Source organism: Amycolatopsis sp. NPDC043889, assembly GCF_056435645.1.
The window spans coordinates 470,092-585,434 of sequence record NZ_JBWKEC010000001.1 but is presented as its reverse complement, the minus strand read 5'-3'; the positions used below and the strand labels follow the sequence as shown (position 1 = coordinate 585,434).

The 115,343-nt window shown below is 69.0% G+C and carries 104 protein-coding genes and 2 tRNA genes (2 of these 106 only partly in view); 65 read left to right on the top strand and 41 right to left on the bottom strand.

What is annotated here, in order from left to right:
• From AC0685_RS02960 to AC0685_RS02950, 3 genes are all read right to left on the bottom strand, one after another.
• Positions 1-139: the beginning of a hypothetical protein gene (locus AC0685_RS02960; protein ID WP_478223979.1), read on the bottom strand. 197 nt of this gene lie to the left of the window's left edge; 139 of the gene's 336 nt are visible here — the first part of the coding sequence; the start codon lies at positions 137-139; its stop codon lies beyond the left edge, outside the window.
• A 44-nt stretch (positions 140-183) separates the two neighbouring features.
• Positions 184-693 carry a hypothetical protein gene (locus AC0685_RS02955; RefSeq protein ID WP_478223978.1) on the bottom strand — a complete coding sequence of 170 codons (510 nt, stop codon included), beginning with the start codon at positions 691-693 and terminating at the stop codon, positions 184-186.
• Positions 694-812: 119 nt separating this feature from the next.
• Positions 813-1,592, bottom strand: coding sequence for a deoxyribonuclease IV (locus AC0685_RS02950; protein WP_478223977.1), 780 nt, complete (start codon positions 1,590-1,592; stop codon positions 813-815).
• Between the two features lie 118 nt (positions 1,593-1,710).
• On the opposite strand from AC0685_RS02950, the gene AC0685_RS02945 reads away from it, so the two are divergent.
• The 12 genes from AC0685_RS02945 to dnaB all read left to right on the top strand — a co-directional run bounded on the left by AC0685_RS02945 (position 1,711) and on the right by dnaB (position 12,686).
• A complete protein-coding gene (locus tag AC0685_RS02945; protein ID WP_478223976.1) occupies positions 1,711-2,502 on the top strand; it encodes a hypothetical protein in 792 nt (263 codons plus the stop codon).
• A gap of 122 nt (positions 2,503-2,624) precedes the next feature.
• The gene (locus tag AC0685_RS02940) at positions 2,625-3,512 is read left to right on the top strand and encodes a hypothetical protein (protein WP_478223975.1); all 888 of its coding nucleotides are present in this window, start codon (positions 2,625-2,627) and stop codon (positions 3,510-3,512) included.
• A gap of 101 nt (positions 3,513-3,613) precedes the next feature.
• The gene (locus AC0685_RS02935; RefSeq protein WP_340685786.1) at positions 3,614-4,498 is read left to right on the top strand and encodes a hypothetical protein; all 885 of its coding nucleotides are present in this window, start codon (positions 3,614-3,616) and stop codon (positions 4,496-4,498) included.
• A 78-nt stretch (positions 4,499-4,576) separates the two neighbouring features.
• On the top strand, positions 4,577-4,897 hold the full coding sequence (gene rpsF / locus AC0685_RS02930) for a 30S ribosomal protein S6 (protein ID WP_016338288.1): 321 nt from the start codon (positions 4,577-4,579) through the stop codon (positions 4,895-4,897).
• Between the two features lie 17 nt (positions 4,898-4,914).
• Positions 4,915-5,424, top strand: coding sequence for a single-stranded DNA-binding protein (locus AC0685_RS02925; RefSeq protein ID WP_020632569.1), 510 nt, complete (start codon positions 4,915-4,917; stop codon positions 5,422-5,424).
• A 77-nt stretch (positions 5,425-5,501) separates the two neighbouring features.
• Entirely contained in the window at positions 5,502-5,750 is a 249-nt protein-coding gene (rpsR, locus tag AC0685_RS02920) for a 30S ribosomal protein S18 (protein WP_005168122.1), read from the top strand.
• Positions 5,751-5,762: 12 nt separating this feature from the next.
• Positions 5,763-6,218: a 50S ribosomal protein L9 gene (gene rplI / locus AC0685_RS02915; protein WP_005168124.1), complete on the top strand. Its 456-nt coding sequence runs from the start codon at positions 5,763-5,765 to the stop codon at positions 6,216-6,218.
• A 141-nt stretch (positions 6,219-6,359) separates the two neighbouring features.
• Complete coding sequence (locus AC0685_RS02910) at positions 6,360-6,767, top strand: hypothetical protein (protein WP_478223974.1); 408 nt, start codon at positions 6,360-6,362, stop codon at positions 6,765-6,767.
• A complete protein-coding gene (locus AC0685_RS02905) occupies positions 6,767-7,366 on the top strand; it encodes a DUF3558 domain-containing protein (protein WP_478223973.1) in 600 nt (199 codons plus the stop codon). Before AC0685_RS02910 ends, AC0685_RS02905 begins: the two co-directional genes overlap by 1 nt.
• A 3-nt stretch (positions 7,367-7,369) precedes the next feature.
• Positions 7,370-8,701 carry a PPE domain-containing protein gene (locus AC0685_RS02900; RefSeq protein ID WP_478223972.1) on the top strand — a complete coding sequence of 444 codons (1,332 nt, stop codon included), beginning with the start codon at positions 7,370-7,372 and terminating at the stop codon, positions 8,699-8,701.
• Between the two features lie 96 nt (positions 8,702-8,797).
• Positions 8,798-9,595, top strand: a complete 798-nt coding sequence (locus AC0685_RS02895; RefSeq protein ID WP_219146938.1) for an ESX secretion-associated protein EspG — start codon at positions 8,798-8,800, stop codon at positions 9,593-9,595.
• Positions 9,596-10,070: 475 nt separating this feature from the next.
• Complete coding sequence (gene dnaB / locus AC0685_RS02890) at positions 10,071-12,686, top strand: replicative DNA helicase (RefSeq protein WP_478224447.1); 2,616 nt, start codon at positions 10,071-10,073, stop codon at positions 12,684-12,686.
• Between the two features lie 158 nt (positions 12,687-12,844).
• On the opposite strand, the gene AC0685_RS02885 is transcribed toward dnaB, so the two are convergent.
• From AC0685_RS02885 to AC0685_RS02875, 3 genes are read right to left on the bottom strand one after another with little or no spacing between them, the layout of a single operon-like run.
• A complete protein-coding gene (locus AC0685_RS02885) occupies positions 12,845-13,624 on the bottom strand; it encodes an alpha/beta fold hydrolase (RefSeq protein ID WP_478223971.1) in 780 nt (259 codons plus the stop codon).
• 2 nt (positions 13,625-13,626) lie between these two features.
• Positions 13,627-14,223, bottom strand: a complete 597-nt coding sequence (locus AC0685_RS02880) for a TetR/AcrR family transcriptional regulator (RefSeq protein ID WP_478223970.1) — start codon at positions 14,221-14,223, stop codon at positions 13,627-13,629.
• Positions 14,224-14,278: 55 nt separating this feature from the next.
• A complete protein-coding gene (locus tag AC0685_RS02875; protein WP_478223969.1) occupies positions 14,279-15,394 on the bottom strand; it encodes an FAD-dependent oxidoreductase in 1,116 nt (371 codons plus the stop codon).
• 68 nt (positions 15,395-15,462) lie between these two features.
• On the opposite strand from AC0685_RS02875, the gene AC0685_RS02870 reads away from it, so the two are divergent.
• A complete protein-coding gene (locus AC0685_RS02870) occupies positions 15,463-16,143 on the top strand; it encodes a TetR/AcrR family transcriptional regulator (protein WP_478223968.1) in 681 nt (226 codons plus the stop codon).
• Here AC0685_RS02870 and AC0685_RS02865 read toward each other — a convergent pair.
• Positions 16,135-17,016, bottom strand: a complete 882-nt coding sequence (locus tag AC0685_RS02865; protein WP_478223967.1) for an aminoglycoside phosphotransferase family protein — start codon at positions 17,014-17,016, stop codon at positions 16,135-16,137. The genes AC0685_RS02870 and AC0685_RS02865 overlap by 9 nt on opposite strands.
• Positions 17,017-17,081: 65 nt before the next feature.
• On the opposite strand from AC0685_RS02865, the gene AC0685_RS02860 reads away from it, so the two are divergent.
• Entirely contained in the window at positions 17,082-18,260 is a 1,179-nt protein-coding gene (locus AC0685_RS02860) for a serine hydrolase domain-containing protein (RefSeq protein WP_478223966.1), read from the top strand.
• Positions 18,261-18,270: 10 nt separating this feature from the next.
• Here the strand turns inward: AC0685_RS02860 and AC0685_RS02855 are convergent, their stop codons facing one another.
• On the bottom strand, positions 18,271-19,224 hold the full coding sequence (locus AC0685_RS02855) for a helix-turn-helix transcriptional regulator (protein ID WP_478223965.1): 954 nt from the start codon (positions 19,222-19,224) through the stop codon (positions 18,271-18,273).
• Positions 19,225-19,309: 85 nt separating this feature from the next.
• Here AC0685_RS02855 and AC0685_RS02850 point away from each other — a divergent pair, with 85 nt between their 5' ends.
• Positions 19,310-19,681 (top strand): VOC family protein, encoded by a 372-nt coding sequence (locus tag AC0685_RS02850; protein ID WP_478223964.1) that lies wholly within the window; start codon positions 19,310-19,312, stop codon positions 19,679-19,681.
• Here the strand turns inward: AC0685_RS02850 and AC0685_RS02845 are convergent.
• The gene (locus AC0685_RS02845) at positions 19,657-20,118 is read right to left on the bottom strand and encodes a MarR family winged helix-turn-helix transcriptional regulator (RefSeq protein ID WP_378435263.1); all 462 of its coding nucleotides are present in this window, start codon (positions 20,116-20,118) and stop codon (positions 19,657-19,659) included. The two genes, AC0685_RS02850 and AC0685_RS02845, sit on opposite strands and share 25 nt — an antisense overlap.
• A 63-nt stretch (positions 20,119-20,181) precedes the next feature.
• Here AC0685_RS02845 and AC0685_RS02840 point away from each other — a divergent pair, with 63 nt between their 5' ends.
• Together AC0685_RS02840 and AC0685_RS02835 are read left to right on the top strand one after the other, a co-directional pair.
• Positions 20,182-20,532: a MarR family transcriptional regulator gene (locus AC0685_RS02840; protein ID WP_478223963.1), complete on the top strand. Its 351-nt coding sequence runs from the start codon at positions 20,182-20,184 to the stop codon at positions 20,530-20,532.
• A 60-nt stretch (positions 20,533-20,592) separates the two neighbouring features.
• On the top strand, positions 20,593-21,363 hold the full coding sequence (locus tag AC0685_RS02835) for a dioxygenase family protein (RefSeq protein WP_478223962.1): 771 nt from the start codon (positions 20,593-20,595) through the stop codon (positions 21,361-21,363).
• On the opposite strand, the gene AC0685_RS02830 is transcribed toward AC0685_RS02835, so the two are convergent.
• Positions 21,360-22,526 carry an MFS transporter gene (locus tag AC0685_RS02830; RefSeq protein ID WP_478223961.1) on the bottom strand — a complete coding sequence of 389 codons (1,167 nt, stop codon included), beginning with the start codon at positions 22,524-22,526 and terminating at the stop codon, positions 21,360-21,362. The genes AC0685_RS02835 and AC0685_RS02830 overlap by 4 nt on opposite strands.
• Before the next feature lie 91 nt (positions 22,527-22,617).
• Between AC0685_RS02830 and AC0685_RS02825 the strand changes: the two genes are divergently transcribed.
• Positions 22,618-23,808 carry an ROK family transcriptional regulator gene (locus AC0685_RS02825; RefSeq protein ID WP_478223960.1) on the top strand — a complete coding sequence of 397 codons (1,191 nt, stop codon included), beginning with the start codon at positions 22,618-22,620 and terminating at the stop codon, positions 23,806-23,808.
• A 77-nt stretch (positions 23,809-23,885) separates the two neighbouring features.
• On the opposite strand, the gene AC0685_RS02820 is transcribed toward AC0685_RS02825, so the two are convergent.
• Together AC0685_RS02820 and AC0685_RS02815 are read right to left on the bottom strand one after the other, a co-directional pair.
• Positions 23,886-27,092, bottom strand: a complete 3,207-nt coding sequence (locus tag AC0685_RS02820) for a beta strand repeat-containing protein (RefSeq protein WP_478223959.1) — start codon at positions 27,090-27,092, stop codon at positions 23,886-23,888.
• A 192-nt stretch (positions 27,093-27,284) separates the two neighbouring features.
• On the bottom strand, positions 27,285-28,292 hold the full coding sequence (locus AC0685_RS02815; protein ID WP_478223958.1) for a hypothetical protein: 1,008 nt from the start codon (positions 28,290-28,292) through the stop codon (positions 27,285-27,287).
• A gap of 278 nt (positions 28,293-28,570) precedes the next feature.
• Between AC0685_RS02815 and AC0685_RS02810 the strand changes: the two genes are divergently transcribed.
• The 3 genes from AC0685_RS02810 to AC0685_RS02800 are packed head-to-tail and all read left to right on the top strand — an operon-like array spanning position 28,571 to position 31,586.
• On the top strand, positions 28,571-29,767 hold the full coding sequence (locus AC0685_RS02810) for an AI-2E family transporter (protein WP_478223957.1): 1,197 nt from the start codon (positions 28,571-28,573) through the stop codon (positions 29,765-29,767).
• On the top strand, positions 29,764-30,930 hold the full coding sequence (gene macS, locus AC0685_RS02805) for a MacS family sensor histidine kinase (RefSeq protein WP_478223956.1): 1,167 nt from the start codon (positions 29,764-29,766) through the stop codon (positions 30,928-30,930). The genes AC0685_RS02810 and macS overlap by 4 nt, the downstream gene beginning before the upstream one ends.
• Positions 30,927-31,586, top strand: a complete 660-nt coding sequence (locus AC0685_RS02800; protein ID WP_478223955.1) for a response regulator — start codon at positions 30,927-30,929, stop codon at positions 31,584-31,586. The genes macS and AC0685_RS02800 overlap by 4 nt, the downstream gene beginning before the upstream one ends.
• Here the strand turns inward: AC0685_RS02800 and AC0685_RS02795 are convergent, their stop codons facing one another.
• Positions 31,587-32,513, bottom strand: coding sequence for a hypothetical protein (locus AC0685_RS02795; protein WP_478223954.1), 927 nt, complete (start codon positions 32,511-32,513; stop codon positions 31,587-31,589).
• A gap of 189 nt (positions 32,514-32,702) precedes the next feature.
• Here AC0685_RS02795 and AC0685_RS02790 point away from each other — a divergent pair, with 189 nt between their 5' ends.
• Positions 32,703-33,365 carry a DUF1707 SHOCT-like domain-containing protein gene (locus AC0685_RS02790; RefSeq protein WP_340685765.1) on the top strand — a complete coding sequence of 221 codons (663 nt, stop codon included), beginning with the start codon at positions 32,703-32,705 and terminating at the stop codon, positions 33,363-33,365.
• Positions 33,366-33,537: 172 nt separating this feature from the next.
• Here AC0685_RS02790 and AC0685_RS02785 read toward each other — a convergent pair whose 3' ends face one another.
• The 7 genes from AC0685_RS02785 to AC0685_RS02755 all read right to left on the bottom strand — a co-directional run bounded on the left by AC0685_RS02785 (position 33,538) and on the right by AC0685_RS02755 (position 41,240).
• A complete protein-coding gene (locus AC0685_RS02785) occupies positions 33,538-34,956 on the bottom strand; it encodes an MFS transporter (protein ID WP_478223953.1) in 1,419 nt (472 codons plus the stop codon).
• 102 nt (positions 34,957-35,058) lie between these two features.
• Positions 35,059-36,693 (bottom strand): phosphoenolpyruvate--protein phosphotransferase, encoded by a 1,635-nt coding sequence (ptsP, locus tag AC0685_RS02780; protein ID WP_478223952.1) that lies wholly within the window; start codon positions 36,691-36,693, stop codon positions 35,059-35,061.
• Positions 36,694-36,761: 68 nt separating this feature from the next.
• The gene (locus AC0685_RS02775; protein WP_478223951.1) at positions 36,762-37,622 is read right to left on the bottom strand and encodes a ribokinase; all 861 of its coding nucleotides are present in this window, start codon (positions 37,620-37,622) and stop codon (positions 36,762-36,764) included.
• 318 nt (positions 37,623-37,940) lie between these two features.
• Positions 37,941-39,086, bottom strand: a complete 1,146-nt coding sequence (locus AC0685_RS02770; protein ID WP_478223950.1) for a hypothetical protein — start codon at positions 39,084-39,086, stop codon at positions 37,941-37,943.
• A gap of 28 nt (positions 39,087-39,114) precedes the next feature.
• Entirely contained in the window at positions 39,115-40,347 is a 1,233-nt protein-coding gene (locus tag AC0685_RS02765) for a WXG100 family type VII secretion target (RefSeq protein WP_478223949.1), read from the bottom strand.
• Positions 40,348-40,350: 3 nt separating this feature from the next.
• On the bottom strand, positions 40,351-40,668 hold the full coding sequence (locus AC0685_RS02760) for a hypothetical protein (RefSeq protein ID WP_478223948.1): 318 nt from the start codon (positions 40,666-40,668) through the stop codon (positions 40,351-40,353).
• A 23-nt stretch (positions 40,669-40,691) separates the two neighbouring features.
• The gene (locus tag AC0685_RS02755) at positions 40,692-41,240 is read right to left on the bottom strand and encodes a YbaB/EbfC family nucleoid-associated protein (protein ID WP_478223947.1); all 549 of its coding nucleotides are present in this window, start codon (positions 41,238-41,240) and stop codon (positions 40,692-40,694) included.
• 190 nt (positions 41,241-41,430) lie between these two features.
• Between AC0685_RS02755 and AC0685_RS02750 the strand changes: the two genes are divergently transcribed.
• The 5 genes from AC0685_RS02750 (at position 41,431) to AC0685_RS02730 (ending at position 45,065) form a co-directional block, all read left to right on the top strand.
• Positions 41,431-41,802 (top strand): hypothetical protein, encoded by a 372-nt coding sequence (locus AC0685_RS02750; protein WP_478223946.1) that lies wholly within the window; start codon positions 41,431-41,433, stop codon positions 41,800-41,802.
• A gap of 79 nt (positions 41,803-41,881) precedes the next feature.
• A complete protein-coding gene (locus AC0685_RS02745) occupies positions 41,882-43,246 on the top strand; it encodes a hypothetical protein (protein ID WP_478223945.1) in 1,365 nt (454 codons plus the stop codon).
• Between the two features lie 2 nt (positions 43,247-43,248).
• A complete protein-coding gene (locus tag AC0685_RS02740; protein ID WP_478223944.1) occupies positions 43,249-44,004 on the top strand; it encodes an ESX secretion-associated protein EspG in 756 nt (251 codons plus the stop codon).
• Positions 44,005-44,016: 12 nt separating this feature from the next.
• Positions 44,017-44,421: a hypothetical protein gene (locus AC0685_RS02735; RefSeq protein ID WP_478223943.1), complete on the top strand. Its 405-nt coding sequence runs from the start codon at positions 44,017-44,019 to the stop codon at positions 44,419-44,421.
• Between the two features lie 14 nt (positions 44,422-44,435).
• On the top strand, positions 44,436-45,065 hold the full coding sequence (locus AC0685_RS02730) for a DUF3558 domain-containing protein (protein WP_478223942.1): 630 nt from the start codon (positions 44,436-44,438) through the stop codon (positions 45,063-45,065).
• On the opposite strand, the gene AC0685_RS02725 is transcribed toward AC0685_RS02730, so the two are convergent.
• Positions 45,049-46,137, bottom strand: coding sequence for a hypothetical protein (locus AC0685_RS02725; RefSeq protein WP_478223941.1), 1,089 nt, complete (start codon positions 46,135-46,137; stop codon positions 45,049-45,051). The two genes, AC0685_RS02730 and AC0685_RS02725, sit on opposite strands and share 17 nt — an antisense overlap.
• 115 nt (positions 46,138-46,252) lie before the next feature.
• Here AC0685_RS02725 and AC0685_RS02720 point away from each other — a divergent pair, with 115 nt between their 5' ends.
• On the top strand, positions 46,253-46,972 hold the full coding sequence (locus AC0685_RS02720) for a TetR/AcrR family transcriptional regulator (protein ID WP_478223940.1): 720 nt from the start codon (positions 46,253-46,255) through the stop codon (positions 46,970-46,972).
• A 1-nt stretch (position 46,973) separates the two neighbouring features.
• Here the strand turns inward: AC0685_RS02720 and AC0685_RS02715 are convergent, their stop codons facing one another.
• From AC0685_RS02715 to AC0685_RS02705, 3 genes are all read right to left on the bottom strand, one after another.
• Entirely contained in the window at positions 46,974-47,711 is a 738-nt protein-coding gene (locus AC0685_RS02715) for an SDR family oxidoreductase (RefSeq protein ID WP_478223939.1), read from the bottom strand.
• Positions 47,712-47,800: 89 nt separating this feature from the next.
• The gene (gene leuS / locus AC0685_RS02710) at positions 47,801-50,647 is read right to left on the bottom strand and encodes a leucine--tRNA ligase (RefSeq protein ID WP_478223938.1); all 2,847 of its coding nucleotides are present in this window, start codon (positions 50,645-50,647) and stop codon (positions 47,801-47,803) included.
• Positions 50,648-50,817: 170 nt separating this feature from the next.
• Complete coding sequence (locus tag AC0685_RS02705) at positions 50,818-51,915, bottom strand: esterase-like activity of phytase family protein (protein ID WP_478224446.1); 1,098 nt, start codon at positions 51,913-51,915, stop codon at positions 50,818-50,820.
• A gap of 134 nt (positions 51,916-52,049) precedes the next feature.
• Between AC0685_RS02705 and AC0685_RS02700 the strand changes: the two genes are divergently transcribed.
• Positions 52,050-52,472: an SdpI family protein gene (locus AC0685_RS02700; protein ID WP_126734731.1), complete on the top strand. Its 423-nt coding sequence runs from the start codon at positions 52,050-52,052 to the stop codon at positions 52,470-52,472.
• Here the strand turns inward: AC0685_RS02700 and AC0685_RS02695 are convergent.
• Positions 52,469-53,050 (bottom strand): YqgE/AlgH family protein, encoded by a 582-nt coding sequence (locus tag AC0685_RS02695; protein ID WP_478223937.1) that lies wholly within the window; start codon positions 53,048-53,050, stop codon positions 52,469-52,471. The two genes, AC0685_RS02700 and AC0685_RS02695, sit on opposite strands and share 4 nt — an antisense overlap.
• 208 nt (positions 53,051-53,258) lie before the next feature.
• Here AC0685_RS02695 and AC0685_RS02690 point away from each other — a divergent pair, with 208 nt between their 5' ends.
• The 10 genes from AC0685_RS02690 to AC0685_RS02645 all read left to right on the top strand — a co-directional run bounded on the left by AC0685_RS02690 (position 53,259) and on the right by AC0685_RS02645 (position 72,174).
• Positions 53,259-54,566, top strand: coding sequence for an MFS transporter (locus AC0685_RS02690; protein WP_478223936.1), 1,308 nt, complete (start codon positions 53,259-53,261; stop codon positions 54,564-54,566).
• Positions 54,567-54,621: 55 nt separating this feature from the next.
• Positions 54,622-55,242, top strand: a complete 621-nt coding sequence (locus AC0685_RS02685) for a YbaB/EbfC family nucleoid-associated protein (protein ID WP_478223935.1) — start codon at positions 54,622-54,624, stop codon at positions 55,240-55,242.
• Positions 55,242-55,571, top strand: coding sequence for a WXG100 family type VII secretion target (locus tag AC0685_RS02680; protein ID WP_340685748.1), 330 nt, complete (start codon positions 55,242-55,244; stop codon positions 55,569-55,571). The genes AC0685_RS02685 and AC0685_RS02680 overlap by 1 nt, the downstream gene beginning before the upstream one ends.
• Positions 55,572-55,581: 10 nt before the next feature.
• Positions 55,582-62,667 carry a WXG100-like domain-containing protein gene (locus tag AC0685_RS02675; RefSeq protein WP_478224445.1) on the top strand — a complete coding sequence of 2,362 codons (7,086 nt, stop codon included), beginning with the start codon at positions 55,582-55,584 and terminating at the stop codon, positions 62,665-62,667.
• Positions 62,664-63,110 (top strand): hypothetical protein, encoded by a 447-nt coding sequence (locus AC0685_RS02670; protein ID WP_478223934.1) that lies wholly within the window; start codon positions 62,664-62,666, stop codon positions 63,108-63,110. Before AC0685_RS02675 ends, AC0685_RS02670 begins: the two co-directional genes overlap by 4 nt.
• 5 nt (positions 63,111-63,115) lie before the next feature.
• Positions 63,116-64,585, top strand: coding sequence for a TNT domain-containing protein (locus AC0685_RS02665; protein WP_478223933.1), 1,470 nt, complete (start codon positions 63,116-63,118; stop codon positions 64,583-64,585).
• Entirely contained in the window at positions 64,586-66,832 is a 2,247-nt protein-coding gene (locus AC0685_RS02660; RefSeq protein ID WP_478223932.1) for an ADP-ribosylglycohydrolase family protein, read from the top strand.
• A gap of 190 nt (positions 66,833-67,022) precedes the next feature.
• Positions 67,023-69,038 (top strand): YrhB domain-containing protein, encoded by a 2,016-nt coding sequence (locus AC0685_RS02655; RefSeq protein WP_478223931.1) that lies wholly within the window; start codon positions 67,023-67,025, stop codon positions 69,036-69,038.
• A gap of 4 nt (positions 69,039-69,042) precedes the next feature.
• The gene (locus AC0685_RS02650) at positions 69,043-70,206 is read left to right on the top strand and encodes an ADP-ribosylglycohydrolase family protein (RefSeq protein ID WP_478223930.1); all 1,164 of its coding nucleotides are present in this window, start codon (positions 69,043-69,045) and stop codon (positions 70,204-70,206) included.
• 39 nt (positions 70,207-70,245) lie between these two features.
• Complete coding sequence (locus AC0685_RS02645) at positions 70,246-72,174, top strand: TNT domain-containing protein (RefSeq protein WP_478223929.1); 1,929 nt, start codon at positions 70,246-70,248, stop codon at positions 72,172-72,174.
• A 14-nt stretch (positions 72,175-72,188) separates the two neighbouring features.
• Here AC0685_RS02645 and AC0685_RS02640 read toward each other — a convergent pair whose 3' ends face one another.
• The 3 genes from AC0685_RS02640 to AC0685_RS02630 form a co-directional block, all read right to left on the bottom strand.
• Complete coding sequence (locus tag AC0685_RS02640) at positions 72,189-73,040, bottom strand: class I SAM-dependent methyltransferase (RefSeq protein WP_478223928.1); 852 nt, start codon at positions 73,038-73,040, stop codon at positions 72,189-72,191.
• A gap of 16 nt (positions 73,041-73,056) precedes the next feature.
• Positions 73,057-74,364 (bottom strand): sensor histidine kinase, encoded by a 1,308-nt coding sequence (locus AC0685_RS02635; RefSeq protein WP_478223927.1) that lies wholly within the window; start codon positions 74,362-74,364, stop codon positions 73,057-73,059.
• A gap of 79 nt (positions 74,365-74,443) precedes the next feature.
• Entirely contained in the window at positions 74,444-75,862 is a 1,419-nt protein-coding gene (locus tag AC0685_RS02630; RefSeq protein ID WP_478224444.1) for a CCA tRNA nucleotidyltransferase, read from the bottom strand.
• 148 nt (positions 75,863-76,010) lie between these two features.
• Between AC0685_RS02630 and AC0685_RS02625 the strand changes: the two genes are divergently transcribed.
• The 9 genes from AC0685_RS02625 to AC0685_RS02585 all read left to right on the top strand — a co-directional run bounded on the left by AC0685_RS02625 (position 76,011) and on the right by AC0685_RS02585 (position 87,176).
• Positions 76,011-76,535 carry an NUDIX hydrolase gene (locus AC0685_RS02625; protein WP_125679360.1) on the top strand — a complete coding sequence of 175 codons (525 nt, stop codon included), beginning with the start codon at positions 76,011-76,013 and terminating at the stop codon, positions 76,533-76,535.
• Positions 76,532-78,679 (top strand): DUF6049 family protein, encoded by a 2,148-nt coding sequence (locus AC0685_RS02620; RefSeq protein WP_478223926.1) that lies wholly within the window; start codon positions 76,532-76,534, stop codon positions 78,677-78,679. The genes AC0685_RS02625 and AC0685_RS02620 overlap by 4 nt, the downstream gene beginning before the upstream one ends.
• 272 nt (positions 78,680-78,951) lie before the next feature.
• Entirely contained in the window at positions 78,952-81,054 is a 2,103-nt protein-coding gene (gene murJ, locus AC0685_RS02615; RefSeq protein WP_478224443.1) for a murein biosynthesis integral membrane protein MurJ, read from the top strand.
• Positions 81,055-81,174: 120 nt separating this feature from the next.
• Positions 81,175-82,734, top strand: a complete 1,560-nt coding sequence (locus AC0685_RS02610) for a hypothetical protein (RefSeq protein ID WP_478224442.1) — start codon at positions 81,175-81,177, stop codon at positions 82,732-82,734.
• 31 nt (positions 82,735-82,765) lie between these two features.
• Positions 82,766-83,425: an RNA polymerase sigma factor SigM gene (gene sigM / locus AC0685_RS02605; protein ID WP_037333997.1), complete on the top strand. Its 660-nt coding sequence runs from the start codon at positions 82,766-82,768 to the stop codon at positions 83,423-83,425.
• Positions 83,422-84,210, top strand: coding sequence for a hypothetical protein (locus AC0685_RS02600; RefSeq protein ID WP_478223925.1), 789 nt, complete (start codon positions 83,422-83,424; stop codon positions 84,208-84,210). The genes sigM and AC0685_RS02600 overlap by 4 nt, the downstream gene beginning before the upstream one ends.
• Before the next feature lie 206 nt (positions 84,211-84,416).
• Positions 84,417-85,412, top strand: a complete 996-nt coding sequence (trxB, locus tag AC0685_RS02595) for a thioredoxin-disulfide reductase (RefSeq protein ID WP_478223924.1) — start codon at positions 84,417-84,419, stop codon at positions 85,410-85,412.
• 41 nt (positions 85,413-85,453) lie between these two features.
• Positions 85,454-85,777, top strand: a complete 324-nt coding sequence (trxA, locus tag AC0685_RS02590) for a thioredoxin (RefSeq protein ID WP_101611569.1) — start codon at positions 85,454-85,456, stop codon at positions 85,775-85,777.
• Between the two features lie 250 nt (positions 85,778-86,027).
• Positions 86,028-87,176 carry an N-acetylmuramoyl-L-alanine amidase gene (locus AC0685_RS02585; protein ID WP_478223923.1) on the top strand — a complete coding sequence of 383 codons (1,149 nt, stop codon included), beginning with the start codon at positions 86,028-86,030 and terminating at the stop codon, positions 87,174-87,176.
• A gap of 284 nt (positions 87,177-87,460) precedes the next feature.
• Here AC0685_RS02585 and AC0685_RS02580 read toward each other — a convergent pair whose 3' ends face one another.
• Positions 87,461-88,105: a GNAT family N-acetyltransferase gene (locus AC0685_RS02580; RefSeq protein WP_465459656.1), complete on the bottom strand. Its 645-nt coding sequence runs from the start codon at positions 88,103-88,105 to the stop codon at positions 87,461-87,463.
• Between the two features lie 195 nt (positions 88,106-88,300).
• Between AC0685_RS02580 and AC0685_RS02575 the strand changes: the two genes are divergently transcribed.
• Together AC0685_RS02575 and AC0685_RS02570 are read left to right on the top strand one after the other, a co-directional pair.
• A complete protein-coding gene (locus AC0685_RS02575) occupies positions 88,301-89,620 on the top strand; it encodes an aminotransferase-like domain-containing protein (protein WP_478223922.1) in 1,320 nt (439 codons plus the stop codon).
• A gap of 34 nt (positions 89,621-89,654) precedes the next feature.
• Positions 89,655-90,605 (top strand): D-alanine--D-alanine ligase family protein, encoded by a 951-nt coding sequence (locus AC0685_RS02570; protein ID WP_340686107.1) that lies wholly within the window; start codon positions 89,655-89,657, stop codon positions 90,603-90,605.
• Between the two features lie 5 nt (positions 90,606-90,610).
• Here the strand turns inward: AC0685_RS02570 and AC0685_RS02565 are convergent, their stop codons facing one another.
• The 10 genes from AC0685_RS02565 to rpmH all read right to left on the bottom strand — a co-directional run bounded on the left by AC0685_RS02565 (position 90,611) and on the right by rpmH (position 97,240).
• Positions 90,611-90,994 carry a hypothetical protein gene (locus AC0685_RS02565; protein ID WP_478223921.1) on the bottom strand — a complete coding sequence of 128 codons (384 nt, stop codon included), beginning with the start codon at positions 90,992-90,994 and terminating at the stop codon, positions 90,611-90,613.
• Positions 90,991-91,662 (bottom strand): HAD family hydrolase, encoded by a 672-nt coding sequence (locus AC0685_RS02560; protein WP_478223920.1) that lies wholly within the window; start codon positions 91,660-91,662, stop codon positions 90,991-90,993. Before AC0685_RS02560 ends, AC0685_RS02565 begins: the two co-directional genes overlap by 4 nt.
• 85 nt (positions 91,663-91,747) lie before the next feature.
• The gene (locus AC0685_RS02555; protein WP_478223919.1) at positions 91,748-92,764 is read right to left on the bottom strand and encodes a ParB/RepB/Spo0J family partition protein; all 1,017 of its coding nucleotides are present in this window, start codon (positions 92,762-92,764) and stop codon (positions 91,748-91,750) included.
• Positions 92,761-93,690, bottom strand: coding sequence for a ParA family protein (locus AC0685_RS02550; protein ID WP_125679348.1), 930 nt, complete (start codon positions 93,688-93,690; stop codon positions 92,761-92,763). The genes AC0685_RS02555 and AC0685_RS02550 overlap by 4 nt, the downstream gene beginning before the upstream one ends.
• Positions 93,691-93,754: 64 nt before the next feature.
• Complete coding sequence (gene rsmG, locus AC0685_RS02545; RefSeq protein WP_478223918.1) at positions 93,755-94,435, bottom strand: 16S rRNA (guanine(527)-N(7))-methyltransferase RsmG; 681 nt, start codon at positions 94,433-94,435, stop codon at positions 93,755-93,757.
• 212 nt (positions 94,436-94,647) lie between these two features.
• The gene (locus AC0685_RS02540; protein ID WP_125679346.1) at positions 94,648-95,205 is read right to left on the bottom strand and encodes a Jag family protein; all 558 of its coding nucleotides are present in this window, start codon (positions 95,203-95,205) and stop codon (positions 94,648-94,650) included.
• A gap of 30 nt (positions 95,206-95,235) precedes the next feature.
• A complete protein-coding gene (yidC, locus tag AC0685_RS02535) occupies positions 95,236-96,339 on the bottom strand; it encodes a membrane protein insertase YidC (RefSeq protein ID WP_478223917.1) in 1,104 nt (367 codons plus the stop codon).
• Positions 96,340-96,343: 4 nt separating this feature from the next.
• Entirely contained in the window at positions 96,344-96,649 is a 306-nt protein-coding gene (gene yidD, locus AC0685_RS02530) for a membrane protein insertion efficiency factor YidD (RefSeq protein WP_340686101.1), read from the bottom strand.
• A gap of 4 nt (positions 96,650-96,653) precedes the next feature.
• Positions 96,654-97,073: a ribonuclease P protein component gene (gene rnpA / locus AC0685_RS02525; RefSeq protein WP_478223916.1), complete on the bottom strand. Its 420-nt coding sequence runs from the start codon at positions 97,071-97,073 to the stop codon at positions 96,654-96,656.
• Between the two features lie 23 nt (positions 97,074-97,096).
• A complete protein-coding gene (gene rpmH / locus AC0685_RS02520) occupies positions 97,097-97,240 on the bottom strand; it encodes a 50S ribosomal protein L34 (protein WP_005154511.1) in 144 nt (47 codons plus the stop codon).
• Positions 97,241-97,843: 603 nt separating this feature from the next.
• Between rpmH and dnaA the strand changes: the two genes are divergently transcribed.
• The 15 genes from dnaA (at position 97,844) to AC0685_RS02445 (ending at position 114,350) form a co-directional block, all read left to right on the top strand.
• A complete protein-coding gene (dnaA, locus tag AC0685_RS02515) occupies positions 97,844-99,478 on the top strand; it encodes a chromosomal replication initiator protein DnaA (protein ID WP_125679342.1) in 1,635 nt (544 codons plus the stop codon).
• A gap of 1,083 nt (positions 99,479-100,561) precedes the next feature.
• Positions 100,562-101,695: a DNA polymerase III subunit beta gene (gene dnaN, locus AC0685_RS02510; protein ID WP_020632653.1), complete on the top strand. Its 1,134-nt coding sequence runs from the start codon at positions 100,562-100,564 to the stop codon at positions 101,693-101,695.
• A gap of 37 nt (positions 101,696-101,732) precedes the next feature.
• The gene (gnd, locus tag AC0685_RS02505) at positions 101,733-102,623 is read left to right on the top strand and encodes a phosphogluconate dehydrogenase (NAD(+)-dependent, decarboxylating) (protein ID WP_016330461.1); all 891 of its coding nucleotides are present in this window, start codon (positions 101,733-101,735) and stop codon (positions 102,621-102,623) included.
• A gap of 9 nt (positions 102,624-102,632) precedes the next feature.
• Complete coding sequence (gene recF, locus AC0685_RS02500) at positions 102,633-103,787, top strand: DNA replication/repair protein RecF (protein WP_478223915.1); 1,155 nt, start codon at positions 102,633-102,635, stop codon at positions 103,785-103,787.
• 274 nt (positions 103,788-104,061) lie between these two features.
• Complete coding sequence (locus AC0685_RS02495; protein ID WP_340688516.1) at positions 104,062-104,553, top strand: DciA family protein; 492 nt, start codon at positions 104,062-104,064, stop codon at positions 104,551-104,553.
• 205 nt (positions 104,554-104,758) lie between these two features.
• A complete protein-coding gene (gene gyrB / locus AC0685_RS02490) occupies positions 104,759-106,726 on the top strand; it encodes a DNA topoisomerase (ATP-hydrolyzing) subunit B (RefSeq protein ID WP_478223914.1) in 1,968 nt (655 codons plus the stop codon).
• Between the two features lie 51 nt (positions 106,727-106,777).
• A complete protein-coding gene (gyrA, locus tag AC0685_RS02485) occupies positions 106,778-109,303 on the top strand; it encodes a DNA gyrase subunit A (RefSeq protein ID WP_478223913.1) in 2,526 nt (841 codons plus the stop codon).
• A gap of 35 nt (positions 109,304-109,338) precedes the next feature.
• A complete protein-coding gene (locus AC0685_RS02480; RefSeq protein ID WP_125679336.1) occupies positions 109,339-110,025 on the top strand; it encodes a DUF3566 domain-containing protein in 687 nt (228 codons plus the stop codon).
• A gap of 47 nt (positions 110,026-110,072) precedes the next feature.
• Positions 110,073-110,146: transfer RNA gene (locus AC0685_RS02475), tRNA-Ile, on the top strand.
• A 242-nt stretch (positions 110,147-110,388) separates the two neighbouring features.
• Positions 110,389-110,577 (top strand): DLW-39 family protein, encoded by a 189-nt coding sequence (locus tag AC0685_RS02470; RefSeq protein WP_034321928.1) that lies wholly within the window; start codon positions 110,389-110,391, stop codon positions 110,575-110,577.
• A gap of 37 nt (positions 110,578-110,614) precedes the next feature.
• Positions 110,615-110,687, top strand: a tRNA-Ala gene (locus AC0685_RS02465).
• 77 nt (positions 110,688-110,764) lie between these two features.
• A complete protein-coding gene (locus AC0685_RS02460) occupies positions 110,765-111,205 on the top strand; it encodes a hypothetical protein (RefSeq protein WP_478223912.1) in 441 nt (146 codons plus the stop codon).
• Positions 111,206-111,337: 132 nt separating this feature from the next.
• Complete coding sequence (locus tag AC0685_RS02455) at positions 111,338-111,673, top strand: hypothetical protein (RefSeq protein WP_478223911.1); 336 nt, start codon at positions 111,338-111,340, stop codon at positions 111,671-111,673.
• A gap of 94 nt (positions 111,674-111,767) precedes the next feature.
• Entirely contained in the window at positions 111,768-112,799 is a 1,032-nt protein-coding gene (locus AC0685_RS02450) for a hypothetical protein (protein WP_478223910.1), read from the top strand.
• Positions 112,800-112,883: 84 nt separating this feature from the next.
• Positions 112,884-114,350 (top strand): DHA2 family efflux MFS transporter permease subunit, encoded by a 1,467-nt coding sequence (locus AC0685_RS02445; protein ID WP_478223909.1) that lies wholly within the window; start codon positions 112,884-112,886, stop codon positions 114,348-114,350.
• Here the strand turns inward: AC0685_RS02445 and AC0685_RS02440 are convergent.
• Both AC0685_RS02440 and AC0685_RS02435 read right to left on the bottom strand, forming a co-directional pair.
• Entirely contained in the window at positions 114,265-114,663 is a 399-nt protein-coding gene (locus tag AC0685_RS02440; RefSeq protein WP_478223908.1) for a helix-turn-helix domain-containing protein, read from the bottom strand. The genes AC0685_RS02445 and AC0685_RS02440 overlap by 86 nt on opposite strands.
• 19 nt (positions 114,664-114,682) lie before the next feature.
• Positions 114,683-115,343 carry the 3' portion of an alpha/beta hydrolase gene (locus AC0685_RS02435; protein ID WP_478223907.1) on the bottom strand. It continues 275 nt past the right edge of the window, so 661 of the gene's 936 nt are visible here — the last part of the coding sequence; its start codon lies off the right edge, out of view; its stop codon occupies positions 114,683-114,685.

Below are 115,343 nucleotides of genomic sequence, written 5' to 3'. Positions count from 1 at the left end.
CGACGGAGTCGTCGAAGGCGGCGGGCCCGCCGAGCGGGTAGCCGAAAACGGTCAGTGCCTGCCAACGGGTTTCCGGCGCGGGGACGACGTAGCCGACATGCTCGCCGTCCTCCGCCCGGTACACGGTCCGATTCTTCATGCGGCACAGGTTCGACCCTCCCGTGGCGTGAGGGTCAAGCCGATTCAGCGCACGACGTAGCCGCCCGTGCTCGTCGCGAAGAACGGCACCGGCCCGGTGCAGGGCAGGACGTCCTGTTCGAAACCGCCGTACGCCCAGCTCCAGCCGATCCGGTCGTGGCCGCGCGGCACGTCCCGCACCGAGAAGCCGACGCGGAGGCCGACCACGTTCACCGGGAAACCGGGAATGTCGGCGCGTTCGATCACGCCGGTCAAGACGGCGAGGTCGCCTTCACGCGAGACGCAGTCGACCTTGCCCTCGAAATCGGCGACGAGCTTCCCGTCCTCGGTCAGATGGTTCACGTGGAACCGGCCCGACGATTTCCCCGGTTCCCCGTACGCGGCGAAATCGAATCGGACCGGGTCAGCCCCGTATCCGGGGAACGTCAGCGGTCCGCCCGCCGATCCGATCACGACCGAACCGGACGACGGAGCCGCCGTCGCCTGCGTCGCCCCCAGCGTTCCCGCCGCGACGGCGAGCACGGCGACCGCGGCGATCTTCGACCTGATGTTCATGGCTTCCCTCCAGCACCGGGTGTTTCCCGGTCGAGGTCGAGCCTTTCGCGATCGGCGTGCCCGGCCCTCCCGCCGGAGAGGGAACGGTCTCCCGCGCGAGTACGGCGCGAGACCGGACCTCAGGCGGAGGCGACGCGCTCCCGGACGTAGGCGATGTCCGCGGCCTGCCCGTCGGGCGGGGTCTCGACGACCACCGGGGCACCCGCCTCGGCCGCGACCGCGACCAGCACTTCGGGATCGATCGTGCCGTCACCGCCGACGACGTTGGCGTGCCGGTCCCGGGTGGAACCGAACTCGTCGCGCGAGTTGTTGAGGTGCACCAGGTCGATCCGGCCGGTGATGGCCTTGACCTTTTTGACCGCCTCGGTCAGGTCCCAGCCCGCCGCGTACGCGTGGCAGGTGTCGAAACAGAACCCCGCGCCGAATTCGCCGACCTTGTCCCAGAGCCGGGCGATCGTCTCGAGGTCGCGCGTCATCGCGTTGTCACCGCCCGCGGTGTTCTCGATCAGGATCGGCACGGCGAAACCGCCCTTTTCCTGTTCACGCTCGAAAAGCTTGCGCCAGTTGACGAGGCCTTCTTCGACGTCCTCCGCCGCACCGACGTGGCCGCCGTGCACGACGAGCCCTTTCGCGCCGATCGCGGCGGCACCGTTCGCGTGCTGCGTGACGTTCTTCCGCGACGGGATGCGGATGCGGTTGTTCATCGACGCCACATTGATCAGGTACGGCGAATGGATGAACACCTCGACCGGCGATTCCTTGATCGCCTCACCGTGCGGGTGGGGTTTGGGAGCTTTCCAGCCCTGCGGGTCGGAAAGGAAGAATTGGAGGACTTCGGCTTCGCGCTCGGCGACCGCGGCCAGCGGGTCGTCGTCGCGGACATGCGCACCGATTTTCATGGTGGCAACTTACCCTCGCGGGTTTTTCGCCGTCGCGAACCGGATGGTCACGCTCGTGGGGTAGCGTGAGCGCGTTCCGTTAAACCGCGTGGGTCCTGAGGGGCGGAGGACGAACTCGATGGGGAAGACTGCCGGGCGGATCACGGCTTGGGGATTCGCGCTTTCGGTCACGGCCGGATTAGCGTTCCCGATGACCGCGACGGCCGCCGAGGAACCGAATCCGACCCTTTCCGGCGACTGCGCCGCCACGCTGCAGAACGGGAAGTCCGCCGAGGGACTCGTTCTCGACGCCGGCGCTCCGCTGAATTCGCCCGAGGCGCTGACGGTCGGCCTGGACTCGAAGGCCAAGACCGCCGAAGGACGAAAGCCGCTGCTTTCGCTGCCGGTCGGCGATCTGGTCAAGACCACCGGCCTCACCGACAACGCGGTGGGCGACCTCGCCGCGCAGGGCGTCTGCAAGCCCGCGCAGGGCACGGTGAACGCGGTCGGGAACCTGACGCAGGGCGTCGCGGACGAGCTGCCGATTCCAGACCCCGAACCCGAACCCGAGCCGCCTACCCCGGAGCCCACACCCCCGACGCCGGGGCCGGGTCAGCCCGGCGGTCCGGGCAGCGAACTCCCGGTGCGGACCGGTCCGGGTTCCTCCACCGGTATCGGCGGCGACTCGATCGCCGGCGTGATCAGCAACGCGGCGCTGCTCCCCGGCAGCTTCGTCCAGGCGCCGGTGATCACCGAGATCATCCCCGGCGAGGTGCCGCCGCCGACCGTCGACGAGAAGGACGCCGGCAACGCGCAGGCCATCCAGGCGCCGGTCGCCCCGGCCAAGCTGCCGCTGCTGCTCGCGGTGCTGGCGCTGGCCGTCGTCGCCGCCGCTCTGGTCCGTGCTTGGCTCCGGGGTAAGCCCGCCTGATTCACCCTCCGTGACGCCCGCTTCCACTCGAATGCCTGACTTCTTCGAGTGAGCGGGCGTTACTCGTCTCCATTAGCGTCGTTGTGCAGGTAGGTGACCCCGACGACGGAGGAGTCGAAGGCATGCGCGAACGGACACGGAGGGCGACCGCCCTGGGTGCGTCGGCCTTCATTCTCGCGGGCTCGGCCGCCCTCGCCATGCCCGGCACGGCCGCCGCCGCCGAGACCAAGACCGCGACCTGCGGGGGATCGGTGACCGCCAAGACCGGCGACACGATCCTCGGCAAGACCCCGTTGCTCGGCATTCCGCTCAACCTCGGCCAGGCCGGTCCGGTCTCGGGGGTGCTCACGGGCACGATCGACGCGCTGCTCGGCACCCTCTGCAAGGTGACGGTGACCGTGGTGAACACCGTCGTCGCGCCGGTCCCGGTCGTCGGCGAACCCGCGGCGGAGGCGCTGAACGGCGCCGTCACCGGCACCCACGAAGCCCTGACCGGCGGTGGCAAGCCCGCTCCCGGAACCCAGCCCCAGCCAGGGAAACCCGCTCCCGGCACGCCCGGCAGCGGCGGCCCGCAGACGGGCGGACCGGGTGCTCCCGCGCAGGGCGGCGGCCCGGCGGGCGGCATCCCGGCGGCGAACAGCCCGCTGCTGCCCGGCACCTTCACCCCGAACTTCGGCAACCTGCCGTGGGGCATCAGCACGGGCTACGCCCCGATGCGCGACTACAGCTCCATCCCGATGGCGACGGCCGGTCTCTTCAGCCCGTCGCCCGGCCTCCGGTACGGCGGTCAGATCCCGGGTTACGCGCCCCAGTTCGGCATCGCGACCGAGAACCAGGCCGGGAACCCGGACGTCCAGAACGCGGGACAGGCCGAAGCGCTACCGAGCGTGAGCGACGGATTCACTCAGGACGGGAAACTGCCGCTGCTGATCGCCGTTTTGGCACTCTCCGGAGTCAGCGCGGGCCTTGTCCGCACCTGGGTCCTCCGCCGAATGGCCGCTTCAAGTTAGTCCTACCGCCTAGTATCTTTCGGGTCACTCCCTCGTTATCCCCGTTGCAGTGATTCCTCATGCACTGCCACACGCCCCCACCGACCCGGAGGATCGCCCCCGTGCGGAAGACCACCATCTGGCAGACCACCCGCAAGGCGCTCACCGTCACCGCACTCGCGACCATGGTCACCGGGGGCGCGCTCCTGACCGCGGGCACCGCCTCGGCGGCGACCACGCTGGCGAACGCGTGCAGCGGGACCGTCAACGGCGGGATGGGCGACACCGTCGCGATCACCGGCACCTCGGTCAAGGAACTGGTGCGGGCGGGCGCGCGGGAAGCCGGCACGCTGGCCCTCTACGACGTCGCCGCGAACGACATCGCCAAGGTCAACACCATCAACGTCGGCGCGGTCCCGAACGCCGCGGGCGGTTCGGTCGACGGCAAGGCGATCGGCGCGGCCGTGCGCCAGGCGGTCAAGGACACCAAGTCCTGGGGCCTCGGGCTGAACCCCGAAAAGACGCTGAACTCCATCGAGCACAAGGTCGCCGGCAGCTGCGGCCTGACGACGGTCGCGACGAACTACGTCGCCCCCGCCCTGCCGACTCCGGGCACCACGGCCCCGCAGCAGGGCGGCACCGGCGGCGGCACCAACGGCGCTCCGTCGAACACGAACCTGCTCCCCGGCGGCAGCAACGGCACCGGCTACGCCCCGCCGCGCGACTACGGCAACCTGCCGGTCGCGCAGCCGGGTGTCGCGGTGGCGCCGGGCGTGCGCTACCCGGCCAACAGCCCGCTCCCCGGCGAGGGCGCCCCGCAGTACGGCACCGACGGCCAGGCCGGGCAAGGTGGCCCCGACGTCCGCAACGCGGGCAACGCCGAAGCGCTCGCGACGGACGGCATGCCCGGCGGCGACGTCCAGCTGCCGATGCTGCTCGCGGTGCTCGTGCTCGCCGGCGTGACCGCGGCGCTGGTCCGCACCTGGGTCCTGCGCCGCGTCGCCTGACCGCCAGGTACGCTTACCTGGACAAACCCTCCTGCCACGGACAGTCCGTGGCCGCGAGCCCATAGGAGGTGAGTGGTTGTGTCACGCCATTACGAGGTAATGGTCATCCTGGACCCCACGCTCGACGAGCGTACGGTGGCCCCGACCCTGGACAACTTCCTCAACGTGATCCGCACTTCGGGCGGAAGCGTCGAGAAGGTCGACGTCTGGGGCCGTCGCCGGCTGTCCTACGAGATCAAGAAGCACGCCGAGGGCATCTACGCGCTCCTCGACCTGAACTCGACTTCGGAAGCGGTCAAGGAGCTGGACCGTCAGCTCTCGCTGCAGGAGACCGTGCTCCGCACCAAGGTCATGCGCCGCGAGATCAAGCGCGCCGCGACCGCCGCCGCCAAGGCCTGAGCCGAAGGACTTTCCCGATGGCTGGAGACACCGTCATCACGGTGATCGGCAACCTCACGTCCGACCCGGAGCTTCGCTTCACCCCTTCCGGTGCGGCGGTCGCGAACTTCACGGTCGCGTCCACCCCGCGCACGCTGGACCGTCAGTCCGGTGAGTGGAAGGACGGCGAGGCCCTGTTCCTGCGCTGCAACATCTGGCGTCAGGCGGCCGAGAACGTCGCCGAGTCGCTGACGCGTGGCGCGCGTGTCGTCGTGCAGGGGCGCCTCAAGCAGCGGTCTTTCGAGACCAAGGAAGGCGAGAAGCGCACCGTCGTCGAGCTCGAGGTCGATGAGATCGGCCCGTCGCTGCGTTACGCCACCGCCAAGGTGAACAAGGTCAGCCGTGGCACCGGTGGCGGTGGAGGCGGCGGCTTCGGTGGTGGCGGCGGTGGCGGCCAGTCCGGCCCGCCCGCCGACGACCCGTGGGGTTCCGCCCCGCCCGCCGGTGGCGGCGGTGGCGGTGGCTTCTCCGACGAGCCGCCCTTCTGATCAGGCGCTCCGCCGCGGGCGAAAGCTCCGCGAGACGCCTCGAGACAACCACTACGTAGAAATCCAGGAGAAATACCGTGGCCAAGCCACCCATCCGCAAGCCCAAGAAGAAGGTCTGCGTGTTCTGCAAGGCCGAGAAGAAGGGCCGCCCGGAGAACATCGACTACAAGGACACCAACCTGCTTCGGAAGTACATCTCCGACCGCGGGAAGATCCGTGCCCGTCGCGTGACCGGCAACTGCAGCCAGCACCAGCGTGACATCGCCATCGCGGTCAAGAACTCCCGCGAGATGGCGCTGCTGCCCTACACCTCGACCGCACGCTAAGGAGGCACGTCAATGGCGAAGATCATTCTCACCACCGACGTCGCCAACCTCGGTGGGCCCGGCGACATCGTCGAGGTCAAGGACGGCTACGCACGCAACTACCTGCTCCCCCGCGGCTACGCCATCGTGGCCACCAAGGGCGCGGAGAAGAACGTGCGCACGATCAAGCGGGCGCAGGAGAGCCGTCGCATCCGCGACCTCGACCACGCCAAGGAGATCAAGGCGACCCTGGAAGGCCTCGGCGCCATCCAGCTGAGCGGCAAGGCGGCCGAGGGCTCGAAGAAGCTCTTCGGTTCGATCACCACCGCCGAGATCGTGGACGCGATCAAGGCCGCGGGTGGCCCGCTGCTCGACAAGCGCGTCATCGAGCTGAAGGACCACATCAAGACCGTGGGCAAGCACTCGGTCGGCGCCCGTCTGCACCCCGACGTCCGCGTCGACGTGCGGCTCGAGGTCAAGGCCAAGTAACACCGCTTCGGCAAAGGGCGGGACGTCTCCAGCGCGGAGACGTCCCGCCCTTTGCTTTACGCGGAACCCCACTGGGCCGGGTCACGTCTTAGGATTGACTCGACGTCGAGGCACGGGGACGCAAAAGGGGATCTGGAACCAATGGCTTACGACAGCAACGCCGAGGAGAACCGGCAGCAGAAGGTCACGGTGTCCGCGCCGGCCAATCCCGACAAACCGGCGGCGTCGGGCGGGGGTGGCGGCGGGTTCACCTTCGACAAGGACAAGATCGACGGCATCATCAAGAAGTGGACGGATCTGCAGGCCGAGCTCAAGAAGGATTACCGCGACGCGAACCTGATGGCGAACGTCAAGGCACCGGGCAAGGAGTTCGCGAGCGGTGACTGGGAGAAGCTGGCGAACCCGTCGGGCAAGGCGTTCCTGGAGCAGAACCAGAAGATGCAGGACTACGTCAAGAACTACATCGACCAGCTGACCGCCGCGAAGCAGAAGATCGCCACCAACGAGGCCGAAACGCAGGCTTCGCTCAACAAGCACAAGGCCGTGTGATGCGACGTTCCCTCGTTCTCCTCCTGGCCGCGGGCGCGCTGGTCGCCGGCTGTTCGGGCACCAAGAACGGCACGGCCTCGTCCGAGCCGTCCTTCACGACCGGGGCCGATTCCTCCAGTGCGTCGAGCGGCTCGTCCGGCTCCGCACCCAAGGTGTCGAATCCTCTGAAGACCTCGGCGATCGAGAGCGACGCCTGCTCCGCGCTTTCCGCCGCGAAGCGATCCGAGCTCGGGCTCGGCGAAGGTGAGCGTGGGACCACGAGCGTGGGGCAAGGCTGCACGCTCTTCGCCGCCGACGACCGGCTGAACCAGATCGACATCAGCCCGGTGCTCGCGAACAAGAACGGCCTGAGCGACGTCTACGACACGAAGGCCAACAACGAGTACTTCGAGCCGACCGAGGTCGGCGGCTACCCGGCGGTGTACGCCGCTTCGCTCGACGCCCGCAACAAGGGCAAGTGCGGCCTCTTCGTCGGCGTGACCGATCAGCTGGCCGTGAACATCCTGGTGCAGTACGACAACGGACCGGGCGCGAGCGAGCCGTGCCCCGTCGCGCTCAAAGTGGGGGAAGCGATGATCGAGACGTTGAAGGAGGGCTGACGCGTGTTCCTGCTGCCGATCATCGCCGGGTACTCGGCCTACAACCTGGCGACCACGAGATCCGGCGACTTCGAAGCGTCGGGCGGTGATCGCAAGATCGACTGCTACCACATCTGGGAGAAGATCGTCACCGGTCCGGGCACCGGGTCGATCCAGGAGGGCCAGGCCGCGGCGACCCGGCTCAAGGCCGGTTACCAGGAACGGCTGACCACCATCGACAACCTGTCGAAGGAGATGGACGCCGCCTGGACCGGTAAGAGCGCCGAAGCCGCGCAACAGTCCGGCGCGCATCCGCTGCGGGCATGGATGGAGGACTCCGGCAAGAAGCTGGTGGACTCCGACAAGTACCTCGGCGAGCAGAACACCGCTTTCACCACGGTGAAGGCGAAGGTGCAGCAGGTCCCGAAGGACCCGCCGAAGAACAACCTGCTCAACTCCATCACCCCGTGGACCACCGATACCGACCGCGCGATCCGGGACTACAACGACAAGGGTCAAGCGAACGTCGACGCGTTCAACGAGTACTTCAAGGCCAGTTCCGAGAACGGCAAGAAGCTGCCCACCTACAGCAAGATGGAGGGGCAGAACACGAACGTCGACGTCAACGGCGGCGGCAAAGGGGACAAGGACGGCAACGGCAACGGTCAGGGCGACCGGAACGGGCACAACGGCATGCCGGGCATCTCGACGCCGCCCGGTTCGATGCCGCCCGGCGGGATGCCGAGCGTCCCCGGTTCGAATATGCCGGGTATCGGCACACCGGGCTCGAACCTGCCAGGGTCGAACCTGCCGGGCAGCAACCTGCCGGGCTCGAATTTCCCCGGGTCGAACCTGCCGGGCTCGAACCTGCCCGGCGGGCAGTACAACCCGAACATCCCCGGCAGCAACTACAAGCCGCCGTCCTGGGACGACGGGACGAACGCCTCCGGCTACACCCCGCCGAAGATCCCCGGTGCGAGCGGCTTCGGCCCGGGTGGCGGCGGAGGAGGAGGCGCCGGCTTCGGCGGCACCGACATCCCGGGTGCGGGCGGCTTCGGCCCGGACGGTGGCTTCGGCCCCGGGTTCGGTCCCGGTGGCGGGAGCGGCGCGGCCCTGCCCGGCAACGCGGGTGCGATGGGCGGCGCCGGCATGGGTGGCGGCGCGGCCGGTTCCGGTGCCGGAGCGGGCCGTGGTGCCGGCGGAATGATGGGCGGCATGGGCGGTATGGGAGCCGGTGGCGCCAGGGGCAAGGGCGGCGAAGACGAGGAGCGCAGCTCCAAATTCCTCGTCGGCGACGATCCCAACGAGATCTTCGGAACCGACGAACTCACCGCACCGCCGGTGATCGGCGAGTAGTCGTCACGAGCGGGCCGGGCGCGTGCCAAGATTGGGGCGCGCCCGGCTTGTCTTGTTCCGGGCTGGACGAACAAGAACGACTAGGGGGCAGTTCCGGTGCTGGACAAGCAGGTCACGATCACGACCGGCACCCTCATCACGCTGATCCGCCGCCGCGGCGGCGAACCGCACACGATCCTGTCGGAAACGCCGACCTGGTACGACGAGGACGCGCAGCGGGCCGAGGACGAGCGGACCAACGAGGAGCTGGCGAGCCAGGGCCTCTTCGGCGCGCGGGGGTTGCACCCCGGGTTCAAGGCGACGCTCGAAGCGATCGCCAGGCCGTCGCTGGAGTACTACGGCTGGATCGACGGCGGATTCGAGGGCAAGGCGCTGAGCTTCACCCTGCTCGCGGGGAGCGCCGGCGGAGAGGGCTTCGTCCTCGCCCGGCACAGCGAGCACGATGGCATCGCGCTCGCGTCGGTGCGGCCGGAAGAACTGCTCACCGAGTTCCTCGACCAGATCCCGAAGCTCGCGCCGGGACGCGGACGGCCGATCGCCGTCCCGAAGAGCCAGGTCGAGGCGCCGCGCTCGTCGTCGACGGCGCAGGACGAGGGCTTCGAGGTGCTTCGCAGCGGACGGCAGAGCGCCGGCAGCCAGGAGGCCGACGAGCTTCGCCGCATCCTCGCGTTACGCCGTTTGGGGAGCGGAAGCCTCTACGTCGCGGCCCGCGGCCGGAGCGGCGCGCGGCAGCGGATCGAACGCCCGGTGAACTACATCGATACGTCCGAGGGCCGGTGGCTGACCGAAGAGGTACCGGGGAGTGGCGAACCGAGGATCGCCTTCACACCCGCCGACCAGCAGATTCTCGGAGAACGACTACGGAGCGCACAGGGCAGGTTGTTCGCGTCCTGAATTCCGCGCCCGTGAGCCGGGCGGATGGCCCCTCTTCTCTCCGTGGCATTCATCCACAGGGCACCCCTGTGCGCCCGCGTGCGACACGCCGAACGACGAGTTTTGCCCGACACGCCGTGGCGAGTTGAATAAAGTTCTCCACAGTGTCTCCACAGGCCCTGACCAGCACTTTTGTCAGACCATCCCACCGTTGCCCACAAGTTGTACACAGGCTTCGGGCCACCTGTGAAGGGTTGCCCCCAGTCATCCCCAGGTTATCCACAGGGCGGTCCCCAGGCGAAATTGCGCTCGTCCTTTCGGGGGGCCTACCGTGCCCGCCGGGCCGGTACGCACCGTGGTGGTCGTCCGGCCGAGAAGGGGAGCACAAGGGAGCGCCGGACGCCGCGGGAGGGGCAGGCGGGCACGGGCGGACCGACCGGGGAAATTCTGGCATAATCGAACGCGTGTTCGATGTCTTGAGGAGGTGGCAGCAGCGGTGGCGCTGACCGACGACCGCAATCCGATGTACGCGGAGTCCGACCCGGGTCCCGGCGACCCCGGTCCGCGTGGCGGCGAGTACGACCGCCAGCCCCCGCAGGACATCGCGGCCGAGCAGTCCGTGCTCGGCGGCATGCTGCTGTCGAAGGACGCCGTCGCCGACGTCATCGAAGCCCTCGGTCCCGACGACTTCTACCGCCCCGCGCACCAGGCGATCTACGACGTCATCCTCGACCTCTACGGCCGCGGCGAACCGGCCGACCCGATCACCGTCTCCGCCGAACTGGAGCGTCGAGGCGAGCTGGGCCGCGTCGGCGGCGCCCCCTATCTGCACACCCTGATCGCGACGGTGCCGACGGCGGCGAACGCCGGGTACTACGCCGAGATCGTCTCCGAGAAGGCGGTGCTGCGGCGCCTGGTCGAGGCGGGCACGCGGATCGTGCAGTACGGCTACGGCGCGGCCGCGGCCGACGGCGCGAACATCGACGAGGTCGTCGACCGCGCGCAGGCCGCGATCTACGACGTCACCGAGCGGCGCACCAGCGAGGACTACGTCGCGCTGGAAGAGCTGCTCCAGCCGACCATGGACGAGATCGACGCGATCGCGTCGCGCGGCGGGCAGTCGCAGGGCATCCCGACCGGGTTCGCGGACTTCGACGATCTGACCAACGGCCTGCACCCCGGCCAGATGATCATCGTCGCGGCGCGGCCCGGTGTCGGGAAGGCACTCGCGCTGGACACTCCACTGGCCACACCCGACGGCTGGACGACCATGGGCGAGGTCCAGCCCGGGGACCGGCTGCTCGGTGCGAACGGGCGCCCCACGACCGTGGTCGCGGCGACCGAGGTCATGACGGGCCGCCCCTGCTACGAAGTCGAGTTCTCGGACGGCACGGTGATCCTCGCGGACGCCGAACACCAATGGCTGACCGACACCAGGTCGTCCCGCCGTTCGTGTCGGTCAGCGCCCGCGGTGCGGACGACGGAAGAGCTGGCGGCCACGCTGCACTGCGAGACGGCGGATCGGCGTGTCAACCACTCGATCGTGACCACGGCCCCGCTGCAGCTGCCCGAACGTGATCTCCCTCTGCATCCCTACGCGCTCGGAGCCTGGCTGGGCGACGGCCACTCGGCCAGCGCACGCTTCACCACGGCGGACCCGGAGATCATCTGCTACCTGGAGGGGGAAGCCGGGCTCCTGGTGGAACGCCACGGGGAGCTGTCGTACACCCTGCGGCTGGTTCCGCCGGATCCGGTGGAATACCGGCGTTGCGAGGTATGCGGCGAACCGTTCCTTCCCCAGACCTCGCAAGTACGGGCGTGTGGCCGTTCGTGCGGCGGCAAAGTGCGTTTCCAGAGTCCTCCGGTGCCGTCGCCGACGTGCCCCGACTGCGGGCGTCCGTCGTCGGGCATGCGGCTTTGCCAAGCCTGCCGCAACGAACACGGCAGTGTGCAGGCGGTTCTCCGCACGATGGGCGTACTCGGCGACAAGCACATCCCAGTGGACTACCTGCGAGCGTCGGTCGAACAACGCCGCGCGCTGCTGGCCGGGCTGCTGGACACCGACGGCACCGTCAACCATTCCGGCGCGGTGCAGTTCACCGTGACCAACAGGGTGCTCGCCGAGCAGACCCGGGAACTGATCGTCAGTCTCGGCTACCGCTGCTCGCTGACGACCAAGAAGGTCAAGGGTCGCAGTGAGTCCTCCTCGACGGCGTACACCCTCGGCTTCACCACCCAGGACCGGGTGTTCTGGCTGCAGCGTAAGCACCTGCTGCAGAAGGAACGGCTCACCAACGTCCGCGTCCGACCCCACCTTCGCTACATCGTGGACGTCCGTCCCATGCCGTCCGTCCCGGTGCGGTGCGTGGAAGTCGACGCGCCGGACCATCTGTATCTGGCCGGGCGTTCGATGGTCCCCACCCACAACTCGACGCTGGGACTGGATTTCGCGCGTTCGGCGTCCATCAAACACGGTCTGACCAGCGTCATCTTCTCGCTGGAAATGAGCAGGACCGAGATCGTCATGCGCATGCTCTCGGCCGAGGCCAGGATCCGCCTGGCGGATATGCGCGGTGGCAAGATGTCCGACGACGACTGGACGCGGCTCGCGCGCCGGATGAGCGAAGTCTCCGAGGCGCCGCTGTTCGTCGACGACTCGCCGAACATGACGATGATGGAGATCCGCGCGAAGGCCCGGCGGCTCAAGCAGCGCAACGACCTCAAGCTCGTCGTCCTCGACTATCTCCAGCTGATGACCTCGGGTAAACGCGTCGAGTCGCGGCAGCAGGAGGTCTCGGAGTTCTCGCGGCAGATGAAGCTGCTGGCCAAGGAGATCGAGGTCCCGGTGATCGCGATCAGCCAGCTGAACCGTGGTCCCGAGCAGCGGACGGACAAACGTCCGATGCTGTCCGACCTTCGTGAGTCCGGCTCGCTGGAGCAGGACGCGGACCTCGTCATCCTGGTCAACCGCCCCGACGCCTGGGAGCGGGATGACCCGCGCGCCGGCGAGGCGGACCTGATCATCGCGAAGCACCGTGCCGGGCCGACGGCGACGATCACCGTCGCGCACCAGCTGCACTACAGCCGCTTCGTCGACCTGTCACACGACTAGCGGCGGAAAAGACAAGGGCCCCCACGCGAACGCAGGGGCCCTTCGGACCTGGCCCGGCTCGAACGGGCGGCCTCCCCCTCCGACTGCGGACGCACCCTTACCGGGTAGGCGCGCCTAGGGCAGGTTCGCCTCAAGGCTAGGCGATGGAACACCGCGAGTCAGAGCAGGAATTCGAAGACGTCCTTGGTGAAGCGGCGATCGCTCATCACGGTGTGGTGCCGTCGTCCCGGATAGACCTTGAGATCGCCGCGGCGGGTCTTGTCGGCTATTCGCTCGGCGAGTTCGAGCGGGTAGAGAGGATCCTGCGAACCGGCGATCACCAGGGTGGGCGCGGTGATCTCGCCGAGCCGGTCTTCGATGTCGAACGCGTCCTCGGCCCGCAGCATGGCCACCATGCCGTCCGGGTCCGCCGGGCGGCCGGAGGCCAGGCCCAGCAGCCCGGCCAGCAGAGCCCGTCCTGGCCGGGAGTCCGCGACGGTGGGCGCCAGCGCCATGGCCGCGGCCCGGTGCCGCCCGGCGGCCAGCAGATCCGCGTACCGGCGCTGGACGCGACGGCCTTCCGCGCCGAGCCGGGTGCCCGCGGCGCCGACCACCAGCCGTCGCACCAGGCCGGGATGGTCGGCGGCGAACTGCAGCGCGAGGCAACCGGCCGTGGACAGGCCGAGCACGTCCACCGGACGGTCGAACCGCTGCCGCAGCTCCTCGGCGTGGTGGGCGGCGAGCTCGGCCATGGTGACGCCGGGCCGGAGCCCCGGCCGACGGCCGACCGTCAGCACGGTGAACCGCTCGGCCAGCGGTTTGAGAGACCGCACCTCCGCCCAGCGGGCGAACCCGGTGGGGTTCGCCGAGTCCGGCAGCACCGTCCGGAAGACCACGAGCGGGCTTCCCGTCCCGAACTCGAGGTACGGGGCACCACCTGCCAGCACACCTTCGCGCATGGTCACTCCTTGGTCAGTCCCGCCGCGACGATGTCGATCAGCCGGTCGAGCGCGGCGGGATAGCGCTGCTCGCCGATGTCCTGCCGGTGCATGGGCAGGACCAGCACGGCCCGGAGCACGCCGATCAACTCGTCGTCGTCGGTGTCGACGAGCCGCCCTTTCGCTCTGGCCGCCTCCAGGAATCCGGACAGCGGCAGCACCTGCTCCGTCCGTGCCCTCTCGCCGGGGCCCATCCGCCTGGCCACCGCCCGCATCTCCTCGGGATGGGTGATCAGCCGGTGGTAGAGCGGGTTCTCCTCGAGGATCCGCACGGTGGCGCGCAGGAAACCGCCGAGGGCGGCACGCGCGCTGTCGGCCTCGTTCACCACCGCGGCCAGCCGTTCGTGCAGTATCGGGGCCTGCCGCAGCATCAGCTCCAGGTACAACGCCTCCTTGGAGTCGAAGAAGGCGTAGAAGCTGCTTTTGGCGATCCCGGCGGGGCCGACGAGGTCGTCCAAGGAGGTCTTGCGCAGGCCCTGTGCGGCGAAGAGGTCGCGTGCGGCGGCCAGGAGCCGTTCGGTGATCCGGGCGCGATCCTCGGCGCTGAACGGGGTCGGCAATCCTGCTCCTGTTCGGCTATGAACGAAGTGGCTTTTCGTTCATAGCACCTTAGCCTCAGGCCGGTTGGAAGAACGCGAGCATTTTCCGGGCGGCGTCCGGCGCGGTCAGGAGTTCGTGGACCCGGGCGGACATCCGGGCGGCGGTTTCGGCGCGGTCGAACATCTCGCGTTCGTAGTCTTCGACGGCGGCGGCGAAGTCGCCCGGATGCGCGGCCAGCGCGAGGCCGAGCAGGGCGCCGTCGAGCAGGGCCATGTTGGCGCCTTCCCCCACCGGCGGCATCAGGTGCGCGGCGTCGCCGACCAGGGTGACGTCCGGTGCCGACGGCCAGGTCAGGCCGACCGGGAGAGCCGCGATCGACCGTGGCACCACCGCGTCGTCACAGGCCGCGATCAGCGCGGTGAACCGCGCGTCCCAGCCGTCGAGTTCCCCGATCAGCCATGCCCGGGCGGCGGCCGGATCGTCGAGCGGCATCCCGCAGGTGGCGAACCAGTTCTCGCCGGTGCCGTGGAAGCTGAGGCCGACGCGCACGGTGCCGTCGCCGTTGCGCTGGGCCGCCAGGGACTTGCCGTCGCCGAGCGCCCAGTAGGTGCCGCGGCCGACCATCGCGGCGAGGTCGGGATGGGTGCGGTCGATGTCGGGAATGCGGAGCTCGACGAAGTTGTGGCCGAGATGCGCCGGACGGGCGTCGGTGAGCAGCGGGCGGACCCGGGAATGCGCGCCGTCGGCGCCGACCAGCAGGTCGTACGTCGCGGTGCGCCCATCGGCGAAGTTCACGACGCCGTCTTCGGCGGATTCGAAGGCGTGTCCCCAGCGCACCGTGTGTTCGGGGAGGGAGTCCAGCAGCAGATCACGCAGGTCGGCGCGGTCGACCTCGGGGCGCTCGAACGGCGCGTCGCCGGGCGTGTCCTCCTGCAGCAGCAGCGTGCCGTCCGGCTCCAGAAGCCGCATGTCCTGGCCCTCGTTGCGGGCGATCGCGGAGAACCGGTCGAACAGGCCGGCTTCGCGCAGCGCGCGCTGGCCGGTGTCGGCGTGGATGTCGAGCATGCCGCCTTGACCGCGGGCGTCGCGCGACGATTCACGCTCGTACACGACGGCGTCGATGCCGTTGACGTGCAGAACACGGGCGAGAGCCAGGCCGCCGAGGCCCGCTCCGACGATGGCGAGGGTCATGATCCACTCCTTCGATACACCGTATTGACCAATACACTGTATCGATCGATGCGGTGTATTGTCTCCGCATGGTGGTGTGGGAGCGGCCGGAGCCGCCGAGTCGTCCGGCTCTGGCCCCGCTGAGCCGGGAGCTGATCGTGCGGGCCGCGATCCGGCTCGCCGACGCGGACGGCCTGGACGCGGTGTCGCTGCGCAAGGTCGCCACCGCGCTGGACGTCGGCCCGATGCGGCTGTACGGCTACATCGAGAGCAAGGAAGAGCTGCTCGACCTGATGGTCGACGCCGTCCACGCCGAGATCCGGCCCACCGGGGAAGGCTGGCGGGAGGTACTCCGATCACTCGCCGACGCCATGCGGCAGGCGGTTCACCGGCACGAATGGCTCGCCGACCTGCTCGGCGGCAGGCCCCAGCTCGGCCCGCACGCGCTGGCCACTTCGGAGGCGGTGATGGCGGCGCTGGGCGACGTCGGCATCGACTCCGCGATGCCGGTGGTCTCGGCGGTCAACGCGTACACGATCGGCGCGGTGCGCCGGGAGATCGCCGAGCGTCGAGCGGAACGGGCCACCGGGCTGGACGAGAAGCGCTGGCAGGCCACGCTCGGCCCCTATCTGACCCGGGCCTTCGCCACCGGCAAGCTCCCCGCGCTGGCCACGGTGGTGCGCGACGCCGTCCACCTGGACGCCGACGAGACCTTCCGGATCGGCCTCGACTTCCTTCTCGACGGCATCGAGGCCCGGCTCTCAAGCTGACGCGCGTTCAAGCGCCGCCCGGCCGGCCGGTTCCCAGGTCGGTTTGCCGCCGGGCAGGCCGAGCCTGCCGGTGCGGCCGATGCCGATCAGGTTCAGCGCGCGCAGAACCGCCCAGCCGCGAGCCCGCACGACCGTGGCCTCGTCGACGGTCCCGTACGCGTCGAAGAACCGGCCCACCGTGCCCTCGGGCAAGAGGATCCAGGCCGCCGACAGGTCGGTCGCGGGATCGCCGGCGCACATGTCGCCGAAATCGATCACCCCGGAGAGCGTTCCTTCCCGCACGATCACGTTCGCGGGATGCAGATCGCCGTGCAGCCAGATCGGTGGCCCGTGCCACGCGGGCGCCGCGACCGCCTTCTCCCAAATCTCCCTGGCGCTCCCGGCGCCCGCCTCACCGGCGATGACCTCCAGCGATTCGGTGAACCCCTCCCGCAACGCGGCGAGCGGGACGCCGCGCGTCGCGCTTTCCGGCGCCTCCGCGGGCGCCTCCTGATGCAGCGCACTGAGGAAACCCGCGAGGATTTCGGCCGCGTCCGGACGGGTGATCGGCGTTCGATCCGCTGGCTGGCCCTCGACCCAGCGGGTGATCGTCCACGGGTGCCCGAACAGGGCCGAAGGTTCGCCGACGCGCACCGGCACGGGAATCGGCAGCGGCAGGCGTTCGGCCAGCGAGGGCAGCCACTTCTGCTCGTTCCGCAGCAGACCGGGAGCACGCGCGCTGCGCGGCAGTCGCACGGCCAGCTCCGGCCCGAGTCGCCACTGCCGGCTGTCCCAGCCACCGTCGACGTCGCGGAGTTCCAGTTCCGCGAGATCCGGATGCTGTTCCCGCAGCAAAGCCCGTACCGAATCCTGTTCGCACCCGAAATCGTCCATGATCGAGGCTCCCATGTCAGCGCCGTGACCGTCCCGTGTCAGCGCGGCCCGCGAACGTGGTCACCATGAACAAGACACTGAAGACCTTCCGCCGCATCGGCCTCACCGCACTGGCCGCCGCACTGCTGACGGGGGTCGCCGTGCCGACGGCCTCCGCCGGGCAGGACCGTCCGGAACTGCGACAGGCCGTCCAGGAATTCGTCGACGCCGGGTTCGGCGGCATACAGCTTCGCGTCCGCGACGAGCGAGGCGAGTGGACCGGCAGCGCCGGGGTGCGCGAGCTGGGCGGGACCGCGAAACCGCCGACCAACGGCCATTTCCGCGTCGGCAGCACGTCGAAGAGCTTCACCGCGACCCTGGTGCTGCAGCTCGTGGCCGAGGGCAGGATCGGGCTCGACACCCCCGTCGCCGGTCTCCTTCCCGGGCTCGGGCTGGACTCGCGGATCACTGTGCGGATGCTGCTGCAGCACACCAGCGGGCTGTTCAACCACACCGGCCAGTACCACCCGGACGGGACGGTCACGCCGGGAATCCCGTGGGCGGGCAAGGAATGGGTGGACAAGCGATTCCACACCTACCGGCCGGAGGAACTGGTCCGGCTGGCGGTGTCCAAGCCCCCGGTCTTCGAGCCGGGCGCGGGCTGGAGCTACTCCAACACCAACACCGTGGTCGCCAGGCTGATGGTCGAGAAGCTCTCCGGCCGTCCCTTCGCCGACGAGCTGGACCGGCGGATCCTGCGGCCGCTCAAGCTGCGTGACACCTTGTCGCCGGGCGCGTGGGCCGGAATGCCCAAGCCGTACGCCCACGCCTACTACCGCTACGAAGACGCCGGGCAGTGGAAGACGATCGACGTCACCCACCAGAACCCGTCCTGGATCTCCAGCGCCGGCGACATGATCTCGACGACCAAGGATCTCCAGACGTACTTCTCCGCACTGCAGAGCGGAAAGCTCCTCCCGGCGTGGCTGATGGCCGAGATGCGCGAGACACACCCCGGCAGCCAGAGCCTCTACGGCTTCTACGGTCTCGGGCAGTACTCGCAGGACTTGGGCCCGGGCTGCGTCGGCACCGTTCTCAACCACAACGGTGGTCTCAACGGCTACGGGTCTCTGATGTACAGCACGCCCGACGGCAGCCAAACGCTGACCGCGTCGATCACCGGGGGCGACGCCGAGAACGACCCGGCGCAGGCCTTCCCGGCGGCGCTGAACAAGCTCGTCCGGACGGTGTTCTGCGGCAAGTGAGCGAGACCGGTCAGCGCGCCCGCTCGGCCAGCCGGGCCGCCAGCGCGCCGACCAGGTCGCGGAGTTCGGCCGGCCGCTCGATGACGAACGGCCGGTCGAGCGCGGCGAGCCGCGAGGGGATCCAGTCGAGCCGTTGGGCCCGGATCCGGGCGCGGACCCGGTCGCCGTCCGTTTCGAGGGTCGCCACGGACGGCGGGAAGACGGCGCGGATCTCCTCGGGCGGCGCCTGGATCCGCACGGAGACGTCGTGCCGGTACGGCGTCTCGGCCAACGCCGTCAGTACCCGCTCGGCCGGGTCGAAGTCGTCGGGGGCCTCGAAGGTTCCCGGCCGCGGCTCCGCCGACTTGATCCGGTCGACACGGAAGGTCCGCACCTCGCCGCCTGCCGAGTCGAACCCGGTCAGGTACCAGCGTCCGGAATGCGCCACGACGCCGTACGGATGGACGACGCGTTCGCTGGCACCGCCGTGCCCGGCGACATACGCGAGCCCGACCGGATGCCGGTCCCGGACCGCCTCCGCGACGGTGAGCAGGACCTCGGCCTCGGCCGACAAGGCTTTCCTTGCCGGTGCGGTGAAGTCGGCGGTCTCCAGCAGCGCGTCCAGCCGTCGGCCCAGTGGTTCGGGAAGGACCCGGCGGACTTTCGCGACCGCGCTCTCGACGGCCGCGACCGACGTGGTGATCAGCCCGGCACGCCGCCCCGCGACCAGGCCGAGCAGGACGGCCAGCGCCTCTTCGTCGGTGAGCATCAGCGGCGGCATGCGGTAGCCGGGGGCCAGCCGGTAGCCGCCGTACCGGCCGCGCACCGAGCGGACCGGGATGTCCAGGTCGACGAGGTGTTCGGCATAGCGGCGGACGGTGCGTTCGTCCACGTCGAGCCGTCCCGCGAGCTCGGCGACGGTGCGCGTCCCGCCGCCCTGGAGGATCTCCAGCAACGCGAGCACGCGGGCGATGGGCCTGGTCACAGCCGGGAGAATACCGGGCGGCTCCTGCCCGGTATCGCTTCTAACGTGGCCGGTGTCCCGCTTTCCGGCCCCGAAAGGATCCACCGTGCAGTTCGTTTCCGTCCGTGTGATCACCCAGGACGTCGCCCGTCTCGCCGGGTTCTACGAGAAGGCGACCGGACTCGCCGCGCGATGGCGTTCCGAGCAGTTCGCCGAACTCGTCGGGCCGTCGTGCACCTTGGCGATCGGCAGCGCCGAGACCATGACGCTGTTCGGCGCGGGCGCCGCGGTGCCCGAGTCGAACCGCACCGCGATCCTCGAGTTCCGCGTCGAGGACGTCGACCGGGAATACGAGCGGCTGGCAGGCCTGGCCGAAATCGTGCAGGAGCCGACCACGATGCCGTGGGGGAACCGGTCGCTGCTGTTCCGCGACCCCGACGGCAACCTGGTCAACTACTTCACGCCGAGTGCCCCGTAGTTCCGGACGAACGCGGTCAGCAGCCGCGCGAACTCGCGGCGGTCGTCGTCCGTCCAGTCCGCCATCGCCTCGGCGAACACCGAGCGGCGGAATTCGTGCATGCGCGTCACTTCGGCGCGGCCGGTCTCGGTGAGCACGAGGACGGCGCGGCGGCCGTCGCGCTGATCGGCTTCGCGGCGGAGAAAACCGTCCTCGACCGCGCGGGCGACGAGACGGCTCGCTCGCGGCTGGTCGATGGTCAGCGCCGCCGCGAGACTGGTGACGGTTCCCGGCTCGCCGCTCTCCTCGGCCGCCTCGACGGCGTCGAGAAGTCCCTGAATCGCCTGGTCCGGCATCGTTTCTGCGCGGTCGCGAGCGAGTTTCGACAGCGATCGCCTCGCCTGGCTCCGCCGGATGGCGATCATCGCGCGTTCCACGTCGGCCACGGCGTCCGTCATTGCTCAACCTCACCAAGTGCATGTACTTTTGCATATAGTTGCCGCCTGCATGAAGGAGTATCCATGAAACCCATCGGCTTCTGGTTCGCCCACCTTCACCAGGCGCTCGAATCCTCCCTGGAGCGGCTCCTCGACAGTGAAGGACTGACCCGTCGCCACTGGCAGGTCCTGAATACCGTCGGCAGCGAAGCACTGCAGCCGTTTGGAGACCTCCAGAAAACCATCTCCGACCTGCGCGTTCGCGGCTGGATCGACGAGGGCGGCCCGACCGAAGCCGGCCGGGCGGCACATCTCCGGCTGAAAGCCAAGGTCGGCGCGTTCCGTTCGCGCGTAACCGAAGGCATCAGCAATGACGACTACCGGACGACGGTCGCCGTCCTGGAACGGATGGCGGCCAACCTCGCGCGGGAATAAGGCGGAGCCGGACGACGTCGTCTATCCTGGTAGTTGAAAGTTCAAACACCTGGAGCTGACATGACGCCGGTGCTCTATCTCAGCCACGGCGCGCCGCCGCTCGCCGACGACGCCACCTGGACCCGCCAGCTCGCCGACTGGTCGGCGGACCTCGAGAAACCGAAGGCGATCCTCGTCGTCTCGGCGCACTGGGAAGAGGCACCGCTGACCCTCGGCGCCACCACCACGGTGCCGCTGGTCTACGACTTCTGGGGCTTCCCGGATCGCTACTACCAGGTGAAATACGCCGCGCCCGGCGCTCCCGAGCTGGCGGACAAGGTGCGTAAACTCCTGCGCTCGTCCCAGACGCCGATCCACGACGCGCCCGACCGCGGCCTCGATCACGGCGCGTACGTCCCGCTCGTGGAGATGTACCCCGACGCCGACATCCCGGTGCTGCAGGTGTCGATGCCGTCGCTGGACCCGCAGGGGCTGTTCGACCTCGGCCGGAAGCTCGCGCCGCTGCGCGACGAAGGCGTGCTGCTCATCGGCAGCGGCTTCTTCACCCACAACCTGAGCGCGATGAGCCAGACCGACGGCACCGACGGGACGCCGCCGGCGTGGTCGAGCGAATTCGACCACTGGGGTGCGGAAACTCTGCGCGAGGGCGACCTCGACGCGCTGCTGGACTTCCAGCGCAAGGCGCCCGCCGTGGCCATCGCGCACCCCAGGATCGAACACTTCGCACCGCTGTTCGTCTCGCTCGGCGCGAGTTCTTCGGAAGGAAAAGGCGAGACCGTCATTGACGGCTACTGGCACGGCCTCGCCAAGCGTTCCCTCCAGTTCGGCTAGCGGGATCGAAGGACGCCGGCGCCCGCCACCAGGCCGAGCGCCAGCAGCGTGACCACCGCGAACGACACCGTCAGCGACGTCAGGTCGGCGATCCCGCCGATCAGCGACGGCGCCACGAGACCCGACGAATAGGTGATGGTCGCGACGCCCGCGATCGACTGGCTCGGCGTCGGCCCGCTGCGTCCGGCCGCCGCGAAGGCGAGCGGCACGACGACGGAGACGCCGAGCCCGATCAGCGCGAAACCGGCCATCGCCATCACCGGATGCGCGGCGAAGACGACCAGCAACCCGCCCGCGGTCGCGAAGGCGCCACCCGCGCGGACGGTGTTGACAGAGCCGAAACGCCGCACCAGCGCGTCGCCCGAGAGGCGGGCGACCGCCATCGTGCAGGTGAACGCGGTGGTCGACGCCGCCGCGATCCCCGGCGAGGTGCCGAGGACGTCGCGCAGGTAGACGGCGGACCAGTCGAGGCTCGCCCCTTCGGCGAAGACGGCGCAGAACGCGACAGCGCCGATGATCACGGCCGACTTCGGCGGGAGCGCGAACCTCGGGGGCGGATTCTCGTCCGGCGCGCTGCGGACGTCGAAGACGCCCTGGCAGATGAGCGCGCCGGCGACGGTGAGCACGGCCGACGCGATCGCGAAGTGGATCCGGGCGTCCAGCCCGGCATGCGCGGCGAGCGTGCCCGCGGCGGAGCCGACGAGCGCCCCCGTGGTCCACATGCCGTGCAGTCCCGACATGACCGACTTGCCCATCCTCTCCTCGACGTCGACGCCGAGGGCGTTCATCAGCACGTCGGAGGTACCCGCCGCGGTGCCCATGACGAACAACGCGAGGCACAGGGTGAAGAGGTTCCCCGCGAGGGAGGGGAGGATCAGCGCCAGCGTCCAGTACGCGAGCAGCAGGCGGAGCCCGAGCCTGCTGCCGAGCCGGTGCCCGATCCGCGCGGCGAGCGGCATGGTGAGCGAAGCCCCGATGGCGGGGAAGGCGAGCGCGAGGCCGAGCTGGCCCGCGCTGATCCCCGCGTGCTCCTGGATCCACGGGATCCGGGTGGCGAAACTGCCGGTCACCGCGCCGTGCACGGCGAAGACGGCGGCGGTGGCGATCCGCGCCTGCCGCACCCGCCGCGTCGGCCCGCCGACGGTTTCCACTGTGTTGGTCACTGGGCCCCCAAGGTCCATGAGACGACTCGACGGGCGTCAGCGTAAACTATCAGGAAGGGAACCTGATAATTAATTCTGGGAGGATCTGCCGGTGAGTGTCATCCGGATGCCGTCCGCCTCCCCGAGCACGGCACGTGCCATCAACGACCGCCTCGCCCTCGACCTCCTCCACCGCGAAGGCTCACTGACGGCCGCCCAGCTCAAGACGTTGACCGGGCTTTCCCGGCCGACGGTCGCGGACCTCGTCGAACGCCTCCAGGACGCCGGGCTGATCGAGATCGTCGGCGAGGCGGGCGCGGAACGCCGCGGCCCGAACGCGAAGCTGTACGGCATCGTCGCCGAACGCGCGTACCTCGCCGGCCTCGACGTCCGCACCCACGGCGTGGCCGTTTCGGTCGCGGACCTGCTGGGCCGGACCCGAGCGGAGTCCTCGCTGCCGTTCGACCTGGACGTCGACACCGACGTAGCCGTCGAGCGGGCGATCGCCCTGCTGGAGGCCACCACCGCCGAGGCGGGCGCGGCCGAGCTGCACACGATCGCCGTCGGCGCTCCCGGTCTCGTCGACCCGGCGACCGGCGGCCTGCGGCACGCCGGCGGATTGCCCGCGTGGCACGGGAAACTCGTCGACGAGCTCCGGCGTCGGCTCGGTGTCCCGGTGCTGCTGGAGAACGAGGTCAACCTCGCGGCCGCCGCCGAACAGCGGCTCGGCGCCGCCCGCGACCGGGACACGTTCGTCCTGCTGTGGCTGGGTTTCGGCGTCGGCGCGGCGGTCGTCCTCGACGGTTCGCTGCGGCGGGGCGCGTCGGGCGGCGCGGGGGAGATCGGGTTCCTGCCGATGCTGGGCCCCGGACGGCTGCCGACGGCGACCGACTGCGACGGCGGCTTCCACACCCTCGCGGGCAGCGCCGCGATCTGCGAACTCGCCCGCGCGCACGGCATCCCGGCTTCGTCGGCCGACAACGCCGAAGCGGCCGAGGCGGCCGTCGGATACGCGATCGACTCGAACGCCGACGAATTCCTGAAGATCGTCGCGGAGCGGATCGCGATCGGTGCCGCCGCGGTCACCGCGGTCCTGGACCCGGGCTGTCTCGTGCTGGGCGGGGAGATCGGGCGCGCCGGCGGCGACGCGCTGGCGGCCAGGGTGAGCCGTCGGCTCTCGGAGATCTCACCGCTGCGGACCGAGGTGCGGGCGGGCACCGTCGGCGGGAGCGCGGTACTGGAGGGTGCGGTGCTGACCGCGGTGGGCGCCGCCCAGGACGTGCTCTTCACCCCGGGCGGCTGAAGCGAACACAAAGCGGGCCCGGGAGTGTCTCCCGGGCCCGCTTCGGTTCATTCAGTGGCGCTAGCCGACTGGCAGGTTCACATGGTGTGGAACTTCTTGCCGGTCAGGGTGCCGAGGAAACGCTGGAACATGCTCAGCGGCGACGAGTCGACGCCCGCCAGAGCCGGGACCTGCGCGGTCGGCATCGCCGGGGTGTTGTTCACGACCGGCAGGGTGCCCGTCGTGGGCAGCTGCACCGGCAGGGCGCCCGCGGTCGGCAGCGCACCCGCGGTGGGCAGGTTGCCGGCGGTGGGCAGGTTGCCCGCGGTGGGCAGCCCGTTCAGCGCCGGGAGGGCCGGCAGCTGGGCGAGCTTGGGGGCGTCCGCACGAGCGGCGTCACCGGGCAGACCCGGGGTCTTCGGCAGGGCCGGGACACCGGGCAGGGCCGGGGTGCCGGGCAGCTCGGGCAGGTCCGACTTCGGCAGCTGCGTCGGGATGGCTCCCAGCTGCTTCAGCGCGGTCAGTCCGGCCACCTGCACCGGGAGGGTCGCCACCTGGGGACCGTCGGCACGGGCGCCACCGATCGCCGGGGTGGTCGGCAGAGCGCCGGCACCGTTCATCGACGGCAGGGCCGGAGCACCGAAGGGCAGCGCGGGCAGCGCGTCGATCGGCATCTCCGAACCGACCGAGTCGGTGAAGGCGCGGGAGAACTCCTCACCGTTGATCTCGGTGAAGTCCTCCGAGTTCTCGTCCGCGATCGCGAGGACCGGGATCTCGAACTCGTTCAGCGGCACCACGAAGACGAGCGGGTGGTGGAAGTTGAAGCCCGAGAGGGCCTCTCCGCTGCCGTCGGTGATGCTGTCGCCACCGGCCTGGCCGGTGATCATGCTGGTCGCCTCGGTCTCGGACACGCCGCCGACCGCCGCGATGGCGTTGCCGAACACCTCGGGGTCGGCCGCGGCCGGGATGTCGAGGATGTTGCCCGAGAGCGATCCGTCGAGACCCGAGGTCTCCACGTCCCCACCCGAGATGGCGTCGACGGTGTTGGCGCCCTCGGCGTCGGCCAGCCCGGCGACCGCGACCGCGTCGTGGGTGACCGGCACGATCGGCAGCGCCTGCGCGCCGATGATGTTGCCCGAAACCGCGCCCTCGTCACCGGTGGTGGTGGCGTCGCCGCCCGCCTCCGAAAGGACGTCGCTGACACTCTCGCCCTCGGCGATGCCCGCGCCGGCGATGCCGTGCCCGGTCACCGGGACCGCGCCACCGATCGGCGTCTGGACGATGTTGCCGGCCAGGGCGCCTTCTTCACCGTTGGCGGTGGCGTCGCCGCCCGCGCTCGAGTCGGTGAGGTTCGTGCCCTTGCCCGAGGCGATCCCGCCGAGCACCGCGGCGAAGTTGTGCGCCTGGACCGGCAGGGAGACCGGGCCGTAGACCAGGTTGCCCGAGCCCGCGCCACCGTCACCGGTCGCGTGGACGTCGCCACCCGCGTTGGAGGTGGTGTCGCCGTCGGCGCCACCGTGGCCCTGGCCGATGAACGCGCCACCGATCCCGAACGCCTGCACCGGCAGCGAAACCGGCACGGTGCCCAGGTTGGAGCTGAGGAAGCCGTTGTCGTCGGCGGTGTTCCCGCCGCCGCCGCCGGAGACGACCTTGGTCTCCTCGGCCGAAGCGGTGCTCTGACCGATGAACGAGCCACCGACGCCGAAGACCTCGGCCGGAACCGCGGCCGGGACCTGGACGATGTTGCCCGAGCCGGACGAGTCGTTGCCCGTGGTGCCGTCGTACGCACCCGCGGTCACGGTCTTCGTCTCGGACGCGTCGGCGGTCGCCTGTCCGATGTGCGAGCCGGCGACGCCGAACACCTCGGGGGCCAGCGCGGCCTGGGTGTTGACGACGTTGCCCGCCAGGGTGGAGTTGTCACCCGTGGTGTGGGTGCCGTTCCCGGCGTTCGCGTCGACGGTGTTCTCGCACGAGGCGACGTTGGCGCTGCCGATGTAGGTGCCCGCGATGCAGGTCACCTCGACGGGAGCGGCCACGGCCGGGTCGACGATGTTGCCGCCACCGGCGGAGCCTTCGCCCTCGCTGCTGATGAACCCACCGGCGTCGACGGTGCTGGACTGGCTGGTCCCGCCTTCCGTGCCGGTGTTCGCGAGGCCGATCCAGCTGGCGGCCACGCCGCCGACGTTCGCGACGTCCGCGGTCTGCGGCACGATCGCGTTACCCGCGACGGCCGAGTCCTCGCCGGAGGTCTGCACGTAGCTGGGGACGTTGCTCCAGCCCGGGGTGGTGTCACCGGCGGTGGCGTCCGCGGAGGAGCTGCTGTTGGAGTTCGCGAGCGAACCCCACGCGGCGGCCGCGTTGTCGTTGAACTTCACCGGGAGGGCGATCGGCACCGCGCCGACGTTGCCGCCGAGGGCGGAGTCGTCACCGTCGGTCTCGATCCAGCCGCCGGAGGTGGCCTCGGTCTCGGCCTCGTAGCCGGAGCTGTTGGCGTTGCCGATGATCCAGGAGGCGGCGTTGCCGGTGACCTGGACCGGGGTGGCGAACTGGCCGGCCACCACGTTGCCGGACAGGGCGGAGCCCTCGCCGTCGGTGGTGATGTTGCCGGTCTCGGTGGTGCTCTGGCTGGCGGAACCGCCGACCACGCGGCCGGTGCCGCCGGCGAGCCCGCCGCCGTTGCCGGCGATCTGCACGGGCAGCGCCCAGTCGAGGGACACGACGTTCCCGGCGAGGCTGGAGTCCGCACCGGTGGTCTCGACGTCCTGGTTGTGCGACCAGGTCTGGTCGTGGGTGCCACCCTCGACCTCGGCGTCGCCGATCACGCCGATGGCGTTGTCGACGATCTGGATCGGGACGACGACGTCACCGACGACCTTGTTGCCCTTGAGGATGTCGTCCGTGGTGGTGAACCCACCACCGGTCAGCCCACCGCTGACCTGACGGGCCGAGTCCTTGGCGGCCAGCGGAGCGGGAACGGCGTTCTTGCCGGAAAGGCTCGGGAGCCCTCCGCCGATGCCGTCGGTGCTGCCGCCGGGCGACGAAGCCGAGTCCAGCGCGTCCGAGACGGGCTTGGTGACGGCCTTGGTGCTGATCTCGCCCTTGTAACCGGGGAGGTCGGCCTGGCCGAGGGGCGTGCCAACGGCGTTGTTGTCGATCTCGACCGGAACGGTGACGTTCGCGTCGAGCGGGGAGGCCGGGGTGTCGGGGTTGACGTGTTCGTCAGCCGAGGCGATGCCGGTGCCCAGCATCAACAACCCACCCGTGACCAACGCGGTCTGGAGTCCGCGCTTTGCCCAGGATTGCATGGGGTTTTTCTCCTTCATTTCGGGTTCCCTTTCGGGTTCAGGGGGTGCCGTTCGAAAGGCACCAGAGGGGGGTGGAGCGATTGCGGGCGCGACAAAGCGCACCGCCGTTTCGCGGGGATCAGGAGCGGACGCGAAGCCATGCCCGGAATCGGGAGGCGTGAGGCGCGTCGGCTACCCCGCGGAGGGAGGTGTTCAGTCGGGAGTGACGCCGGGCTGCGAGCCCGGGGTGAGCGGCATGTACCGCGTGCCTGCCAGCGCGTAGCCGGTCAGGGAACGCTCGACGGCGGCGGCGACCCAGGCGGGAACGCCGTGGGTCAGGCCGTCGAGGTGACCACCGGGGGCGGAGCCGCCGGGGACAGTCGGGAAGGAAGGCGCGGCGGGAAGCGGCGCCGGGGTGATCGGACGCGGGAAGTCACCGCGGTGACCGTCACGTGCCGGGGCGTCCTCGACCTGATCGAACGCGCCGTGCTGCTGCACGAGGGCCGGCATCGGGAGGACGGTTTCGAGGGAAGCGGGGAACTGGGTCGTCGCCAGCTGCGCGAAGTCGGTGACCTGCGCACCGGCGCCGATGGTGTCCAACGGGGACTCGGGGTTCACCGGGGTTCCGCCGACCGGGAGCTCCGGGACGAGGTCGCCGTGTCCGTTCGGGTCGAGGAGGTCCCAGACCCCGCGGCCGAAGTCGGGCGACGGGGTGAACGTCTCGTCCAGCACCTGGCGGGTGTCCTGGGGCTCGCGCACGATGTGCTCGACCGCGCCGAGGGTCCGCTTGACCGGGGTGATCACCGAGTTGTCCGCGAAGTCGGTGACCGCGTCGCTGACGCGCGTCGAGACCTCGTGCCGGTCGGCGCGGATGTCGCCGCAGTGGTGCTTCGCGGAAGCGGACTCGTTCTCGGCGGGCATCGACCACGTGGTGGCGTCCTGCTGGCTGTCGCCGCACATCGCACCGGCGACGTCACCCGCGAACTTCGACGCGCCTTGGGAAACGTCGGTCAAACCCGCCGCGGTGGCGTCGGTGACCGGGGTGACGCTGGTTTCGGGAGTGGAGACCACCGGGGTGATGTCCGCGGAAGCGGAAGAGCCCGAAACGACCCACGCGACGGCGGAACCGGCGACGGCGCCGCCGAGCACGAACAGCGCACGCGAAGCGAGACGGCCGAAGCGCGCCGCGCCCCGCCCCTCGTTCTTCGCCGCGTTCGTCACTCGGTCTCCTGTCACGTCGGTATGCCGTTCGTGGTTGCGGGACCGAGGTAAGCAAAGTGCGGAAGGCCCGCGCGACTTTGAACCACCTTGATGGCACGATCGTGTGAAGAACACACGGTGTAGCCCAAAATCACGATGTGTGATCACGGCTGGCGGAGCGCGGTTACTCCAGAGTTGATCCGCAGGTGGTGTGTCAAGCGTCGCATCGGGCGAATTCGCCCCGTGCGCGTCGCCCGGAATGGTCGGGAAACGTCGCCTCGGACCGATACGGTGAGCGCGTGAGCGAGCCCCAGCGCAAACAGCCGGAATTCGACCCGGCGAACCCGTTCCTCTCCGAGTCGACCGAAGACGTCACCAACCTGGTGCCCCGCGGCCTGCGGATCGGTGCGGCGTTGTCGTGGCGTTTCATCGTGGTGATCGCCGCGCTCTACGTCATCGTGTTCCTCATCGGCTATCTGTCGGTGGTCGTGATCCCGTTGTCGATCGCGCTGCTGCTCGCGGCGCTGCTCGCGCCGGCGGTCTCCAAGCTGACGATGTTGAGATTCCCTCGCGGGCTCGCGGCCGGGATAGTGCTGATCGCCGGGCTCGCGGTCCTCGGCGGGCTGCTGACGTTCGTCGTCGCGCAGTTCTCCTCCGGCCTGCCCGAACTGCAGAAGCAGCTGACGGAAAGCCTCAACCAGATCAAGGTCTGGCTCATCGACGGGCCGCTGCACCTGCGCCAGGAGCAGATCCAGGAGTTCATCAACCAGGCGATCAGCTTCCTGCAGAACAACCAGGCGTCGATCACCACGACCGCGCTCACCACCGCGGGCACGGTCGGCGAGATCGTCACCGGCTTCATCCTGACGCTGTTCATCCTCATCTTCTTCCTCTCCGGCGGCGACCAGATCTGGAAGTTCCTGGTCCGCGGTGTGCCGGGCCGCGTGCGGAACCGGGTCGACGTCGCCGGGCGGCGCGGCTTCGCGTCGCTGGTCAGCTACGTGCGCGCGACGGCGGCGGTGGCCGTGGTCGACGCGGTCGGCATCGGCATCGGGCTGGCGATCGTCGGCGTGCCGCTGGTGATCCCGCTGGCGACGCTGGTGTTCCTCGGCGCCTTCATCCCGATCATCGGCGCCGTGATCGCGGGCGCGGTCGCGGTGCTGATCGCGCTGGTGACGAAGGGCATCGTCGGCGCGCTGGTCGTGCTGGCCATCGTCATCGGCGTCATGCAGCTGGAAAGCCACGTGCTGCAGCCGATCCTGCTCGGCCGCGCGGTGAAGCTGCACCCGCTCGCCGTGGTGCTCGCGATCACCGCCGGTCTCGTCGCCGCCGGGATCGCCGGCGCGCTGCTCTCGGTGCCGCTGCTCGCGGTGCTCAACGCGGGGATCCGGTCGCTGCTGCATGAACACGATCCCGATCCGGCCGAGATCGACGTCCTGCGGGATCAGGCGGCGCAACCGAATGATCCCGGGGAAGAGTCCGAAGCCAAGTCATGACCGAGACCCCGCTCTGGCGCGCCGTCTCGGCGCTCGGCACGCGGGACCCGGCCACTCCGCTGTGGCGCGGGGTGATCGTGCTTCGCGTGACGACGCTGCTCTTCGCGCTCGGCTCGTTCGTCGTCCATTACGACGGCTACGCGAACAAGTGGCTGGCGTGGACGTCGTTCGGCTTGATGACGGTGTGGACGATCGTCAGCAGCGTGTTCTACGCGCGGCCGTCGAGCCGCTGGCCGTGGCTGGTCGGCGTCGATCTCGCGCTCACCGTCGCCCTCATGTTCACGTCGGCGTGGATCCTGACCACCGCGCAGTTCGACGCCAACATCCCGCTCATCACGACGGTGTGGGCGGCGGTCCCGCCCGCGGTCGCCGGCACGCGGTTCGGCGCGGTCGGCGGGGTGCTCGCCGGGCTGGTGGTCTCGGTGGTCACCGGGCTGGTGCGCTGGCGGTTCGACGTCGACGTCGCCAGGGACGGCTTCCTGCTGACCGCGAGCGGGTTCGTGATCGGGCTGGCCGCCACGATGGCTCGCCGGTCGGCGGACGCGCTGACCAGGGCGTTGCGGATGGAAGCCGCGACGGCCGAACGCGAGCGGCTCGCCCGCTCGATCCACGACAGCGTCCTCCAGGTCCTCGCCAGGGTGCGCAAACGCGGCGCCGAATTCGGCGGGGAGGCCGCCGAGCTGGCGAAACTGGCCGGTGAGCAGGAGATCGCACTGCGCGCGCTGGTCACCACCGAGCCGACGCATCCGAGCGAGAACGGGACCACCGACCTCCGTGCCGCGCTGCAGCTGCTCGCGACGCCGTCGGTGCAGGTCTCGACGCCCGCGGGCGAGGTCCAGCTGCCCGAGCACGTGACCTCGGAGCTGGTGGCCGTGGCGCGCGAGGCGCTGTCGAACGTCGAGAAACACGCGGGGGAAGACGCGCACGCCTGGGTGCTGCTGGAGGACCTCGGCACCGAGGTCGTCGTCAGCGTTCGCGACGACGGGCCGGGAATCGCGCCCGGCGTTTTGGAACGCGCGGCGGCCGAGGGACATCTAGGTATCGCGGAGTCCATCAAGGGGCGCGTGCGGGATCTGGGCGGAAGTGTCGCCCTGGACACCGCGCCCGGCCAGGGCACGGAATGGGAAGTCAAGGTTCCAGTCGCGGCGAGGGGAAAGCGATGACCGGTGAGGCTCAGGTCTCGGTGATGGTGGTCGACGATCATCCGATGTGGCGGGACGGGGTCGCGCGCGACCTGGCCGAACACGGTTTCGACGTGCGGGCCACCGCGCCGGACGCGCCCGCCGCGGTGCGGATCGCGCGCACGGTCCAGCCCGACGTCGTCCTGATGGACCTCAATCTCGGCGAGACTTCGGGGGTCGACGCCACCCGCGAGATCACCTCGGAACTGCCGTCGACCAAGGTCCTGGTGCTCTCCGCGAGCGGCGAGCACAGCGACGTCCTCGAGGCGGTCAAGGCCGGGGCGTCCGGCTACCTGGTGAAATCGGCTTCGGCGAGCGAGCTCGTGGACGCGGTCAAGCGGACCGCCGCGGGCGACCCGGTGTTCACCGCCGGACTCGCCGGGCTCGTCCTCGGCGAGTACCGCCGCATGGCCGACGCGCCGGACGACGGGCCCGCGCCGCCGCGGCTGACCGAACGCGAGACCGACGTCCTGCGCCTGGTCGCGAAGGGGATGACGGCGCGGCAGATCGCCGAGAAGCTCGTGCTGTCGCATCGGACGGTGGAGAACCATGTCCAGTCGACGCTGCGGAAACTCCAGCTGCACAACCGTGTCGAACTGGCCCGGTACGCCATCGAGCACGGGCTGGACGCTGAATAGTCACCCCTGGCCGATCGTCACCACCGACCGGTTCCGCTCGGCGGGCAACGCGGTCTTGACGACCGTCCACTGTGGCCGGTCGAGCCGCCAGCTCGCGACGACGTCCGTGGCGAGCACCAGGCTGTCGTCTTCGGTCCATTCGACCGCGACCCGCTTGAGCTCGGTGGCGATCGGTGTCGAGGGCGCGTGTGTCCAGGTCAGCGTGTCGAGGGCGAGCACCCAGACGTCGGCGGTCTGCGTGGCCGTCCCGGCCCAGGCCGGGTCGCCGAACAGCACGGCGACCTTGTAGCCGTCGCGGCTCGGCACCGCTGGGCCCGGTTTGCCGTTGGCCACCGGCCGCTTGACCGGCGTGCGCTGGTTGTTCCGCAGGTCGAGCACGGAGAACTCGGTCAGCTCGGCCAGCAGCATCCGATCCTTGGTGATCGCCAGTACCCGGGGGAACTGGTGCACGGCGCGGCCGGTGGCGGGGTCGATCAGCACGTCCTCGGCGGTGGCCGTCCCGGTGTTCACCGTGATCAGCAGGCCCTGCGGCACCTCCTGGCGCACCGCCATCGTGCAGCTCGCCGGACGGCCGCGCCCGCGCTCGACGCCGAGCAAGGAGACGTATTGGAGGCGGCACAGGTCATTGCCGTCGTCGCGGATCAGCCAGACACCGCTCTCGTCGGCGGCCGGGGCGACACTGCGGGCCTTGCCGAGTTTCCACGGCTGGTTCTTGGGATCGCCGTAGACGAGCACCTCGGACGGCTCCAGGCACGACGGCCCGCAGCGGCCGGCCGACAGCACGACCGGGAACTTGCCGACCCGGACGACGTCGTTGACCCGGTCACCGGCCGGGGCGCCGGGCAGCGGGGTGGTGACGCCGGTGGCGGGATCGAGCATCGACGGCGGCGAGGTCGCCATGACGAGCCGGAAACCGCTGTAGTCCACCGGGATGCCTTCGAGCTTCGACGGTGGCGGCGATGTCGGCCCGGGAGCCGGCGCCGGCTGCGAGGTGACGTCGGTGCATCCGGCCAGCAGCAGGACAGCTGCCAGCAGGGCGGCACAGGGGAGAAATACGGGTCTGTTCAGGGTATTTCCCCGATCTCGCGCGTGAGAATCGGTTCTACCATTCCTGGCATGGGCGAGGAAGAGCAGCCGGCGACCGAAACCAAGCCGTTGACCGGACGGGACATCCGGGTCTCCGACGCGGAACGGGAACACGTCGTCGAGGTCCTGCAGAAGGCGATCGGCCTCGGGATGCTGAACCTCGACGAGTTCACCGAACGGACCGACCGCGCCCTCGCCTCGAAGACCCGCGGTGAGCTGAACGCGGTGCTCACGGATCTGCCCGGCCTGGTGCACCCCGAGGCGGGAATGGTGCCGCGGCAGCAGCAGAACCCGTGGGCACCGCCGAGGCAGCATGCCTACGCGCAGCCGTCCGGGCAGGTCATGGAGCTCAACGGCAAGTACTCGGCGTTGCAGCGCAACGGGAACTGGCTGGTCCCCGAGTCGATGGTGATCCGGAACAAGTACGGCGCCACGAAGCTGGACTTCTCCCAGGCCGAGATCCGGCATCCGGTGGTGCATATCGAACTGCAGGCCAAATGGGGTCCGGTGGAGATCACCATCCCGGAGAACGGCGCCGTCGACACCAACTCGATCACCGACATCAAGTTCGGCAACCTCGACGACCGGACGCGGTCGAACGGCCGCCCCGGCACGCCCCGGTTCGTCATCACCGGGCGCGTGCACGGGGGGTCGCTGATCATCAAGTACCCGCGGCGGGGCTTCTTCGGTTAGAGCCTGTTGGCGAAGCTGCGACGTGTCTCGCGAAAGGGACATAACGCGTGAACCCGCCCCGGCCGAAGGCCCCGCTATCGCGGTGGCAGGGCGCCTCTGTCGCGAACGTGAGAGGTAAGACCAGGTCGCGCCCTGCCGACGCGATCGCGGACGCGGGTTCACCAACAGACACTCAGGCGCCGACCGGACGCACGTGGCGGAGGTGCCGGAGTACGAAGTACGCGACCGCGGCCAGCACCAGCGCGGCCAGTCCGGACACCGCGTGCATCCCGCTGGCGAACGCGTCGTGCGCGGGGACGGCGTCGGCGAGCCGGGACCGGGTGACCGCGTTGCCCAGGGTCCCGACGGTCGCGATGCCCAGCGCGTAGCCGAATTCGTTGCCGGTCTGCGAAAGCGAGGCCGCCGAACCGGCCTTCTCCGGCGGCACGGAGCCGACGACCAGATCCGTGCCCAAGGTGACCAGCGGACCACCGCACAGGCAGGTGATGGCGAAGGCGATCGACGGCACCACCGGACCGGCGCCCGCCTCGACCTGCGTCAGCAGCAGGAATCCGGCGATCGCGCCCGCCAGGCCGGCGGCGATCAGCGTCGCTGGGCGAACACGGCGGGCGAGGACCGGCGCGGCCAGGAAGCTGACGGTCGACGCGAGCATGCCCGGCAGCAACGCCAGCGCGGCGCCGACCGGCGAAAGCTGCAGCACGATCTGGAAGAACTGCGCGACGAAGAGCATGGTCGTACCGCCCAGCATGGTGAACGCGCACATCCCGCCGATCGCCGTGGTGAACGCGCGGGCGCGGAACAGCGTCAGGTCGATCAGCGGGTCCTGGAGGATTCGCTGGCGCCGCACGAACACCACACCGAAGGCCAGGCCGATCAGCAGCGAGGCCACCGGGACCACGTGCACACCCTCGCGGGCGAGTTCCTTGATGCCGTAGACCGCGGGCAGGATCGTGACCAGCGAAAGCGCGACGCTCGCCAGATCGAGGCGGCCGGCGTTCTCGTTGCGGTACTCGGGCAGGAGCTTTGGGCCGACGACGAGCAGCAGGACCATCGCGGGCACGCCGAGCAGGAACACCGACCCCCACCAGAAGTGCTCCAGCAGCACGCCGCCGACCATCGGCCCGACGATCGCGCCGACGGTGAAGCAGCCCGCCCAGATGCCGATCGCGAGCGAACGCTGGCGGCTGTCGGAGAACAGGTTGCTGATCAGGGCGAGCGTCGACGGCGCCAGCGTCGCGCCGGCGATCCCGAGGAGCGCGCGGGCGGCGATGAGCATCAGCGCGGAGGTCGAGAACGCGGCCAGCACGGAGGCGAGCCCGAACGCCGTGGCGCCGATGAGCAGCAGTTTCCGGCGTCCGATGCGGTCGCCGAGGGTGCCCATGGTGACCATGAAGCCGGCGATCATGAAGCCGTAGACGTCCATGATCCACAGCTGCTGGACGCTGTCGGCGCCGAGGCTCTGGCTGAGCTTCGGCAGCGCGAGGATCAGCACGAAGACGTCGAGGGAGACCAGGAAGGTGGGGAGGGCCAATACGGCCAGCCCGACCCACTCCCGGCGTCCCGCCCGCGTCGAGGTCATGGTGGTCGTCATGGTCCGGTCCTTTCGTCGCTTCGGTGTCTTTCACCTAGGCGTCGAAGTGGTGGACCTGATTTCGACATGCCCCCGATCCTTTTTGGGAGCGGGGGACCTTTGCTACCGCTTCGCGGCGGCCTGCCTCGCGGCGACCGGGTCCGACGTGGCCAAAACGGCCTCGGCCAGCGACTCGCATTCGGCCAGCGTCGTGGCCGCCAGGCTCGCGCCGACCGCGCGCACGGCGGGCGCGTTCATCGAAAGGCTGGTGAGGCCGAGCCCGGCCAGCACCAGCGCGAGCCTCGGGTCGGCGGCGGCTTCACCGCAGACACCGGCGGGCTTGCCGGTGTCCTTCGCGGCCTGCCCGATGACCTTCAGCAGGCGCAGCAGCCCTGGCTGCCACGGGTCGTTGAGCTTGGCGACCGCGCCGAGCTGGCGATCCGCGGCGAAGGTGTACTGCGCGAGGTCGTTGGTGCCGACGGAGACGAAGTCGACCGCGTCGAGGATCTCGCGGGCGGTCAGCGCGGCGGCCGGGATCTCGATCATCACGCCCACGCGGGCGATTCCGGCGGCGCGGGCACGCTCGGCGAACCAGGCGGCCTCGGCGGCGGTGGCGACCATCGGGGCCATCACCGAAACCTCGGCTCCGGAGTCCTGCGCGGCACCCGCGATGGCCTCGAGCTGGCGGTCGAGGATCTCGGGCCGGTCGAAAGCGACGCGAAGGCCGCGTACGCCGAGCGCCGGGTTCGGCTCGGCCTCGGGCTCCAGGAACGCGAGAGGCTTGTCGGCGCCCGCGTCGAGCGTGCGGACGATGACCGGCTTGCCGCGGAACGGCGTGAGCACGGCGGTGTAGGCCTTGCGCTGCTCTTCGACGCTCGGCTCGGCGGACGCGTCGAGATAGCAGAACTCGGTCCGGAAGAGGCCGACGCCTTCCGCGCCCGCCTCGGCCGCGGCCTGGGCATCGGTAGCGGAACCGACGTTGCCGAGCACCTTCACCCGGTGGCCGTCGGAGGTCGCGCCGGTGCCGTCCCACTCGATCGCGCCGGTCTTGGCGGCCGTGACGACCTCGGCGGCCGGGTCCGCGACCTCGACGACCCCGGTGTCCCCGTCCACCGCAAGCGCTTGCGCGTCGAGCGCGAGGATGCCGCGGACCGCGACGACGGCGGGAATGCCGAGCGCGCGGGCGAGGATCGCGGTGTGACTGGTGGGGCCGCCCTCTTCGGTGACGAGCGCGAGCACCTTGTCCGGGTCGAGGCCCGCGGTGTCGGCGGGCGCGAGGTCGCGGGCGACGAGCACGCTCGGCGAGTCCAGGTCGGGAACGCCGGGAGGCGCGATGCCGAGCAGTTCGGCGATGAGCCGGTCGCGCACGTCGAGGACGTCGCGGGCACGCTCGGCCATGTAGCCGCCCGCGGCCGCGAGCGCGTCGGCGAACTTGCCCGCCGCCTGGTGCACCGCACGCGGCGCGGGCAGATTCTGATCCTTGACCAGCTGCTCCGCCGAGGAGACGAGCGCCGGGTCGGCCGCCATCGCCGCGGTGGTGACGAGGATCGTCGCGGCCTCACCCGTCGCCGTCTCGGCGAGCTTCTCGAGCCTGCCTGCCACGATCTGCGCGGCCGGGGCGATCCGGGCGGCCTCGGCGGCGGGATCGGCCGGTGCCGGCGTGCTCGCGGGTTCGCCGAGTGGCTCGGCGACCCGGACGACAGGACCGCTCGCGCGGCCGGGACTGACGGCGACCCCGGACAGTGACTCAGACGGCATGGTCTAGACCATATCTCATAGGCGGCGTGACCTGGCTCATAGCCACCAGCAGAACACAGACGAAGGCATCATTCCAGTTCGGACGCCGTCGGATACGAAGGCTGCGCCCCCTGGCGGGTCACGGTGATCGCCGCCACCTTCACCGCCTTGCGCGCCGCCTCGGCCAGCTCGTCACCCTTCGCGAGCGAGGTGGCGAGCGCCCCGGCGAAAGCGTCACCGGCGCCCGTCGTGTCGACGGCCTCCACCTTCGGCGACGGCACCTCCGTTACCCCGTCCGCGGTCACCACCGCCGCCCCCTTCGCGCCGAGCGTCACGACAGCGGCCTTCGGACCGAGGTCGAGCAGCTTGGGGAAGTCGGCCTCGCCACCAAGGAGGAAGGCCGCCTCGTGCTCGTTGACCAACAGCACGTCGAGCCCCTGAAGCGTCTTCGCGGAAAGCTCGGCCGCCGGCGACAGGTTCAGCAGGGTTTTCGCGCCGCTCTCGACGGCCTTCGCGACGGCGTGCTCGACGGTTTCGAGCGGGATCTCCAGCGACAACACCACGACCTCGGCGCCGTCGAGGTCGACATCCTCGGGCCGCAGGGCCGAATTGGCGCCAGGCGAAACGAGAATCGAGTTCTCACCGTCGGGCGTGACCGTGATGTACGCGATCCCCGTCGGACGCTCGCTCGTGCGCAGGGAGCCAGTGTTCACCCCGGACTCGGCCAGCGACCGCTTGAGCAGCTCGCCGTACGGGTCGTCGCCGACCGCCCCGAGCAACGCGACGTCGGCGCCGAGCCTGGCCGCGGCGACCGCGGTGTTGGCGCCTTTGCCACCCGGCGACAAGACCGTGTCGCCGCCCAGTACGGTTTCGCCACCACCCGGCCGCCGGTCGACCGGGACGACGAGATCGGCATTGGCGGACCCGATGACCAGCACCTGAGAAGTCATGGAGGAAACGATGCCATGACCAGCAGTTGTCCGGTCATGGCCCTTCTCCGGGCGAAGATGTGAAGAACTTTGTAACTTTCTCGGCGCGTAGTGCGACAATCAGGCGAGCAGCGGAACGCCGTCACTCTTTCGGGGGATAACCTTCCCCCGGGCGTCACTTCGGCGATCACGCCCGCTCTTGAGATGCGTTGCCGCTTCCAAGCGGTGACGTTGCCCCGATCCCGGCCGGTGCCGGGAAGAGGGCATCGGGTCGCCGGCGTCGATCACGTAGCCCCCCGAGTGATCGGCGCCGGCGGCGCCCCGGCTTCGGCCTCCTGGTCAGCCCGGCGCCGCCGTCTCCCGGAACTCCACGCGGTCGGACTTCCGCATGCTGCTCTCGAACTCGCGTCGCGCGTTCACGCTGAACGGCCGTCCCAACCGATACCAACCACCGGCGAGACTGTCGGACTCGGCGTTGTACGGGTCGCTTCTGGTCAATTCGGCCAACTTCGGATGGCGGATCGCGAACATGTCCGACCCAGGCAGGAAGTCCAAGTAGGTGGAGCCGTGGTCGACTCCCCACCGCACTGCGTCGATCTCGTGCCACCACACTCCGACGAAGGTGCCGTATGTCCGGAAGTAGAAGCCGCGAGGTCCGAGTTCCAGCACGACTTTCCTCTTCTTCTCGTGCGTCGCTCCTTCGAAGCCTTCGACCACCATCGTCACTGCGAAAAGCGCAAAGAGCACCACAAGCGCGCAGACGCGCACTGAGCCTTCAGTGGCGGCAGCGACCACCAAGGCCGTGACCTCGATCATCAGGGCCGCGAACCGGAAGGCTCCCAACTTGCGCTTGTCCCAGCCGTTCACATGGATCTTCACCGCGTCGTCCACGACGTCAAGATCTTCCTCGCGGGCCGTGGCCACCACCGGTTCGTCGGGCACGGTCCGCACGACGGTGTTGTCGTCCTCGATCGCGACATCGACATGCTTCACAAGAAAGGGCAACAGCAGCTTCATCTCACGAGGTCTGAGGTCGATATCGGCCACTTGGAGGTCGCCGTCGGGTTCACGGGCCAATCCCGCGGACAGTGCGTCGAAACCCGATACCGGGCGAATGACCAGATTGAAGTCGTCAGCTCCGGAACGGTGCGGGGAGTACTCGCGAAAGTCGAGGCTCAAGATGATCTTCGCGATGTCTTCCCACTGAGCACTCCAGGCCACCACGCCACCCTTGATACGCCTGATTCCCGCACGATCGAAAATCAGTTCGTCAGCGGGAGGCGGCGTCCGGTAGTTACGGAACTCGATGGTTCCGCAGTAGATGAACACGGCGCAGAGGACCCCGGCCACGATGCGCACTGCCAACTGGTAGTCGCTGACCACGGCGATCGCCATGACCACGGTCAAGGTGCCGAACAGGATGACCAGCACCAGATGACCGAAGACCCCTGGCGTCCTTGAGATCACCAACCGCTCATCGGCCACTTGGCGTTCCTTCCACGTCGTTGGGGTCCTATAGAGAACCTGAGATCCGCTGCCCACCCTGTTGGTCGAAGATCGGCGGCTCGACTGCTTGGTTTTCTGAATCAGAGGGCTTCTGCGGTGCGCCTGCCGCGCTGTACGGACCCATGACCCCAGCTGGAGGCGGCGCCTTTTTGCTAGGCGGCTCCTCCTCCTCGCCGAAAACGTCGCCTGCCGTCTCGTCGATCTTTTTCCCGATAGCTTTGCGTTTCTCCTTGGTGAGGTTCGACTGGAAGTCTTCGCCGTAGTTTTCCTTGAGGCGACCAGTCACATTTTCCTTCACCTGCGCCAGGTTCTCAGTGAGACTCTTGTCCTTGGCTGTACCTTCCAAGCCAAAGATGTGCTTGCGAGACTCCGGCAGATCTTTTCTCGCCTCGGTGACCTTCGACGCGAAGGTCGTGTCACCTGCACCGTCGATCGCTTTCTTCCCGCTGCCCATGAACTTCTTCAGCGCCTTTGGAGTCAAGGCGTCCTTGATCTTGTCGAAGCCGTCGGTGAGACGTTTGAAGAGGCCCTTCGCCTTGCCGAAGGCCTTGGTCAACTTCTTGATCCAGCCGAGGCACCTCTGTGCGTAGCTGATGGCCTTCGGGGTTCCCTCCGCGGCGATACCGGCAGGCATCGCCGGCCCCGGGTAGCGCATCGCGATACTCACGAGTTTCCCGAGACACTCCGAGATCAAGTCTCGAACGATGGTCCGTACGACCGCAAGGATCATTTTGCAGACGCTGACCAGCGTCCCGATGGAATTCGCGCCCGAGGCAATACCCGCGTACAGGTCGGCCCGATTCTTGGCGAAGGCCCGGTAGGCGTCCGCAGCATCACCGGTCCAATTCGCGCTTTCGCGCTCGACGGCCTTACCCAGGTCCTCGCTGACGGACTCGAGTTCTTTGCCGATGTTCTCCCAGGTCCCGATCATGTTGTCCAGGGCCACCTGGTCGCCCACGAGCCAATCGAGCGGCTCACGGAGGAACGGCACGTGCTCGATGATCCAACCGAACGCCGATGCCGCCAGAGTCCCGATCGGATCGGCGACGAGGTCGGCAAGACCGGTCACGCCGTTGGCGAAGTTCGCCAACCCTTCCGCCCAGTCTCCGCTCGCGATCTTGGCGCCGGTGTCCCAGAAGTCTTGGAGGATTCCCGCGCCTTCGAGCGAGCTTTCGTCCTGTGCGGCGTCTGTCTTGATCAGCGGATTGGCACCAGGGGCAGCGACGGGTGTTTCTGCCATCGGTCAGTCCTCCACCTTGAAGAAGCTCTTGAACTCGTCCTCCTGCATTTGCTTCCTCTGTTGCCAGGTGTGCACACGATCGGCATGGTCGGCCGAAGCTTCGACAGCCGACTCGATCGCGCTCCGCGCCAGGCTCTGGACAGTGGCGCAGATCGCGGCCAGCGGGATTCCGACAAGGCCGAATGCTTCGTCGCCCATTGCCGCGTCTGCGGCTGACCCGGTCATCGCAACTCGTTGCCCCAGGTAATCGATCGTATTGCGGTGCGCGGCGAGCTCCGCGGGATCGACCTTGAAGTCTTCACTGCCTTGCGGCTGTCCCATGATTTTCTCCCTCAAGAACCCGCTCAGCGCAGGAAGTCTCCGCCGGTGAAGTAGTCGTCCTCGTGGTCCGTCTGCTGCCTGCGCGCGGCGCGCGGTGGCGCGGGCGGGGCTGGAGGAGCGGGCGGCTTCGGAGCAGGAGGCGGAGGCGGAGCGTCGAGTTCGTCTTCGGCGACGAAGCGGTCGTCCTCGTCCGTCTCCTGGTGGCCGCCCTCGACGTAGCCCGTCGGTTCGGGTTCCGGGTATTCGTTGTGCAGCTGGGTGACCAGCTCGTTCATGGTCTCGGTGCCCGCGATGGACGGCACGCCGGTCTGCATCGCACCCGCGAGTTTGCTCTGCGCGCTCTGGACGACGCGGAGGATCTCCTGGGCGAGCGCGGGGTTGTCCCGCACGGACGGGCCGATCTCCAGGCCGACGAGGTTCCCCGCGTGGTTGACCTTGACCGAGATCTGGCCGTCCTTGCTGCGTTCGGACACCGAGACGCTTTCGATCTCGGTGCGCATCTGATTCGCCTTTCGCTGGGCGTCGGCCAGTTTGGCCTCGAAATCAGCGAAGAGCTGCTCAGGGTTCGACACGCGAACCTCCCCTGTTCACGTCGTAGCCGTTCGGCGACCGAGTGTGGCATACCCGTCTGTCATCGGGGAACGTTTGACGAACATCCGCACCCCGGTCGTGTGGATCACCACAATGACCTCCGGTTTTCCCTACCGGATCCGATGGCTTACCCGATGTTCCCGCAGGTCAACAGCCCTTAGCGTGCCGGGTATGACGATTTCGGACTGGAAACGCGCGGTCTACGCGCTTCTCGTGCTTCCGGGCTACCTCGGTGGCGCGAAGGTCCAGCGTGGACTGGCGCGGCGTTGGCTCGGGCACGAGAGCGGGTCACGGCCGCGGTTCGTGGCGGCTTTCGCTCCGAGCGCGGCCGCGTTCCTGCTCGCGTTGCTGCTCTTCTACCTTGTCGGGCGTATCGCGACGTACGGGCTCTTCTGGACCGGGAGCGACCCCGAGGGCACATGGGGCGGGCCGACGCTGGCGGGAGCGTGGATCGTGCATTTCCTCATCGCCGCTGGGATGGCCGTGCCGATCTTCCTGGTGCTCCGGCCACTCACCAGGCTCCAGGCTCGCCTTCTCGGCTGAAACCCGTCTACCAGGTGTGATCGGCACGGTATTGTGCGTGAGCGCAAGACATCGACCGATTGGGCCGGGGAGGGCTTCGATGGGTTTGTTCGGGGACGTATGGGAGGCGGCCACCGGCCTGCTCGGTAAGACCGGCGCCGGTGCGGCGGCCGGTTTCGCCGTGGGCGGGCCGGTCGGCGCGATCATCGGCGGGATCGTCGGGTCGAACTCGAGTGACGGCTCCGGCGCGGTCGATCGAGGCGGCCTGACGCCCAAGCAGCTGCTTGAAGCCGTCCTGAACGGCCCTGGAACCGGCTCGTTGGAAGAAGCGCGCAGGGTCGGTGGTGAGCAAGCGCGGAACCAGACCCAGCTGCATGACGGGACCCGCGACGTGATGACGGCGTTGGAGTCCGCCTGGACCGGCGGCGCGGCGGACGCCGCGCGGGCGAAGCTTCAGCCGCTCGCCGACTCCTCCACGTCGGCGTCATCGAGCCTGGAGCGCAATTCGGGGTTGACGCAGACGCAGCTGGATCAGTTCGTGTCGCTGAAGAACTCGCTGGACCGCGAAGTCGCCGCCGACCCACCGACCACGGGCACCTACGACGACGTGACGCCGTGGGACACCGACACCGAAGACAAGGTCAACCAGTACAACCAAAAGGCGCAGGCGAATCTCGAGCGCTACAACGCCTACAACGACCAGTCCACCTCGAACAATGCCGGCCGGACCATCGACTACGGGCAGCTCGGCGCTTTCGACGGCGGGGATTTCAAGGTCGACGACAGCCGGCCCGGTCCTGGCGACGGCGGCAAGGTGCGCGGGTTCGACGGGCGCTCGGATTCCGGTGGCGACGGATACCGGCCGCCTCCGGGCGGGGTGCAACCGCCACCACCGTCGTCGGGGCCTCCACCAACCGGCCCCGAAACCCCGAACCACCGGCCCTACGAGGCCCCACGCCCGCAGCCGTCCGATCCGAGCTTCCGCCCCGGCCAATACGACGATGGCACGCGGGCGGCGGGTTACACGCCTCCGCAGCCTTCGTCGTATCCGGGTTACCAGCCGCCGTCCTTCGGCCCTGGCACCGGCGGCGGCACCAACTTCGGCCCTGGTGGTGGCGGAGCCGGGTTCGGGCCGGGCTTCGGTCCCGGCGCCGGCAGTGGTTTCGGACCCGGCTCGGGCTCGTCCGGTGGTCCGGGGAGCGGCTCCGCACCTGGACCTGGTCGCGGCAGCGGGGCGATGGCTCCCGGTCAGCCCGGCCAGGTAGCCCGTCCTGGCATGCCCGGTGGCCCCGCCGGGGGCGCGGGCCGGCCTGGCGCACCGGGAATGGGCCCGATGGGCGCGGGCAAGGGCAAGGGCGGCGAGGACGAGGAACACAAGCGTGCCTCCTACCTGCAGGAAGCCGACCCCGACAGCGTCTTCGGCGGCACTGAGACAAAGCCGGTCCCGCCGGTGATCGGGCTCTGATCGTGTTCGAAGCACCCCTGTACCTGCCGAAGACCGTCCTGCTCACCGCGTGGGAGTGGGAGCACCACGGCACTCCGCCCGCGGCGCTCGGTCCGGACCACCTGTGGCTCGCCGAGGACACCAAGAAGAAGCTTGACGACGCCGTGCTCGACACCCTCACCGAACTGAAGCTGGCCTCCGGGGGCAGCTTGACCAGGGAGTTCCGCGACCTTCTCCGCGTGCTGGCCACCGGCCCGCTCCGGTTCACCGCCTGGCTCGGCGACATCGAGTCGGACGAGACCGGGAACATCCTCGTGTCGGCGTCCGGCCGGGACGCGGTCCGGGTGATCCGCCAAGACGAGAAGGTCCGTATCGACGTCATCGATCCCGGCTACGGCGCCGAATCGCTGGTCGACCTGTTGCCCCCGGTCGAACCGGCCCGGATCGACCCGGTCAAGATCCCGAAATCCCGCTTCTCGGGCCAGCCGGTCTACGAGGATTCGTACGACCTCGAAGACCCGACCGACGAGCCCGAATACGACCCCTTGCCCTCGGCGCGGGAGCTGATGGCGGCGAAACGAACCGGCGTGCACCAGCTCTACGCGGTCAACAACGGCACCAGGAGCACTCCGCTGACCGTGGTCGACACCGCTCATGCCGGACGCGTCCTCACCTACGTGCTGCCGGGTGAGGACGGCGAACCGCTGGTCAGCTTCGAACCGGGGAGCCGGGACGTCCTGGTCGACGTCCTCTATGCGACCCTGCATGGACTGAGATAAGGGGAGATCTCGATGACTTCGTTCTTCGGGGACGTCTGGTTCCAGAACAGTGACGACGTCGTAGGCGGTGGAGCCGCACCGGCCGGTGGCGGCGGCGGGGGCTTCACCATGAACGGCGACGAAATGCGCGCCCTGCTCAAGAAGTGCCAAGACCAACGCGACTTCATCCTCAAGCAGTACGAATCTGCGGGGAAATTGCACCAGGTCGACCCGCCAGGCTATGAACCGGCAAGCTGGCGCGCGGTAAACGACAAGAACGGCATCAACGAAACCGGCCGCTTCTATGTTGGCCATCTGCGTTTCCAAGAGGACTACTACACAGAACTCATTCTCAGGCTGGAGAAGGCGCTAGGGTTGACCGAGGAAGCGGACCGTCAAGCGGCCGAAGCAACCAAGAAAAGCGGGTCAATCGAATGACTTCACGGCACCTGGTGGCCACCCTCGCGCTCGTCGCCACCGGAACCCTGCTCTTGGCGGCCTGCGATGGCAACGGCACCACTCCCGGCACCCCGACACCAGGCACGGAAGCGCCTGCCGCTTCGTCGAGCGCGGTGGGAGTCCCAAACAGCGGAGCACTCGCCGTACAGAACCCGCTCCCGGCAAAAGTGCTCGACGGGAGCCCATGTGACAGCGCCCTCACCACCCAGCAAATTGAGTCCTTCGTCGGCGAACCGAAGCCCGCCGAGCCCAGCACCGACGCCCTTGGCGCCGCCTGCACTTTCCGCGCTGCATCCGGCAGCGGCGCAGGATTCTCCATCGGCTACCAAACCAAATCCGACCAAGGCATCTCCCTCGCCTACAAGAACGTGAAACCGAAAGCAGATCGCTGGCTAGACCTCGATCCAATCGACGGCTATCCGGCGATCGCCTACGCCATCAATGCCGGAGCGGCGCCGGACGACAAGAAGCACTGCGTCGTCGTCGTAGGTGTATCCGATCAGCTTGCCTATTCGGTTTCCCTCACACTCGGAGACAAGGCGTACCGCGCGGGTAAGGATTCATGCGACGCAGGCCGCAGTGTGGCTGCGGAAGTCCTGAAGAACCTCAAGGGGAGGGCGTAAGCCGGGCATAGACGGCCTCGGCACCTTTAACGAGGTTGTCGCGCGTCCTGGCCGGGTCGGTTTTGGGAGCGATGAGACTGATCCGCACCATCGAGCGACCGCTGTGGAGGAGGACCTGGCCGCCGTCGGCGCCGAAGTGGCCACAACTGGCCTCTCCGAGAGGCCGGGGTAACTCCACGCCCCGCTCGACGTCGCAGTGCTCGCGAACACTGGCGATGGCGGCGGCGGGATCCGGTACGGACAGTACGGTCTGGCTCACGGTGACGCTCGGTGCGATCCCCTCCGAAAGCGCCACTTGGCCGGTGCGGTCACAGCGCATCTCGACACTGTTGTGCTTCGAGCCGGGGCTTTCGCTCAAACTGAACAGATCCCGTTGCAGACCATCGGTCGGCCGTTCAGTGATCATGGTGAAGACCTCCGCCGGGAAGGCGGCGCACGGGTCGGCGACGAGGTCGTAAGACGCCGGATAGCTGTGTACGGGCATGGACCGCGGGCCTTGGGCGACGTTCCGGCGGATGCCGTCGAGCAGCGTGGTCAAGGCGACTTCGGGATCTGGGAGCCTGGTGAAGCCGGTGATGCCGAGCTCCAGGATGTTGTAGTCGGTCTGGACACTCACCTTGATGTCGCCTGGTGCCCTCTCGGACACCTGCCGAGCACCGACCTCCAGCACGGCGTCCCGCCAATCCATTTGTTGCGAAAATCGCGAGTGCAAGACGTGGAGGTTCACACTGATATCGGTCAGCTTCGGCGCGGAGGACACGCTGACGCTGCCGCCGCACGTACTCGCCCACCCGCCCTTTCCGGCGAGTTCGGGCCGGTCTCCGTCGGTGGTGCTCAGGCGATCGCCGCCCTGGAGGAAGCCGTCCTTCAACGCCATTCCCGCGGCGGCCAGCACGTCCGGGGTGAGGACCGCGCACGCGTTGTGGACAAACCCGCCCTGGAAGGTGGCGGGTGGTTCGGTGCTGGGGGTCTCCTTCAGAATGAAGCGCTGTGGTGGCGGTGGCGGCTGGGCCGTGTCCGCCGGACCGGGTCGAGGAACGCAAGCCGCGCAGACCAAGGCGGGCACGATCAACAGCAGTACGTGTTTCATCAAGGTGGAACGCTACGAGTTGCCGACGCGGAAGCCAGCCCGCTTCGGGATGAGTCCAGCTGCCACGATTCCGGCACTGACCACCTAGAATGCCCGGATGACCAACCCCAGCCGCAGGGGCCGCGAGCGGGCGGCGACCGACCAGGACATCCGCCGGACGGCGCGGGCGCTCCTGGTCGAGCGGGGCCCGGAGGCCGTGACCCTGCGGGCGATCGCGCGCGAGCTCGGCATCACGGCGCCGGCGCTGTACCGCTACTACGGTTCCCGTGACGATCTGGTCGAGCATCTTCGCGCGGACGTCGTCGCGGATCTGGCTGCCGGGCTCGCCGAGGACATCGCGCAGCTGCCGGATGAGGGCGCGCTGCAGCTTTTCGCCATCTGCAAGGGATTCCGGCGCTGGGCGCTCGCGCATACGAAGGAGTTCACGCTGGTCTTCGCGTCGCCCGCGGGCGACGACACGTTGAGCAGGCTGGGCGAGCCGTTCGGGCGGATCTTCCTCGCGGCGGCGGGGCGGGTGCTCGCGACGCACGACCTGGTCACGCCGTCGAACGACGTGGTCCCCGTCGAGCTGCGCGACGATCTCACGTCGTTCCAAGAGGAACTGCTCGCCGTGCTGAAGGAGTCCGGGGCGACGTTCCCGCTCGAAAAGCTCGACCTCGGCGTGACGTACCTGATGATCCAGTTCTGGGCCCGGCTCTACGGGCACGTCACGCTCGAGGTCTTCGGCAATTATCCGATCCCGTTCTCGAAACCGGACGTCCTCTTCGACGCGATGCTGGCCGATCTCGCGCGGGAGATCGGCCTCACCGCGGATTGAGCTACGCCGCGTGCCCGCCGTCGACCGAGACGGTCGAGCCGGTCACGTACTTGCTTTCCGGCCGTGCCAGGAACGACACCGTGGCGGCCACCTCCGACGGCGAGCCGTAGCGGTCGAACACCGTCAGGCTCCGCTGGTCGGCGGCGTAGGGGCCGTCGGCCGGGTTCATGTCGGTGTCGGTCGGGCCGGGGTGGACGATGTTCACGGTGATACCGCGCGGCCCCAGTTCCCTGGCCAGCCCCTTGGTCATGCCCAGCAGGGCGGTCTTGCTCACCGCGTACAGCGACATCCCGGGGCCGGGCACGCGGTCCGAGACGCAGCTGCCGATGGTGATCACGCGCCCGCCGTCGCCGAGGTGCCGGGCCGCGGCCTGCGTGGCCACGTAGACACCGCGGACGTTGACCGCGAGCACGCGGTCGATGTCCTCCAGGCTCGTCTGGTCGAGCGGGCCGACGAAGCCGACGCCTCCGTTGTTGACCAGCACGTCGAGCCTGCCGAACTCGGCGACCGCCGTGTCGACCGCGGAAACCACGGCCGCGGCGTCGGCGCTGTCGGCCTGGATCGCCAGCGCGCGGCGGCCGAGTGCCTTGATCCGGTCCACGACACCGGCCGCGAGTTCGGCGTTGCTCTGGTAGGTGAGCGCGACGTCGGCGCCGTCCTCGGCGAGCCGGATCGCCGTGGCGGCACCGATCCCGCGGCTGCCGCCGGTCACCAAAGCCACCTTGCCGTCGAGGGTCATGGGGTGTTCTCCGTTCGATTTCGTTGTCCTTGAACAACTCCATCGAATCGCCTCATGACCCTCGACGCTGGCGGCTATCGGCCACGGCGCTACAGCACGATGTTGACCAACCGTCCGGGCACGACGATCACCTTGCGCGGCGTGCCGTCGCCGACCAGCGCGGCGACCTTCTCGTCGGCCAGCGCGGCCGCCTGCACGGCGTCCTTGCCCGCGTCGGCGGGCACGGTGACCCGCGAGCGCACCTTGCCGTTGACCTGGATCGGATACTCCACGGAGTCCTCGACCAGGTACTTCTCGTCGACGACCGGGAACGGCCCGTGCACCAGGGAATCCGCGTGGCCCAGCCGCTTCCACAGCTCCTCGGCCAGGTGCGGGGCCAGCGGCGCCAGCATCAGCACCAGCGGCTCCACCAGTTCCCGCGGCGTGGCCTCGGCCGAGCCGTAGGTCTTGGTGACGTAGTTGTTCAGCTCGATCAGCTTCGCGCCGGCCGTGTTGAACCGCATTTCCGCGTAGTCCTCGCGGACTCCGGCGATCGCCTTGTGCAGCTGCTTGCGATCCTCGTCCGTGGCGTCCACAGTGGACACACGCAGTTCGCCGGTCTCCTCGTTGACGACCAGCCGCCACAGCCGCTGCAGGAACCGTTGCGCGCCGACGACGTCCTTGGTCGCCCACGGCCGCGAGACGTCCAGCGGGCCCATCGACATCTCGTAGAAGCGGAAGGTGTCGGCGCCGTAGTCGGTCGACATCTGGTCAGGCGTCACGACATTCTTCAGGCTCTTGCCCATCTTGCCGTATTCCTGCTTGACCTCTTCGTCGCCGAAGAAGAACTTGCCGTCCCGCTCCTCGACCTGGTCGGCCTGGACGTAGACGCCGCGTGCGTCCGTGTAGGCGTAGGCCTGGACGTAGCCCTGGTTGAACAGTTTCCGGTACGGCTCCTGGGACGACACGTGGCCCAGGTCGAACAGCACCTTGTGCCAGAACCGCGAGTACAGCAGGTGCAGCACCGCGTGCTCGACACCGCCGACGTACAGGTCCGTGCCGCCGGGGTCGTCGACGCCGTGTTCGGCGGGACGAGGGCCGACCCAGTAGGACTCGTTCTCCGGCGCGACGAACACGTCCGGGTTGGTCGGGTCCAGGTACCGCAGCTGGTACCAGCAGGAACCCGCCCAGTTCGGCATGGTGTTGATGTCGCGGCGGTAGGTCTTCTTGCCCTGACCCAGATCCAGCTCGACCTCGACCCAGTCGGTCGCGCGCGCCAGTGGCGAGGACGGCGTGCTGTCCCGGTCCTCCGGGTCGAAGGTCACCGGCGAGTAGTCGGCGACCTCGGGCAGCTCGACCGGCAGCATGCTGTCCGGCAGCGGGTGGACCTGGCCGTCCTCGTCGTAGACGACCGGGAACGGCTCGCCCCAGTAGCGCTGGCGCGAGAACAGCCAGTCGCGCAGCTTGTACTGGACGGTGCCGCGACCGTGGCCGTGCTCCTCCAGCCAGCCGATCATCGTCTTCTTGGCCTCGTCGACGCCCATGCCGTCCAAGAACCCCGAATTGATCGCGGGCCCGTCGCCGGTGAACGCCTTGCCGTCGAAGCCGTCCGTCGGCTGGACGGTGCGGATGATCTCCAGGCCGAACTTCTCGGCGAACTCCCAGTCGCGAGTGTCCTGGCCGGGGACGGCCATGATCGCGCCGGTGCCGTAGCCCATCAGGACGTAGTCGGCGACGAAGACCGGGATGTCCTTGCCGTCGGCCGGATTCACCGCGTAGGAGCCGGTGAAGACGCCGGTCTTCTCCTTGTTCTCCTGACGGTCCAATTCGGACTTCCGCGCCGCCGCCGCACGGTAGGCGGCGATAGCTTCGGCGGGCGTCGCCGCGTCACCGGTCCAGCGGGCGTCGACGCCTTCCGGCCAGGTGGCGGCGGTGAGCTCGTCGACCAGCGGGTGCTCGGGCGCGACCACCAGATACGTGGCGCCGAACAGGGTGTCGGGGCGGGTGGTGAAGACCTCGATCTTCCGCTCGCCCGCCTCGAACGACACGCGCGCGCCGTGCGAGCGGCCGATCCAGTTGCGCTGCATGGACTTGACCTTCTCGGGCCAGTCCAGCAGGTCCAGGTCGTCGACCAGGCGGTCGGCGTAGGCGGTGATCCGCATCATCCACTGACGCAGGTTGCGGCGGAAGACCGGGAAGTTGCCGCGCTCACTGCGCCCGTCGGAGGTGACCTCTTCGTTCGACAGCACCGTGCCCAGGCCGGGGCACCAGTTCACCGGCGCCTCGGACAGGTAGACCAGGCGATGCGAGTCGATGATCTTCAGCTGCTCGGCGCGGGTCAGCTCGCACCAGTTGCGGCCGTCCGGCGTACGTCGCTTGTCCTGCGCGTACTCGGTCTCCAGCGCGACGATCGGCCGGGCCTTGCCCGCCTTCTCGTCGTACCAGGAGTTGTAGATCTGCAGGAAGATCCACTGGGTCCACTTGTAGTAGTCCGGATCGATCGTCGAGATCCGGCGACGCTCGTCGTGACCCAGGCCCAGGCGCCGGATCTGGCGCAGGTAGGTCTCCATGTTCTCTTCGGTCGTCTTGCGCGGGTGCTGCCCCGTCTGCACCGCGTACTGCTCGGCGGGCAGGCCGAAGGCGTCGAAGCCCATCGTGTGCAGCACGTTGCGGCCGATCATGCGGTGATACCGCGCGAAGACGTCGGTCGCGATGAAGCCCAGCGGGTGCCCGACGTGCAGGCCGGCGCCCGACGGGTACGGGAACATGTCCTGGACGAACAGCTTGTCCGACGGGACCTCCCCGCTCTCGTCCGCGAGCGGGCCCACCGGGTTCGGTGCGTGGTAGGTGCCGTGGTCGGACCAGTAGTCCTGCCAGCGCTGCTCGATCTGGCCCGCCAGCTCCGCGGTGTAGCGGTGCTGAGGTGCCGCGTCGGCGTCTTCGCTCGCCTGGTTCATCGCCGAAATCCTCCGTGCTCATCCACGTCAAGCCACTCCAGAAACAACTCGACCCCTCAGCCCGGAGGGCATGAGGGGTCGCCGCGCTGGTCCCGGCCGTGGGGCCGAGTTCAGCGCGGCAGGCTAAGGAGCAGCCGAGCCGTGTTCATGGGTCCAGTTTAACGCGCTGGTCAAAGCCGTTCCGCGGGGACCGCCAGAGCGATGAACTGGGTCACCTGTGTCGCGGAGAAGTTGTTGTCGCTGACCAGCACCAGACTGCGCTCGCCGTTCGGGAGCCGCGGCCCCCAGGTCATCCCCTCGACGTTGTCCACAGTGGACAACTTGAAGTCCGCGAGGTCCGCCAGCAGGCGCTTCTTGACCGGCTTGACCTTCTTCGCGTCGGCCAGTGAGGGCGTCTTGAGGATGTTCGTGGCGCCCTTGGTGTCGATCTCGTAGATGCGGACCTTGTTGCCGACGCCGGTGACGAACGAACGCTCCATCACCAGGTAGCGGGTCGGATCGGCCTGGTCGACGGCCAGCAGCGACGAGATACCCGTGGTCGCGAACGCGCCGGGCGGGTTCGGCGACGCGAAGACCTTCTCCTGCGGGTACGCGTACTGCGCGAGGACCGGTCCGAACCGCGACTGCACGGTGATGCGCGAAAGGGCGCCCGATGTGGTGTTCGCCTCCGGGCCGTCCTGCAGCAGCGGGCCCTCGGCCGAGCTGGCGAGCAACGACCCGAAGCCCGCGTACGTGAGGCCTTCGAGGGCGAGGTTCTGCCGCGGCCCCGTCGTCTCGGTCATCTTCTCGTTGGCGGGAATCGGCAGGTCACGGACGTAGGAGCCGTCGCGCTCCGCCTCGCGGATGGACGGGTCGATCCAGGCCGCCGCCGACCGCTCGCCCTCCTGGGACCAGACGTACCGGCCGGTCCAGGGGTCGACACGCAGCTCTTCGGGGTCGATGGTCTGCATGTTCGGCGGCTGCGCGGGGTCGTTCTTGGCGAGCGGCGGGTACGGCGTGCCGTCGGGACGCAGGAGCGGCTTGGTGCCGGTGAAGGTGACCGGGCCGAGCCCCTTGGCGTCGAGGGAGAACTTCGCCGTGTAGAACCGCGCGGGGTTGAGGGCCGAGCGGTCGTCGCAGATCAGCGCGTACTCGCCGGTGCGGGGGTCGAAATCGATACTGGACAGGCCGCCGACGACGGTGCCTTCGTAGGGCAGGCCGTTCGGGACGATCTGTTCCCCGATCAGGCGAAGCGGACGGTGACCCGCTTCGGCGGCGGGTGCGGCCATCAGGGTGAGGGGAACGGCCCCGATCAGGGCGGTGGCGATACTCCGCCATTTCAAGATGTGGCTGGACATGGCCTGTAGCACAGTCGATCAGGGTATCCGGCAGGTTGCCGGGACGTCACGCTTATCCTCGTGGAGTGTTCGTCATAGCGCTGGTCCCGATCGTGCTGGGTGTCCTCGTCGGCTGGGGTGGGTTCCTCGGCCTGCGCGAGAAGCTGCCGCGTGACCGTGGCGCCGGCGTGCGCACCGCCGCCACGATGCGCAGTGAGGACGCCTTCCGGCTCGGCAACAAGGTCGCCGGGGTCCCGACGCTGGCCGGCGGCGTGATCGCCGTGCTCGCGGGGATCGCCGCGCTGGTCATGCCGACGACGTTCGGGCTGCTGCTCGCCTCGTTCGTAGGCGTGATCGGGATGATCGCGCTGGTCGCGGCCGGGGGAGTGCTCGGCAACCGCGCGGCCGCGACGGTGCCGGAGCCCGAGCCGGAGCGGCCCGCCGGATGCAGTGGCTGCGCCTGCGGCACCTGCGGCGTCTTCAAGAAGGCCGACACCGCCACCGCCTAGTTCCGCTGAAGATCTCCCGGGTGGGTGGCCAGCAGCGCCAGCGGAATGCCCTGACGCCGCAGCACCTGACCCCACAGGTCGTGGTGCGGCGAAGCGAGGACATCGCTGGGCAGCGCCGGGACGATCACCCAGTCGTCGCGTTCGATCTCGTTCGCCAGCTGGCCGGAGTCCCAACCCGCGTATCCGGCGAAGACCCGTACACCGCGGACCTTCGGCACCAGGATCTCGGGATCGGTGTCGAGGTCGACGAGCGCGACCGGGCCGCGGACGGCGATCACGCCGGGCACGCTGGCCGCCGTCTCACCGGTCCGCAGCGCGGCCAGGCACAACGCCGTCTTCTTCTCCACCGGACCGCCGACGAACACCGACTGCGGTTCGGCGACGTGCCCGCCCCAGCTGGGCAGCACGTCGTACACCGGGACGTCACTCGGCCGGTTGAGCACGACGCCGAGCGTTCCCTCGTCCCGGTGATCGATGACGAACACGACGGTCCGCCGGAAATTCGGATCGAACATCGTGGGGGCGGCGACCAGGAGCGTTCCCGGTTCGACCTCGGCGTCCGCTGGCACGTCCGCCATGATCCCACTTCGAGCGGAGACAAATCGTCCGGCTCTGGGAACAACAGCATCACGAGCACCGTTGGACACAACGGTCGGTGCGCTTTCCGTGTCCCCCGGGCTCACTGAAGAACCGCCTTTGTGGAATACCGTCCGGCTGGAGCCACACTGCGCATAGCCGCCGAGAGGCGACCTCAAAGCGCATCGGCCACCTTTATAGGCTGGCGCCGTGACGACCACCGCCACGGCGCCCACCAGGGCGTACGTTCGCGACCGTGACTTCCGCCGTCTGCTGTACACGCGGTTCTCCGCGCACTGGGGCAATGGCATGTACCAGGCCGGACTGGCCGGCGCCGTCCTCTTCAACCCCGAACGCGCCGCCGACGCGCTGGCCATGGCGGGCGGGTTCGCGGCGTTGCTGCTGCCCTATTCGCTCGTCGGACCGTTCGCGGGTGCGCTGCTCGACCGTTGGGACCGCCGGAAGGTCCTGATCTTCGCGAGCCTTCTGCGGTCCTTCACCATCCTCGCGACGGCCGTCGCCGTGGGCACGGGAGCGGCCGGGATGGGGCTGTTCTCCCTGGCCCTGGCGTCCGAAGGCATCTCGCGGTTCATCGGCTCGGGGCTGTCGGCGTCGCTTCCGCACGTCGTCGAAGAGAAGTCCGTGGTCGCCGCGAACGCGTTCGCCGCGACCTGGGGTTCGGTGCTCGCCGTGGTCGGCGGTGGCTGCGCGATCGGCCTCCGGGCGCTGACCGGCGCCGACGACGCCGGCTCCGCGTGGGTCACCGCCGCGGCCGCGCTGGGTGGGATCGGCGCCGCCGTCCTGGCCTCGGGGTTCGCGCGCGGGCTGCTCGGGCCGTCGACGGTCGACGAGCCTTCGAACCCGGCACTCGCCGTCGCGCGCGGCCTGGCGGACGGCGCGAAGGCGGCCTGGCGGACGCCCAGCGTGACGGCGGGATTCGTCGCGCTGTTCGCCCATCGCGCGGCGTACGGGATCTCACTGCTGGTGACCGTGCTGCTGATGCGCAACCACTTCACCGACGCGGGCATCTTCCGTGCCGGCATGGCGGGGCTGGGCCAGATGGCGGCGTTCGCCGGCGCGGGGATCCTGCTCGCCGGGCTGCTGACCGCCCGGCTGCTCCGGCGGCTGGGCAGGGTCCGTGTCGTGGTGGTGGCGCTGGTGCTGGCGGCGGTCGCGCAGCTCGCGCTCGGACTGCCGATGGTGGTCCCGGCCGCGTTGCTCGCGGCGTTCCTGGTGACCGGCGCCGGGCAGGTGCTGAAACTCTGTGTCGATTCCTCGGTCCAGCTCGACGTCGCCGACGAAGCGAGAGGGCGGGTCTTCGCGCTCTACGACACGCTTTTCAACATCACCCAGGTCGCCGCCGTCTCCCTGGCCGCGACGGTGATCCCGGACGACGGCCATTCGCCGGGACTCCTGATCACGGCGGCCGTCCTCTACCTCGTGGGCGCCGCCGGATACCTGCTCGCGGCGCGAAAAGGGAGAACTGCTGATAAGGCTCCGCCCTTGGCATTAGGGTGACGCTTACCGACACCGGGTGGCGTATGCCCGGGATCAAGCACTCGCGGGGGCTCCAGTGACGACGGCCGGCGACGACAGCGCACGCCTCGAAGCGCGCAATGCCGCCATGAAGGACCAGGTCGACACGCTGCTCGAACAGTTCGAGCGGCAGACGGCCCAGCTCCGGGACGCGCAGGAAGCCGCTTCGCAGACGTCGGCGACGGTGGTCTCGCAGGACGGCCTCGTCCGCGCCACCATCGACGCGACCGGCACGCTCGCCAAGCTGGAGATCCAGCCGAACGCCTTCGAGCGCACCAATCCAGCGCAGCTGGCCAACACGGTGCTGACGCTGGTCCGTCAGGGATCGCTGCAGGTCAAGCAGCAGGTCGCCGACCTGATGGCCCCGATCACCGAAGGGCTGCCGGACCTGTCGGACCTCATCGAAGGCGCGCCTTCACTCCAGGGGCTGATGCCGGCGATCCCCGACTTCCTCGCGGAAGAGGAGGAGACTGCCGCGCCCTCGAAGTCCGACGAAGACTTCGACGCCCCGCTGATGATCAAGGACGACGCCCCGCCGCCGCCTCCTCCGCCCGCCCCTCCCGCGCCGCCGACGCCGAAACCGGTTCCGAAACGGGTGCGTCAGCAGGACGACGATGAGGAAGAGCCGCCCTCGAGCTGGCTGACCAGGGGGGTCTGATGCCGAACGGTGGGGGTGGAGCCGGGTTCACCGCGGATCCGGAAGCGGTGAAGACGGCCGCGGCCAAACTGGGGATCGCGGCGGACCAGCTGGACGAAGCGGGCAAGGAACTGCTGGCCGCGATGAACTCACTGGGCCAGTGCTGGGGCAACGATGACGCGGGCAAGGAGTTCGCGAAGGACTACGAGCCCGGCGCGCAGGGATCGTCCGAAGGGTTCGCGAACGTCGTCGAGGCGCTGCGGGGCATGCAGCACAACGTCGAACGGTCGATGACCGCGTTCACGAACGCCGAGGAAGAGATCAAGTCGACGCTGGACAAGAAGGTCTAGCGCCGTGGGTATGGAGATGCCCGACGCGGTCAAGTGGCTCTTGCCGATCGTCGTCGGGGAGAGCTGGCCCGAAGGCGACGAGGACAAGCTTCGCGAACTGCGCGACGCCTGGCACAACGCTTCGAAGGCGATTCAGCCGATCGCCGACACCGCGACCAAGGGCGCCACCGAGGTCCTGGGCGGCTGGAGCGGACAGGGCGCGGAGAAGTTCGCCGAGGCCTGGAAGAAGTTCGTCGAGGGCGACGAGGCGTACTTCAAGTCGCTAGCCGATTCCTCGAAGGCACTCGGCGACTCGTGCAACGCGACCGCGCTGGACGTCGAGTACACGAAGTACATGATCATCATCTCGCTGGTGATCCTGGCCGCGCAGATCGTCGCGATGATCGCGGCCGCGGCGGTGACGTTCGGCGGGTCGACGGCCGGGATCGCGCCGGCCCAGATCGCCACCCGCATGACCGTCCAGATGATCTTCCGGCAGCTGATGCAGAAGCTCGCGCAGGAAGGCTTCAAAAAGGTCGCGAAGGAACTCCTGGAGAAGCTTCTCAAGGAGGGCCTGAAGAAGATCGGCAAGGAAGTCCTGCAGAACACGGCGATGAACCTCGCCATGGACGCGGGCATCCAGGGCCTCCAGATGGCCAAGGGCGACCGCGAGAGCTGGGACTTCAGCAAGACCAAGGATTCCGCGATCAGCGGCGCCGTCGACGGCGTGGTCGGCGCGGGCAGCAGCAGCATCGGCAAGGGCGCCACGAAGGGACTTTCCGACAGCGTCGGCGGCCAGATCGTCGACAGCGCGGCGCGCGGTGCCGTGCGCGGCGCGGCCGAAGGGGTCGCCAGCACGGTCGGGCAGGCCGCCGTCACCGGTGACCTGGACAAGCTTTCGGCCAAGGACGTCCTGATGGGCGCTTCCGGTGGAGCGGTCGGCGGTGGTGTCGACGGGGCGAAGAGCCAGATCGGCGACATCAAGGCCGCGAACACGCCAGGCGCCTCGGCGGGCGACGGTCCTTCCACGCCGGATGTGGACACCGGGGATTCCGGGACGCCTTCGGGCTCTTCGGACTCGGGCTCTTCGTCCGAGTCGCGCTCTTCGTCGGACTCCGGCTCTTCGGACTCGGGCACTTCATCGGACTCGCGCTCTTCGTCGGACTCCGGCTCCTCGGACTCGGGCACTTCATCGGAGTCGCGTTCTTCTTCGGATTCCGGTCCCTCTTCGCGGTCGGACTCTTCCTCGGATCCGGCACCTCGGTCCACTTCGGACAGTCAAGCGGCTTCGAGCCGCGGTTCGGACGGCTCCGCTGATCCGCAGCCGCGCTCCGAGAGCGGTCCGCAGCGTACGGCGGACAGCGACCGGGTCAGCCAGTCCTCGACGCAGGCCCCGGAACGTCCGGCCGACGCCCCGGCGAACACCGGTGACGGTCAGCGTCCGGCGCAGACCCACCAGAACGCGCCGGCGGCCGCCGCCGACAACGGATCCGGTCAGCAGCAGCAGGCCGCGCCGGGTAATCAGCAGCAGGCACCCGCCCAGTCGCAGGCGCCGGCACAGACACCCGCGGCGAGCCCTGCGCCGAGCCCGTCACAGGGACCCGCGTCCAGTCCGGCGCCGAGCCCGTCTCACAATCCTTCGCAGTCCAGCGCGATGCCGCCCGCCGCTTCCTCTTCGACAGGTGCGCCGTCGAGCTCGGGCGGGTACGGCATGGCGTCGAACCCGGGTTCGAGTTCGCCCGCTCCGTCGGGTGGGTACGGCATGGCGCCGGGCGGCAACCCGCCCGGCAACGGGCCTGCCCCCGGCGGTTTCCCGCCGCCGGGGCACGATCCGTCCCGGCCAGTCCGGCCGAACGACGGCGTCCAGGCCGCGGGTTTCGCGGGCAACGGCGGACCGCAGCAGCCGCGTTTCGACCAGCCGCCCGCCCCGATGCCCTTCCAGGGCCAGCAGCCGATGCAGCCGCCGCCTCCGGGTGGTTTCGCGCCGCCTCCGCCACCGCCTCCCGGTGGTGGCCCCATGCCGCCGCGAGGACCGCAGGGGCAGCCCGGTCCGATGGGCCCGCGTCCGCCGCAGCAGCATCCCGGTCAGGGTGGATATCCGCAGGACCGCGGGCCGCGTCAGCGTCCTCAGCAACCGCCGCAGCCCCCTGGTCCGCAGGGTCCGCCTCGGCCGCCCCAGGGGTATCAGGGCAGGCCCGGACCTGGTCCGGGCCCGAACGGCGGGGTCCCGCCGCGTCCGCAGACGCCTCCGCCCGGTCCGCCTCCCGGCAACCGCGGTCCGGCGGGCTATCCGCCGCCGCCGCCGCGGCCCCAGCATCCGGGCAACGGCCCGTTCCCCGGCAACCGCGGCCCCATGCCGCCGCCTCCGCCCGGTCACCACCCCGGCCGGCCGGGGCCGGGGCATCCGGGACAGCAGCCCGGCAGGCCGATGCCGCCCGGCGCCGAGCCGCCGCGCTTCGGTGGTCCGCAGCGTCCGCCGCAGGTCCCGGGACCGCGCCCGGGCCACGACGGGAACGCGGGTCCCCAGCAGCCGCAGCGTCCGCAGCAGCAGCCTCCGGTGCGGCCGGTGGAGCACGCGCCGCAGCAGGCACCTCAGGACCGCGGCGGGAACGACCTGCCCAAGGACACCGAGCTTCCGAAGGACGTCGAGGCTCCCAAGGACACCGAGGCGCCGAAGGACGCCGACGCTCCGAAGGACACCGAGGCGCCCCAGGACGTCACTCCCGACGACAGGACCACGGTCGACGAGCCGTACCTGACGGATCCGAAGTTCCACACGGACGATCCCGCCGCGTACCGCGCGCTCGCCGAGACGCAGATCGACAAGCGCGGTTTCGACAAGGACACCGGGGAAGCGCGGAGCGAACAGGTCCGCCGCGAAGGTCTCGCCAAACGCGACGCCCACGAAGATCCGCGCGTCAAGCAGATGTCGGATCAGGGTGCCTACGCGGTGCACAGCTACACGCGCACCGACATGGCCGAGCGGATCACGCACGCCCAGCGGCACGGCGGCGCGGAGCTGGAAGCGCTCCGTCCGCACATCGAGGCGATCACCTCCGGCCTCAACGAGATGCCCGCCTACGAGGGTCTCGTCTCGCGGCGGGTGAACTTCAACGGCAACGAGAGCGCGATCCGGGCCTTCCTCGAAGCGCACGCCAAGGGCCAGGTCATCGTCGACCCGCAGATGCTGAGCACGTCGCGGGTCACCCCCGAACATCCGCACAGCAACTTCCCCGGCGAAGTCGAGATGCGCATCCAGTCGAAGACCGGACGCCATATCGAAGACCTCGCCTCGAAGAAGGAAGAACGCGAAGTCCTGATGAAGTCGGCGACGCAGCTGCGCGTCACCGACATCAAGATGGGCCCGGGGCATCCCGAGCACCCGCACTACAAGAAGCGTCTCGACGACGGATCGCCCAACGATCTGCCGAAGTGGATCGTCGAATGCGAGGAGGTCGTCGCCGGTGACGACGGCCATCTGACGACGGACCAGGTCCAGCAGAAGGTCGCCGAACGGCGCGACTACAACAACGCCGTGCAGGAGCGGCTGGCGCAGGAAGCGGCCGAGCAAGAGGCGCAGCTGCGCCGCGATCACCCGGAGCTGTTCCAGGGCCAGGGCCTCGCGGGGCTCGAAACCAAGCTGGCCGACGGCAAGGGCGGCTGGATCGACGCCACCGACGCCCCGGTCCGGGACGCCCCCGAGCCGCCGAAGGAGCACGCTCCCGACGGCGGCTGGTCCGAGCTGGCGAAGCCGCTCGAAGAGGGCGGGACGCCGGTCATCCACGCCGGTTCGACCGAGACGCCGCACCAGCAGGTCCGGCTGGTCATGGACGAGATCCCCGCGATCGGCGAGGCCAACACGCGCAACTACTACGCGCCCGAGTCGTGGAAGGACGGCTACCAGACGAACTCGGCCGAGGCGCTGGTCGCGTTCGAAGACCGGATGAACGGCGGCGACTCGGTCGCCGCGCCGTCGACCGGCGGTTCACCGCTGCAGCACGTCAGTGACCGGCTCGGCGGGCAGTGGTCTGATCGGAACGGTTTCGCCGACGTCGCCCGTGAGCTGGGCGAACGTCCGGTCGGCGCGCGGACCGCGGTGGCGTTCGAGCATCACGCCGCCGCCGATCCGAACGCGCCGGAGGGCTCGCCGCGGTCCAAGGACCGGATCGAGACCCGGATCGTCGCCGCGGTGAACACGCCGCACGGCGTGGTCTTCGCCGACCCGATGACCGGGCGGCTCGCGACGCTGCCCGACGATCCGACGTCGATCAAGGCGATGCCGATGGGCGGCGGCGATGCCCCGCACACGCCGGAAACGCCGCACACCGACAGGTCCGCCGACTCCGAAACCCCTGTCCAGGAACAGGCGCCCAAGACCGAACTCGACATCGCCGAACGCCTCAAGGGCCCGGAAGAAACCCCGACGCGAGTCGACGAGAGCTACCTCTCCGACGAGAACTTCCGTGGCACGCCGGAGGATCACAAGACCCTCCGTGACCGTTACGACAGCGCCGAACTCGCCGAACAGGCTCGCGAGAAGGCGCTCAAGCGGCTCGAAGCCAGCCCGCTGAAGGACCGCGTCTCGCCTGAGGCCGCCGAAGCGATCTACTCGTACTCGCGCGAACACGCGTACGCGATCAACGACGCGAACCGCCGGGGCGAGTCGCACCCCGACTTCGAGAACGCCCAGCGCAGCACCAGGGCGATCGTCGGCGCGCTCAACGAGCTGCCGGACTTCCACGGCGAGGCCATCCGCGGCATCGACACCAAGGGTGACATGCGGGCCGCCGCGATCATGGCGGCGCACTACGAACCCGGCCAGACCGTCCCCGAGCCGACGATGACCAGCTCGACCATCAAGACTTCGCCGGACACGAAGTCGAAGTTCGGCGAAGACGTCGAGATCCACATCGTCTCGAAGACGGGCAAGGACGTCTCGTCGCTCGCCGAAAACCCGCGCGAGAACGAGGCCATCAACAAGCCGGCCACGCAGCTTTACGTGCACAGCAAGGAGTTCAAGACTCCGCCGCTGGTCGACCGGCCGAAGTGGGTCATCCACGCCGAAGAGGTCACTCCCGGCGACCCGCGCTACCTCGACCCCGAGACCGCCAAGCAGAAGATGGACGAACGGCGGGCCCGGCACGCCGCGGAGGCGCCGGAACTCGCGCGTCTGGCCCAGGCGCAGTCGATGGCGCGCCTCGGCGGCTTCGACGAGCCGCAGACTCCGCACTTCTCCACGGAGAACCCGGCGGACCACGGCGTCACGGACGTCGAAAAGGGACCCGAGTACGGCGACCAGCCCGCTCAGGACCACTCGGCCACCGACGACACGCTCGAACTGCCTGCCCCCGAGCGGGACTACTCGTCGATGGCGGTCGCTACGAACCCGCCGAGCGAACCGGCGATCCACGCCGGTTCGGCGAGCCCCGCGCAGCAGGCCGCGTACATCGCCGACCGGCACCCGCGGCTCGGCGAGGTCAACCCGCATTTCAACGACCCCGACGCGTTGGCGAACGGCTACCGCTCCAACTGCACCCGCACGCCGGGCGCGTACATGGACCGGCTGAACGGCATCGACTCGACCGCCGATCCGCTGCTCGTCCACGAGATGGACAGCCGCGGCACGCTGGAACACGTCGAAGAGCGGTTCGGCGGGGAGTTCTCCGGTCGCGCCGACTACGACACCGTCATCCGCGAGATGCGGGGGATGCCGACCGATCACCACGCGGTCGTCGCCGTGAAGTACCTCGACGAGAACGGCGTCGAGCGAGGGCACGTCGCGATGGTGGCGAATACGCGGGACGGCGTCGCGTTCATCGACCCGCAGTCCGGCGCGCTGATGAACCTGCCGCAGCCGCCGCTGGGCGTGAAGCTGATGCACGTCGGCGTCCCGGAAGGCCCGGCCGCTCAGCCCGTCGACCCGCGGATCGCGTTCGCCAGGGATGACACGCCCGACGTGCCGCCGTCGAGGATCGGGCCGGACGGCCGTCCGATCGTGACGCCGCCACACGACGCGGGCTACGGCATGGCCCACGACGAGCAGCCTCCGGGCGACCGGGCCGATGGCGAGCGGTTCCTGAACGATCCCGAGGTCGTGGCCGCGGTGGACGGGCTGGACCCGGACAAGAAGCGGGCCGTCCACGAGGACGAAAACGGGGTCAAGCACGACGTCGGGCCGATGCGGGACTTCATCCGCGAACATCTGCCCGCGCATCCGGAACTCGTCCGGCTGATGGAGCATCCGGACAACGCGTACCTGCGGGCTTCGCTGCTGAACAACCCGATGACCATCGGCAGCCTGCTGCTGCACCCGGAGGCCATCCCGATCCTCGAAGACGCCCTGCGTGACGTCGAGGAACGCGGCTACCAGATGATCGACGACGTCCGTGAGGACGGTCCCGGCGACACTCCGCTGACCCAGGAGCAGCGGGATCTCGCGAACGCGGCGGCGGATATCGCCGCCGACGTGGAGCCCGGCGATCAGTACCACGCCGGCTTCGATCGCGCGGACAAGGGCGATCCCGGGAAGATCCAGGAGTTCCTGGACGCCGAGCGGGAGGCATGGCCGCGGAATCAGGGCGACCTCAACCGGATCGCCGAACGGATCGCGGCGGAGAACAACGGTGACGCGTCGGGCAGGCCCGGTCCGAAGGACGACGACCGCGCGAAGGCGAAGATCGCGGGTTACGACGGTGACGCGTCGAAACTGACCGACCTGGTGGGCGTGAAGATCCAGTTCGACACGCTGGCCGACGTCTACAACGCGCTGAACGCGGTGATGGACGATCCGGACCTCCGGATCGTCAGCTTCGACGACCGGTTCGCGAATCCGCAGGACAGCGGGTACCGCGATCTGCAGATGAACGTCCGGCTGCCGAACGGGCACGTCGCCGAACTGCGGCTGCACCTGAAGCACATCGACACCGTGTCGGCCTACGAACACGCCTTGTACGAGGTCCGCCGCGACTTCCCGACGTACAACCGGACACTGGACGAGAACAACAAGAAGCGGTTGTCCCCGGAACAGGCCCTGCTGGAAGCCGCGTTGATGGACCGGGTCCGGGAGAAGTTCATGGCCGGTCTCCGCAAGGGCCTGCCTCCTGAGGAGAACACGTGATCCAGACGCCGTCCTTCTACACGTACTTCGGGAAGACCTACCGCGTCGAGTCGACCCCCGACGGGGGCCTGACCGGTTTCCTCCTCAACCTGAGCACCGGCGAGTTCGACGAGAAGCCGGAGCACGTGCGTGAGGTCATGTGGGCGATGGCGAGTTCGGACATCAGCAAGGTGTCCGAAGAGAAGTTCGTCCAGGAGACCGAGCGCGCCCGTGCGTACGAGCTCAAGGGCGGCGGACCGATCTTCGCGCTCTACGAGACCATCGACGGCCTGTACGCGCAGGCCAAGCGCGAAAACCGTCGCGTGGAACCGCAGGAATCGGCCTTGATCAAGTCGCTGCGCGAACGCACCTTCAAGATGTGGGAGGACGAGCTGGCCCGCCGCGCCGCCGGTGAGCCGCCGTCGTTCCGGGCGGAACCACGTTTCCCGAACCGGGCGCGATGATTCACGTGGAACAACTCACCCCCGAACAACAACGCGGGCTGCTGATCGAAATCGGCAAGCTCATCCGCTCGGGTGTCGCCGACGCGGCGCATCCGGCTGTCGCCGATTTCCGGCAGGCCGGGGAGCACACCGAACTCGAGGGCCACAACTGCGCGCCCGCGCCCGAGCTGAACGATCTCTTCGGCAGGCTTCGCACCGGCATGTACACGACCGGCCGGGGGACCTGGTTGCAGTCCCGGTTCACGCTGAAACCCGACGGCACCTTCGACTTCGACTTCACCCTCGACGACGAGCCGGCGTGGATCGAGCCACCGGGGACTTCGGTGTACCCGGACGAGCTGGCCGCGTTCCCGCGCGAGGACGAGCACGTCCCGGACTGGTGGCGGCTGCGCGCGCAGCTGCCGTTGCGCGTCGAGTTCCGGCACGCCCGGATCGTCGACGCGTACACCGAGGGCGAGCCGCCCGTGGTGGACAGACCGGAGCTCGACGAGTCCGAAGCGCCGCTGGTCGCGCAGTATCTCGAGCGTGAGCCGGCGATCCTCTCCGGCAGCGGGCTCGGCAAGGACATCTTCGATCCCGAGGCCGACGGCGACGTCCCGGAGAGCTACCACACCGACGGCACCTGGATCTGGCACGCGTCCGTGCCGCACTACCTGCGGAAATACGGGATCCCGCCGGAGCCGGACCTGGTCGAGCACATCCGGAGCCAGCGGTTCCAGCCACCGTACGTCGAGCACCTCGTGCGGCGGACCGCGGAAGCGGATCTGCTCGGCAAACCGCGGCCGAAACCGGGCCGCTCCGACGTCAAGAAGACCGAGGGTGACATCGCGGCGGAGCTGGAGACGTCGCCGAATCCGGCACTGACCGACGAAGAGCTCCTGGTCGTGCTGGTCAGCAGGCTCGGCGAGCACGCCGTCTGGCCGGAGGCCTACCGCATCGGCGACCGCGCGGACGGCGCCTGGTGCCTCAACTTCACCGAGAAGGGCTGGGAGGTCGCGGCCTACTCGGGCGGCGCCCCCGTGTCGCCGAAGTACTTCGACAAGCTCGAAGACGCGTCGCATCAGCTCCTCGGCGCGGTTCTGCTGCATCCGGCGAGGATGACCGCCGGACACGAGACGCCACTGGAGACGGCGAAGGAACTCGCCGACTGGCCGGTGCGGGCGGCGCCGGGTGAGCCTCCCCTCACCTTGCTCCGCAACAAGCGCGTGAGCCGGATGGTCGCCGGTACGGTCGTACTGCGGTTCGGCGAGGAAACCGGCAATCTGGTTCACCACGGAGGGGTACGGTTCGCCACGACGTCCCTGCCGCTGGAACGGGAGCGTGTCGGTGGGACCTACCGGCTGCGACGCCCGCTCCACGTGATCATCGGTGTCACCGTCCCGTGGGCGAACATGCCCGGCGGGGCGGTGGCCTACGTGCTCCCGAGGACCATCGCCGAGCACGTGTCCGACGGCAGCCTGGAGAGGATCGAGTAGGTGGAATCGGCGGAAGCGGTAGCCAAGGTCGAAGAGTGGCTGCGCGCGGTCCACGGTCCGGACGTGTCCGAACCGGGCGGCGCCGGCCTGCGCGTGAACCACGAGAAGGTCCTGCGCATCCCCGAGGGCTGGTCTGTCCCCTACAACACGATCGCCTTCCTCGACGAGGGTCATGCCGAGAAGGAGATCTTCCCGCCGCCGTCGGTGATCGTCCGCGAACCGGACGGCGAGCTGCGCCAGGCGCATCCGCAGCCCGGCGGGCTCAGCGTCCCGGTCGCGTTCCCGGGCCAGGAGGCCTGGCGCGAGGTCGTCGACCCGGAGTACGCCAAGGCAGGGCTCGGTGACCTCGGTGTCCCGCCGCCGGTCGTCGCGGGCTGGGTCAAGGTCAACGCGGAAGGCGTGCAGACCGGGGAAGAACGGGAGAACCCGGAGTACAAAGCCGGTCCGGTCCGCCGCGGTTACCCGAAGCCCGAGAACAAGCTCGAAACGCTGCTGTCGTTCGCCAGCGTCGGCTGGCTGACCAGGGAACAGCTGCTCGTCGGGCTGCTGCGCTGTGAGGTCTACGTCCCGCTCGACCTGGCGTCGGGCAAGACGGAGCGGTTCTATTTCAACGAGGAACGCGCCGAGCTGAGGGTGTTCAGCTCGACCAGGAACCTCCCGCCCCGGGAACACGGGTACTGGAAGGTCGACATCGCCACCCTCGCCGGCTACGAAAGCCCGCCGAACCTGGTGATCAACGGTGGTCCCGCGACGTTCGAGGACGTCAGCGGCGCCGAGCTCGCCGAGACCGCGCTCCGGTTCCCGCGCCGGGGCCCCGGCGTCGACGTCAACGAGCGCTGCCCGGAGGCGGACCCGGAGCTGGAGGCGCTCGCCGCCGACACCGCCGCGAAGATGGGCCTGTCCGAACCGGTGAAGCCGCCGCTGGCCGCCGCCGAACGGGCACGCCGCCGCGGGTTCGAGCTGAGTACCGAAGAGTGCCAGAAGACCGTCCTCGGTCAGTCGTGGCTGGCGCGGCTCCGGCAGCCGGAACCACCTCGCGGCCGCCCGAACGACCTTCGGGCGAACGGGCTGGCGCCCGCCTACGACAACGAGGGGCAGATCCAGCCGCGCCTGGACACCTTCGGCAAGTACTTCGAGCGAGACCGTTCCAGCTCGCGTTACGGCTGGCAGCGCGTCACGGGCGCGTACATCGGCTTCGCGCTCGGTGAGGCGCTCGGCGCGGCCGTCGACCGGATGCGGCTCGACGAGATCCACAACACCTACGGCCCCGACGGGGTCACCGATCTGCCGATCGCGTTCGACCTGCCCGGCCGGATCGGGCCGCTCACCCAGCGGCTGCTGTTCTACACCGAGGCCGTGATCCGCAGCCCGCATCGCGAGCAGCCGGAGAACCGCGACGCCGAAAAAGCGCTCGGGACGGTCGCGCGCAACTCGCTGATGCGCTGGCTGCACACCCAGGGCGCGCCGCTGGACAACGCCGACGGCTGGCTCGTCAAGGTGCCGGAACTCCGCGTCCGCCGCACTCCCGACGACGCAGAACTGAACGCCTATCACGCGCTGGCGACCATCTCGCCGACGGCGATGCCCATGAGCGGACCGGACGCACTGGTCGCGGCACTGCCGGCGGCGATGACCGCGGCCGGGCCGGGGAGCGCGATGAGCGGCGGCGTCCGCCAGGCGGTGCGCGACCTCGTCGCGGTGACCCATCCGGGCGAGGTCGACGTCGAAGCGGCGACCTACCTGACCTGGCTGTTCGAACCCGCGCTGACCTCGGAGGCGTTCAGCTACCCGATCTGGAACACCTCCCGGGAGATCTTCAGCGACCAGAACCCGCACCAGCGGGGACCGGTCTGGGCGGATCTCAAGGCGATGATCGCGGAATCGGTGCCGTTCTTCGGCAAGCACGGCCTGCCCGATCTGCGGGTCCCGGAGCTGATCGGCGACGGCAAGGGCACGCTTTCGGTGCTGGGCCGCGCGTTCGCGGCGCTGTCCGGTTTCGAGAACTACCCGGAGCAGGCGCTGCTGCGGGCGGTCAACCACTCGGGCCGCAGCGCGATCACCGGTGCCATCGCGGGCGCCCTGCTCGGTGCCCGCACCGGCATCCCGGGGTTGCCGCAGAAGTGGGTCGAGCAGCTGGAACTGCGCTACCTGGTGGAGAACATCGCCACGGACGCGTTCTGGCACTTCGACCGCCACTCGGCGCTGCACGAGGTCGACGGCTGGGCCCAGCGGTATCCGCGCTGGTGAACGGAATGGGGGGCGGAGCTGAGATGGAGTTCGGAAAAGCGACCGAAGGCGTGAACCCGCCCCGGCCGAAGGCCCCGCTATCGCGGTGGCAGGACGCCCTTTCCACCACCGTGACGTGGACGACCAGGCAGCGTCCTGCCGACGTCGATCGCGGACGCGGGTTCACCGACAGGCAATCAGAATGGGGACGATGAACGAAGAGGAAGCCGTCAGCCGCGTCGAGGAATGGCTGGCCGGCCGAGGCGGGGAGGGCACCGGCGCGTTGCGGGTCCGCCGCGACTACGTCGTGCGCGCGACCGACGGCTGGAACGTCACCTACAACACCGTCGGCTGGCTCGACGGGACCGATCCCGGCGCCGGTCTGTTCCCCAGCCCGGTCGCCTTCGTGCCGGACGACGGCGGCGAGATCCGCCTCGACCTGGAGCTGATGGCCGTTTCGGCGGCGGGCGGCGACAGTGACGCTTTCACCCGCTGGGCCGAGGTCGTCGATCCCGAGTTCGACCCGGACGCGGTCCCCGGTCTGCCCGTGCCGAAGGCGGCGATCCTGCGCTGGGAGCAGCACACGCTGTACGGCGAGCCGACCGGCGCGGTCCGCGCGAACCCGGAGCACCGGCCAGGGCCGCGGTTCTCCGGCCGCCCGGCACCGGAAAGCCCGGTCGAGACGCTGCTCGGTTACCTCCGCGTCGAGTGGATCACGCCGGAGGAGTTCGTCCACTGGATGCTCGACCTCGAGGTGCTGGCCCCGGCGAAGGACGGCCACCTGCAGGTCCGCGACTTCGGTGACGCGGGCGTGCGCTTCGTCGTCTACACCTCCGAGGCCCAGATCCCGTCGGAGTACACGGTGTGGCAGCGGGTCCAGCCCCGCGTGCTCCTGCGCCGGGCCAAGGACAACCCCGGGGTCGGGCTGCTGGTCAACCCCGGCCGTCCGGAGACGTTCAACGTCTACCCGGAGACGCTTCGGCAGGTCGCCGACCTCGACCTCCCGGCAGGCACCGAGCGCCCCGAGTCCGTCGGGCGCCCCGCGTACTTCAGCGGGGAGTACGAAGGCGCCGCCGTCGCGAACCTGCGGAGCCTCGTCGACCAGGCCAGGGACAACGGCTACCCCCTGAGCAGCGAAGAGCTCACCCGCTACGTCCGCGCCGCGACGCTGTCGTTCGAGCGCTCCCGGGCGAAGTATGACGGCCGCCCGCTGCCGGAACTGCCCGAAGACCTTTTCGCCAACGGCCTCGTGACGCACTTCTACGACAACGGCGAACCGCGCCCGAGCGCTTGGACCTTCGGTAAGTTCTACGACCCAACGCTTCCCGTCGGCAGCTTCGCGTACCCGCGGCTTCTCGGCGCGTACGTCGGCTTCGCGCTCGGAGACGCACTGAGCTCGGGCGCCGGTCCCGCCGACGGCTTGCCGCTCGGCGGGCTGACCCGGCAGCTGCTGTTCCACACCGAATCGGTGATCCGCGGCCTGGACCCGACCCCGGACAAGCCCGAGATCCCGGCGTCGCTGCCCGCGGGCGGACGGCCGGACGGCTGGGTCGCCAAGGCCACCGAAGGCGCGGGTCCACCCCCCGCGGAGTTCTCGGCCATGCTGGCGACCGCGCTCGCCGCGACGGTGACCGGCGGGGTGCAAGGCCCCGCCGACAGCACGTTCTACGCGATGAAGGTCGTCCGCGAACTGGTCGGATCCGCGGCGGGGCACGAGGTCGTCCACGGCGCCGAACTGCTGGTGAACGTGTTCCGCGCCCAGCTCGCCGCCCGGAACGGCGAACCGGCGGTCGCGAACTTCCTCGAAGGCTTCGACGAGTACAGCGGTGAGGTCGGCGAGCTGGTCAAGACCGTGCTCGACCTCAGGAACGACATCGGCGGGGACGACGTCGAGCAGTTCGACAGCATCGGGGACGGCCGGACGCCGCTTTCGGTGCTCGGCCGGGCGCTGTTCGCCGCCGCGAAACGCGGCTACGACGCCGAAGCGGCGCTGGCGCTGGCCGCTCGCGGCGGCACGGTGACCGCGGCGCTGACCGGGGCGATGGTGGGCGCCAGGCTCACCGTGCCGGGTCTGCCGGAGTCCTGGCTCGCCGCGTACGCCGACCTCGGCGTCGTCGACGCCATGGCGGGCGACGCGTATTACTACTTCAACCGCTTCGGCCTGCCCCGCGAGCCCGAAGAGCGGCGGCGCTGGGACGCGAAACGGTATCCACGAGGAGATCAGTAGAGAAATGCGCGAGTGGCTTCAACATCCGGCGACCAGGTCGCGACTGCGCGGCAGCCTCTTCGGCGGGGCGATCGGCGACGCGCTCGGCGCGAAGACCGAGTTCGACTCGATCGACCGCATCCGGGAGATCGCCGGACCCGCCGGGATCACCGACCTCATCCCGGCGTACGGCGGCGTCGGGCGGATCACCGATGACACCCAGATGACGTTGTTCACCCTGGAAGGCCTGATCAGGGCCCATGCCGCCGCGCGCCGGGAGCAAGGGACCTTTACTCACGGCCGGAGGCAGCAGGGGACCTTTGCTACCGCTGCTACCGCCACCGCCACCGCCGTCGAGCAGTCGCTGCAGCTGGCCTACCAGCGCTGGCTGCACACCCAGGGCGTCTCGTGGGAGCGCGCCCGCGGCCCGCAGGACACGAGCGCGGAGCCGGACGGCTGGCTGATCACGAACCGTGAGCTGTTCAGCCGCCGCGCGCCCGGCCTCACCTGCTTCGGTGAGCTGGAGGCCTACGGCAGGACCGGCGTACGCGCCGGCATGGACAAGCCGGTGAACAACTCGAAGGGCTGCGGCGGGATCATGCGCGCCGCGCCGGTCGCGTTGTGGTCGGACGACCTGGCCGAGGTGTTCCGGCTCGGCGCCGAGAGCGCGGCCCTGACGCACGGTCACCCGAGCGGGTATCTCTCGTCGGGTGCTTTCGCCGTGATCGTGCGCGAACTGCTGGTCGGGAAACCGCTTCTCGACGCCATCGCGACCGCCCGTGCCGAGCTGGAGAAGTACCGAGGGCACGAAGAGCAGAGCGTCGCGCTCGACCAGGCGCTCGCCCTGGCCGAGGAAGGCGCCCCGACGCCGGAGAAGCTCGAGACGCTCGGGCAGGGGAACATCGGCGAAACCGCGCTCTCCATGTCCGTATACGTCGCACTGACCACTACGGACGCGAACACCGCCCTGCTCGCGTCGGTGAACCACAGCGGCGACAGCGACTCGACGGGTTCGGTCTGCGGGAACCTCGTCGGCGCGATGTACGGCGAACAGGCCTTGCGGACGGACTGGCTCGAGAAGCTGGAACTGAGCGAAGTGATCGGACAGCTGGCGGACGACGCGCTCGCGGAGTTCGGCGGGAACGCCCCGGGTGACGACCGGTGGTACGTCCGCTATCCGGCCCACTAGATTTACCCCCGGTTTGGGGAACTTGGGGAGGGACACATAGTGCGTTACCGGGTTCAAGCGGCGGAGCGGCCGGATGGCCTGTACGCCGTCTGGGGGGACACCGTCTTCGCGGCCCAGCGGTCGACCGAAGACGGCACGCTGCTGCTCGTCGCGCCGCCGGGGGAAGCGGCGCCCGAGGGTTTCGATCGCGACTGGAACGGCCGCCCGGCCCGTGTCGTGCTGAACGGCGAGGTCGGCGCGACCTTCAGCCTCCAGTCGTACGGCCGGTTCGATGACGAGCACTTCCAGATCGCGCCGAACACCGGCGGCGGCGACCTGACCTTGCGCTGGGCGGGAGAGGACGCGGCCCGCGCGGCCGAACTGGGCCTGACGGACTTCTCGACCACCGCCTCGCCGTCGCGGCTGACGGCGTTGTGGCAGACCCGGCACGACTTCGTCGAGACGCCGGAAGCCCGGCCGGAGATCGGCACGGGTGACCAGAGCGCGCTGCTGCGGGCCATCGGCCGGACCCTGCTGCGGGTGCTGCCGCCGGGCTGGCAGCGCGTCGGCGCCCAGTTCCGGCAGGTCGGCGACTACTCCGAACTCGAGGTCCGCTCGGTCGGCGACGAGGGCAACGGCCCGGTGTCGGTGTCGATCGCGGCTCCGCCGGAGCTCGGTTCGCTCTTCGCGCGGTTGCGCGCGGCGATGCACCAGCCCGAGACCGGCACCTGGTTCCAGGGCACGTTCACCCTCGACGCGGAATCGCATTTCGACTTCGACTTCGACGCCGAGCAGGAACCGACCTGGCGGCTGGCGCCGAACGCGGGCGGGAAGCCGTCGCCGCGCGCGTACGCGACCGAGCTCGCGATCTTCCCGCGCGACACCAAGCACGTCCCGGCCTGGCTTTCGGCCAAGGCGGGACTGCCGCTGGACATCGTGTTCCGGCACGCGAAGGTCGTCGACGCGCACAACGAGGGCGAACGACCGGTCGTCAACCGGCCGCCGGTGCCGCCGGACCTGATGCGCGGCGTCCTGGACTACCTCTTCCGCTCGCCGGTGGCGCTGACCAGGCCGGGTCCGCAGCCCGACATCTTCACCCCGAACGGCCCGCCGGACGTGCCGAACGCCTTCCACACCGACGGCGTGTGGATCTGGCCCGCGGCCGTCCCGCACTACCTGCGCAAGTACGGGGTGCCGCCGGAGCCGGAGCTGATCGAGCACATCCTGGCCGCCGGCTTCCGGCCGCCGCTGGTCGGCGAGCTGGTGCGGGCGACCGCGGAGGCGGAGATCGTCGGCAAGCCACGGCCGCCGCAGACCGCAGCGGACCTGCCGGACGAAAGTGCCCGCACCCGCGTCGAACGCGACGGCGAACCCGGCCGCGACATCCGCGCCGTCGAGGTGCTGGACGTCCTGTACCAGCGGCTGGCCGAGCACGGGGTGGCGCCGACGTCCTACCGGATCGGCGCGAACGCGGTGCCGGAGCCGGGGCTCTGGACCCTGCGCCGCACCGAGACCGGCTGGGAGGTCTCCCGTCCGCCGACGGACGAGCCGGTGGCGTTCGCCAAACTCGAAGAGGCGGCACGCTTCTTCCTCGGCACCCTGCTGCTGTACCCGGCGCGAGCCGCGGTGGGCGCCAACGAGGAGTCCGACAACCCCGCCGACTGGCCGATCCTGCCGCTGCGGGGCGAACCGCCGCTGAACTTCTTCCGTCGCAAGCGGATCGTCGTCCTGCCGTCGGGCACCACGGTGCAGCGGTTCGGCAACGAGACCGGCAACCTCGTGCACGCCGAATCGGCGCGGTTCATCGAGACGTCGCTGGCCGCGGACCGCGAACGGGAGCGCAGGCTCTACCGCGTCGTGCGGCCGCTGCGCGTGGTCACGGGCATCACCGCGCCGTGGAACGGGACCCCGGGCGGGGCCGTGGCCTACGTGCTGCCCCGGCCGATCGCCCAGCATCTCGAAACCGGCGCGCTGTCCCGCGTCCAGTGACGGGGTAGCAGACGTCAGGAAGCGGTGATCAGCACCGCGGGCGACCACCAGTAGTCCGCGAGCGGCTCGATCCGGATGCCGGTGAAACCCGCTTCCTTCAGCTGCGAAGCCCAATCGGTGGCGGGCTGCTCCCAGTTCGCGCGGTCCGCCCCGGGTTTGACCAGGCCGAGCAGGATCGGCAGCAGGAACCCCTGTGCCACCAGCGACGCCTCCTTGCCGTACTCCGAGATCCCGCGTTCGTAGCGGGTGACCAGGGAAAGCAGGTACTCGGGGGAGTCTTCGTCGTACTCGGGCACGTCGAACTCGGCGAGAACCAGACACGACGTGCGCGGCCGGAGCGCCCGCAGGACCTCGGTGCGCTCGCCGGTCGGGATCGACTGGAGCGCGAAGGTCGACTGCGTCAGCTGCCACTGCCGGTCGTCGTCGCGGGCCAGGAACTCCTGCGCGGTGGCGTCCCAGGTGTGCAGGCCGTGAGTGCCGTCGAGATGCTTCCGCGTTTCCGCGAGCAACGCGCTCGACGGCTCGACCAGGTCGATCCGGCCCGGCTGCCGGTCCGCCTGTTCGAGGGCGGGAACGACGGCGAGCCCGTCGCCGCAGCCGAGGTCGAGCAGCGAACCGACACTGCCGTAGCGCCGGGCGAGCATGGCGCTGAGCCGCCGATAGAGGTTGACGTTCCCGCCACCGCGGATGAACGCCGTGAACGCGGCGGGCTGGTCGTACACATCTCCGCCGCCGCCTTCGGTCAGGTACCGGTGCAGTTCGCGGCCGAGCGTGGATCCGGCACGCTCGGCGAGGTCCGCTGCCGTGGCCCGGTCACCGTCTCGGTACGCGGTGAGCGCTGCGGCCAGGACGTCCGTTTTCTTCATGTTCTCCTGTTTACCGTCAGAAAGGCACCCAAAGGGTGACTCTGGTGCCATTGCCCGGAGCCGACTCCACCCTGGCGGTCCCGCCGACCTCGTTCAGCCGGGCGGTGATGGACTCGCTGATCCCGAAACCGGCGGGCCGGGAGTCGATACTGAACCCGGCACCGTGATCGCGGGTGATCACCGCGACGCCGCCTTCCTGCTCCTCGACCCGGACGACGACCTTGTCCGTCCCGGCGTGTTTGAGGGTGTTGCGCAGAGACTCGCGGACGGCGTCGCGGATGGCGATCTGCCGCACCTCCGAAAGCGTGTCGTCGTCGAGCTCGGCGATCACGAGCTGGGCACGCAGCCCGTCCCGCGCCATCTCCGCCGCCAGCGAAGCGAGCTTCTCGCCCAGCGGCCGTGAACCGGCTTCCGACCGTTCCGAAGCCTCACTCTCGATCGTCCGGCGCAGTTCCATCGACTGCGCCCGCGCCAGCCGCTGCACCTCGGCGAGCCGCGCGACCGGGTCGCCCTTGTTGGCCAGCGCGATCGCTTCGAGGGTCTGCAGCACGGAGTCGTGCAGCATCCGGTGCTGGCGGGCGCGTTCGGCGATGCGGCCGTTGCGGATGCCGTACGCGAGGGCGAGCCGCGTGCCGAGCCCGATCAGGACGAGGGCGCCGCTCGCGGTGAAGAGGACGCCGAGGATCGACGGGAAAGTGGCCATGGCGTCGCCGGGCGCGGCTTGGCCGGTGCCGAGCAGGGACGCGAGCATCCGCACCGGGAAGCTGCCGACGGCGAGCGCCGCGGCGGCCGGCATACCCAGCGCGAGCGCCAGCAGGGCGACCTCGCCGAGCAGGTGCTTGCCGGGGATCGCCATCGCCTCGGTGAAGACGGAAGCCGGCACCAGCGCCCCGACCGCGAGCGGCGCGAACAGCGTGAACACGAGGTCGATCGCCAGCAGCCGGGCCGCGTACTGCGGGCGGAACGGCGCCGAGCGCAGCATCCACCGGATGCCGTACAGGGAGAGCCCGACCGAGCCGAGGGCCACCAGCCCGACCGGTCCGATCCCGATCATGCCGTGCGTGGAGACGTAGACGCCGAACGCGCCGGGCACCGCGAAGAGCCGGTAGACCAGCGGGACGAGGGCGACGTAGCGGGCGGCTCTGAGCAGCAGGTTGTCGCGATGGGCCGTGTCGATGGGCCCCGACATGTGCTGGATCCGCCGGAGCGCGCGCATCGGTGTCGGGTCGCCGACCTCGTCCGACAGCTCGCTCGTCGCCGTCGCCAGCGCGGGCGCGCCACGACGCAGCAACGTCACCAGAAAACTGGGCGGCCGCTTCGCCATGGATTTTCCCCCTGCCCGGAGCACCGGCAGGAGTATCTCCGGTTACGCCGTGTGGATCCAGAGACCAAGGGGGTTTATCTCAGCCTATGCCGTTCTCGGCGGCCCACTTCTTCAATTCGGCCACCGCCTCGTCGTGCTCCAGCGGACCGCGGTCGAGCCGCAGTTCCTTCAGGTGCTTCCAAGCTTTGCCGACGTCCGGCCCCGGCTTGAGCCCGAGGATCCGCATGATCTCCTCGCCGTTGAGGTCCGGCCGGACCCGGTCGAGGTCCTCCTGCGCCTGGATCGCCGCGATCCGCCGCTCGAGGTCGTCGTAGGTCGCCTGCAGCGCGGCCGCCTTCTTGCGATTGCGCGTGGTGCAGTCGGCGCGCACGAGCTTGTGCAGCCGGGGCAGCAGGTCGCCGGCGTCGGTGACGTAACGCCGCACCGCCGAATCCGTCCATTCGCCCTTGCCGTAGCCGTGGAACCGCAGGTGCAGGAACACGAGCTGGCTGACGTCCTGGACGATCTCCTTCGAGAACTTCAGCGCGCGCAAACGCTTGCGGGCCATCTTCGCGCCGACGACCTCGTGGTGGTGGAAGCTCACGCCGCCACCGGGCTGGAACTCGCGCGTCGCGGGCTTGCCGACGTCGTGCAGGAGCGCCGCGAGCCGCAGGATCAGATCCGGCTCGGAGGTCGGTTCGTGCGACTTCTCCAGGTCGATCGCCTGCGCGAGCACGGTCAGCGAGTGCTGGTAGACGTCCTTGTGCTGGTGGTGCTCGTCGATCGCCAGCCGCATCCCCGGCACCTCGGGCAGCACGCGATCGGCGAGGCGGGTGTCGACCAGCAGCTCGATACCGGGCCGGGGGTCGTCCGCCAGCAGCAGCTTCGACAGCTCGGCCTGCACGCGCTCGGCGGTGATCCGGTCGATCTCCTCGGCCATCGACGACATCGCGTCGACCACCCGCGGCGCCGCGGTGAACCCGAGCTGCGCGGAGAACCGAGCGGCCCGCAGCATGCGCAGCGGGTCGTCGGCGAAGGACTCCTGCGGGGTCGCGGGCGTGTCGAGCACCTTGTCCTGCAGTGCCTGGAGCCCGTCGTGCGGGTCGACGAAGGTCTTGTTCGCGAGGTCGATCGCCATCGCGTTGACCGTGAAGTCGCGGCGGAGCAGATCTCCCTCGATGCTGTCGCCGAAGGTGACCTCGGGGTTGCGGCCGACACGGTCGTAGCTGTCGGCGCGGAACGTCGTGATCTCCAGGGTCATGCCCTGTTTGGTCACGCCGACGGTGCCGAACGCGATACCGACGTCCCACACCGCGTCGCCCCAGGCGCTGACGATCTTGAGCACCTGGTCCGGGCGCGCGTCGGTAGTGAAGTCGAGGTCGTTCGACAGCCGGCGGAGCATCATGTCGCGGACGCTGCCGCCGACCAGGTACAGGCTGTGCCCCGCCTTCGCGAAGAGCTTCGCGAGCTCGTCCGCCAGCGGGGAGATGCGCATCAGCTCGGTCACGGCGTTCTGCATCGCAGTGCTCTTCCCCGCAATCGCCTGCCCGGCGACCACCTTGTTCACGACAATCCCACCACGATTTGGATGTACTTACTACGGCCCGGCCCAACACGGGCACGGAGAGCCAGCGTACCTGTACCGCCGTTTGCTCTAGCATCGCAGCATGTCTGGATCAGCCGGGCGCTCCGGCGCTTCGAAGCCGGGCCGCCGGCGGAGGCGCAGGCGGGGGAGGCGGCTGACCACGGTCGACGAAACCTCGGCCGGCGGACTCGTCGTCGACGCCGAACGGGCGAACGCCGCGCTGATCGGGCGGCTCGACCGGCACGGCAGACTGCTGTGGTCGCTGCCGAAGGGCCACATCGAGGACGGTGAGACGGTGGAGCAGACGGCTGTGCGCGAGGTGAAGGAGGAGACCGGCATCTCCGCGCAGGTCCTGCGGCCCCTCGGCACCATCGACTACTGGTTCGTGGCCGAGCGACGGCGCGTGCACAAGACGGTGCACCATTTCATCCTGGAATCCACCGGCGGCGAACTTTCGGACGAGGATGTCGAGGTGACCGAGGTCGCCTGGGTGCCGCTCGCCGACCTGGAGACCAAACTCGCCTACTCCGACGAGCGCAAGCTGGTCCGGAAGGCCAAAGAACTCTTCGCGCAGCAACAGCACACCGCCGAGGGAGCACCTGAGTGAAGCGGCTTGCCGCCACTGTCCTGTCGATCCTGTTCCTGGCCCTCACCGCGTTGCCCGTCGCGGTCGCGCAGGCCCAGGAACAGCCCCGGCTGCGCGTGGACCTCGACCAGCTCAACCCCCGCGTGATCACCTCGGCTTCGGCTTCGCTCACCGTGACCGGCCGCGTCACCAACATCGGCGACCGGCGGATCAGCAAGCTGGGTGTCCGGCTGCAACTGGGCACGCGGCTGCAGAGCGAGCAGCAGATCGGTGACGTCCTCGCCGGCGACAAGTTCAAGGATCTCGCGGCGACGGAGTTCGTCGACCTCGAACCGGACGAGCTGGAGCCCGGCCAGAGCGCCGCGCTGAACCTGGCCGTCCCGCTCGGTCAGTCCGCCAAGCTGCAGTTCCCGAGGCCCGGCGTGTACCCGCTGCTGGTCAACGTCAACGGGACCCCGGATTTCGGCGGTCCGGAACGGCTGGCGGCGGTCACCCTGCTGATGCCGGTGCTCGGTGTCCCCGGCAAGGCGCCCGCGTCGCGTCCGCCGTCGGCGCCGTCGACGAGCCTGCTGTGGCCGATCGCGAACAGCGTCGTGCACGTCGTCTCCGCCCCACTCGGCGGGCCGCTGACCCTCGCGGACGAGCGGCTGGCGGACGAGCTGGCCGCCGGCGGACGACTGGACTCGCTGGTCGAGGCGGCGCGCGCGGCCGAGGCCGACACGAAGGTCTCGTCGTCGTTGTGCCTGGCCATCGACCCCGACCTGGTCGCGACCGTCGACGCGATGACCCGTGGCTATCAGGTCGCGGGCGGCGCTCCCGGCAAGGGCGTCGAGACCGCGAAGAACTGGCTCGGCAGGCTGAAGGCGCTGGTCGCGGGCCGGTGCGTGGTCACCCTCCCGTTCGCCGACGCCGACCTCACCGCGCTGACGAAGGTCCGCGCCGGTGACGCCACCGACACCGCGCTCATGACCACCGCGCTCGGCGGCGCGGGGACGATCAAGAACCTGCTCGGCATCCAGCCGCAGGACGGCGTGCTCTGGCCCGGCGGCGCCCTCGACTCGCAGACCGTCGAAGCGATCGGCAAGGCGGGCGTCAAGACCGTGCTGACCGATTCGGGCAAGCTCCAGTCCCGCACACCGCTTTCGAGCGGGGTGTCGATCGAAGGGACGGACCTGCGCGCGCAGCCGATCGACGCGCTGATCTCGTCCGCGCTGAACGGCTCGGGGTCCACCCAGAACGGGCTCGGCGCCATCGCCTTCCGTGCCGGGCTCGGCGGGCAGAACGAGGGGCCGGAACGCGCACGGCTGCTGATCGCGCCGCCGCGGCAGTGGGCCGCGACCGGCACCGAACTCACCACGTTCCTGGAGCGGATGGACGACTTCTACACCGCCGGCCTCCTCAAGTCGGCGCCGCTGCCCGAACTACTCGGTGAAGCCCTGTCCGGGACGGCGTCGGTCAACTACGACCCACAGGATCTGACGGCCGCGACCAGCGGCGACGTCACCGCGAAGATGTCCCAGCTCGACAACGAGACACTGGGCCTGTCGTCCGCGATGACGATGGATGCCACCAAACGGGTGAGGCCGGCCGACGTGGTCGCCCCGGTCCGGCTCGCCCTCATCCGGGCCGCGTCGACGTCGTGGCGCGGCGCGGACGCCGCGACCGTCACCGGCAACGCCCGCGGCGATCTGGAGGCGATCCGCAGCCAGGTCACCGTCGAGCGGCCGAAGCAGACGATCGCGCTGGCTTCCGGCGCGGCGCCGCTGCCGGTGTTCATCACCAACAACCTGCCGGTCGGCGTCGCCGTCCAGGTCGCCTTGAAGAACAACGTGGGCCTGCGGCCGACCGACGACACCCAGTTGCAGGCTCAGATGGTCCCGGCCAACAGCGCCCGTAACCGGCTGCTCCCGGTCGAGGCGCTGCGGGCCGGCCGGTTCAGCGTCGACGTGTCGCTGACCACGCCCGACGGGACCCCGCTCGGTTCGGCCGCGCGGTTCGAGCTGACGTCCACGGAGTACGGCGCGATCACCATCATCATCACCATCACCGCGGCGGGTGCGCTGCTGCTCCTGTCGTCCCGCCGGATCTACCGGAGGATCAAGGACTCACGAGCCGATCGGGCGAACGAAACCGCCCCGCGTGTGACCGAGGACGCACAGGTTTAAGTGTTTCCGGGCGTCGCCGATTACCCTGGGTCGAACGATGCCGCCGGGCATCACGTAGCCGAGCACCGAGGATTGGGCACGCGTTGGAAAGAGAGCCGGGTGTACCGCCCGAGCGTGCAGGCCGTCCCCGGCGCGAAGGCACTCCGCCACCGCCCCGCCGTACCGAGGGACCCGCACGCCGTCCGGAGCGTCGTCAGCCGCCCCCGCAGCAGCCCCCGCCCGAACGCGGTGAGCGCCCGCGGCGGGCCGCGCCGCCGCCTCCTCCGCAGCCGGTGGACGGCCGCCGCCAGCGGGTGGCGGGCCGCCCCGACGACGAGACACGGCGGCTGAGGCCACCGCAGGCCCCACCGCAGAACCAGGTACCGCCGCGGAAGGCGCCCCCTCCCCAGGGGACGCCTCCGCCGCCGACCCGTCGTCAGCCGGTTCCGCCGCCGCAGGGCCCGCCGCTGCCGCAGCCGTCCCAGAACCCGCCGCCGCGGCGTCCGGCTGTGTCACAGCCGCCTCCTCAGGCGCTCCACCAGACACCGCCTCCGCCGCATCGCGGGCGCCGCCAGCCGCCACCGGTCCGCCCGTGGCAGGTCGACCGGCGCGACGAACCCGACGCGACGCGGTTCATCCCGCGCACCCCCGGCGTCCCGATGGGCTCGCGCTGGCCGGTCGCCGACCCTGACGTCCTCCGCCCGTACGACCAGCTCGCCACGCAGGTCATGCCGGCGATCAAGGACGCGCCGCTGGTCAAACCGCGGCCGGGGGAGACGGGCGAGCAGGATGTCGCCGCCCCGGCGAAGGCGCCGTCGATCGCGAAGTCGAGCGGCCGGATGGCGATCGCCTCGCTGATCAGCCGCATCACCGGCTTCGCCTGGAAGCTGCTGCTGGTCGCGGCCATCGGCGCCCAGGTGGAGAACGACTCCTTCAACGTCGCCAACACCATGCCGAACATCATCTTCGAGCTGCTGATGGGCGGGGTGCTGTCCAGCCTCGTGGTCCCGCTGCTCGTGCGGTCGCAGGACGACAAGGACGGCGGCGAGGCCTACACCCAGCGGCTGGTCACGGTCGCGGGCACGCTGCTCGTCGTCGGGACGACGATCGCGGTCTTCGCGGCGCCGTGGATCACCAAGCTCTACGTCGACGACAAGGGGCAGGCGAATCCCGACCTGGTCACCGCGTTCGCGTACCTGCTGTTGCCGCAGATCTTCTTCTACGGCTTGTTCGCGCTGCTCTCGGCGGTGCTGAACGCGAAGAACATCTTCGGTCCGACAGCGTGGGCGCCCGTGATCAACAACCTCGTCGTCATCTTCACCATCCTCGTGGTGTGGATCATGCCGGGGAACATCTCCACGGATCCCGTGTCCATCACCGACCCGAAGCTGCTGACCCTGGGCATCGGCGTGACCTCGGGCATCGTGGCGCAGTCGGTGCTGCTGATCCCGCCGCTGCTGCGGTCGGGGTTCAAGTTCAAATGGCGCTGGGGCATCGACAAGCGCATGAAGGAGTTCGGCGGACTGGCGCTGTGGACCGTCGGCTATGTCGCGGTCAGCCAGGTCGGCTACACGATCACGACCCGGGTGCTGACCAGCGGTTCGCAAGGCGGTGTGACCGCGTACAGCAACGCGTGGCTGCTCTTCCAGCTGCCGTACGGCGTCATCGGGGTGTCACTGCTGACCGCGATCATGCCGAGGATGAGCCGCGCGGCAGCGGACGGCGACCACAAGAAGCTGATCGGCGACCTCTCCTACGCCTCGCGGATCTCGACGGTGACACTCCTGCCGATTTCCGCCGTGATGACCATCGTGGGCGGTTCGGTCGGTATCGCCCTGTTCACCTTGGGCAAGGGCACGGTCGAGGACGCGTCGCGGATGGGCGAGGCGCTGGCCATCTCCGCGTTCGCGCTGCTGCCGTACGCGCTGGTCATGCTGCAGATGCGGGTGTTCTACGCGATGAAGGACGCACGGACCCCGGTGCTGATCATGATCGTGATGACCGTGGTGAAGGTGCCGCTGCTGTATCTGTGCCCCGTGCTGTTGTCCCCGGACAACATCGTGCTCGGCGTGATGATGGTCAACGGCCTCACGTTCGTCGTCGGCGCGATCCTCGGTCAGGTCTGGCTGTGGGTGACCCTCGGAAATCTCCGGAGCAAGCGGGTTCTCGGGGTGATCCTCTTCACGGTCGTCGCGAGTGTGCTCGGGGTCGGCGCCGCCTGGCTCGCCGGGCAGATCGTCCCTGACTCGTTCGGGCCTACTTTCCAAGCCTGGGTGAAACTTCTGCTGCAGACGGTGGTCGGGATCGTGGTCTCGTTCGGCGTGCTCATGGCCTTGAAGGTCGAGGAGTTGAAGCCCGCCACGACGAGGATCACCCGGTTGATCAAGCGCGGATAACGATTCACGTACGGATGGCGCGCGTTCACGGGTCGTATTCTGGGTACTCTCGAGGCGGGAGCTACGCGGGAGAGTGCGGTGGATACGAGACGGAGCGAACAGGCAGGGGAGGCCGGCCAGATGGGCATCCGGGCCCAAGGCGGGTCGCTGGCCCCTGGCCGGGTCGTCGGTGACGGCCGGTATCGCCTGCTCGCACAGTTCGGGGTGGACGAGCGGGCCGCCGCGCATCTTTGGCGTGCCCGCGACGGGCAGCTGAAGCGGGACGTGGCGCTGACGCTGCTGGTCGGCGACCCCGCGGACGCGGAAGCCGCCCGGCTCGCGCGCCGGACGCTGGAGCGTGCCGCGCACGCCTCCAAGTTCGGCCACGGCGGGGTCGCGCGCGTTCTCGACGTGCTCAGCCTCGGCAGCGGCGTCACATCGAGCGAAGGTCTGCTCGGTGTCGTCGTCGCGGAATGGACCAAGGGCAGCGACCTGGTCGACCTGGTGGCGCAGCGCCCGGTGGCGCCCGCCGCGGCGGCCAGGATGGTGCAGGCGCTGGCGGAAGCCGTCGACCACGCCCATCAGAACGGTCTCGTCCTCGGCCTCGACCACCCGCAGCGTCTCCGGCTCACCCCGGACGGCGCACTGAAGCTCGCCTTCCCGGGCCCCTTGCCCGAAGCGACCCTTCGCGACGACGTCAAAGCACTCGGCGCCGTCCTGTACCTGCTGCTGACCGGCCGGTGGGCCCTTCCCGGTGGCCCGGCCGCGATCCCGGCGGCGCCGCACGCGCCGACCGGCCGTGTCATCCCGCCGCGTTCACTGGTCCCGACGGTGCCCGTTGAGCTGTCCTCGCTCGCCGTCCGCACCATCGAGGACGGCGGCCACGGCGGTATCCGCACCAGCGCGGCCATCCTGCGTGTCCTGGACCAGGTCGCCGAAGCCGAAGAACGCACCCAGCTGATCAAGGCCGTCGGCGAGGAAGAGGCCGTGGCCGAATCGGACGGCACGGTCTGGACGACGAAGAAGCCGGTCAAGGACGTCGCGCGCCGCAAGAAGCTGGCGTTCGGCGTGACCGTGCTGGTCGTCGCGACCGTGGTCATCCTCGCCTGGGGCGGGATGATGCTGATCAACCTGTTCCAGGGCGAGTCGAAGTCCAGCGGTCCGAAAATCAACGTCGCCGCGTCCTCTTCGCAGGTCGCGCCGCCGCCCTCGGGCGAGCAGCCGCCGCCGGCCCAGCAGAAGCCGTCCCCCGCCGTGGGTGCCGCGGTGAAGCCGTCGGCCGTGGCCGTCTACAACCCGGGCAGCAAGGGCGACAGCCCTGGCAAGGCCAGGAACACCACCGACGGTGACACGGTCACCTCGTGGAAGACCGACCAATACGACAAGCAATTCCCGGTGCTCAAGGACGGCGTCGGACTGGTCGTGACCTTCAAGGACCCGATCAACCTCACCCAGGTCAAGATCGACGCGGCGAGCCCCGGCTCGAAGGTCGAGATCCGCTCCGCCGACAAGAAGAACCCGAAGCTCGACGAAACGAAGGTCGTCGGGACCGGAGACCTCGCGGAGGGCGAGTCGACCATCGCGTTGCAGCAGCCTCAGCAGGGTCAGTACTTCATCATCTGGATCACTCAGCTGGGTGAAGATGACAAAGGAAAGTTCGTCACCGAACTCAACGAGCTGACCTTCCTGCCTGCGGGGTGACGGCGGACACCGGGTCAGTAGGCTCTCCCGGGTGACAGCTGCAGCTCCCACGGACGCGGATCTCATAGCGGCGCATGCCGCTGGAGACCCGCACGCGTTCAGTGAACTGGTCCAGCGACATCGAGACCGCATGTGGGCGGTGGCCCTGCGCACCTTGCGGGATCCGGAAGAAGCCGCGGACGCCCTGCAGGACGCCTTCATCTCCGCGTTCCGAGCAGCGGGCAACTTCAGAGCAGAATCGCAGGTCACGACGTGGTTGCACCGCATCGTCGTGAACGCGTGCCTCGACCGCATCCGGCGGGGCAAGGCCAGACCGACCGTTCCGTTGCCCGAGACCGGGCAGTTCAACGAGCCCGCTTCACCGCGTGACTCGATGTCGGAACGCGAGACGAGCCTGGTCGTCAAGGAAGCCCTCGACCAGCTCCCCGAAGAGCAGCGTGCCCCGATCGTGTTGGTCGACGTCGAGGGATACTCCGTCGCCGAGACGGCGAAGATGCTCGGCATCGCCGAGGGCACGGTCAAGAGCCGGTGTGCCCGAGGTCGCGGAAAGCTCGCGAAGGTTCTCGGACATCTACGGAACCCCGATGCGATTGCGAACGTCCCAACTCACGAAAGCAAACGAGAGCGCGCTACCCCGCAACGGGGTGCCAGGCGTCCTCAGGGCACGCCGGGTGACGGGGAGGGACGATGACAGACGAGAGCAGGGGGATCGGTGGGACCGTCGGTCCGCCGTGGTCTGTCGATGTGCTCGCCGACCTGCACGCAGGTGTGCTGGACGAGCGAGAAGCGGCCAAGCTGTGGCCGCTGGTGAACGCCGACCCCGAAGCACTGGCGATCATCGAAGCACTCGAAGCGACCACGGCCGACCTCGCGGAACTCGCGAACGAGCCGGTCGCGCCGATGCCGGCGGAGTACGCGGCACGGATCGACGCCGCGCTGGCCGCCGAAATGCGAGTGTCGCCTGCGTTTCAAGGCGCATCTGAACGGCCGCAGGAGCAGGTCGCCCCGGTGGTGGACCTCGCGGCCGCACGGCGGCGGCGGAACAAACGGATCGGCTGGGGCGCCGGAATAGCGACCGTGGCGGCGGCGGCCATCGCCGCCGTGGCGATAGTCGTCCCGGCCACCCGGGAGCCGGATTCGGGCGGTATCGCCCAGCCCGCGCCGTCGGCTCCTTCCGGACCTTCGGTCGGCGGAGACGGCGGAGGTGCCGAAGCCCTCGTCGGCAAGGCGATCGGCGTCCGCGACTTCGGCTCGCTGAAGACCGAAGAACGCCTCGACGCCTGCGTCGCCGCGGCCGGAATGGACGCCGACGTGCGGCCGGAGGGCATCCGGCCGGTGAACGTCGCGGGCAAGGACGGCGTGATGGTGATCTACACCACAGGCAAACTCGCCCAGTTCCGCATCGTCGCCTTCGGTGCCGACTGCGGCCCCGGCAACCCGGCGGTCCTCTTCGACAAGATCATCGGAGCGAAGTAGCAGACGAGACGTGGTAGCAGCGGCAGAAAAAGATCTCCCTGCTGCCTCCGGCCGCTAATAGAGGTCCCTTGCTCTCCGGATGGGAGCAAGGGACCTTTGCCACCACCTCGGCGCGGGCGGGGAAGTAGCGCCGGTCACCCCGGGAACACCGGCCCTTACGATCGTGTTGAGCCTGGTGAACAGGTCACTACGAGCGGAGGTCACGGGTGGCTGCCGAGGAGATCAGGAACCTGATCATTGTGGGATCGGGTCCTGCGGGATACACCGCCGCTGTCTACGCGGCACGGGCGCAGCTCGAACCGCTGGTGTTCGAGGGCACTCAGTTCGGCGGTGCGCTGATGACGACGACGGAGGTCGAGAACTTCCCCGGCTTCCGCGAAGGCATCCAGGGTCCCGACCTCATGGAAGAGATGCGCGAGCAGGCCAAGCGTTTCGGCGCCGACCTGCGCCAGGAGGACGTCGAGTCCGTCGAGCTGACCGGTGACGTCAAGTACGTCTTCGCGAACGGCAAGCGCTACGCGGCCCGCGCGGTCGTGCTCTCGATGGGCGCCGCGGCCCGCTATCTGAACGTGCCCGGCGAGCAGGAACTGCTCGGCCGCGGGGTTTCGGCCTGTGCCACCTGCGACGGTTTCTTCTTCCGCGACCACGACATCGTGGTCGCCGGCGGCGGCGACTCGGCGATGGAGGAGGCGACCTTCCTGACGAAGTTCGCCAAGTCCGTGACGATCGTCCACCGCCGCGAGGAGTTCCGCGCTTCCAAGATCATGCTGGAGCGTGCCCGCGAGAACGAGAAGATCAAGTGGGCGCTCAACAAGCAGATCACCGAGGTCGAGGGTGAGGGCAAGGTCGAGGGCCTGAAGCTCAAGGACACGGTCACCGGTGAGGAGTCCAAGCTGGACGTGACCGGGTTCTTCGTCGCGATCGGTCACGACCCGCGCAGCGAACTGGTGCGCGGCCAGGTGGACCTCGACGAGGACGGCTACGTGCTCACCAAGGGCCGCACCTCGTACACGAACCTTCCCGGCGTTTTCGCCGCGGGCGACCTGGTCGACCGCACGTACCGGCAGGCGATCACCGCCGCGGGCTCGGGCTGCGCCGCGGCGATCGACGCGGAACGATGGCTGGCGGAGCACGCCGGTGTCGAGGCCGCCCAGGAGACCCCTGAGCTGGTCGGTGGCGGCTACGGCGCCACCACCGACTGACTTTCGCAACACCGGAGTTTCACCACCCAGAAGGAGACACCATGGCCAACACCGTGACGGTGACCGACAAGACGTTCGTCGACGACGTGCTGACGAGCGAGAAGCCCGTCCTGGTCGACTTCTGGGCGACCTGGTGCGGTCCGTGCAAGATGGTCGCCCCGGTACTCGAGGAGATCGCGGCCGAGAACGGCGAGAAGCTGACGGTCGCGAAGCTCGACATCGACGCCAACCCGAACACTGCGCGTGACTACCAGGTGATGTCGATCCCGACGCTGATCCTGTTCCAGGGCGGCAAGCCGGTGAAGCAGATCGTCGGCGCCAAGCCGAAGGCCGCGCTGCTGTCGGACCTCGCCGACGTCCTCTGATCTCGCGTTTCACCTGCCGAAACCCGGGGCCTGCCCAGGCTCCGGGTTTCGTCGTCACGGGGAATGGGTAGATCTCTCCGTTATGGGAACGCCTGGACGAGTTCCACGAACGGGGACTTGACGCACCGACCGGGCCTCCGCGCTCACCGAGAGTTCACAGGGCACAATAGAGCACCGGGGTTCGCCCCGCAGGGTTTTCATAGTCGTGCATCGAGCTCGATCGGTGCCCCAAGGGAAGAGCGAGGAGTGCATGCGGGTACTCCGCCGCGGTGACGCCGGACCGGACGTCGCCGAGATCAGGTCCACGCTGGCGGCGATGGAGCTGCTCCCGCCGGTGACCGAATCCGGGGAGTACGAGGTCTTCGACACGGCGATGGAACATGCCGTGCGGGCGTTCCAGCAGCGCCGTGGGCTCATCACCGACGGTCTGGTGGGTCCGGCCACCTATCAGGCGCTTCGCGGCGCCGGCTTCCATCTCGGCAGCCGGCCGCTGACCTACATGTTCTCCGCCCCCATGCAGGGTGACGACGTCTTCGCGCTCCAGGAGCGGCTGACCGAGCTCGGTTTCGACGCCGGCCGCCCGGACGGCCACTTCGGTCCCCAGACCGAGCGTGCGCTCAAGACCTTCCAGCGCGACATGCGCCTGGTCGCCGACGGTATGTGCGGCCCGGCCACCATCCGTGAGCTGCACCGGCTCTCTTCGCCGCGTGCCCGCGGCGGCCGCCCCGTTTTCCTGCGCGAGCAGGAGCAGGTGCGGCAGGCGGGCCCCCGGCTGCGCGGCAAGCGCATCGTGATCGACCCTGGCCACGGCGGCGAGGACCTCGGGGTCGTCGCGGGCGGCTTGCGCGAGGCGGACATCGCCTGGGACCTGGCGCGGCGGCTCGAAGGCCGGATGCAGGCCACGGGCATGGAGGCGCTGATCTCGCGCGGCCCGAACCAGAGCCCGACTGAGGGTGAGCGGGCGAAGTTCGCGAACGAGGCGGGCGCCGACCTGTTCCTTTCGCTGCACAACGACAAGAACCCCTCGCCCAAGGCGCAGGGGGTCGCGAGCTTCCACTTCGGCACCGGCAACGGCACCACGTCGACCGTCGGTGAGTTGCTGGCCGGCTTCATCCAGCGCGAGCTGGCCGCCCGCACCGGCATGCTCGACTGCCGCACGCACTACAAGACCTGGGAGATCTTCACCCGCACCCGCTGCCCCGCGGTGCGGATCGAGATCGGCTACCTGACCAACCCCGAGGACAGCCGCAAACTGGCGGACCCGGCTTTCCGCGACGTCGTCGCCGAAGGCATCCTGGTCGCTGTGAAGCGCCTGTACCTCCTCGGCGAAGGCGACCAACCGACCGGCACGTTCACCTTCGCGGACGTCCTGGCCCACGAACTCGCCAAAGCGGAGTAGCCAGTCCTCCACACCCGCACGCGGGCGCACATCCCTCTGCCGACGCCCTCGGCACAACCGGTTGTGTGCCCCGTCCCCCGAGTACGCCACCCCTAGCTCCACCCGGCGCGCAGCCCCCACCCTTCCCGGGGGGCGTCCCCAAGTCCAGCCTACCCATCCACAGATTTTCCACCGCTCCTAGCAGCGATCTGTGGATAACTCGGCGGGTTACCCACAGCTGTCCCCAGGCAGGGGGATGGCTGCTGCGCGCGCTCTGGAACTCTGCTAAAGCGGGGCGAAGAAGGTCAGGCGCGGCCCATGCTCGGCTCGGCCGTCGTGATGGAGACCTGGCCGAGTAGCCGTTCGAGGGCCGCCTCCACGTCTTCCTTCCACGAGATCGCCGACCGCAGTTCCAGCCGCAGCCGCGGCCACCGCGGATGCGGCCGCACGGTCTTGAACCCGACACTCTGCAGGAACGCGGCGGGCAGGACACAACTGTGCCCGCCGTCCGGATCGGTCTCGTCGGGCTTGGCGTCCCCGAAGGCCTCGATCGCGCGAACCCCGCGTTTGGTGAGGTCCTTCGCGACGGCCTGCACCAGCATCCGGCCGAGCCCGCCGCCCTGGAATTCGGGAAGCACCTGGAAGGCGGTCAGCAGGACCGCGTCGGGGCCGGGGGGCGAAGTCGGGAAAGCCAGCGAGCGCGGCACGGCGTTCGGCGGCGCGTAGAGCACGAAACCGACGGGCAGGGTGTCGCTGTAGACGATCCGGCCGCAGGAACCCCACTCCAGCAGCACGCTGGAGACCCAGGCTTCCTTTTCGACCTCTGTCGCGCCGTATTCCTCGGCCTGCGCCTTCAGATGCGGTGCCAGCTCCCAGTACACGCAGCGGCGACAGCTCTTGGGCAGGTGTTCGAGGTTGTCCAGGGTTACGCCCACGACGCGACGCGACACAGACAAACCTCCCTGAATGAGGAACACCCGACGCGGCCTTGTCCCGAGCAGGGCTCACTGAAGGGGTCCAGACCGAGGATAGGCCGATGTGATGAACACCGAAAGGCCAGGGCCCCTCAAGGGAGGGTGGTTACACTCGATGGAACTACCAGTCGGTAGCGACTATGTCCACTTCGAAGCCGGGTGAAGCGCCTGATGACCGAGAACCGCCCTGTCCGGCCGGAGCCCGGCCGACACAACCTCGACCCTCATCTCGACCGCTACGCCGCTCGTACGGCCGGGATGACTGCTTCCGAGATCAGGGCCTTGTTCGCGGTGGCCAGTCGCCCCGAAGTGGTGTCGCTCGCCGGCGGGATGCCGAACCTCGCCGCGCTCCCGTTGGACACGCTGTCCGCGCAGGTCGGCGAGCTCATCGCCCAAGACGGCCTGGTCGCGCTCCAGTACGGCTCCGCGCACGGCATCCCGTCGCTGCGTGAGCAGATCTGCGAAATCATGGCCCTCGAGGGCATCAAGGCCCACCCGGACGACGTCGTCGTGACGGTCGGCTCCCAGATGGGGCTCGACATGGTCACCCGGCTGTTCTGCGATCCGGGTGACGTCATCATCGCCGAGGGCCCGTCGTACGTCGGCGCGCTGGGCTCGTTCGCCGCGTACCAGGCGGACGTCGTCCATGTCGCGATGGACGACCACGGCCTGGTCCCCGAGGGGCTCCGCGCCGCGCTCGCGGAGACACGGAAAGCGGGCCGCCGGGTCAAGTTCCTCTACACGATCCCCAACTTCCACAACCCCGGCGGCGTCACGCTGGCCGTCGAGCGGCGCGCGGAGATCGTGGAGATCTGCCGGGAGAACGACATCCTCATCGTCGAGGACAACCCGTACGGACTGCTCGGCTTCGGCGGGCAGACGTACCCCGCGCTCCGCTCGATCGACCCCGACAATGTCGTTTACCTGGGCTCCTTTTCGAAGACGTTCGCGTCCGGCCTGCGGGTCGGCTGGGTGCTCGCGCCGCATGCCGTCCGGGAGAAACTCGTGCTCGCGGCCGAGTCCGCGACGCTTTGTCCGCCAACGCTTAACCAGTTGATCGTGTCGCGATACCTCTCGACGCACGACTGGATGGGGCAGATCAAGACCTTCCGCGAGAACTACCGGGAGCGACGGGACGCGATCCTGTCCGCGCTCGATCAGCACATGCCCGCCGGTTGCAGCTGGACCAAACCCGATGGCGGTTTCTACGTCTGGATGACCGTCCCCGAGGGCGTGGACACGAAGGCGATGCTGCCGCGGGCCGTCACGGCCCGTGTCGCGTACGCCTCCGGAACCGGTTTCTACGCCGACGGTTTCGGCAGCAGACAGCTTCGACTTTCCTACTGCTACCCGACGCCCGAGCGGATCCGCGAAGGTGTCCGGCGGCTCGCCGCGGTGCTCGAGTCCGAAATGGACCTCGCGCGTACCTTCGGTAACGCGAGCCCACGCTCGATCTCGGGGCCGCAGAACCCTTCTCCGGACACGGTCTGATCGGCCGGACGTCCCCAAGCACAAAGGAGTCTCGGTGGTCGACCGCACCGTTGCCGTACTCGCAGGCGGACTTTCCCACGAACGCGATGTCTCTCTCCGCTCCGGACGCCGGCTCTCGGTCGCGTTGCGGGCGGAAGGTCTCATCGTCGAGGAGTGGGACACCGACGCGGGCCTGCTCGAACGCCTGCGCACCCAGCGGCCTGACGCGGCCATCGTCGCCCTTCACGGTGGTGAGGGGGAGAACGGCGCGGTGCAGACGGTGCTGGAGATGCTCGACGTGCCTTACGTCGGGACCAGTTCGCGGGGCTGCCGCCGCGCGTGGGACAAGCCGACGGCCAAGGCACTCGTCGCCGACGCGGGTTTCACCACGCCGGACTGGGTCGTGCTGCCGCACAGCACCTTCCGCGAACTCGGCGCGCAGGCCGTGCTCGACTCGATGGTCGAGACGCTGGGCCTGCCCATGATCCTCAAACCGGACCAGGGCGGTTCGGCGCTGGGCGCCCAGGTCGTCAAGGACGCCGCTGAAATGCCCGGCGCGATGGTCGGCTGCTTCGCTTACGGAGACACCGTTCTCGCCGAGAAGTTCGTATCCGGCGTTGAGGTGGCCGTGACGGTCATCGAAGGCGCGGAAGGCCCCGAGGCCCTGCCCGCGGTCGAGATCGTGCCGGAGAGCGGCGTGTACGACTACACCGCCCGCTACACCGCCGGGCTGACCGATTTCTTCACCCCCGCGCGGATCCCCGACGACGCCGCCAAGGCGGTCAGCGAGCTGGCCGTCGCCGTGCACCGGCAACTCGGGCTTCGCGACATCTCCCGCACCGACGCCGTGGTCGCCGAAGACGGCACGGTCTACTTCCTCGCGGTGAACCTGTCCCCGGGCCTGACCGAGACTTCGATCGTCCCGGTGGCGATCGAGGCGTCCGGTGCCACCCTCGGCTCGGTCTTCGCCGACCTCGTGGGACGGGCGATTTCCCGCAAGAGCTGAGTCTTTCAGTTCTGGACGGCGACTACCTGGTACTCGTCTTCGTAGACGACCCGGCCCGGATTCGCCGACCGGACGGTCTCGCACGGGATCTCGTGCGCCTCGAGAATCGCCAGGTAGCCGTCGACCCGCTCGATGAAGACACGAGCGGTCGCCTTGAACCACGCTGCGGCTCCGGGATTGACCTCCGCGTCGTAGACGCTCGGATCGGCGTGCGCCGGGTTGATGAAGTTCGCGTCGTACCAGTCGTTGTTCGCCCTGCGGAAGGCTTCCTGCTCGACGGTCAGGCGTCCGGCCCGGGCGAGCCCGTTCACGAGACCGAAGACGCCGGTGAAGTTTCCACGCTCATCGCGGACCGGGCTCTGGAAGCGGACGAAGGGGAGACCGGTCACCGCCGAGGCCAGCCGCGGATCCAGGCCAGCAGCTCTTCGTCGCGCAGAGAGCCGATCACGACATCGGCGGGGAAGTCCTGCTGCTTCAAGGTGGGAACCCCGATGACGGTCATCCCGGCCGCTCGCGCCGACCGGAGACCGGTCGGCGAGTCCTCGAACGCCAACGCGTCGACGGGATCGACGTCGAGCAGTGCGCAGGCGGTCCGGTACATCTCCGGATCGGGCTTCGGCGCGGCCACCTCGTCGGCGGCCAGTTTCACGGGAAACATCTCCGAAAGCCCGCCGCGAACGAGCGCGGCTTCGAGGAGCGCCCGGGGCGAGTTGCTCGCGACGGCGACCGGGACGGCGGCGGCGGTCAACTCGACCAACTCGCGCGCGCCGGGCATCGCCTCCGCTTTCGCGGTGACGACTTCGGTCACCAACCTCAGCAACTCGTCCGCGATCTCGGCGCCGCCCTCGGGTTCGCCGAACGCCTCCGCCATCGCGTCGGCGGCGGCCGGGAGCGACTTGCCGATCACCAACGCCTTCTCGTCCGGACCGAAGGGCAGACCTCGCCGAGCGAACAGCTCGGTCTCGGCGACCGACCAACACGGCTCGGTGTCCATGAGTAGTCCGTCGCAGTCGAAGACCACCGCGCGGGGATTTCGACCGCCGACGAGCCCTTTCATACTTGCCCCCAGTTCAAGTACGCAGCGTGATTTCTCTGTCGACACCCAGCTATCGTCACCGTGACAAAACGACCTGGGGTAATCCCTAATCGGTTTCGCGTGTCTGATTTGCCTGATTTTGATCCATCAGCGCCACGATGCGTTCAAGATCGTCAACGGACCCGAATTCGAGCGTGATCCGACCTTTTCGGCGACCCAAGTCGACCTTCACGCGAGTGTCGAACCGGTCCGAGAGCCGGTTCGCCAGCTCCTGAAGACCGGGAGCCTGGATCGGCTTGCGCGGAGCGGGCTTCGGCTTGGCCGGCTTTTCGCTCTTCTTGAGCGTGACGGCTTCTTCGGTCGCGCGGACCGACATGCCTTCCGCGACGATCCGCGCGGCCAGCTCTTCCTGACTGTCGGCGTCTTCGAGGGAGAGCAGCGCCCGCGCGTGACCCGCCGAAAGCACCCCGGCCGCGACCCGCCGCTGGACCGCGAGGGGGAGTTTGAGCAAGCGGATCGTGTTGGTGATGACCGGCCGGCTGCGCCCGATCCGGCCCGCCAGCTCCTCGTGCGTGACCGCGAACTCGTCGAGCAGCTGCTGATACGCCGCCGCCTCTTCGAGCGGGTTGAGCTGAACGCGGTGGATGTTCTCGAGCAGCGCGTCGCGCAGCATCGCCTCGTCGGCGGTCTGGCGGACGATCGCCGGGATCGCCTCCAGCTCCGCCAGCTGGGAGGCACGCAGGCGCCGCTCGCCCATGACGAGTTCGTACTCGTCGGAGCCGAGCTCCCGGACCACGATGGGCTGCATGAGCCCGAACTCGCGGATCGAGTGCTCCAGCTCGTTGAGCGCGTCCTCGTCGAAGACCTGCCGCGGCTGCTTCGGGTTCGGCTTGATCTGGCTGACCGGCACCTCGCGGTAGACCGCGCCGGCGACCGTTCCGCCGTGTGAACCGGCCGCACCGTTGGCCGCGAACCAGCCCTTGTCATCCGGCCCGACGGGCTTGCTCGCGGGCGCGGACGGGGCAGGGGAGCCGTTCTCGGCCGGGGCCGCCGAACCCGGCGGCGGGCCGGTGGGGATCAGGGCGGCGAGCCCGCGCCCGAGCCCCCCTCTGCGCTCGCTCATGCCGTACCGCTCCTTTCCTTCATCTCCACCCCACGTTGCGCGATCTCCTTGGCCGCGTCCACGTAGCTCATCGCACCCCGGGAACCCGGGTCGTACGCGAGGACCGTCTGCCCGTATCCGGGGGCTTCGGAGACCTTCACGCTGCGCGGGATCACCGTCTTGAGAACAGTGTCCCCGAAGTGGTTCCGGACCTCGTTCGTCACCTGATCGGCCAGCTTCGTCCGGCCGTCGTACATGGTGAGCAGGATCGTGGAGACGCTGAGTTCGCGGTTCAGGTGCGCCTGGACGAGCTCGATGTTGCTCAGCAGCTGACCCAGACCTTCGAGCGCGTAGTACTCGCACTGGATCGGGATCAGCACCTCCTGCGCGGCGACCATCGCGTTGACGGTCAACAGGCCGAGCGACGGCGGGCAGTCGATGAAGACGTAGTCGACGCCGATCTCGTCGAGGATCTCGGACGACAGCGCCTCCTTGAGCCGCATCTCGCGGGACGCCATGGAGACGAGTTCGATCTCGGCGCCGGCGAGGTCGATGGTCGCGGGCACGCAGTAGAGGTTGGGCGACTGCTCGCTCTGGGCCGCCGCCTCGGCGAGCGACACCTCGCCGATCAGTACCTCGTAGATCGACGGCGTGCCGGATCGGTGGTCGATATCGAGCGCGGTGCTCGCGTTGCCCTGGGGGTCGAGGTCGATCACGAGCGTCTTGAGCCCGTGCACGGCAAGGGCGGCGGCGAGGTTCACCGTGCTCGTCGTCTTGCCGACGCCGCCCTTCTGGTTGGCGACCGTCAGCACCCGCCGGCGGTTCGGCCGGGGGAGCGCACCCTCCTTGGGGTGCAGCACACTGGCGGCGCGGACGGCTTCTTCGGCGATGGGCGTCCAGCCGAGTTCCTGGCCGACGCTCGCAGGGTCGGACGGCGGGGGAGTCACCGGTCTCGAGCCTCCTCTGTAGTGGACGTGAGAGTCGTTCTGCGTTGTTTCACGTGGAACCGGTCTAGCTGCGCCTGCCGCGCGATCGAGACAGTTTGGGGGGCAGACGGTGAATCACGACGACCGTGCTCGGAACCTCGAGCACCTTGGCGCCGCACTCGAAGACTTCCGGTTCGCCGCCGCCGGCCTTCCGGACGGCGGCGCGATCGCGTTCGATTTCCTCTCCAGCGCTCGCTCCTTTGAGGGCGACCAGAGCACCTTGGGAACGCACGAGCGGGAGGCACCAGTTCGCGAGCCGGGCCAACGGAGCGACCGCCCGGGCGGTGACGACATCCGCGCCACCGAGCTCCTCACGTACCTGCCGCTCCTCCGCGCGCCCGCGGACAACGGTGATGGGGAGTTCCAGCTTCTCGGCAACCTCGGCCAGCCAGTCGACGCGGCGGGCCATCGGTTCGAGCAGAACGATATCGAGGTCCGGTCGGCTGATCGCGAGCGGTACACCCGGAAGGCCCGCGCCTGAGCCGACATCGACCACGCGGGCGCCGTCCGGGATCCGTTCGCCGATCACGGCGGAGTTGAGGACGTGGCGCTCCCACAGCCGGTCGACCTCCCTGGGGCCGATCAGCCCGCGCTCGACGCCGTGCCGCTCCAGGAGTTCGACGTAGCCGACGGCTTGCTCGGCGCGGTCTCCGAATACTTCCGACGCCGCGCTCCGTACCGATGCGGCGACCCCGTCCAAGCCCACTCTCGCTCCTCAACCCTCGACGCCGTTTCACGTGAAACGCGCTCCACTGATTGTCCATGACGCTGACCGCAAAGCGGGGAGACAGTCCGAAGTTGTGGACAACTCCACTCGCCCTCGCCCGTTTCACGTGAAACGCCACGCGTGTAATTCATCCGGACAACAAAGAAGCGGCCCGCCGGATGACCGGCGGGCCGCTTCGTTCGAGAAAACCGTCAGGCGGGGAAGATGACGACCCGGCGCTTCGGGTCCTCTCCTTCGCTCTCGCTCTTGACCCCGTCGACGGCGGCGACCGCGTCGTGCACGACCTTCCGCTCGAACGGGCTCATCGGCTGCAGCCGGACACGCTCGCCGGAGGAGACCACCGTCTCGGCGGTCGAGCGGCCGAGCTCGCGGAGCTCCTCGCGGCGGTCCGCTCGCCAGCCCGCGATGTCCAGCATCAGCCGGCTCCGCGAACCAGTCTCCTGCTGCACCGCCAGTCGAGTCAGCTCCTGCAGCGCCTCAAGGACGGTGCCGCGGGGGCCGACGAGCTTCTCCAGGTCTTCGCCGCCGTCGATGCTGACGATCGCGCGGCCCGCTTCGACATCGAGGTCGATGTCGCCGTCATAGTCCAAAAGGTCGAGCAGCCGCTCGAGGTAGTCACCGGCGATGTCGCCCTCCTTCACGAGGACGTCGTCGTCGACACCTCCCTTGCGAGCGGTCTCTTCAGCGGCGGCCTCAACGTCGGCTGCGCTGTTCTCCTCGGCGTCGATCGTGTCGATCGTCTCCGCCATTACTGGTCTCCTCTCCGGCCCGGATCGGCGTCAGCGACGCTTCCGGCCCGATTTCTTAGTCGAGTCCGAGATGAGACCGGGCACGTCCGCACCGTTCTCCTTCGAGCCGTTCGTCGACGACTCGGCCGTTCCGTCTTTGGCGTCCTTCTTCTCCGCGGTGGAGGATTCGGTCTGGGCGAAGCCGTGCGGCGAGCCCGCCTTCTTGACCTGACCGCCGGAGGACTGCTTGTTCCTCTTCTGCTGGACCGGCTTCTGACCGGGGCGCGGCGCAGTCGGCTTCTGGCCCGGCTTCGGGCCGAGGTTCGCGCGCTTCTCCTTCTCGGCCGCCTTGCGGGCCTCTTCTTCCTTGTCGATCTTCGTGTAGACGAGGCGCTGCTGCATCAGGGTCCAGCCGTTGTTGGCGAGCCAGTAGATGAGCAGACCGATCGGGAACAGCGCACCGAAGACGAGGACACCGATCGGGAAGACGTACATCGTGAGCTTGTTCATCATCGCGGTCTGCGGGGTGGCCGACTCGGGGTTCTGGCGCTGGACCGAGTGCCGCGCGGTGAGGTGCGTCGCGATACTCGCGACGATCATCAGCGGGATCGCGACCGGAGCGACGCCCCAGTGGAACCCGGGAGCCGCGTTCCCTCCGCTGACCATGTCGACGCCGGTGTAGATGGCGTCGCCGAGGTTGACGCCGAACAGCTTCGCGTGAACGTAGGACTCGACACCGGCCTGGTCGAAGAAGTAGTTCTCGGTCTTCGGGCCGCCATACGGGTTGATGGTGAACATCCGCAGGACGTGGTTAAGGCCGATGAAGACCGGGATCTGGAGCAGCATCGGAAGGCAGCTGCCCAGCGGGTTGACGCCGTGCTCCTTCTGGAGCTTCTGCATCTCCATCGCCTGGCGCTGCCGGTCGTTGGAGTACTTCTTCTGGATCTTCTTCATTTCCGGCGCGAAGTCCTGCATCTTCTTCATCGACCGGACCTGGTTCACGAACGGCTTGAACATGATGCCGCGGACGGTGACCGTCAGGAAGACGATCGCGAGGACCCAGGAGATCGCGTTCGCCTCACCGAACACGAGCCCGAAGACCTTGTGCCAACACCACAAGATGAAGGACACGGGGTAGTAGATGAAGTCGAGCACTGAGCTACTCCTCGATCGGTGTTTCAGGTCGGCGGTGGCGCCACGAGAACGTCTCGGGTACCGGGTCGCGGCCGGGCATGGTCCACGGGCCACAGCGCAGCAGACGCCGGGCCGCGAGATAACTACCGCGGCCGGCGCCGTGCCGGGTCAGTGCCTCGACGGCGTACGCGCTACAGCTCGGGTAGAACCGGCACGCCGGAGGAAAGAAGGGGGAGATCGCCTTGCGGTACAGCTTGATGGGCAGGAGCAGCACCCATGCCACCGGGCCGGGGCGGGCGTCTTCGGTGGTCTCGTTCTCGGTGGCTCGCATGCCGTTACACCGCTGATCCGTTGTCGGGGGCTCGCGTCTGGCGGGACTTCCCGGTGACGGCAGAATGCGCCGAGTGCCCGGACAGCCCGAGGCGTCGCAACGACGCGTCGAGGTCCGAGCCGAGTTCCGCGCTGGACGCGTCCGCGGCCGGTGGTAGTGCCCGTATCACCAACGAGCTCCCCGGCGGCAGTGTTCCGAGCCTGGCGGAAATGAGATGCCTCAACCTGCGGGTGACCCGGTGACGGACCACCGAATTGCCGACGGCCTTGCTCACCACAAAACCCGCCCGTGCCGCTTCGGCGGCATCGGGCGGGTCCGTGGTCAACGCATGGACGACGAGGCGGCGCCTGCCTGCCTTGGCCCCACGCCGCATCACGGCACGGAAATCCTCACTGCGCCGCAACCTCGCGGCGGCCGGCAGCACGACGTCCCTCGACGGCGACCGGATCAGGCGGACAGCGCGCCGCGGCCCTTGCGACGGCGAGCCGCCAGGATGGCCCGGCCGGCGCGGGTCCGCATCCGAAGCCGGAACCCGTGGACCCGGGCGCGTCGGCGGTTGTTCGGCTGGAAGGTGCGCTTACCCTTGCTCACGGCTAACTTCTCCTGTTTCTCGGCCGCCGGGAACGGTTCGACCCGTTCCTGGCGTGTCGTGCTGACGCACGGCAGTCTCTGGTGTCTCCTACCAACGTGTGGCCTCGTCACGTCGAGCGACGACAACGTGGGCACGCGAAACGCCCCCGCTGTATACGGGAGACCTTACGAGGGTACGCACCCGCCCCCCGAGCCCGGCAGGCACCCCCTCGACCACGCACCGCGACGGTACGTGGAGAGTGATCACCGACGACGCGAGGGCATCGAATGGCAACACGCCGTACACCGTGAAATGCTTGCGCGCGAGGATGCCTTGTGGCAACGAGCGGGGCTTGTTAGCGTGCCCCTCCCGGGTTTTCGCCGAGGTGGAACGGTGCAGGCGCCCGGGTGTCCTTGGGGATGTGGAGGCGTCCCGTCGGCATACGTCGAGCCCGCAGGTGACGTCACCGCGGGCCGCCGTACATTAGTGCACAGCTGTGGACAACTATGTGGATATTTGCTGTGCGCATGAGTCGATCGGGCCAGGATGACGCTCGACCCGGCGTTTCGGGCCGCTGAGTGATCTCGCCGCAGCGCACCGATGAGGGGAGGGGAGTCAGGCAGGTGTCCGATCACCAGCACAATCTTGGCGTCATCTGGGAACAGGTCGTGCGCGAGCTGTCGGATGGCACCCTCTCCCCGCAGCAGCGCGCCTGGATGCGGGTGACCCGGCCGATCGGCCTGCTCGACGGCACCGCGCTTCTCGCCGCCCCCAGCGACTTCGCCAAGGAAGCGATCGAGCGCGCTCTCCGCGGCGCCATCACCGAAGCCCTTTCGCGCCGGCTCGGCCGCGCGGTCTCGCTCGCGGTGAAGGTCGACAGCACCGAGCCCTCGATGCCTCCGCCTCCGCCCTCGCCCGGCCCCCGCTACGAACCGACGTCACCCAGCCGGGTGGAAAACGGTTCCGGACCGGTGCCGGGTACTCCTCCGCTGCCCGAAGGCGACGGCATGCTGTCCCCGACCAGGCCCCGGCCCGAGCCTCCGAAGCCGAGGCCGCCGAGGCAGCAGCCGGTGGACAACAGCCTCAACGATGGCGATGACAGCGATGAAGAAGTCGACGAAGAGGGCGAGGCCCTCGCCGCCGTGACCGAGATCTGGCCGACGTTCTCCGGCCAGCCGATCGCGGGTCAGCCCTACACCGCGCCGGCGCAGCCGCAGACGTCGAAGACGAAGCTCAACGAGAAGTACACGTTCGACACGTTCGTCATCGGCGCGTCGAACCGCTTCGCGCACGCGGCCGCGGTCGCCGTCGCCGAAGCACCGGCGCGCGCGTACAACCCGTTGTTCATCTGGGGAGAGTCCGGACTCGGGAAGACCCACCTGCTGCACGCGGTCGGGCACTACGCCCAGCGGCTGTTCCCCGGCATGCGCGTGCGGTACGTGTCGACCGAAGAGTTCACCAACGACTTCATCAACTCGCTGCGCGACGACCGCAAGGTCGCCTTCCAGCGCCGCTACCGCGACATCGACATCCTGCTCGTCGACGACATCCAGTTCCTGGAAGGCAAAGAAGGTACGCAGGAAGAGTTCTTCCACACCTTCAACACCCTCCACAACGCGAACAAGCAGATCGTCGTCTCTTCCGACCGCCCGCCGAAGCGCCTCGAAACGCTGGAAGACCGGCTGCGCACACGGTTCGAGTGGGGCCTCATCACCGACATCCAGCCGCCGGAACTCGAAACGCGGATCGCGATCCTTCGCAAGAAGGCCGCCCAGGACCGGCTCGCGGTTCCCGGCGAGGTCCTGGAGTTCATCGCTTCGCGCGTCGAGGCGAACATCCGGGAACTCGAAGGCGCGCTCATCCGCGTCACCGCCTTCGCATCGCTGAACCAGCAGCCCGTCGACGTGGCGCTCGCCGAAATCGTGCTCCGGGACCTCATCCCGGATTCGCACGCACCGGAGATCACCGCGCCGACCATCATGGGCGTCACGTCCGAGTTCTTCGACGTGACGCTCGACGACCTCTGCGGCCCCGGCAAGACGAAGGCGCTCGCGACCGCACGCCAGATCGCGATGTACCTCTGCCGCGAACTGACCGACATGTCGCTGCCGAAGATCGGGCAGACCTTCGGCGGCCGCGACCACACGACCGTCATGCACGCGGACAAGAAGATCCGCAAGGAGATGGCCGAACGACGGCGCATCTACGACCAGGTGCAGGAACTGACCTCACGGATCAAGCAGCGCGCACGGCAGTAGTTTTTAGTCGAGCGCTGACGTAAACGTGCCGAAGGGGCGTCGTTCCGCTTCCCACTCAGGTGGGGCGGAGAGGCGCCCCTTCATCACGTTTACGTGGGCCTTCGGCCCGAAAGAGGGCGCTCGACGGTGAAGTCTCCGTCGGGCGCGGGGCGCCCTTGGGGAGACCCTGGGGTCACCAGGCATCAGTTCCTTGGCGCACAAGGGTTTCGGGGCTCTCACCGTCCGGGTGGGAGCCCTTCTTCGTGTCCAAAGTGGTCCGGTGGCCGTGTAGGGGCGCGAAGGGTGGGTATGTGGGGAGAAGCGGCGAAGGGCGCGAAGTGGGCGAAGCAGCTTAAGGGTGCTTCGGGATTTTCCTTGTGTACAAAGGAATCCACATGCTGTGGGTAGCTTGTGCACAACTCTGGTGGGCCTGAGAGCTGCGGCGACCAGGATTCCGTCCACATCGCACTCACAGGCAATCCACAGCATTTCCACACCAAGATCCACACGCTGTCCCCAGGTTGCCCACATCTTGTGCACAAGGGTGACGCAGGCTGCACGGATCACTCTCCCGAGCGATTCCGGTCACGAACGCCGCCCACAACCCTGGGTACAAACCGCCCCACAACTGGGGATAACCATGGGGACAACTGTGGATGACTGTGGACAGATCGAGCGCCGCCCGAATCCATCCACCGACGGCCCGAGCTGTCCACCGTCCGTACACACCCGGAGTCCACAGCCTGGGAGGCGCCCCGACCTGCGCGAACGAGCCTTGTCCACACAATCCACAACGCCTATTACTACTGCTGTCTTTTCTTCTTCTCTAGAAGAGAACAAAACAAAAACAGGCGAAGGACGAATCTGGGGACAGCCGATGAGCCGTGTCGTCTTGTCGACAAAAGCAAGGGGAGGCCGAGGTGACGCGGACCCCGGGGACGGCCTAACGTGGGTCCCTGCACCTGGTCTGCGTGTCGACGTGCGTTCGCGTCCTCGCTCGGACCGAACAACACCTGCGAGGCACCTGGCCATCGCGCTCTCCGGCCGAGGTGACCCGTTGAGCTTTCGAGCCGTCAGGGGCTCGGCTGTCGAAAGGAAGCGCGCATGAAGATCCGCGTCGAGCGTGACGGGCTGGCCGACGCCGTCGCGTGGGTGGCGAGAAGCCTCCCGTCGCGGCCTCCGGTCCCGGTGCTGGGCGGCGTCCTGCTCGATGCGGGATCCGACGGGACGAGTGACGCCCTCACCGTCTCCGGATTCGACTACGAGGTCTCCGCCACGGTCGGCGTCCCGGCCACCATCGCCGACGGCGGCCGTCTGCTGGTCTCCGGCCGCTTGCTGGCCGACATCACGAAGTCGCTGCCCGCGCAGCCGGTCGAGATCTCCGTCGACGGCGCCCGCGCGACCATCACCTGCGGCTCCGCGCGCTTCTCCCTGCCGACCATGCCGGTCGAGGACTACCCGCAGCTTCCGTCTCAGCCCGCCTTCGCCGGTGAACTCACCGGTGACGCGTTCGGCCAGGCCGTCACCCAGGTCGTCGTCGCGGCGGGCAAGGACGACACCCTCCCGATGCTGACCGGCATGCGGCTGGAGATCTCCGGCTCCTCGCTGACCCTGGTCGCCACCGACCGCTTCCGCCTCGCGATGCGCGAGTTCACCTGGGAGCCGGCCGAGGGCTTGTCCGACGCCGCGGTGCTCGTCCCGGCCCGCACGCTCGCCGAGGCCGCGAAGACGCTCGGTGCCAGCGGAGCCAAGATCCGGCTCGCGCTCGCCAGCGGCGAAGGTCTCCTCGGTCTCTCCGGCTCCGGCCGCTACACCACGACCCGCCTCCTCGACGCGGAGTTCCCGCCGTACCGGCAGCTGTTGCCGGCGCAGCACACGTCGCGCGCGGTCATCGAGGTCTCCGCGCTCGCCGAGTCCATCAAGCGTGTTTCGCTCGTCGCCGAGCGTGGCACCCAGGTGCGGCTGGAGTTCAACGACGGTTCGCTGCGGCTTTCCGCCGGCGGCGACGACGAGGGTTCGGCCGAAGAAGAGCTTCAGGTCGACTACGAGGGCGAGCCGGTGACCATCGCGTTCAACCCGGGTTACCTCGTCGACGGGCTCGGTGCGCTGAACGCGAACCGGGCGGAACTGACGTTCACCACCCCGAACCGGCCGGCGCTGATCAAGCCCGCCGACGAGGAGGGCAACGTCGTCCCCGGCTACCTGTACCTCCTGATGCCGGTTCGCCTCCCGGGCTGACCGGCAGCCACTTCTGTTCGCACCAAAGGGGATCTTCATGGCTCAGCTGGGACTCATCGGCCTCGGCAAAATGGGGTTCAACATGCGTGAGCGGCTGCGCGCGGCCGGTCACGAGGTGGTCGGCTACGACCGCAACCCCGACGTCACCGACTCCACCTCACTCGAGGACATGGTGTCCAAACTGGACGGTCCCCGGATCGTCTGGATCATGGTGCCCGCCGGTGAACCCACCCGGCAGACCGTCGCGGAGCTCGGCAACCTGCTGTCCGAGGGCGACCTCGTGATCGACGGTGGCAACTCGAAGTACACCGACGACAGGATCAACGCGGACCTGCTCGCCGCGAAGAAGATCGGCTACCTCGACTGCGGGGTTTCCGGTGGCGTGTGGGGCAAGGACAACGGCTACGGCCTGATGGTCGGCGGCGCGGCTTCGGATGTCGAGAAGGCCATGCCGATCTTCGACGCGCTTCGCCCCGAAGGCCCGCGTGACGAGGGCTTCTCGCACGCCGGCGCCGTCGGCTCCGGTCACTACGCGAAGATGATCCACAACGGCATCGAGTACGGCATGATGCAGGCCTTCGCCGAAGGCTTCGAGCTGCTCGAAGCCGCGAAGGTCGTCGAGAACGTGCCCGCGGTGATCAAGGGCTGGCAGCGGGGGACCGTCGTCCGCTCGTGGCTGCTCGACCTGCTCGTTCGCGCGCTCGACGAGGACCCGGAGCTGGACGACCTCGAGGGCTACGTCGAGGATTCCGGCGAAGGCCGGTGGACGCTGGAAGAGGCGATCAACAACGCGGTCCCGGCGCCGGTCATCTCGGCCGCGCTGTTCGCGCGGTTCGCTTCGCGCCAGGAGGACTCCGCCGCCATGCGGGCCGTCGCCGCGCTGCGCAACCAGTTCGGCGGGCACTCGGTCAAGAAGGCCGGCGACTAGGCAAGCAGGTTGTATTTAAGACATCTGCAGGTCACCGACTTCCGGTCCTGGCCACAAGCCGATCTCGCGCTCGAACCCGGCCCGACCGTCCTCGTCGGACAGAACGGCCGCGGCAAGACGAACCTCCTCGAGGCGATCGGCTACATCGCGACCCTGGGCTCGCACCGCGTCGCGACCGACGCGCCGTTGGTGCGGCACGGGTGCGAACGCGCGCTGATCAGGGTCGCGGTGGTCAACGAGGACCGCGAGCTGACGGTCGAGCTGGAGATCACGCCCGGCAAGGCGAACCGTGCGCGGGTCAACCGCGGCGCGGTCGGCAAGCCCCGTGACGTGCTCGGGATCCTCCGCACGGTGCTGTTCTCCCCGGAGGACCTGGCGCTCGTGCGCGGGGATCCCGGGGAGCGCCGCCGCTTCATGGACGAGCTCCTCGTGCTGCGCGCGCCCCGGTACGCAGGGGTCCGCGCCGACTACGAGAAGGTGCTGAAGCAGCGGAACGCCCTGCTCAAGACGGCGGGTAAACGGCGTACGGGACGCGAAGACCCGTACGCGTTGTCGACGCTCGACGTCTGGGACGACCACTTGTCGGTGGCGGGGGCCGCGTTGCTGGCGGCCCGGCTCAACCTGATCGCGGACCTCGCGCCGTACGCGGCCGCCGCGTACATGGGGGTCGCGCCCGACTCGAGACCGGCGAAGATCGCGTACAAGTCAAGCCTGGGCGAAGCGATGCCAGAGGGCTACGGCACTCCCGACGGCCCTCGCGCCGACCAAGCGGTCCTCAAGGAAGTACTGGTCGAGGCGCTGAAACGGTCCCGGAATCTGGAGCTGGAGCGCGGGGTGAGCATGGTCGGCCCGCACCGGGACGAGCTCGATCTCATCCTCGGCGAAGCGCCGGCGAAGGGCTACGCGAGCCATGGGGAGTCCTGGTCGTTCGCCCTCGCGTTGCGTCTGGGAAGCTACGAGCTCCTGCGTGGCGAGGCCGGGGAACCGGTGCTTCTGCTGGATGATGTGTTCGCCGAGCTGGACCGGCGTCGCCGGGCCCGGCTGGCGGAGGTGGCGGCAGGCGCCGAGCAGGTGCTGGTGACCGCCGCCGTGGACGAGGACGTGCCCGCCGAACTGGCCGGACATCGATTCCTCGTGGCGGATGGTGAGGTCAACCGAGGGTGATCCCGCGAAGCGGACACCCCGGGTGATCGGCGCCGCAGCAGTTGCCCACCGATCTGGGGACAAACCTGTGGACAGTGTGGATAACACCGTGAACGCGTTATCGCCCCGCGTGACCAAGGGGCCTGATAAGCGGCTTGACACCCCCCGCCCGGGCGGTAACCCGGGTGAGGGAGCTTTGTTCGACACGCAGCGTGAACCGACCGCGGTATCGAACGGCGCAACCGATACTGAAGGCAAGGAACCGGCTACCGGTCGTGACCTCGCGCGCGCCGCTCTGGACGCCGCGAAGGCCAAAGCCAAGGCCCGCGGCGTTGAACCGGGCGTGCGCCGCGGCCGTATCACCGGAGGGGGAGCGGGTTCGGCGGGCCAAAGCCCGCGACGTCGTCGCTGGTCAGGGCCGGGTGCCGACGCCCGCGACCCGCAACCGCTCGGCAGGCTCGCCTCCCGGATCGCGGTCGACCGCGGCTGGAACACGCGGCTGGCCAACGGTCAGGTCTTCGGCAGCTGGGCACGGCTTGTGGGCGAAGAGGTCGCCGAACACGCCCAGCCGGTGGCGCTGAAGGACGGCGAGCTGACCGTCCGCGCGAGCTCGACAGCGTGGGCGACGCAGCTTCGCCTGCTCCAGGGGCAGCTGCTGGCGAAGATCGCGAAGGGCGTCGGGCACGGCGTGGTGAAGAAGATGCGGATCCAAGGGCCGACGGCGCCGAGCTGGCGGAAAGGGCCGCGGCACGTGCCGGGACGCGGCCCGCGTGACACGTACGGCTGATCCGAGTTGCGCTTCGCCGGGACTGTGCCACCAGCGCCCCGAGAACGCGCCCAGAGCGCTTCGCGAACGTCAAGACTCTTCTTTGAACGAATTAGCGCGCCTGTGAGCAAATCAGGGGTGTCCTTGCCGCATGTCTGCGAACGCGGCCAAGTACACTGGGGATGAGCGAGCGTCCGCTCGGGCGAGACGAGGAGAATCAACGCCTGTGACCGAGAACAAGAGCGAGTACAACGCGTCGTCGATCACGGTGCTCGAAGGCCTCGAAGCCGTCCGCAAGCGTCCCGGTATGTACATCGGTTCCACCGGTGAACGCGGCCTCCACCACCTCGTCCAGGAGGTGGTCGACAACTCCGTCGACGAGGCGATGGCCGGTTACGCGACCAAGGTCGAGGTTACCCTGCTGGCCGACGGCGGGGTGCGCGTCGTCGACGACGGCCGCGGCATCCCGGTCGACATCCACCCCAAGGAGCAGAAGCCGACCCTGGAGGTCGTGCTCACCGTGCTCCACGCGGGCGGCAAGTTCGACAGTGACTCCTACGCGGTCTCCGGTGGTCTGCACGGCGTCGGCGTCTCCGTGGTGAACGCGCTCTCGACCAAGCTGATCGCCGAAGTCAAACGCGGCGGGCACAGCTGGCGTCAGGTGTACACCGACCAGATCCCCGGTGAGCTGGAGGATCTCGGCCCCGCCGAGGACACCGGCACCACGATCACCTTCTGGGCCGACGGCGACATCTTCGAAACCACGACGTACAACTTCGAGACGATCTCCCGGCGTCTTCAGGAGATGGCCTTCCTCAACAAGGGCCTGACCCTTTCGCTGCGCGACGAGCGCGTCGCCGACGAAGAGACCGAAGCGGACGCTTCCGGCCAGGCGGCGCGGGTCAAGGAGAAGACCTACTGCTACCCGGGCGGTCTCGAAGACTTCGTCAAGCACATCAACGGCAGCAAGGACCCGATCCACGCGTCCGTGATCTCTTTCGAGGCCAAGGGCACCGGCCTCGAGGTCGAGGTCGCCATGCAGTGGAACAACGGCTTCACGCCGTCGGTGTACACCTTCGCCAACACGATCAACACGCACGAGGGCGGCACGCACGAAGAGGGCTTCCGCGCCGCGCTCACCCGCGTCGTCAACGCGTACGCGCGCGAGAAGAAGCTGCTCAAGGAGAAGGACGCCAACCTCTCCGGTGACGACGTGCGCGAGGGGCTCGCCGCGATCGTCTCGATCAAGCTCTCCGAGCCGCAGTTCGAAGGCCAGACCAAGACCAAGCTGGGCAACAGCGAGGCCAAGACGTTCGTGCAGCAGACCTCGAACGAATGGCTGGCCGACTGGTTCGAGCGCAACCCCACCGAGGCGAAGACGATCATCAACAAGTCGATCTCCTCGGCGCAGGCGCGGATGGCCGCCCGCAAGGCGCGTGACCTGGTCCGCCGCAAGGGCGCGCTGGAGATCGGCGGCCTGCCCGGCAAGCTCAAGGACTGCCGCTCGACCAACCCGTCGGAATGCGAGCTCTACATCGTCGAGGGTGACTCGGCGGGCGGTTCGGCCAAGGAAGGCCGCGACTCGATGTACCAGGCGATCCTGCCGATCCGAGGCAAGATCATCAACGTCGAGAAGGCCCGGATCGACCGCGTCCTCAAGAACACCGAGGTCCAGTCGCTGATCACCGCGCTCGGCACCGGTATTCACGAAGAGTTCGACATCGAGAAGCTGCGCTACCACAAGATCGTGCTGATGGCCGACGCCGACGTGGACGGCCAGCACATCACCACGCTGCTGCTCACCTTCCTGTTCCGGTTCATGCCCCCGCTGATCGAGCACGGGCACGTGTTCCTCTCGCGCCCGCCGCTGTACAAGATCAAGTGGCCGCGGCAGGAGCCGGAGTACGCCTACTCCGACCGGGAACGCGACGCCGTCATCCAGGCGGGTGTCGAGGCCGGCCGGAAGCTGCCGAAGGACGACGCGATCCAGCGCTACAAGGGTCTCGGCGAGATGAACGCCGAAGAGCTGTGGGAGACCACGATGGACCCGGCGAACCGGCTGCTCGGCCAGGTCACCCTGGACGACGCCGCGCAGGCCGACGACCTGTTCTCCGTCCTGATGGGCGAGGACGTCGAAGCGCGCCGTTCCTTCATCACGCGTAACGCCAAGGACGTGCGGTTCCTCGACGTCTAGCGACGTCCCGCTCTTTTGTCCCCTTAGGACTGCTCCCACGAGAAGGACCTCATGACGGAAACCTTGCCGCCGGCTCCGGACCACGACCGGATCGAACCGGTCGACATCCAGCAGGAGATGCAGCGCTCCTACATCGACTACGCGATGAGCGTCATCGTGTCGCGGGCGCTGCCGGACGTGCGGGACGGCCTCAAGCCGGTGCACCGCCGCGTGCTGTACTCGATGTTCGACTCCGGCTTCCGCCCCGACCGCGGGTACAACAAGTGCTCCCGCGTCGTCGGCGACGTGATGGGCAATTACCACCCGCACGGTGACTCCGCGATCTACGACGCGCTGGTGCGGCTCGCGCAGCCGTGGTCGTTGCGGTACCCGCTGATCGACGGTCAGGGCAACTTCGGTTCGTCGGGCAACGACCCCGCCGCCGCCATGCGGTACACCGAGTCCCGGCTGGCGCATCTCGCGATGCACATGCTGCAGGACATCGAAGAAGAGACCGTCGACTTCTCCGACAACTACGACGGCCGCACCCAGGAGCCCGACGTCCTGCCGTCGCGGTTCCCGAACCTCCTGGTCAACGGTGGTTCCGGGATCGCGGTCGGCATGGCGACGAACATCCCGCCGCACAACCTGCGCGAGGTCGCCGACGGCGTCAAATGGGCGCTGGAGAACTTCGAGGCCAGCGACGACGAGCTGCTCGCCGCGCTGCTGGTCCGGATCAAGGGCCCGGACTTCCCGACCAAGGCGATGATCCTCGGCAACTCCGGGATCGAGGACGCGTACCGCACCGGCCGCGGCTCCGTGCGCATGCGCGCGGTCGTCGAGGTCGAAGAGGACGCCAAGGGCCGCACGATCCTGGTCGTGTCCGAGCTGCCGTACCAGGTCAACCCGGACAACCTGGTCGAGAACATCGCGAACCTGGTCCGCGACGGCAAGCTCACCGGCATCTCCGACATCGCCGACGAGTCCAACAGCCGCAGCGGGATGCGGATCGTCGTCACGATCAAACGTGACGCGGTCGCGAAGGTCGTGCTGAACAACCTGTTCAAGCACACCCAGCTGCAGCAGAACTTCGGTGTCAACATGCTGGCCCTGGTCGACGGCGTGCCCCGCACGCTGCGTCTCGACCAGATGATCCGGCACTACGTGAAGCACCAGATCGACGTCATCGTCCGCCGGACCCGTTTCCGGTTGCGCAAGGCCGAGGAACGCGCCCACATCCTGCGCGGTCTGGTCAAGGCGCTGGACATGCTCGACGAGGTCATCGCCCTCATCCGGCGCTCGCCCTCGGCCGAAGAGGCCCGGCCCGCCCTGATGAGCCTGCTGGACGTCGACGAGATCCAGGCGACCGCGATCCTCGACATGCAGCTCCGCCGTCTCGCGGCACTGGAGCGGCAGCGGATCATCGACACCCTCGCCGAGATCGAACTCGAGATCGCCGACCTCAAGGACATCCTCGAGAAGCCCGAGCGGCAGCGCGCGATCATCGCCGAGGAACTGCAGGAGATCGTCGACAAGTACGGCGACGACCGGCGCACCAAGATCATCCCGTTCGACGGCGAGGTCTCGGTCGAAGACCTCATCGCGGTCGAGGACGTCGTCGTCACGATCACCCGCACGGGTTACGCCAAGCGGACGAAAACCGATCTGTACCGCTCGCAGAAACGCGGTGGCAAGGGCGTCCAGGGCGCGACCCTCAAACAGGACGACATCGTCCAGCACTTCTTCGTCTGCTCGACGCACGACTGGATCCTGTTCTTCACGAACAAGGGCCGCGTGTACCGGGCCAAGGCCTACGACCTGCCCGAAGCCAACCGCAACGCGCGCGGCCAGCACGTCGCGAACCTGCTCGCGTTCCAGCCCGATGAGCAGATCGCCCAGGTCATCGAGATCCCGAACTACGAGGTCGCCCCGTACCTCGTGCTCGCGACCCGCCGCGGCCTGGTGAAGAAGACCAAGCTCACCGACTTCGACTCCAACCGCGCCGGCGGCCTCATCGCCGTCAACCTGCGCGAAGGCGACGAACTGGTCGGCGCGGTCCTCGCGGCCGCCGAGGACGACCTGCTCCTCGTGTCCGCGGAAGGCCAGTCGATCCGCTTCCACGCCACCGACGAAGCCCTGCGCCCCATGGGCCGCGCGACGTCCGGTGTGCTGGGCATGCGGTTCAACGACGGCGACGAACTGCTCGGCATCAACGTCGTCCAGCCGGACCGGTTCCTCCTCGTCGCCACCGCCGGCGGCTACGCCAAGCGCACGCCGACCGACGACTACCCGGTGCAGGGTCGCGGCGGCAAGGGCGTGCTCACCATTCAGTACGACCAGAAACGTGGCAGGCTGGTGGGCGCGGTCATCGTCGACGCCGAAGACGAGCTGTACGCGATCACCTCCAGCGGCGGGGTGATCCGGACTTCGGCCGGACAGGTGCGCAAGGCAGGCAGGCAGACGAAGGGAGTGCGGCTGATGAATCTCGACGAAGGAACAACTCTTCTCGCGGTCGCACGCAACGCGGACGAGCCCTCAGACGTCGCCACTGCAGGTAGTGCTGAAGGAGAAGAAACCCCGGCGTCGGAGCAGGAGTAGACGACGCCCACGTACTGGGTAAGGACTGACACCTCGTGACACCATCCGAGAAGCCCGAAGCAGGCGGCGCGCAGGCGGGTTCGTCGAGCCCGCCCTGGCAGCGCGACAGCGGCGCCGGGGAGCCCGAAGGCTCCAGCGAGCAGACGGTCTCGGTGTCTTCGGTCGCCACCGAAGACGTGGCCCACTCGGACCCGAAGCGGGACGCGACGACCGTGACCGACTATCACGGTGTCAGCGGCACTGCCGCGAAGAGGCTTTTCGGCGACAGCGGAGAGGGCGACCCCGCCCCCTCCGCCATCCCGTCGGCCTCCCGCACCCGTGCCGCGCCCACCGCTCTCCGCCGCCCCGGCCGCGGACCGCGTCGCGCCAGCCTGCAGATCAAACGCTTCGACCCCTGGTCGGTGCTGAAACTGTCCCTCGTCCTCGGCGTCGCGCTGTTCTTCGTGTGGCTCGTCGCCGTCGGCGTCCTGTACACCGTCCTCGACGGCATGGGCGTCTGGGACAAACTCAACGGAACCTACTCGTCGCTCGTCGGCGGCGAAGGGGCCGACGCGCCGGCCGACCCGTTGATCAGCGCCGGCCGTGTCTTCGGGATCGCGGCCATCCTCGGCGCCATCAACATCGTGCTGATCTCGGCGCTGGCCACCGTCAGCGCCTTCATCTACAACGTCTCCGCCGACCTTGCCGGAGGCCTGGAAGTGACCCTTTCCGAACGAGAGTGACCCGGTTGCAGGGCGCCGAAAGGCGTCCTGTAATCTTCTCCTCGTTCGGGCCCATAGCTCAGGCGGTTAGAGCGCTTCGCTGATAACGAAGAGGTCCCAGGTTCAAGTCCTGGTGGGCCCACCCGGTTGGCCCGGTCGTGTTTGTGGAAAGCACAAACCACGACCGGGCGTTTGTCATTTCTGGGGGTCGAACCCCCAGACCCCCGCCAGGGAGGGCTTCGCCCCCCTGGACCCCCCCAACGTTTGGGCGCGTGGCCGTTGTCGGTGCGGGCCCATTGCCGTGGGGGATCGGTTCCACGTGGAACGTGGTGCAGTAGCATCGGTGGGTAGGCGGAGCAAATCGGCGGAAAGAGGGGGCTTCTGATGAAGAAGCTGTTGGCACTCGCGGTCATCGCGGGCGGCGTGCTGTTCGTGATCAAGCGCAACAAGGCCGCCAAGGCCGAGGCCGACCTCTGGCGTGAGGCCACCGCCCCCACCGAGCGTCCCCTGGGATCCGCTTCCACGAACGGAAGCGCTCCGGCCAAGGCCGCGGACGCGTCCCGCAACAACTGATTTCGGCGCGGGCGGTTATCATGATCGCCTGCGATCCGGGGCTGTAGCTCAATTGGTAGAGCACCGCCTTTGCAAGGCGGGGGTCAGGGGTTCGATTCCCCTCAGCTCCACTCTGGGATTCACGAAGGGGATTCACGAAGGCCACCCGCACCGCGGGTGGCCTTCTCATTTCCGCCAGAATGCGCGCATGGGTGTGCTCTTCGACTACTTCGCCGCACCGGACAACGACGCCGCGGCCGCCACTATCGACCTCGTCGGCGGCCCCGCCGAGGCGTCCTTGCCGACCGTCCAACTCAAGGGTGTGGACCCGTTCGTGCAGCTGGGCACGCTGGAGTCCCTGCTCACCGGTGTCGACTACGAGACCATCATCGGACGCTCCGTCGAACCTGTCGCCTTGGCCGGTGACGGCGTACGTCTGGTCGTCCCGCTGACCGAAGAGCTGTCCGCCGCGCTGTCCGACGCCGACGAAGCGCGCTTACGCGAGGTGGCCGAGCCCTGGTCCCGGACCGAGGAGTTCGATGGCCAGGCCGACCCCGCCGACTTGGCCGCCGTGCTGACCGGCCTCGCGGAACTCGCCCGCACCGCCACGACCAGGGGCGACCGCCTCTACTGCTGGGTCTGCGTCTGAGGAATGACGTTCGTCACCGTACGCGGATGACAAAGTCGTGCGCCCAGCCAAGTCAACGCTGCTTACATGGGGGGTGAATCCGGACAGCGAGGTGAACATGGTCAGTTTCGAGACCGACCTCGACGATCTCAGTTGTCGAGCAAGGAACTGCAGAATGCCGCGGACATAGTCAGTACCGCCCATACCGGTGTGCGAGGGCAGGACGTGCCCGCTCCCGACCCGGTCACGGGAGGCCTTCTCCCCGGCTTTTTCGCGCCGGACACCGCTTTCGGGAAAACCCTGGGCATGCGCGGGGTTTCGGCGGCCTACGAGGAACATCGCCAGGCCGTCGAGAAGATGCTCGCGAAGCTGCACCGCAGCACGCAGGACGCGTCCCGTGCCTTGGAGCGGGTTGCCGAGCTGTACGAATCCGTGGACGAGGACAACAAGCAGCGAATGAACCGCGCGGCGTACGGGAACCAGGGGTAGCGCGACTACAGCGAACTCCTCGAGGGGATCTCCCACGATCTCACCGCGGGTGCCGAAAGGCCTTCGCGGCGGTCGATCTCCTTTCCAGAACTGGATGTTCGGCAGCGACGTCGACATGAGCGGCGGTCGCAAGGAACAGGTCCGCGACTTCTTCCTCGAGTTCTCCGAGGCGGCGCTCGTCGGCGAGAACAGCCTGCAGACCATGATCGAGGCCTACGAAGGTCTCTGGAACGCTTTCCAGGACACGAAAGCGCCGCTCGACCGGTCCTTGGTGCTGCTTCTCAAGTGGCGTGGTGAAGGCGCCGAGACCGCCAAGAGCTACATCCAAGGTCTCGTGAACACCTACGCCCGGGTCGGCACCAAACTCACCGTGCTGGAAGCCGACATCGTGGCCGCGCGGGACGCCATCGCGACCGCACGGGCCGATCTGAGCACTCTCGCCGCTTCCTTCCTGACCGCCGCGGAAAAGTACCGGGACGACAAGGAACGGCAGGACGAATCCGCCTTGCAGAAGGCGCTGGCCGCGACCTTCGCCGCCGCTGTCACCGCTCTGCTCGTGGCGGCCGTGCCACCGGCGGCCGGGGCCGGGCTCGCCACGGCGGCCACCTTGCAGGCCGACATCGTCGGGGACAGCCCCGAAATGATCTACAACAGCTTCCACGACGGTGTGGTCAACCTCAGGGAAAGCATGTTCCGCGCGTCGGAGTCGCTGATCTCGAAGATCGACACCGAGATCAACAACCTGCCGATCATTCCCGAACCGCCGGACGTCAGTCCCGGCGAGACCTTCGATCCCGGCAACTTCGCAACGGAGAACACCGACAAGGGATTGCCGATCGGCGCCATCAGCTCCGCACTGCGTTTCGCGGATCCTTGCTGCGCTTCCTACGCCGGCTACATCACCGACCGGCTCCGCTGGCGGCTCGGGTTCACCCCTTCGTTCCAGGAGGCAGGGGAGACCGTCACGCCGCCGGTGCCGCACCGGCCGACGGCGGGCGCCGAAAACGTGGTGCTCAAGGACCGTTCGGAAGAACCGGCTGGACCCGCCGAGGACGAGCGGCCCGAACCGGCCGAATCCGACGATCAGTACTACGAGCAAGGCCTGCGGTACCGGCCTTCCTGGTAGCGAGGCTTGCCCTCAAGCGCGCTTCAGCGTGCACGCTGGCCCGGCGGCGGAGATCATCCGCCGCCGGAGGCGGAGGGTGACGGTATGAAACGTGAAGGCGTCCTGCTCGCGTTGGCGTGCGCCGGATCCTTTGTGGTCATCCTCGACGCGACGATCGTTTCCGTCGCCCTGCCCGCGATCCGGTCCGGCCTTGGTTTCCCCGACGGCGCGCTGACCTGGGTGGTGAACGCGTACACCCTCGCCTTCGCCGGTTTCCTGTTGCTGGGCGGCCGGTTGTGCGACGAATTCGGGGGCCGGCGGATCTTCGTGCTCGGGATGAGCGTCTTCACCGTCGCGCGGCTCGCCGCCGGGCTGGCCGGTTCACCGGAAACGCTGCTCGTGGCCCGCACGGTGCAAGGATTCGGTGGCGCGCTGCTGATGCCGGTGACGTTGTCCTTGCTGACCACGACGTTCACCGAACCCGCCCGTCGCGCGCGGGCCTTGGGAACCTGGAGTGCGGTGGGCGCGGCCGGTGCCGCGGCGGGGCCGGTGATCGGCGGCCTGCTGACCCAGTGGGCGGGCTGGCGCTGGGTGTTCTTCGTCAGCGTCCCGATCGGTGTGGTGGCCGTTCTCGTCGCCGGGGCGGTGCTGCCGCTCCGGGATCGAAGCCGTCCTCGCGGCAGGCTGGACGTGCTCGGCGCGGTGCTGTCGGCGGCGGGACTCGTCGGCGTGGTCTACGCGGTGATGCGCTCTCCGGTCGACGGCTGGGGAAGCGCGTCCGTGCTGCTCCCGCTGTTCGGCGGGCTCGTCCTGCTCGGTGTGTTCCTGGTGCACCAGCACCGGTGGGCGGACGAACCGCTCGTCGCGCTCGGGATCTTCCGGCTGCGTTCGGTCACCAGTGGGAACGTGGTGATCTTCTTGCTGGGGCTGGGTTTCCTCGCCAGTCCGATCCTGCTTTCGCTGTACCTCCAGGACGTCCACGGGTACTCGCCACTGCGGGCGGGACTGGCCTACCTGCCGGTGGGAGTGGCGATGTTCGCCGGCGCGCGGACCGCGAGCGGGTTGTCGGTGCGGATCGGGCCGAGGCGGGCGGCGGCGTTGTACTGCGCGATCGGTGCGGCGGGTTTCGCCGGGGTCGCGGCGCTGGCCGGTGCGCACGCTTCGTACGTCGTTTCCGTGCTGGTGCCGGGAATGGTCTTCGGATTCGGGACGGCCGCGGCCTTCACACCGATCACCGTGGCCGCCACCAGCGGGGTGCCGGAAGGCCAGAACGGCCTGGCCGCCGGTCTGCTGAACACGGTCCGGCAGACCAGCGGCGCGCTCGGCCTCGCCGCGTTGACCGCGCTCGCGGCGGCCGTGACCGCGAGCTCGCCGTCCGGCCTGCCGAAGGGGGAGGCGCTGGTGCACGGCTACACCGCCGCGTTCCTCGCCTCCGCCGCCTGCCTCGCGGCCGCCGCGGTGGTCGCGGCGCTGGCGATGCCGGGACTCAGCTCGCCGCCGCATGGGCGGGCAGGTCGACCCGGTCGCGGAACCAGGGGCAGTCCTCAAGGTTCCCCTCGCGGCGGCAAGTGAGGAGCTCGACCAGGTAGTCGTGCGCGGTGTCGAGCCGCGCACGCTCCCGTTCGATCTCGGCGATCCTGCCCGTCACCACCTCCCGCCAGCGGTGCTGTTCGGCGAGCAGTTCGGTGATCCTGGTCAGGCCGAGCCCGCCGATCTGCCGCCAATGCTTGATCAGCGCGATGCGGTACAGCTGGTCGTCGTCGTAGTACCGCTTGCCCGAGCGGCGGAAGGCCGTGATGAGTCCTCGGCGTTCCCAGTAGTGCAGGGTCGAGATCGCCAGCCCGAAATGGTCGGCGGCCTCGCGAACCGGCGTCAAGGAATCCATGCGACCAGTCTAAGTTAGGTCACCCTAACTTTCGAGCCAGCCAGGTGAAGGTCCACCGGTAGAACTCCGGCGCGGCGAGGCTGGTGTTGATCGAGTGACCGCTGCCCCGCACGATCTTGTCGGCGCCGCAGTCGCCGCTCCCACAGACCAGGGTGTCGTGCTCGCCGAGCACGTACGCCGTCGGGACTGTCGGTGCCGATCGGTTCGCCGCACCGGATCCCACCGAGCGGAGTTCCGCCGACGCCAGCGTGTCCTTGAGGGCTTCTTCGACGGGAATGATCGCGGGGTCGTAGGTGCCGGGGTGGTGGAAGGTCTGCGCGCGGGTGCCGGGACGTGTCGTGAAATAGCCGCGGGCCCAAGGCTTTCCGGCGAACTTCGGGTCCAGTTCGGCCGGGAAGAAGGGTGATTCCGTCGCCGCGGACCGTGCGCCGGGCCGGTCGCGGGGGATGCCGCTGACGATCACGGCGTCGACGCCGCCCCGTCCGGCGGCCCGTTCCGCGACGAGCCCGCCCATAGAGTGTCCATTGAGGACGATCGTGCGGAACCGCGGGCGCAGCTGCCGGACGACCTGGTGGACGGCCTCGCCGCCGGCGTCGAAGTCGAGGGTCTCCGGATCCGGACGGCTGCTGCGGCCGTACCCGAGCCTGTCGAGGTTGAGCGTCGCGTAGCCCGCGCGGGTC

Coding starts and splice junctions, on each gene's coding strand:
- AC0685_RS02955 (WP_478223978.1), bottom strand. CDS start 693: ATGAACATCAGGTCGAAGATCGCCGCGGTCGCCGTGCTCGCCGTCGCG.
- AC0685_RS02950 (WP_478223977.1), bottom strand. CDS start 1,592: ATGAAAATCGGTGCGCATGTCCGCGACGACGACCCGCTGGCCGCGGTC.
- AC0685_RS02945 (WP_478223976.1), top strand. CDS start 1,711: ATGGGGAAGACTGCCGGGCGGATCACGGCTTGGGGATTCGCGCTTTCG.
- AC0685_RS02940 (WP_478223975.1), top strand. CDS start 2,625: ATGCGCGAACGGACACGGAGGGCGACCGCCCTGGGTGCGTCGGCCTTC.
- AC0685_RS02925 (WP_020632569.1), top strand. CDS start 4,915: ATGGCTGGAGACACCGTCATCACGGTGATCGGCAACCTCACGTCCGAC.
- rplI (WP_005168124.1), top strand. CDS start 5,763: ATGGCGAAGATCATTCTCACCACCGACGTCGCCAACCTCGGTGGGCCC.
- AC0685_RS02910 (WP_478223974.1), top strand. CDS start 6,360: ATGGCTTACGACAGCAACGCCGAGGAGAACCGGCAGCAGAAGGTCACG.
- AC0685_RS02905 (WP_478223973.1), top strand. CDS start 6,767: ATGCGACGTTCCCTCGTTCTCCTCCTGGCCGCGGGCGCGCTGGTCGCC.
- AC0685_RS02885 (WP_478223971.1), bottom strand. CDS start 13,624: ATGCGCGAAGGTGTGCTGGCAGGTGGTGCCCCGTACCTCGAGTTCGGG.
- AC0685_RS02875 (WP_478223969.1), bottom strand. CDS start 15,394: ATGACCCTCGCCATCGTCGGAGCGGGCCTCGGCGGCCTGGCTCTCGCC.
- AC0685_RS02870 (WP_478223968.1), top strand. CDS start 15,463: ATGGTGGTGTGGGAGCGGCCGGAGCCGCCGAGTCGTCCGGCTCTGGCC.
- AC0685_RS02865 (WP_478223967.1), bottom strand. CDS start 17,016: ATGGACGATTTCGGGTGCGAACAGGATTCGGTACGGGCTTTGCTGCGG.
- AC0685_RS02860 (WP_478223966.1), top strand. CDS start 17,082: ATGAACAAGACACTGAAGACCTTCCGCCGCATCGGCCTCACCGCACTG.
- AC0685_RS02845 (WP_378435263.1), bottom strand. CDS start 20,118: ATGACGGACGCCGTGGCCGACGTGGAACGCGCGATGATCGCCATCCGG.
- AC0685_RS02840 (WP_478223963.1), top strand. CDS start 20,182: ATGAAACCCATCGGCTTCTGGTTCGCCCACCTTCACCAGGCGCTCGAA.
- AC0685_RS02835 (WP_478223962.1), top strand. CDS start 20,593: ATGACGCCGGTGCTCTATCTCAGCCACGGCGCGCCGCCGCTCGCCGAC.
- AC0685_RS02820 (WP_478223959.1), bottom strand. CDS start 27,092: ATGCAATCCTGGGCAAAGCGCGGACTCCAGACCGCGTTGGTCACGGGT.
- macS (WP_478223956.1), top strand. CDS start 29,764: ATGACCGAGACCCCGCTCTGGCGCGCCGTCTCGGCGCTCGGCACGCGG.
- AC0685_RS02800 (WP_478223955.1), top strand. CDS start 30,927: ATGACCGGTGAGGCTCAGGTCTCGGTGATGGTGGTCGACGATCATCCG.
- AC0685_RS02790 (WP_340685765.1), top strand. CDS start 32,703: ATGGGCGAGGAAGAGCAGCCGGCGACCGAAACCAAGCCGTTGACCGGA.
- AC0685_RS02785 (WP_478223953.1), bottom strand. CDS start 34,956: ATGACGACCACCATGACCTCGACGCGGGCGGGACGCCGGGAGTGGGTC.
- ptsP (WP_478223952.1), bottom strand. CDS start 36,693: ATGCCGTCTGAGTCACTGTCCGGGGTCGCCGTCAGTCCCGGCCGCGCG.
- AC0685_RS02775 (WP_478223951.1), bottom strand. CDS start 37,622: ATGACTTCTCAGGTGCTGGTCATCGGGTCCGCCAATGCCGATCTCGTC.
- AC0685_RS02765 (WP_478223949.1), bottom strand. CDS start 40,347: ATGGCAGAAACACCCGTCGCTGCCCCTGGTGCCAATCCGCTGATCAAG.
- AC0685_RS02760 (WP_478223948.1), bottom strand. CDS start 40,668: ATGGGACAGCCGCAAGGCAGTGAAGACTTCAAGGTCGATCCCGCGGAG.
- AC0685_RS02750 (WP_478223946.1), top strand. CDS start 41,431: ATGACGATTTCGGACTGGAAACGCGCGGTCTACGCGCTTCTCGTGCTT.
- AC0685_RS02745 (WP_478223945.1), top strand. CDS start 41,882: ATGGGTTTGTTCGGGGACGTATGGGAGGCGGCCACCGGCCTGCTCGGT.
- AC0685_RS02735 (WP_478223943.1), top strand. CDS start 44,017: ATGACTTCGTTCTTCGGGGACGTCTGGTTCCAGAACAGTGACGACGTC.
- AC0685_RS02720 (WP_478223940.1), top strand. CDS start 46,253: ATGACCAACCCCAGCCGCAGGGGCCGCGAGCGGGCGGCGACCGACCAG.
- AC0685_RS02715 (WP_478223939.1), bottom strand. CDS start 47,711: ATGACCCTCGACGGCAAGGTGGCTTTGGTGACCGGCGGCAGCCGCGGG.
- leuS (WP_478223938.1), bottom strand. CDS start 50,647: ATGAACCAGGCGAGCGAAGACGCCGACGCGGCACCTCAGCACCGCTAC.
- AC0685_RS02705 (WP_478224446.1), bottom strand. CDS start 51,915: ATGGCCGCACCCGCCGCCGAAGCGGGTCACCGTCCGCTTCGCCTGATC.
- AC0685_RS02695 (WP_478223937.1), bottom strand. CDS start 53,050: ATGGCGGACGTGCCAGCGGACGCCGAGGTCGAACCGGGAACGCTCCTG.
- AC0685_RS02680 (WP_340685748.1), top strand. CDS start 55,242: ATGCCGAACGGTGGGGGTGGAGCCGGGTTCACCGCGGATCCGGAAGCG.
- AC0685_RS02675 (WP_478224445.1), top strand. CDS start 55,582: ATGGAGATGCCCGACGCGGTCAAGTGGCTCTTGCCGATCGTCGTCGGG.
- AC0685_RS02655 (WP_478223931.1), top strand. CDS start 67,023: ATGAACGAAGAGGAAGCCGTCAGCCGCGTCGAGGAATGGCTGGCCGGC.
- AC0685_RS02650 (WP_478223930.1), top strand. CDS start 69,043: ATGCGCGAGTGGCTTCAACATCCGGCGACCAGGTCGCGACTGCGCGGC.
- AC0685_RS02640 (WP_478223928.1), bottom strand. CDS start 73,040: ATGAAGAAAACGGACGTCCTGGCCGCAGCGCTCACCGCGTACCGAGAC.
- AC0685_RS02635 (WP_478223927.1), bottom strand. CDS start 74,364: ATGGCGAAGCGGCCGCCCAGTTTTCTGGTGACGTTGCTGCGTCGTGGC.
- AC0685_RS02630 (WP_478224444.1), bottom strand. CDS start 75,862: ATGCAGAACGCCGTGACCGAGCTGATGCGCATCTCCCCGCTGGCGGAC.
- AC0685_RS02625 (WP_125679360.1), top strand. CDS start 76,011: ATGTCTGGATCAGCCGGGCGCTCCGGCGCTTCGAAGCCGGGCCGCCGG.
- AC0685_RS02610 (WP_478224442.1), top strand. CDS start 81,175: ATGGGCATCCGGGCCCAAGGCGGGTCGCTGGCCCCTGGCCGGGTCGTC.
- AC0685_RS02600 (WP_478223925.1), top strand. CDS start 83,422: ATGACAGACGAGAGCAGGGGGATCGGTGGGACCGTCGGTCCGCCGTGG.
- trxA (WP_101611569.1), top strand. CDS start 85,454: ATGGCCAACACCGTGACGGTGACCGACAAGACGTTCGTCGACGACGTG.
- AC0685_RS02585 (WP_478223923.1), top strand. CDS start 86,028: ATGCGGGTACTCCGCCGCGGTGACGCCGGACCGGACGTCGCCGAGATC.
- AC0685_RS02575 (WP_478223922.1), top strand. CDS start 88,301: ATGACCGAGAACCGCCCTGTCCGGCCGGAGCCCGGCCGACACAACCTC.
- AC0685_RS02560 (WP_478223920.1), bottom strand. CDS start 91,662: ATGAAAGGGCTCGTCGGCGGTCGAAATCCCCGCGCGGTGGTCTTCGAC.
- AC0685_RS02555 (WP_478223919.1), bottom strand. CDS start 92,764: ATGAGCGAGCGCAGAGGGGGGCTCGGGCGCGGGCTCGCCGCCCTGATC.
- AC0685_RS02540 (WP_125679346.1), bottom strand. CDS start 95,205: ATGGCGGAGACGATCGACACGATCGACGCCGAGGAGAACAGCGCAGCC.
- yidD (WP_340686101.1), bottom strand. CDS start 96,649: ATGCGAGCCACCGAGAACGAGACCACCGAAGACGCCCGCCCCGGCCCG.
- dnaN (WP_020632653.1), top strand. CDS start 100,562: ATGAAGATCCGCGTCGAGCGTGACGGGCTGGCCGACGCCGTCGCGTGG.
- gnd (WP_016330461.1), top strand. CDS start 101,733: ATGGCTCAGCTGGGACTCATCGGCCTCGGCAAAATGGGGTTCAACATG.
- gyrA (WP_478223913.1), top strand. CDS start 106,778: ATGACGGAAACCTTGCCGCCGGCTCCGGACCACGACCGGATCGAACCG.
- AC0685_RS02470 (WP_034321928.1), top strand. CDS start 110,389: ATGAAGAAGCTGTTGGCACTCGCGGTCATCGCGGGCGGCGTGCTGTTC.
- AC0685_RS02460 (WP_478223912.1), top strand. CDS start 110,765: ATGGGTGTGCTCTTCGACTACTTCGCCGCACCGGACAACGACGCCGCG.
- AC0685_RS02450 (WP_478223910.1), top strand. CDS start 111,768: ATGTTCGGCAGCGACGTCGACATGAGCGGCGGTCGCAAGGAACAGGTC.
- AC0685_RS02445 (WP_478223909.1), top strand. CDS start 112,884: ATGAAACGTGAAGGCGTCCTGCTCGCGTTGGCGTGCGCCGGATCCTTT.
- AC0685_RS02440 (WP_478223908.1), bottom strand. CDS start 114,663: ATGGATTCCTTGACGCCGGTTCGCGAGGCCGCCGACCATTTCGGGCTG.